This is a genomic window from Flavobacterium sp. 83 (assembly GCF_000744835.1).
GTDB lineage: Bacteria > Bacteroidota > Bacteroidia > Flavobacteriales > Flavobacteriaceae > Flavobacterium.
In genome coordinates this window covers 1,672,144-1,787,486 of the sequence record NZ_JQMS01000001.1, presented here as the reverse complement: position 1 = coordinate 1,787,486, position 115,343 = coordinate 1,672,144, and the positions used below count along the sequence as shown (strand labels likewise).

Annotated in this window: 96 protein-coding genes and 3 tRNA genes (2 of these 99 only partly in view); 37 read left to right on the top strand and 62 right to left on the bottom strand. The window is 32.4% G+C overall.

Annotated elements, in window-relative coordinates:
* Positions 1–952, top strand: the 3' portion of a protein-coding gene (locus T410_RS07845) for a GNAT family N-acetyltransferase (protein WP_035670270.1). Its footprint begins 197 nt before the window's first position; the window shows 952 of its 1,149 coding nt (coding positions 198–1,149); its start codon lies beyond the left edge, outside the window; its stop codon occupies positions 950–952.
* Positions 953–961: 9 nt separating this feature from the next.
* Here T410_RS07845 and T410_RS07840 read toward each other — a convergent pair whose 3' ends face one another.
* Positions 962–1,831: a diacylglycerol kinase family protein gene (locus T410_RS07840; protein WP_035670268.1), complete on the bottom strand. Its 870-nt coding sequence runs from the start codon at positions 1,829–1,831 to the stop codon at positions 962–964.
* A gap of 63 nt (positions 1,832–1,894) precedes the next feature.
* Between T410_RS07840 and T410_RS07835 the strand changes: the two genes are divergently transcribed.
* Complete coding sequence (locus T410_RS07835; RefSeq protein ID WP_035670266.1) at positions 1,895–2,863, top strand: App1 family protein; 969 nt, start codon at positions 1,895–1,897, stop codon at positions 2,861–2,863.
* A gap of 33 nt (positions 2,864–2,896) precedes the next feature.
* On the opposite strand, the gene T410_RS07830 is transcribed toward T410_RS07835, so the two are convergent.
* Positions 2,897–4,804 (bottom strand): ATP-binding cassette domain-containing protein, encoded by a 1,908-nt coding sequence (locus tag T410_RS07830; protein ID WP_035670264.1) that lies wholly within the window; start codon positions 4,802–4,804, stop codon positions 2,897–2,899.
* Positions 4,805–4,876: 72 nt separating this feature from the next.
* Between T410_RS07830 and T410_RS07825 the strand changes: the two genes are divergently transcribed.
* On the top strand, positions 4,877–5,260 hold the full coding sequence (locus T410_RS07825; protein ID WP_035670261.1) for a DUF983 domain-containing protein: 384 nt from the start codon (positions 4,877–4,879) through the stop codon (positions 5,258–5,260).
* Between the two features lie 2 nt (positions 5,261–5,262).
* Here the strand turns inward: T410_RS07825 and T410_RS07820 are convergent, their stop codons facing one another.
* The 7 genes from T410_RS07820 to topA form a co-directional block, all read right to left on the bottom strand.
* Entirely contained in the window at positions 5,263–6,315 is a 1,053-nt protein-coding gene (locus T410_RS07820; RefSeq protein ID WP_035670258.1) for an FAD-binding oxidoreductase, read from the bottom strand.
* 99 nt (positions 6,316–6,414) lie between these two features.
* Positions 6,415–7,305, bottom strand: a complete 891-nt coding sequence (gene gldN, locus T410_RS07815) for a gliding motility protein GldN (protein WP_035674253.1) — start codon at positions 7,303–7,305, stop codon at positions 6,415–6,417.
* A 49-nt stretch (positions 7,306–7,354) separates the two neighbouring features.
* Positions 7,355–8,902, bottom strand: coding sequence for a gliding motility protein GldM (gene gldM, locus T410_RS07810; RefSeq protein ID WP_035670255.1), 1,548 nt, complete (start codon positions 8,900–8,902; stop codon positions 7,355–7,357).
* Positions 8,903–8,947: 45 nt separating this feature from the next.
* Positions 8,948–9,598 carry a gliding motility protein GldL gene (gene gldL, locus T410_RS07805; protein ID WP_035670252.1) on the bottom strand — a complete coding sequence of 217 codons (651 nt, stop codon included), beginning with the start codon at positions 9,596–9,598 and terminating at the stop codon, positions 8,948–8,950.
* A gap of 53 nt (positions 9,599–9,651) precedes the next feature.
* Positions 9,652–11,058, bottom strand: coding sequence for a gliding motility lipoprotein GldK (gene gldK / locus T410_RS07800; RefSeq protein ID WP_035670249.1), 1,407 nt, complete (start codon positions 11,056–11,058; stop codon positions 9,652–9,654).
* Positions 11,059–11,185: 127 nt separating this feature from the next.
* Positions 11,186–12,337, bottom strand: a complete 1,152-nt coding sequence (locus T410_RS07795; protein WP_035670246.1) for a formimidoylglutamase — start codon at positions 12,335–12,337, stop codon at positions 11,186–11,188.
* Between the two features lie 66 nt (positions 12,338–12,403).
* Positions 12,404–14,920, bottom strand: a complete 2,517-nt coding sequence (topA, locus tag T410_RS07790) for a type I DNA topoisomerase (protein WP_035670243.1) — start codon at positions 14,918–14,920, stop codon at positions 12,404–12,406.
* A 375-nt stretch (positions 14,921–15,295) separates the two neighbouring features.
* Between topA and miaB the strand changes: the two genes are divergently transcribed.
* From miaB to groL, 9 genes are all read left to right on the top strand, one after another.
* Positions 15,296–16,741, top strand: coding sequence for a tRNA (N6-isopentenyl adenosine(37)-C2)-methylthiotransferase MiaB (gene miaB, locus T410_RS07785; RefSeq protein ID WP_035674252.1), 1,446 nt, complete (start codon positions 15,296–15,298; stop codon positions 16,739–16,741).
* Between the two features lie 56 nt (positions 16,742–16,797).
* Positions 16,798–17,190, top strand: coding sequence for a GxxExxY protein (locus tag T410_RS07780; RefSeq protein WP_369793018.1), 393 nt, complete (start codon positions 16,798–16,800; stop codon positions 17,188–17,190).
* Positions 17,191–17,296: 106 nt separating this feature from the next.
* Positions 17,297–17,443: a hypothetical protein gene (locus T410_RS17045; protein WP_193743732.1), complete on the top strand. Its 147-nt coding sequence runs from the start codon at positions 17,297–17,299 to the stop codon at positions 17,441–17,443.
* Between the two features lie 110 nt (positions 17,444–17,553).
* Positions 17,554–18,813, top strand: a complete 1,260-nt coding sequence (locus T410_RS07775) for a sigma-54-dependent Fis family transcriptional regulator (RefSeq protein WP_035670237.1) — start codon at positions 17,554–17,556, stop codon at positions 18,811–18,813.
* Between the two features lie 83 nt (positions 18,814–18,896).
* Positions 18,897–19,400: an LptE family protein gene (locus tag T410_RS07770; protein ID WP_035674249.1), complete on the top strand. Its 504-nt coding sequence runs from the start codon at positions 18,897–18,899 to the stop codon at positions 19,398–19,400.
* 81 nt (positions 19,401–19,481) lie between these two features.
* A complete protein-coding gene (locus tag T410_RS07765; protein WP_035670234.1) occupies positions 19,482–20,339 on the top strand; it encodes a tetratricopeptide repeat protein in 858 nt (285 codons plus the stop codon).
* Positions 20,340–20,342: 3 nt separating this feature from the next.
* Positions 20,343–20,687, top strand: coding sequence for a preprotein translocase subunit SecG (gene secG / locus T410_RS07760; protein WP_035670231.1), 345 nt, complete (start codon positions 20,343–20,345; stop codon positions 20,685–20,687).
* Between the two features lie 135 nt (positions 20,688–20,822).
* Positions 20,823–21,098: a co-chaperone GroES gene (groES, locus tag T410_RS07755; protein ID WP_035670228.1), complete on the top strand. Its 276-nt coding sequence runs from the start codon at positions 20,823–20,825 to the stop codon at positions 21,096–21,098.
* A gap of 38 nt (positions 21,099–21,136) precedes the next feature.
* Positions 21,137–22,765, top strand: a complete 1,629-nt coding sequence (gene groL / locus T410_RS07750; RefSeq protein ID WP_035670225.1) for a chaperonin GroEL — start codon at positions 21,137–21,139, stop codon at positions 22,763–22,765.
* 74 nt (positions 22,766–22,839) lie between these two features.
* On the opposite strand, the gene T410_RS07745 is transcribed toward groL, so the two are convergent.
* The 8 genes from T410_RS07745 to xrtF all read right to left on the bottom strand — a co-directional run bounded on the left by T410_RS07745 (position 22,840) and on the right by xrtF (position 29,905).
* Positions 22,840–23,520, bottom strand: a complete 681-nt coding sequence (locus T410_RS07745; protein ID WP_035670223.1) for a DedA family protein — start codon at positions 23,518–23,520, stop codon at positions 22,840–22,842.
* A 196-nt stretch (positions 23,521–23,716) separates the two neighbouring features.
* Positions 23,717–24,058: a heavy-metal-associated domain-containing protein gene (locus tag T410_RS07740; protein ID WP_035674247.1), complete on the bottom strand. Its 342-nt coding sequence runs from the start codon at positions 24,056–24,058 to the stop codon at positions 23,717–23,719.
* Between the two features lie 40 nt (positions 24,059–24,098).
* A complete protein-coding gene (locus tag T410_RS07735) occupies positions 24,099–26,108 on the bottom strand; it encodes a TonB-dependent siderophore receptor (RefSeq protein ID WP_035670221.1) in 2,010 nt (669 codons plus the stop codon).
* 76 nt (positions 26,109–26,184) lie between these two features.
* Complete coding sequence (locus tag T410_RS07730) at positions 26,185–26,598, bottom strand: hypothetical protein (protein ID WP_035670218.1); 414 nt, start codon at positions 26,596–26,598, stop codon at positions 26,185–26,187.
* 53 nt (positions 26,599–26,651) lie between these two features.
* Entirely contained in the window at positions 26,652–28,007 is a 1,356-nt protein-coding gene (locus tag T410_RS07725) for an MBL fold metallo-hydrolase RNA specificity domain-containing protein (protein ID WP_081897820.1), read from the bottom strand.
* A 39-nt stretch (positions 28,008–28,046) separates the two neighbouring features.
* Positions 28,047–28,877 carry an ATP cone domain-containing protein gene (locus T410_RS07720; protein WP_035670211.1) on the bottom strand — a complete coding sequence of 277 codons (831 nt, stop codon included), beginning with the start codon at positions 28,875–28,877 and terminating at the stop codon, positions 28,047–28,049.
* Between the two features lie 58 nt (positions 28,878–28,935).
* Entirely contained in the window at positions 28,936–29,379 is a 444-nt protein-coding gene (locus tag T410_RS07715; protein ID WP_035670208.1) for an exosortase F system-associated protein, read from the bottom strand.
* Positions 29,357–29,905 (bottom strand): exosortase family protein XrtF, encoded by a 549-nt coding sequence (gene xrtF, locus T410_RS07710; RefSeq protein ID WP_035670206.1) that lies wholly within the window; start codon positions 29,903–29,905, stop codon positions 29,357–29,359. Before xrtF ends, T410_RS07715 begins: the two co-directional genes overlap by 23 nt.
* Before the next feature lie 75 nt (positions 29,906–29,980).
* Between xrtF and T410_RS07705 the strand changes: the two genes are divergently transcribed.
* The 5 genes from T410_RS07705 (at position 29,981) to rpe (ending at position 35,355) form a co-directional block, all read left to right on the top strand.
* A complete protein-coding gene (locus T410_RS07705) occupies positions 29,981–30,436 on the top strand; it encodes a GAF domain-containing protein (RefSeq protein ID WP_035670204.1) in 456 nt (151 codons plus the stop codon).
* A 156-nt stretch (positions 30,437–30,592) separates the two neighbouring features.
* Positions 30,593–30,859, top strand: coding sequence for a 30S ribosomal protein S15 (rpsO, locus tag T410_RS07700; RefSeq protein WP_035670202.1), 267 nt, complete (start codon positions 30,593–30,595; stop codon positions 30,857–30,859).
* A gap of 149 nt (positions 30,860–31,008) precedes the next feature.
* Complete coding sequence (locus T410_RS07695; protein WP_035670200.1) at positions 31,009–33,144, top strand: polyribonucleotide nucleotidyltransferase; 2,136 nt, start codon at positions 31,009–31,011, stop codon at positions 33,142–33,144.
* Between the two features lie 166 nt (positions 33,145–33,310).
* A complete protein-coding gene (locus T410_RS07690; RefSeq protein WP_007137700.1) occupies positions 33,311–34,174 on the top strand; it encodes an RNA polymerase sigma factor RpoD/SigA in 864 nt (287 codons plus the stop codon).
* 518 nt (positions 34,175–34,692) lie between these two features.
* Positions 34,693–35,355 carry a ribulose-phosphate 3-epimerase gene (rpe, locus tag T410_RS07685; protein WP_035670197.1) on the top strand — a complete coding sequence of 221 codons (663 nt, stop codon included), beginning with the start codon at positions 34,693–34,695 and terminating at the stop codon, positions 35,353–35,355.
* 131 nt (positions 35,356–35,486) lie between these two features.
* Here rpe and T410_RS07680 read toward each other — a convergent pair whose 3' ends face one another.
* From T410_RS07680 to mraZ, 23 genes are all read right to left on the bottom strand, one after another.
* A complete protein-coding gene (locus tag T410_RS07680) occupies positions 35,487–36,383 on the bottom strand; it encodes a carbohydrate kinase family protein (RefSeq protein ID WP_035670194.1) in 897 nt (298 codons plus the stop codon).
* A gap of 543 nt (positions 36,384–36,926) precedes the next feature.
* Positions 36,927–38,435 carry a DUF4960 domain-containing protein gene (locus T410_RS07675; RefSeq protein ID WP_035670191.1) on the bottom strand — a complete coding sequence of 503 codons (1,509 nt, stop codon included), beginning with the start codon at positions 38,433–38,435 and terminating at the stop codon, positions 36,927–36,929.
* A 138-nt stretch (positions 38,436–38,573) separates the two neighbouring features.
* Entirely contained in the window at positions 38,574–40,313 is a 1,740-nt protein-coding gene (locus tag T410_RS07670; RefSeq protein WP_035670188.1) for a RagB/SusD family nutrient uptake outer membrane protein, read from the bottom strand.
* 9 nt (positions 40,314–40,322) lie between these two features.
* Complete coding sequence (locus tag T410_RS07665) at positions 40,323–43,472, bottom strand: TonB-dependent receptor (RefSeq protein ID WP_035670184.1); 3,150 nt, start codon at positions 43,470–43,472, stop codon at positions 40,323–40,325.
* Between the two features lie 12 nt (positions 43,473–43,484).
* Positions 43,485–45,083, bottom strand: a complete 1,599-nt coding sequence (locus T410_RS07660; protein WP_035670183.1) for a glycoside hydrolase family 32 protein — start codon at positions 45,081–45,083, stop codon at positions 43,485–43,487.
* A gap of 5 nt (positions 45,084–45,088) precedes the next feature.
* Positions 45,089–46,405 carry a sugar porter family MFS transporter gene (locus T410_RS07655; protein ID WP_035670182.1) on the bottom strand — a complete coding sequence of 439 codons (1,317 nt, stop codon included), beginning with the start codon at positions 46,403–46,405 and terminating at the stop codon, positions 45,089–45,091.
* A 747-nt stretch (positions 46,406–47,152) separates the two neighbouring features.
* On the bottom strand, positions 47,153–48,694 hold the full coding sequence (locus tag T410_RS07650; protein WP_035670179.1) for a glycoside hydrolase family 32 protein: 1,542 nt from the start codon (positions 48,692–48,694) through the stop codon (positions 47,153–47,155).
* A gap of 408 nt (positions 48,695–49,102) precedes the next feature.
* Complete coding sequence (locus T410_RS07645) at positions 49,103–51,826, bottom strand: substrate-binding domain-containing protein (RefSeq protein ID WP_035670176.1); 2,724 nt, start codon at positions 51,824–51,826, stop codon at positions 49,103–49,105.
* A 506-nt stretch (positions 51,827–52,332) separates the two neighbouring features.
* Positions 52,333–52,406, bottom strand: a tRNA-Arg gene (locus tag T410_RS07640).
* Positions 52,407–52,477: 71 nt separating this feature from the next.
* Entirely contained in the window at positions 52,478–52,927 is a 450-nt protein-coding gene (locus T410_RS07635) for a GatB/YqeY domain-containing protein (RefSeq protein WP_035670174.1), read from the bottom strand.
* 327 nt (positions 52,928–53,254) lie between these two features.
* Positions 53,255–55,210, bottom strand: a complete 1,956-nt coding sequence (gene ftsZ, locus T410_RS07630; RefSeq protein WP_035674244.1) for a cell division protein FtsZ — start codon at positions 55,208–55,210, stop codon at positions 53,255–53,257.
* 56 nt (positions 55,211–55,266) lie between these two features.
* A complete protein-coding gene (ftsA, locus tag T410_RS07625; RefSeq protein ID WP_035670171.1) occupies positions 55,267–56,649 on the bottom strand; it encodes a cell division protein FtsA in 1,383 nt (460 codons plus the stop codon).
* 6 nt (positions 56,650–56,655) lie between these two features.
* Positions 56,656–57,378 (bottom strand): cell division protein FtsQ/DivIB, encoded by a 723-nt coding sequence (locus T410_RS07620; protein WP_035670168.1) that lies wholly within the window; start codon positions 57,376–57,378, stop codon positions 56,656–56,658.
* Entirely contained in the window at positions 57,365–58,714 is a 1,350-nt protein-coding gene (gene murC / locus T410_RS07615) for a UDP-N-acetylmuramate--L-alanine ligase (protein WP_035670165.1), read from the bottom strand. The genes T410_RS07620 and murC overlap by 14 nt, the downstream gene beginning before the upstream one ends.
* A 35-nt stretch (positions 58,715–58,749) precedes the next feature.
* Positions 58,750–59,838 (bottom strand): undecaprenyldiphospho-muramoylpentapeptide beta-N-acetylglucosaminyltransferase, encoded by a 1,089-nt coding sequence (gene murG, locus T410_RS07610; protein ID WP_035670162.1) that lies wholly within the window; start codon positions 59,836–59,838, stop codon positions 58,750–58,752.
* 60 nt (positions 59,839–59,898) lie between these two features.
* A complete protein-coding gene (locus T410_RS07605) occupies positions 59,899–61,188 on the bottom strand; it encodes an FtsW/RodA/SpoVE family cell cycle protein (RefSeq protein WP_035670160.1) in 1,290 nt (429 codons plus the stop codon).
* Positions 61,189–61,268: 80 nt separating this feature from the next.
* Positions 61,269–62,600, bottom strand: a complete 1,332-nt coding sequence (murD, locus tag T410_RS07600; RefSeq protein WP_035670158.1) for a UDP-N-acetylmuramoyl-L-alanine--D-glutamate ligase — start codon at positions 62,598–62,600, stop codon at positions 61,269–61,271.
* Positions 62,601–62,602: 2 nt separating this feature from the next.
* Entirely contained in the window at positions 62,603–63,832 is a 1,230-nt protein-coding gene (mraY, locus tag T410_RS07595) for a phospho-N-acetylmuramoyl-pentapeptide-transferase (RefSeq protein ID WP_035670155.1), read from the bottom strand.
* Between the two features lie 105 nt (positions 63,833–63,937).
* On the bottom strand, positions 63,938–65,401 hold the full coding sequence (locus T410_RS07590) for a UDP-N-acetylmuramoyl-L-alanyl-D-glutamate--2,6-diaminopimelate ligase (protein ID WP_035670153.1): 1,464 nt from the start codon (positions 65,399–65,401) through the stop codon (positions 63,938–63,940).
* Positions 65,398–67,401 (bottom strand): penicillin-binding protein, encoded by a 2,004-nt coding sequence (locus T410_RS07585; protein WP_035670150.1) that lies wholly within the window; start codon positions 67,399–67,401, stop codon positions 65,398–65,400. The genes T410_RS07590 and T410_RS07585 overlap by 4 nt, the downstream gene beginning before the upstream one ends.
* Entirely contained in the window at positions 67,392–67,739 is a 348-nt protein-coding gene (locus T410_RS07580) for an FtsL-like putative cell division protein (RefSeq protein WP_035670148.1), read from the bottom strand. The genes T410_RS07585 and T410_RS07580 overlap by 10 nt, the downstream gene beginning before the upstream one ends.
* A 6-nt stretch (positions 67,740–67,745) precedes the next feature.
* The gene (rsmH, locus tag T410_RS07575) at positions 67,746–68,654 is read right to left on the bottom strand and encodes a 16S rRNA (cytosine(1402)-N(4))-methyltransferase RsmH (protein ID WP_193743731.1); all 909 of its coding nucleotides are present in this window, start codon (positions 68,652–68,654) and stop codon (positions 67,746–67,748) included.
* A complete protein-coding gene (mraZ, locus tag T410_RS07570) occupies positions 68,629–69,102 on the bottom strand; it encodes a division/cell wall cluster transcriptional repressor MraZ (protein ID WP_035670146.1) in 474 nt (157 codons plus the stop codon). Before mraZ ends, rsmH begins: the two co-directional genes overlap by 26 nt.
* A 378-nt stretch (positions 69,103–69,480) precedes the next feature.
* Between mraZ and T410_RS07565 the strand changes: the two genes are divergently transcribed.
* Positions 69,481–70,254: an alpha/beta fold hydrolase gene (locus T410_RS07565; RefSeq protein ID WP_035670144.1), complete on the top strand. Its 774-nt coding sequence runs from the start codon at positions 69,481–69,483 to the stop codon at positions 70,252–70,254.
* A 30-nt stretch (positions 70,255–70,284) separates the two neighbouring features.
* Positions 70,285–70,905, top strand: a complete 621-nt coding sequence (gene yihA / locus T410_RS07560; protein ID WP_035670142.1) for a ribosome biogenesis GTP-binding protein YihA/YsxC — start codon at positions 70,285–70,287, stop codon at positions 70,903–70,905.
* An 85-nt stretch (positions 70,906–70,990) separates the two neighbouring features.
* Here the strand turns inward: yihA and gldC are convergent, their stop codons facing one another.
* Complete coding sequence (gene gldC, locus T410_RS07555) at positions 70,991–71,326, bottom strand: gliding motility protein GldC (RefSeq protein ID WP_035670139.1); 336 nt, start codon at positions 71,324–71,326, stop codon at positions 70,991–70,993.
* Positions 71,326–72,282, bottom strand: coding sequence for a gliding motility lipoprotein GldB (gene gldB / locus T410_RS07550; RefSeq protein WP_035670136.1), 957 nt, complete (start codon positions 72,280–72,282; stop codon positions 71,326–71,328). Before gldB ends, gldC begins: the two co-directional genes overlap by 1 nt.
* Positions 72,283–72,381: 99 nt before the next feature.
* On the opposite strand from gldB, the gene nadE reads away from it, so the two are divergent.
* Complete coding sequence (nadE, locus tag T410_RS07545) at positions 72,382–73,179, top strand: NAD(+) synthase (protein ID WP_035670133.1); 798 nt, start codon at positions 72,382–72,384, stop codon at positions 73,177–73,179.
* Positions 73,180–73,282: 103 nt separating this feature from the next.
* Positions 73,283–73,912 (top strand): response regulator transcription factor, encoded by a 630-nt coding sequence (locus tag T410_RS07540; protein WP_035670132.1) that lies wholly within the window; start codon positions 73,283–73,285, stop codon positions 73,910–73,912.
* Here the strand turns inward: T410_RS07540 and dnaG are convergent.
* Together dnaG and T410_RS07530 are read right to left on the bottom strand one after the other, a co-directional pair.
* Complete coding sequence (gene dnaG / locus T410_RS07535) at positions 73,909–75,885, bottom strand: DNA primase (protein WP_035670131.1); 1,977 nt, start codon at positions 75,883–75,885, stop codon at positions 73,909–73,911. The two genes, T410_RS07540 and dnaG, sit on opposite strands and share 4 nt — an antisense overlap.
* Positions 75,886–75,956: 71 nt before the next feature.
* Complete coding sequence (locus T410_RS07530) at positions 75,957–76,367, bottom strand: hypothetical protein (protein WP_035670130.1); 411 nt, start codon at positions 76,365–76,367, stop codon at positions 75,957–75,959.
* Positions 76,368–77,224: 857 nt separating this feature from the next.
* On the opposite strand from T410_RS07530, the gene T410_RS07525 reads away from it, so the two are divergent.
* Positions 77,225–80,761 (top strand): PAS domain S-box protein, encoded by a 3,537-nt coding sequence (locus T410_RS07525; protein ID WP_035670127.1) that lies wholly within the window; start codon positions 77,225–77,227, stop codon positions 80,759–80,761.
* Positions 80,762–80,770: 9 nt separating this feature from the next.
* Positions 80,771–81,148, top strand: coding sequence for a response regulator transcription factor (locus tag T410_RS07520; protein WP_035670126.1), 378 nt, complete (start codon positions 80,771–80,773; stop codon positions 81,146–81,148).
* 60 nt (positions 81,149–81,208) lie between these two features.
* Here the strand turns inward: T410_RS07520 and T410_RS07515 are convergent, their stop codons facing one another.
* The 3 genes from T410_RS07515 to T410_RS07505 form a co-directional block, all read right to left on the bottom strand.
* Positions 81,209–81,679 carry a hypothetical protein gene (locus tag T410_RS07515; protein WP_035670125.1) on the bottom strand — a complete coding sequence of 157 codons (471 nt, stop codon included), beginning with the start codon at positions 81,677–81,679 and terminating at the stop codon, positions 81,209–81,211.
* Between the two features lie 277 nt (positions 81,680–81,956).
* Positions 81,957–82,148 carry a hypothetical protein gene (locus T410_RS07510; protein ID WP_035670124.1) on the bottom strand — a complete coding sequence of 64 codons (192 nt, stop codon included), beginning with the start codon at positions 82,146–82,148 and terminating at the stop codon, positions 81,957–81,959.
* Between the two features lie 167 nt (positions 82,149–82,315).
* Positions 82,316–83,095: a response regulator gene (locus T410_RS07505; protein WP_035670123.1), complete on the bottom strand. Its 780-nt coding sequence runs from the start codon at positions 83,093–83,095 to the stop codon at positions 82,316–82,318.
* A 163-nt stretch (positions 83,096–83,258) separates the two neighbouring features.
* On the opposite strand from T410_RS07505, the gene T410_RS07500 reads away from it, so the two are divergent.
* From T410_RS07500 to T410_RS07490, 3 genes are all read left to right on the top strand, one after another.
* A complete protein-coding gene (locus T410_RS07500; RefSeq protein WP_035670122.1) occupies positions 83,259–85,256 on the top strand; it encodes a PAS domain-containing sensor histidine kinase in 1,998 nt (665 codons plus the stop codon).
* A complete protein-coding gene (locus tag T410_RS07495) occupies positions 85,243–86,319 on the top strand; it encodes a hybrid sensor histidine kinase/response regulator (RefSeq protein WP_035670119.1) in 1,077 nt (358 codons plus the stop codon). The genes T410_RS07500 and T410_RS07495 overlap by 14 nt, the downstream gene beginning before the upstream one ends.
* Before the next feature lie 69 nt (positions 86,320–86,388).
* Positions 86,389–87,018 carry a response regulator transcription factor gene (locus tag T410_RS07490; RefSeq protein WP_035670116.1) on the top strand — a complete coding sequence of 210 codons (630 nt, stop codon included), beginning with the start codon at positions 86,389–86,391 and terminating at the stop codon, positions 87,016–87,018.
* 80 nt (positions 87,019–87,098) lie between these two features.
* Here the strand turns inward: T410_RS07490 and T410_RS07485 are convergent, their stop codons facing one another.
* From T410_RS07485 to rlmN, 5 genes are all read right to left on the bottom strand, one after another.
* The gene (locus tag T410_RS07485) at positions 87,099–88,139 is read right to left on the bottom strand and encodes a hypothetical protein (RefSeq protein WP_035670113.1); all 1,041 of its coding nucleotides are present in this window, start codon (positions 88,137–88,139) and stop codon (positions 87,099–87,101) included.
* Positions 88,140–88,171: 32 nt separating this feature from the next.
* Positions 88,172–88,891 carry a hypothetical protein gene (locus T410_RS07480; RefSeq protein WP_035670110.1) on the bottom strand — a complete coding sequence of 240 codons (720 nt, stop codon included), beginning with the start codon at positions 88,889–88,891 and terminating at the stop codon, positions 88,172–88,174.
* Entirely contained in the window at positions 88,878–89,438 is a 561-nt protein-coding gene (locus T410_RS07475; protein WP_035670106.1) for an RNA polymerase sigma factor, read from the bottom strand. The genes T410_RS07480 and T410_RS07475 overlap by 14 nt, the downstream gene beginning before the upstream one ends.
* Positions 89,439–89,586: 148 nt before the next feature.
* Complete coding sequence (locus T410_RS07470; protein WP_035670104.1) at positions 89,587–90,564, bottom strand: polyprenyl synthetase family protein; 978 nt, start codon at positions 90,562–90,564, stop codon at positions 89,587–89,589.
* Between the two features lie 80 nt (positions 90,565–90,644).
* Positions 90,645–91,688 carry a 23S rRNA (adenine(2503)-C(2))-methyltransferase RlmN gene (rlmN, locus tag T410_RS07465; RefSeq protein ID WP_035670102.1) on the bottom strand — a complete coding sequence of 348 codons (1,044 nt, stop codon included), beginning with the start codon at positions 91,686–91,688 and terminating at the stop codon, positions 90,645–90,647.
* Between the two features lie 81 nt (positions 91,689–91,769).
* On the opposite strand from rlmN, the gene T410_RS07460 reads away from it, so the two are divergent.
* Positions 91,770–92,411: an O-methyltransferase gene (locus T410_RS07460; RefSeq protein ID WP_035670100.1), complete on the top strand. Its 642-nt coding sequence runs from the start codon at positions 91,770–91,772 to the stop codon at positions 92,409–92,411.
* 178 nt (positions 92,412–92,589) lie between these two features.
* On the opposite strand, the gene T410_RS07455 is transcribed toward T410_RS07460, so the two are convergent.
* From T410_RS07455 to T410_RS07425, 7 genes are all read right to left on the bottom strand, one after another.
* Positions 92,590–93,153: a phosphatase PAP2 family protein gene (locus T410_RS07455; RefSeq protein ID WP_035670097.1), complete on the bottom strand. Its 564-nt coding sequence runs from the start codon at positions 93,151–93,153 to the stop codon at positions 92,590–92,592.
* A complete protein-coding gene (locus T410_RS07450; RefSeq protein WP_035670095.1) occupies positions 93,153–93,554 on the bottom strand; it encodes a twin-arginine translocase TatA/TatE family subunit in 402 nt (133 codons plus the stop codon). Before T410_RS07450 ends, T410_RS07455 begins: the two co-directional genes overlap by 1 nt.
* Positions 93,555–93,665: 111 nt before the next feature.
* Positions 93,666–95,909, bottom strand: a complete 2,244-nt coding sequence (locus tag T410_RS07445; RefSeq protein WP_035670093.1) for a M1 family metallopeptidase — start codon at positions 95,907–95,909, stop codon at positions 93,666–93,668.
* Between the two features lie 64 nt (positions 95,910–95,973).
* Entirely contained in the window at positions 95,974–96,477 is a 504-nt protein-coding gene (locus tag T410_RS07440; RefSeq protein ID WP_035670090.1) for a DUF6702 family protein, read from the bottom strand.
* Positions 96,478–96,557: 80 nt separating this feature from the next.
* The gene (locus T410_RS07435) at positions 96,558–97,310 is read right to left on the bottom strand and encodes a hypothetical protein (RefSeq protein ID WP_035670088.1); all 753 of its coding nucleotides are present in this window, start codon (positions 97,308–97,310) and stop codon (positions 96,558–96,560) included.
* Positions 97,300–98,028 carry a carboxypeptidase-like regulatory domain-containing protein gene (locus T410_RS07430; protein ID WP_035670086.1) on the bottom strand — a complete coding sequence of 243 codons (729 nt, stop codon included), beginning with the start codon at positions 98,026–98,028 and terminating at the stop codon, positions 97,300–97,302. Before T410_RS07430 ends, T410_RS07435 begins: the two co-directional genes overlap by 11 nt.
* A complete protein-coding gene (locus T410_RS07425; RefSeq protein ID WP_035670083.1) occupies positions 98,015–98,782 on the bottom strand; it encodes a hypothetical protein in 768 nt (255 codons plus the stop codon). The genes T410_RS07430 and T410_RS07425 overlap by 14 nt, the downstream gene beginning before the upstream one ends.
* A gap of 168 nt (positions 98,783–98,950) precedes the next feature.
* Between T410_RS07425 and pepE the strand changes: the two genes are divergently transcribed.
* Positions 98,951–99,658 (top strand): dipeptidase PepE, encoded by a 708-nt coding sequence (pepE, locus tag T410_RS07420; protein WP_035670080.1) that lies wholly within the window; start codon positions 98,951–98,953, stop codon positions 99,656–99,658.
* A 59-nt stretch (positions 99,659–99,717) separates the two neighbouring features.
* Here pepE and T410_RS07415 read toward each other — a convergent pair.
* Both T410_RS07415 and T410_RS07410 read right to left on the bottom strand, forming a co-directional pair.
* Positions 99,718–99,790 (bottom strand) — tRNA-Gly (locus tag T410_RS07415).
* Between the two features lie 48 nt (positions 99,791–99,838).
* A tRNA-Gly gene (locus tag T410_RS07410) sits at positions 99,839–99,911 on the bottom strand.
* Between the two features lie 601 nt (positions 99,912–100,512).
* Here T410_RS07410 and T410_RS07400 point away from each other — a divergent pair.
* Entirely contained in the window at positions 100,513–102,099 is a 1,587-nt protein-coding gene (locus T410_RS07400; RefSeq protein WP_035670074.1) for a murein L,D-transpeptidase, read from the top strand.
* Here the strand turns inward: T410_RS07400 and T410_RS07395 are convergent.
* On the bottom strand, positions 102,088–102,810 hold the full coding sequence (locus tag T410_RS07395) for a murein L,D-transpeptidase catalytic domain family protein (protein WP_035670065.1): 723 nt from the start codon (positions 102,808–102,810) through the stop codon (positions 102,088–102,090). The genes T410_RS07400 and T410_RS07395 overlap by 12 nt on opposite strands.
* Before the next feature lie 260 nt (positions 102,811–103,070).
* Here T410_RS07395 and T410_RS07390 point away from each other — a divergent pair, with 260 nt between their 5' ends.
* The 8 genes from T410_RS07390 to map form a co-directional block, all read left to right on the top strand.
* On the top strand, positions 103,071–105,392 hold the full coding sequence (locus T410_RS07390; RefSeq protein ID WP_369793017.1) for a DUF5916 domain-containing protein: 2,322 nt from the start codon (positions 103,071–103,073) through the stop codon (positions 105,390–105,392).
* A gap of 202 nt (positions 105,393–105,594) precedes the next feature.
* On the top strand, positions 105,595–108,012 hold the full coding sequence (locus tag T410_RS07385) for a DUF5916 domain-containing protein (RefSeq protein WP_035670063.1): 2,418 nt from the start codon (positions 105,595–105,597) through the stop codon (positions 108,010–108,012).
* A 141-nt stretch (positions 108,013–108,153) separates the two neighbouring features.
* The gene (gpmI, locus tag T410_RS07380) at positions 108,154–109,671 is read left to right on the top strand and encodes a 2,3-bisphosphoglycerate-independent phosphoglycerate mutase (RefSeq protein ID WP_035670061.1); all 1,518 of its coding nucleotides are present in this window, start codon (positions 108,154–108,156) and stop codon (positions 109,669–109,671) included.
* A 122-nt stretch (positions 109,672–109,793) separates the two neighbouring features.
* The gene (locus T410_RS07375; protein WP_035670057.1) at positions 109,794–110,465 is read left to right on the top strand and encodes a TetR/AcrR family transcriptional regulator; all 672 of its coding nucleotides are present in this window, start codon (positions 109,794–109,796) and stop codon (positions 110,463–110,465) included.
* A gap of 18 nt (positions 110,466–110,483) precedes the next feature.
* On the top strand, positions 110,484–112,145 hold the full coding sequence (locus tag T410_RS07370; protein WP_035670052.1) for a peptidase domain-containing ABC transporter: 1,662 nt from the start codon (positions 110,484–110,486) through the stop codon (positions 112,143–112,145).
* Positions 112,146–112,147: 2 nt separating this feature from the next.
* A complete protein-coding gene (locus T410_RS07365) occupies positions 112,148–113,494 on the top strand; it encodes an HlyD family secretion protein (protein WP_035670049.1) in 1,347 nt (448 codons plus the stop codon).
* Complete coding sequence (locus T410_RS07360) at positions 113,494–114,882, top strand: TolC family protein (RefSeq protein WP_035670046.1); 1,389 nt, start codon at positions 113,494–113,496, stop codon at positions 114,880–114,882. Before T410_RS07365 ends, T410_RS07360 begins: the two co-directional genes overlap by 1 nt.
* 44 nt (positions 114,883–114,926) lie before the next feature.
* Positions 114,927–115,343: the 5' portion of a type I methionyl aminopeptidase gene (gene map / locus T410_RS07355; RefSeq protein WP_035670043.1), read on the top strand. Its footprint extends 402 nt past the window's final position; 417 of the gene's 819 nt are visible here — the first part of the coding sequence; it begins with the start codon at positions 114,927–114,929; its stop codon lies beyond the right edge, outside the window.

Here is a 115,343-nt window from a genome sequence, read left to right as displayed (position 1 = left end):
ATTCCTAGATTTAAATAAATTGGAATCCTTTGGAGAACGAGACAAATGTATTAAAACAGCAATACGAAATTTTGCTTTTCGAAATTTCAGTTCTCATGTTCTTCTCATTGGCAATAATATGCTATCTGGACAAAATTCTTTTTATTTTTCTGATTCTGCTGATAAAAAGAAGGCTTTACAAGCATTAAAATTGGCTTCCATTAATTTGAAAAAAAACTTTAAAACTAAAGGAAAAAAAATTCATCTTACCTCGTTTAAAGATTTCACGAGTGATGAAATTCAAACCTTTGACATTCCTGAATTTAAAAATGATTATCAGTTTTCTACCCAGCCCAATATGGTTTTTAAAATAAGTGAAAATTGGAAATCAGAACAAGATTACATAGATGCGCTTTCAAAAAAATATAGAGATCAGTACAAAAGAGCCCGAAAAAAAGCAGCTCTAATAGAGAAAAGAAAAATGCATCTTGAAGATATTATTGCATATGAAGATACAATTTATGATTTGTATATTCATGTTGCTAAAAATGCTCCTTTCAATACTTTTTTTCTGCCTAAAAATCATTTTAGAATTTTCAAAGAAATCTTAAAAGATAAATTCCTTTTTTATGGCTATTTCATCGATGAAAAACTAATAGGTTTCAACACTTTAATAAAAAATGGCGAAGTGATGGACACTTATTTTCTGGGATACGACGAAAGCATTCAACGCGAAAAAATGTTGTATTTAAATATGCTATATGACATGATCGCTTATTCAATAAATAAAGGTTTTAAGGAAATTGTTTTTGCAAGAACTGCTTTAGAAATTAAAAGTTCTGTAGGAGCAAAACCTATAAAAATGTATGGTTTTATTGAGCATAACAATTCTATCGTTAATTATTACTTGCCAAAAATATTTAAATATTTAGAGCCCGAAACTATTTGGCAGGAACGAAATCCTTTTAAATAATTTCCAAAATTAAGGAATTGCAACTTTCATTTGCTTGGGTAAGATTTCAATATTCAGTTTTGTTTCCTCTCCACAATATTCTCCATCAATTTGAAAACAAACAGGCACATTGGTAGTAATTTCAGCTCTATCTATAGAAATTATTTCTACGTCATCAGAATCTAAGGGCATATTACCTGTGATAATTTTTCCTAAAACAACTAAATCTAGGTTTTTCAAAATAACTAATTCAAATTTCCCATCATCCATAACACCATTAGGATTAATAGAAATTCCTGTACCATACTTTTTAGAATTAGCAATCACAATCATTCTCGCTGTACATTCAATAGTTTCAAAATCACCTTTGATTGTCGCTGTAAAAGGATCATTTAAATCTATTAATGTACTTACAGTTTGTAAAACATAACCCCATTTACCACGAATAGAACTCTTTTCATAGTTTTTAATCATTTCAGCATTAAGTCCCAAATCACTTAAATGTATACTTTTTTTTCCATTGATAGAAATCATATCGATTTCCATATACGTATTATGGAAAGCAATGTCTAAGTTTTCCTCGATTGTTGACGGCAAATTTAAATCCATAGCTAAACCGTTAGCGGAACCTGCAGGCACAATTCCAATAATTACATCATTTTTTTCCATCGCTTCAGCTACCATCTTTATCGTTCCATCCCCGCCAGCTACAATAATTCTTTCCGGATTATAACTTAAATAAAGTGATTTTATCTTTAAAATATCATCTTCACCTGTAGTATTATAAAGTACGAAATTTAGATTGTCAGCCGCAGCTAAATGTGCTGCAGCTACAATAAATTCTGATTTATCTATATCTCCAGAAATAGGATTAACAACCATTATGATATTCTTTCTCAAAATTTAGCTACTTTTATTGATATAAACAAAAAACGAATAATTCAACTCAAAAGTACTAAATAAATGAAGCCTATTTTAAAATTATATCGGGGCTATGCTAATGAGCAAGAATTAATTGTGATGGGACATGTTTTTAAACCAACAACAGTCAAAGAATATGACTTTCAGAAAAAAAACATCAAAAACGCAACTTCGGTGATTGGTATGTTTAGAATTAAAACACAAGCAAATGCAGATGTTTATCTAGAACATAATAAAATGAAAATCCATACCAAAACTTTGAATGATGGTTATTTTAAATTTTGTGTGCCATTAGACCAATTTACCCGTTATGGTTGGATTGAATATGAGGTGAGCATTGTTCACCAAAACGAAACCATAACAATTAAAGACACTTACATTCGCCCTCACAAAGGAAATTTAGGAATTATATCAGATATTGATGATACTTTTTTAGTATCGTATACGTTAAATCCTTTGAAGAAATTATATGTTTTATTATTTAAAAACATTTATAAAAGAAAAATTTACGAAGACGTTGTCGCACACTACCAAGCATTAAGCACCGCAGGAAGAGAAAATAAAGAAGAATTCAATGCATTTTTCTATGTTTCCAGTAGCGAATGGAATTTGTACCGTTTTATTATAAAGTTTACTGAACTTCATCATCTGCCAAAAGCGGTTTTACTATTGAAAGATATTAAAACGAGCATCAAAGATTTTTTTCTTACCGGAGGAGGAAATCACAACCATAAGTTTGACAAAATAAAACACATTTTAGAATTCTATCCTAATTTAGAATATGTCCTGCTTGGCGATGATTCACAACACGATGCATTTTTATACGAAGCAATATGCAAAATTTTCCCTGTAACCGTGAAAGCTGTTTATATTAGACAAACAGGTAATTCTAAAAAAGATAAGGTAACAACTGTTTTAAAAAATTTAGAAACCTTAAAAGTATCCGTTTGTTATTTCAAAAATAGTAGTGAAGCCATTGCACATTCAAAAATGATTGGAATTATTGTATAAAAAAAGAGTTCCTATTGAAGGAACTCTTTTTTTTTATAAATTATCTATTTCTTCCTGAACGAGTTCCCAATCCAAAAGCAATTTATCCAACTCGGCTTTCTTTTTATTGTAAGCCATAAAAAATTTAGCATCTTCAATATGCTTATCATAGTTAGAAGCTAGCATTTTGTCGTCGTTTTGAATGTCTTTTTCCAATTGCTTGATTTGACTTTCCACTTTACTCAATTTATTTTGTAATGCCTTACCTTTCTTTTGATCTTCGTAAGAAGCTTTGTTACTTTCTTTAGGTGCTGCAGCTTTTTGGGCATCTTTTTTCTCTACTTCACGCATATTTTCCATATTACGTTGTTCTAAGAAATAATTAATATCCCCTAAGTATTCTTTAATCTTTTGATCTTTGAATTCGTAAACCAAATTTGACATTCCCTGCAAGAAATCTCTATCGTGAGAAACTAGTAATAAAGTCCCGCCAAATTTTTGAAGCGCCGCTTTCAAAACATTCTTTGATTTGATATCCAAGTGATTTGTAGGCTCATCCATTAATAAAACATTGATGGGTTGCAACAACAATTTACACAACGCCAAACGGTTTCTTTCGCCTCCAGAAAGAACTTTTACCTTTTTCTCTACATCATCACCACGAAACAAGAAAGACCCCAGCATATCGCGTACTTTCATTCTGTTGGTGTCTGCTGCCGCATCTTCCATAGTTTGCAGCAAAGTAATTTCACCATCAAGATATTCTGCTTGATTTTGAGCAAAATACCCCAATTGAACATTGTGCCCTAATTTAATATTCCCCTTATATTCAAACTCATCGACAATAGCTTTTATGAAAGTCGATTTTCCTTGTCCGTTTTGTCCAACGAATGCTATTTTGCTTCCTCGTTCTACTAACAAGCTGATATCTTTTAAAATCGTTTTATCACCATAGCTTTTAGTCACATTTTCAGCTTCTATAACTACTCGTCCCGGTTCTTTTGAAACTGGAAAAGTAATATTCATCACCGAATTATCATCTTCATCAACTTCAATACGTTCTATTTTGTCGAGTTTTTTAATCATCGATTGTGCCATAGAAGCTTTGGAAGCTTTCGCACGGAATTTTTCGATTAATTTCTCAGTTTCTTCAATTTTTTTGGCTTGATTTTTTTGCGTTGCCAATTGTTTTTCGCGAATTTCATGACGTAATTCTAAATATTGAGAATACGGTCTGTTGAAATCATATGCCTTACCAAGAGATATTTCGATGGTTCTATTGGTCACATTATCCAAAAACATTTTATCGTGTGAAACAATCACCACAACACCTGGATAATTGCGAAGGAAACTTTCTAACCAAATAATACTTTCTATATCCAAGTGATTCGTAGGCTCATCCAACAACAAAACATCATTCGCCTGTAATAATAATTTGGCTAATTCAATACGCATTCTCCATCCACCTGAAAAGGTTTCCGTTTGATTATCGAATACTTCTCTTTTAAAACCTAATCCAAGAAGAATTTTCTCCGTATCACCTACATAATTATAGCCACCCAATAATTCAAAACGATGGGTATAATCCGATAAGTCTTCAATAATTTGGCTGTATTCATCACTTTCATAATCCGTACGGGTAACCAACAAGTGATTAATCTCTTCGAGCTTTTTCTCAACTATTTTTATCTCCGTAAAAGCTTCATAAGCTTCTTCAAGAACTGTTCTCCCTTGTTCAAAATCAATATCCTGACGCAAAAACCCCATTCGAAGATCTTTCTCTTGAGAAATAACACCTGAATCAGGAGCAAAATCTTTAGCCAACATTTTAAGCATGGTGGATTTTCCGGCCCCGTTTTTCCCAACAAGACCCACTCGGTCTCCAGCACCCAATCGAAAGGTAACTTCTTCAAATAAATAAGTACCACCAAACGAAACGGATAAATTATGTATATTAAGCATGTATTGTTATTTTATTCCTTTTCGAATGTGTAAATTTGTAACTCTAAAAAGGAAAAATTAAATTTTTTGCAAATGTTAAAAAAAGGATCCAAATTATATAGCATTTTAACAGGAACTTGTCCTAAATGTCAGAATGAGAGTATGTATTTGGATAAAAATCCACTACATTTCAACAAAATTTTAAAAATGCATGAAAATTGCAGTCATTGTGGTTTAAAATATCAAATTGAACCTTCATTCTTTTATGGAGCAATGTATGTAAGTTATGGTTTGAATGTTGGTATTGGAATAGCGGCCTTTATTGTTTCATTTGTAATTTTCGGATCCAGTCTGAAAATTGCTTTCATAGCTATAATTGCAACATTAATTCTATCATTCCCATTTGTTTTACGCTGGTCTAGAAATATATATATTAATATGTTTGTCTCGTATGATCCAAAAACAAATATAAAATAATATTATTTTTTTCCTTTGGGCAGAAATCGATTGATATCAATTTCTTTATTTAAAGGAATTTTATATTCGATATTTTCAAACAAAGCTTTAGCCATTGCTGGGCCTAACATAACACCCCTTGTACCTAAACCATTTAAAATATGTATTGACTCATAGTTTTGAAGTGTTCCAACTAAAGGTCTCCTGTCTTTTACAGTTGGCCTAACTCCAGCAAAATGCTCAACAACTTCAAAATCACAAGTTATAATTTCTTTAATTCTATCCATTAGCTCAACCTTACCTTCTTCTGTTGGTAAATCAGTTTTGTCTTTCCAATTATAAGTTGCACCCACTTTGAATAAATCGTTCCCAAGAGGTAAAATAAACACACTTGTATTTACAATTACATCTAAATCTAACTGTGTTGCTTTTATAATAAAAAGCTCCCCTTTGGTACCATCTAAAGGCAAATGATTAAAAAAGGGATTGGCATGCATCCCAAAACCTTCTGCAAAAATAATATGCTTGGCATGAAAATTTTTATACTGAATTCCATCACTTTCAATTTGTAAAGCTTCGTAATCAAATGATTCTTCCCTAAATAGATTATTTTGGTTCAAATACACTCTGTATTTACTCAACAACAAGGCAGTATCTACGTAACCAGTTTGTAAAACTTCACCATATCCATATGGCGAATCAATTCCTAAATACTTTTTAAAAATTAATTGAGTAGACAAAAAAGGAGCTAAAGCCACTTTATCTGAAGCAGCAAACCAATTATTCTGTTCTTCAACAGAAAAAAATTTTCTTAAAATTGGTCTTTTAAAATCTACTTTAGAACTCATTTTTTTTTCTAAAATAGAATAAAATTCACCCATCAATACAAGTTGTTCTTGAGCTTGCCAGACTTCGCTAAAGCGTTTTAAAATAACCGGATTATACAACCCACCAGCTATCTTTGAAGAATTTTGAGAATTATTATCTAACATGAAAATAGTCTTATCATTCCGCAAAGCAATCTCTGCAAATGAAATACCCGCTAAACCAGAACCTATAATTAAATAATCTATCATTTGAAATAAACCTTTTTATAATAAATACAAAAAACATATTAAAACAAAAAAACTCTTACCTATTATAGTAAGAGTTTTCTTTATACTCGAAAATTGAAATTAATAATTCCACATATCTTGTTCGAAATTGCGAATTTTTTCTTTAACTCTTTCAGACTCTAACAATTGATTCTGAGCGTTATCTTTCATGTATTCAGCAATTGACCTGTCACCATAAATATTCTCTTCCTTGTAAATGACACTATTGAATTTTCTTGAATTAAGAATTTGATCAAAAGAAACAGGCATCGCAGAATTTTTATCATTAAAAGCTTTTGCATCATGCAAAATGTTTCGTGCTGCAGGAAAAAATATCCAAAACAACTCGATATAATCTTTATCGTCACTGTTCATTGTAAACACATCAGGAGTCACTGGACAAATTCCTAACAAACGATATTTCAATTCACTTTGACGTTTGTCAAAATACCAATATCCTTTTATTTTATATTGTGTAACATCCTGAGCAGTAAGATCTGACTTTAAAATAAACTCTGGTGAAATTTGCGCACCAGCATTTATTTGTTCTCTTCCCGCATCAGTTGTATCGATACGTGTCAATGAAGCCTGAATATCTTGGATTGATTTTTTAGTATTAAAATAACTATCAGTATACACCTCTGTTATCTTACCACTTCTCATTGCTTTTGTTAAAACATCATATAATGATCTTCTATCTGAACCGATATTAGCAGTATCAATAGGAAAATACAATGAAAAATTAATCTTTTCGCTTAAATCGATTATTTCCCATGTTGTCTTGCCCATCAATACATCTCTATCATGAACATAACCATAAGCTAACGGTTTGTCATTATCTGAAATGAGCTGCGCTGCAGTTTTAAGCCCTATTTGATCTGGCGTTTTAGCATTTAGTAAATTAGATTGTGCTACAGATGCAAAACTCCAAGCAACAGAGATAATAGCAATCAAAAAATTTCTTACATTCATCATGTTTTCATTATAAGTTAATGAAGTAGTTTTTAAATAAAACTACTTATTATTGTATTTCAAAAATTACTGGAGCAGTTCTTGGCAATAAATAACTACCAGCTCCTACTAATTTTGTTTTAATTTCAGAAATTGTAACTTGATCTCCTCTAACGGCTTTAGAAAGAACAGCATTACACTGTGCATTCAATTTATTTCCTTGAACAACTACAGTAGGTTGTCCTGTAACTTTAAGATTAAATCCAACTACATCCAAACCAACTTCAAAGTCAAAATCAACTAATTTAGCTCCAATAGTAGCAATCTGTAAATTTGATTTAGGACCTTTTACCACTCCCATTTCACCACGTATTGTACCTGTAGGCCCAGGAATTCCTTTGATTCTAAAAGATTTTTTATCAGAAACTTTAGAACCATCAGGTAATGTAGCTGTAACATTGATAACAGTCTCTGAACCCGCACCTGGGCTCATATTGTATTTACCACCACCTGCTGAACTAAGGCCAGGAGCACTAGCCGAAACTTTATCAGCTGATACACCAGCAAAAGAAATTGTCATAGGATTTACAACACCTCTATAAACAACATTCATTTTATCAGCGGAAATAGTAGCCGATTTTGGTCTGGCAACAACAACATATTTATCTTTAATAGGCAAACTAACAACTTTTCCATTTTCGTCAAAATTGAATGAACCACCAATCGGGTGTTCCCCTATGTTGCCTGCTCCAAACGAAAAATTTGCCTGACCGGCTTGAGCAGCTACGCTTGAACCATTCACTATTACAGACTTTGCTTTTAATGACGGATCAAATTTTCCAAGAATAATTTTACCTTTTACAGCTTCACCTTGAAAGAAAACTGATTTTTCAAGAACTACTATCGGTTGATAAGCAGTAAGAGAGGCAGCAGCAACTAAATCTGATTGAAACATTCCAGTCATTACATCGCTTTCGGTAGTTTTAATATCCGCTTGTAATTGAGACAATTTTGTAATTGTAGCGATAAGTGGAAATCCTTTATAGTTATAATCAATCCAAGCTAATTTAGCACCCGCTTTTTCAGAATAAACTGGATTAGTGGCAAATCTAGCTTCGATTTTTTTCATTTCAGAATCAGCAATTGAACTTCCACCAATTTGTTTGATTTGAGTTGAAAAGTTATTAATCTTATCTAAAAACTCTTGTCCTTGCTTAGAAACCTTATCACCAGTAAAAAACATCCTATCAATTAAATCCCCTTTATCCATTTGCTCATATGGCAAATTTCCTTCAGCATCTCTAACGAAATTTTTTGTAACTGTCGCTTTGATGTTTTCTAAGTAGTCATTAAACTCTTTAGAAACTGCTCTAATTTTCTCGACTTTAGCTTTCTTATCACCAAACTGCCCTGGTTGATCTACTGCTTTTTGAGCTAATTGTAAAAATGAACTTTCATTTCTAGTATCTGTTATAGAGTTAGACTCTACAATTTTATTATTCAAAATTCCAAAAGCAGATAATACTTCTTTGGACATATTTAATGCTAACATTGCGATAAAAACCAAGTACATTAGGTTTATCATCTTCTGTCTAGGGGTTAGTTTTCCTCCTGCCATATTTTCTACTAATTAGTTTATTATTTTTATATCGTTTGAAACTAATTATCCTTTATTATTCATTGCAGAAAGCATTCCTCCGTATACACTGTTAAGTGATGACAAATTAGATGTCAAAGACTGCATTTGGTCTTTTAATTTTAAGTTATTTTCAGCAACTTCTTCATTGATTTGTGCATTTCTTGAAGCGCTTTGCAATTGAATTTTATATAAACTATTTAAAGATTCCATTTGGGCTGCAGCCAAAGTCAACTCTTCACTATATTTTTTAGTTGAAGCAATTGAATCTACGGTAGGCGCAATTCCTTTAGCAGCTGATTCGAAATTTTTAATGCTATTTCCTAAACTTGACATTAATTCTCCGTCAATTTTTGCATCTTTCAACATTGCATCTAATTTTTGAGATAACAATCCTTGAGCATCAGAAGGAGTTTCTACTTTTGTTTTTGTACCTCCTATCGCTGTAGGATCTTTTAATTGTGGGTAAACATTTTCCCATTTATATTCATCCTCAACTGGTTCAAATGCAGAAAGAGCAAAGATTGCAGCTTCTACAACAAGTCCAATTGTTAGCATTAAATTTCCAGTTACAAGACCGAATTCAAGGTGCGTAATTTTAAATAATGCTCCTATAATTACAACTGCCGCTCCCATTCCGTACGCGAAATTCATTGTTTTTTTGCTAAGTAATGCCATAATAATTTTTTTTGGGTTAGATTTAAAGATTTGGTTTCTTTTATAATTATTTATTATTTGCCTCTTTTATTTTTTCCAGTAGTTTGAATTCCCATGTAATCCTGAACAGTTCTAAAACCAATATAGCTTCTTGCTGAATCAGCATATTCATAATCTCTTGTGCTCACTTGTAAAAAATAAGCAACATCTTTCCATGAACCTCCACGAACTACTTTACGTTTATTTGAAGCATCCAGAACATTTGGATTCATTGAAGAAACATATTCGTATGCATTTGGATCATAAGAAGAATCAGTCCACTCAGAAACGTTCCCTGCCATATTATACAAATTATATCCGTTTGGTTCATAGGACTTTGCCTCTACAGTATACAATGATTGATCTGCAGCATAATCCCCTCTATTCGGTTTAAAATTCGCAAGAAAACAACCTCTATCATTTTTAGTATAAGGACCTCCCCAAGGATAAGTACCCGATTCCAATCCTCCTCTTGCTGCATATTCCCATTCAGCCTCAGTAGGTAATCTAAAATTATTAGTCAAATCACGACCTTTCTTTTTAGATTTAATATATGTATTTTTATTTAAAGTTCTCCATGCACAAAAAGCTTTAGCTTGAGTCCACTTAACTCCAACAACTGGATATTCGCTGTAGGCTTGATGCCAAAAATAATCATTATGCATTGGTTCATTATAGGAATAAGCAAAATCTTTAATCCAAACAGTTGTATCAGGATATACACTTACTTCTTCAGTTTTAATGAAATCTTTTCTTTTGCCAACTTTAGCTTTGGCTGCAGCCTGAATATCCATCCAAGAATAACGGAATTTTAATTTATTTACATCTATTGTACGCAATCCATTGTAAGAAGCTTCTATTGGCAAATACATAGAGTCCATAACCTCAGTATAATATTCGTCAGGATACAGCTTAGTATCTTTGATTAATTTTACTTTTTTATTCAATTTTCTACCAGCATAAGGGTCATCTGCAGTACCTACACTATAATAGTTATCATACATATATTTATCATAAGCGGTCATCTTTTCAGGATCAGAATCATTAAAAGCAAAATCTCCAATACTACCGGAATTTTTACCTTTTCCTTTTCCATCACCTGCTTTCTGGCCACTTTCATCAGCAAGAATTGCCAATCGAACTCTCATTGTAGAATCTTTTACCCATTCTACAAATTGACGGTACTCACTATTTGTAATTTCAGTTTCATCCATGTAGAAAGAACGAACAGTTACCGTTTTTGTAGGTGCATCTTCAACATCAGCTAAATCATCATCTGATTTACCCATAGTATAAGCACCTCCAGGAACTAAAGTCATCCCATAAGGCTTCTCAGGATGCCATTTTCCACCATTGATACCTACTAATTCTCCTTTGTCGCTTGATTTACCACAGCTAATTAATAGTGTCAAAATTGCCGTAAATGCAATGAACTTCTTCATATAAATTGGGTTATCTATTCATTATTTTTATGTGTGTAAACCTATTTATTATTTTTTAGAAAAACAATTTTTTTACAGCAAACAACGTGTTTTTTATAAAAAAATAATAAATAAGTAAAAAAATATTCTAAATGGTATTTTTTCTTTGTGCTTTCCACCATCTTTCAGGCAATTCTTGATTGCACGCCAATAAATATTCATCATATGAACATGGTAATAACGTATTTCTCTTTAATTTATTATTACCGTTTGAAATAAATGGTATTTCTATCCACCAACGACCTGTTTTATCACTTTTGTAAAAAACAAGTTCCTCTTCTTCTAGTGGAACAATATATTTCAAATAATTATCCTTACTACCAAAAGGATATTCATTTGACCGATAATGAAACCCTTCTATAAAATACCAGATTATCTGTGCAATAATGACCGATTCCTGTATCGAATTATTATGATTAAATATTCCAAAAGAAGATACTTTATCACTTATCCCTGCATATCTTGACAAAGAACATATTTCTTTACCATTAAAACCATTCGGTGCAAATGAAATAAAATTTCCTGAATCAGATGACTTAATTGAATTCAAATCGATACTTACTAAATCCGCATCTCTAAAAACAGGTTCTGCAAGAGCAATATTATTCGAAATCTCACCCAATCTATATCCATCGAAAAATAATTTTTCGATCAAATCTATTTCTTCCTGTGAATTGAAATAAGTCTGATATCCAATATTACAATAGTTAAAAAGATTATTGGGTTCATCTACAATTATTTTTGTCAAATAGGACGTAGTAGAAACTTCTTCTTCATCCTTACCAAAATCAAATTTATTATCAATGGAAACTAAATTAACCATTTGTTCTAAATCGTCATAAGCTCTGTAAAGCGCATAAGTCAAATCTTGAGAACCTCCAATAACTATAGGAGTAATCCTTTTCTTGATTAGACTTGCAACCACTTTCTTTAGTGCAAAATAAGTATCTGCTACTGAATTCCCTGCCAGTATATCACCCAAATCTGCAATTGAAGTGTCCCAGTTTCCAGGAAATAATCCATACAATTCTTTTCTAAGCGGTATTAAATCAACATCAGAAACTGCCTTTTTATCTCCTCGATTTTCCAAAACGCCTATTACAGCAATTTTAATCTTGTTTAAATCCGGAAATTGTTCATTAGTATGCAAAACTATTTTACTTCCTAATTGCTGAGAAGTTAATCCGTCTATGTAACTAAGGATTTCATCACCTAGTGGTTCAAGAAAATCAAACTCCATTTCTTAATATTTTTTTTCTTTTCTTCAACCCTCTCCAAAGAAGAAGAGAATAAAATAGATTAGTACTTATTTCTTTTTAACCACAGCTTTCTTAACGGCAGGTTTTTTAGTTGGTGCTTTTTTGGCAGCTACTTTCTTAGCCGGTGTTTTTTTGGCTATCATTTCCTGAACTTCTGCTAATGTCAATTTTGTAGCATCAACATCTTTGCTCAATTCAATTTTGATTTTACCTTTAGTAATAACTGAACGTCCCCAACGGGCTTTTTCAACTAAAATTCCTTCGTCTTCCCAATTATGCAAAACCTTATCAATATTTTTTTGCAATTTATCTTCAATCAAAGCTTCAATATCAGCTTGAGACAAATTATCAAAATTATATTTCTTACTGACATTAATAAACAAACCATCCCATTTGATAAAAGGACCAAAACGACCCACACCTTTTTGAACACCTTCACCTTTATAAACTGCGATCGGCGCGTCTGCTAATGCTTTTTCATCAATTAATTCCTGCGCTCTTGCGAAATCAACATCCAACGGATTTTCTCCTTTTGGCAAAGAAACAAAAGCAGCTCCGTGACGAATATAAGGTCCAAAACGACCATTGCTTACCTCAACTTCCTCTCCTTTATATTCTCCAAGATTTTTTGGCAACAAAAATAAATTTAAAGTTTCCTCTAAAGTGATGTTTCCAATATTTTGATCTGACATTAAACTGGCAAATTTCTTTTCTTCATCATCTGCAGCCCCAATTTGAGCCATTGGTCCAAATTTCCCTAAACGTACCGAAACTGGCTTCCCCGTTTTTGGATCTGTTCCCAGAATTCTTTCACCACTTTCTCTGTCTGCATTTGCCTCTACATCTTTCACTGTTGGGTGAAATTTATCGTAGAACTCTTGCATCATTTTTGTCCAAACGATATTTCCTTCTGCAATCTCATCAAAATCCTGCTCTACTTTTGCAGTGAAATTATAATCGAGAATATTTCCGAAATTCTTAACCAAGAAATCCGTAACAATCGTTCCGATATCCGTAGGGACTAATTTTCCTTTATCTGAACCTGTATTTTCTTTCAGCAACTTCTCTCCTACTTTTCCAGATTGCAAAGTCAACTGCGTATAATTACGTTCCTGACCGTCAAGATTTCCTTTCTCCACATAATTTCTGTTTATAATCGTAGAAATCGTTGGCGCATAAGTAGAAGGACGGCCTATTCCTAATTCTTCTAATTTTTTTACCAAGGAAGCTTCAGTATATCTTGCAGCAGCACGAGAATATCTTTCGGTAGCTGTAATATAATTGTTTTGCAATTTTTCGTTGACTTTCATCGCTGGCAACATGCCTTCTTGTTCCTCATCATCATCATCATGACCTTCAAGATACACTTTTAGGAAGCCTTCAAAAAGTAAAACTTCACCGGATGCCGTGAAAATATCACCATGATTGTTCGCTTCAATTTTCACGTTAGTACGTTCCAATTGTGCGTCACTCATTTGCGAAGCCAAGGTTCTTTTCCAGATTAAATCATACAAACGGGCTTGATCTCTATCGATGTCTACTGTATGACGCGACATATCCGTAGGACGAATTGCTTCGTGTGCTTCTTGTGCGCCTTTGCTTTTATTGACAAAAGTTCGAGGTTTAGAGAATTCTTTTCCGTAGGATTTGATAATTTCTGCCTGAGCAGCTTCCATTGCATCTTTTGATAAGTTCACACTATCCGTTCTCATGTAAGTAATAAGTCCGGCTTCATATAAACGTTGTGCGAGTTGCATGGTAATTCCAACAGGCAGATACAATTTACGAGCCGCTTCTTGTTGCAAAGTCGAAGTTGTAAATGGACCAGTTGGTGATTTTTTGGTAGGCTTAGTTTCTAAATCGGCTACCTTATATGTAGAACCTATATTTTTATTTAAAAAATCTTCGGCTTCTTTTTTAGTATTGAAATTTTTAGGCAGTTTCGCTTTAAATGTTTTTCCTGCTTCGTTGGTGAATTCTGCTACAATAGAATATGTTGCAATAGCTTTGAAGTTTTGAATTTCACGTTCGCGTTCGACAATCAAGCGAACGGAAACCGATTGTACACGTCCGGCAGAAAGTCCTCCTTTTATTTTTCTCCAAAGTACAGGCGATAATTCATAACCAACTAATCTATCTAAAACACGACGGGCTTGTTGCGCATTAACTAAATTATAATCGATTTCTCTTGGATTATCAATCGCTTTTAGAATCGCAGTTTTAGTGATTTCGTGAAAAACAATTCGCTTAGTTTTGGTTTTATCTAATTTTAATTCTTCGGCTAAATGCCAAGAAATAGCCTCACCCTCGCGATCCTCATCACTTGCTAACCAAACCATTTCGGCTTTTTTTGCTAATCCTTTTAATTTAGTGACCAACGCTTTTTTATCAGCAGAAACTTCATATTTTGGTTTAAAACCATTTTCTACATCTACCCCAATTTCTTTGGAAGGCAAGTCGGCAATATGCCCATAACTTGACTCCACTTGAAAATCACTTCCCAGAAATTTTTCAATTGTTTTTGCCTTTGCAGGGGACTCAACTATAACTAAATTCTTTGCCATTGCTCTATTTTTCTGGGACAAAAGTATCTATTTTTTTTAAATATTAGGCTTTTGATTTTATTTTTGAACTATTTTGCAACCATTAACAGATAAGTTGTAGGGATACCCGACTCTTTTTTAGCCCCGATTGAAGTGAAAAGCCCGGAGCAAAAAAGTAAAAATTTCCTGTTCAAAAAAAGCGACCAGCGGAAGCTCTTTTTAGGACTTTGGAAACTTTATTTTTTTTTGCGAGAACTTGTAATGGAAAGCGGGAATTGGCTCCACACCACAACTATGTTTAATAAAAAAATAAAACACAAAATAGTGTTAATTCTTAATCTGACATCTTGTCATATTTATTTGAATTGCGTTATCTTTGTGCTTTGAAAATACATGATGGAAAAGATTATTGAAGAAAGTAAGCAAGGCGAAAGTCTTGTTCTGGAGAATAAACCTGAGAATACAAAAAAACTATTTATAGAAAGTTATGGCTGCGCGATGAATTTTTCGGATAGTGAAATCGTAGCTTCTATTTTATCTGGAAACGGATATAATACCACGCAAGTGCTGGAGGAAGCCGATTTAGTTTTGGTTAATACTTGTTCTATACGGGACAAAGCGGAGCAAACGATTCGCAAACGTTTGGAAAAATACAATGCTGTGAAACGCATTAATCCAAAGATGAAAGTGGGTGTTTTAGGCTGTATGGCCGAGCGTTTGAAAAGCCAATTTCTGGAAGAAGAAAAAATTGTAGACCTAGTTGTAGGTCCGGATGCCTATAAAGATTTACCGAACCTTTTGCAAGAAGTGGAAGAAGGACGCGATGCGATTAACGTGATTTTGTCTAAAGATGAAACTTATGGAGATATTTCTCCGGTGCGATTGATGAGCAACGGAATTACCGCTTTAGTTTCTATTACCCGTGGTTGCGATAATATGTGTACGTTTTGTGTGGTACCATTTACTCGCGGACGCGAACGCAGCCGGGAACCACAAAGTATCATGACTGAAATTCAAGATTTGTGGAACAAAGGTTTTAAAGAAATTACGCTTTTGGGTCAAAATGTGGATAGTTATTTATGGTACGGCGGAGGTTTGAAAAAAGATTTCGAAAATGCAACCGAAATGCAAAAAGCCACAGCAGTTGATTTTGACCAATTACTGGAAATGGTAGCCGTTGGTTTTCCTAAAATGCGCATTCGATTTTCGACATCAAATCCGCAAGACATGCACGAAAGTATTTTACATGTGATTGCAAAACATCCTAATATATGTAAGCACATTCACTTGCCTGTTCAATCTGGAAGCAATAGAATCCTAAAAGAAATGAACCGTTTACATACGCGTGAAGAATACATGACTTTGATTGATAAAATCAGAACTATTATTCCGAACAGCTCCATTTCACAAGACATGATTGCTGGTTTCCCAACAGAGACCGAACAAGATCATCAAGACACAATGAGCCTTATGGAATATGTGAAGTATAATTTTGGTTATATGTATTCGTATTCGGAGCGCCCGGGAACATTGGCTGGCAGAAAAATGGAAGATGATGTAACGGAAGAAACAAAAGCAAGAAGATTACAGGAAATTGTCGATTTACAACAAAAACACGCTTGGTTACGCTCTGAGGAATTCATTGATCAAACTGTAGAAGTTTTAGTAGAAAAAGTTTCCAAAAAATCGACAGAAGAGTTTTCAGGAAGAAATTCCCAAAGTATTACTGTTGTTTTTCCAAAAGAAAATTATAAAATTGGAGATTTTGTAAATGTAAAAATTACTTCTTGTACCAGTGGAACTTTGAAAGGAGAAGCGATTGGGTTGAGTGAGATGAATTAAAAAATTAGCCACAGATTAAAAAGATTTTCACAGATTTTTTGAAATCCTTTTAATCTGTGGCAAAAATAAGACATTTTATGGAAGGATACAGAGAACAGGAAACTTATAAAGTTATAGGGATTTGTATGGAAGTACATAGAATTCTTGGTCCAGGACTATTAGAAATTGTTTACAAAGACGCTTTAGAAGTAGAATTTAAACTAAATAATATTCCTTACGAAAGAGAAAAAGAATTTTCGATTGACTATAAAGGTGAGATTTTGCGTAGTAAATTTAATGCTGATTTTATTGTATGTGAAGATATTGTATTAGAAATAAAAGCTGTAAAAGAATTTTGTAACGAACATATTGCACAAATTTTAAATTATTTAAAATTAGCTGATTCAGAAATTGGATTATTAGTTAATTTTCAAAATAAATCATTACAATATAAAAGATATGCTTTATAAAAAAGATTAAACAAATCTGTGAAAATCTTTTTAATCTGTGGCTAAAAAAAAACAAATCAATTAAAACACTTTTAAGTCATTAGATATAAAAAAAAATTAAAATAAGATGTTAAAAAAAAATATACTAATTGGTTTAATCACTTTTATAATTGGATTTGGAACTACATTCTATATCATTAGAACTTATTTTCCAAAACATAAAGTGGAAAAAATAGCTCCATTAAAAGACACACTTACAAAACCAAAACAATAGGTTATTGCGCATAGAATATTTTAAATAAAAAAAGTTTAATGTTTAGGCTTTTTAAAAGGTATCGTAAGAACTTTTAAACCTTAAACAAAGAAAACTTTAAACGTAAAAATATGGAATCAGTTCAAGCTATAAAACAACGATTTGAGATTATTGGTAACGACCCAAAGCTTAATCGTGCCATAGAAAAAGCCATTCAGGTTGCTCCTACTGATATTTCAGTATTAGTAACCGGAGAAAGTGGTGTTGGAAAAGAAAACATCCCCAGAATCATTCATTCACTTTCACATAGAAAACATGGAAAATACATTGCCGTAAACTGCGGAGCAATTCCTGAAGGAACGATTGACAGTGAGCTTTTTGGACATGAAAAAGGTGCTTTTACAGGTGCAACTAATACACGAGAAGGGTATTTTGAAGTGGCTGACGGCGGAACTATTTTTCTGGATGAAGTGGGTGAATTGCCTTTGACTACTCAAGTGCGGTTACTTCGTGTTTTGGAAAATGGTGAATTCATAAAAGTAGGTTCTTCTCAAGTACAAAAAACAGATGTACGGATTGTTGCAGCTACTAATGTGAATTTATTTGATGCTATCGAAAAAGGGAAATTCCGTGAAGATTTGTATTATCGTTTGAGCACAGTAGACATTAATCTGCCGCCTTTACGAGAACGAAAAGAAGATATTCATTTATTATTCAGAAAATTTGCTTCTGATTTTGCTCATAAATACAAAATGCCTCCTTTAAAATTAGACGAAAGTGCTGTAGCTATTTTGCAAAAATTTCGCTGGAGTGGTAATATCCGTCAATTGAGAAACGTTGCTGAACAAATTTCAGTTTTGGAAACCAATCGCGAGATTTCGGCTGTAACATTACAATCTTATTTACCGGCTGAAGGCACTAATTTGCCTTCAGTAATTAAAGACAAGAAAGGTGACAGCGATTTTAACACCGAAAGAGAGATTTTATACAAAGTACTTTTTGATATGAAAAGTGATTTGCATGACTTAAAAAAACTCACTTTGGAACTTATGCAAAGTGGAAGTTCTAAAGTGCAAGAAACCAATCAAAATTTGATTAAAAAAATCTATGGGTCCCAAGAAAATGACAGCGAAATAGATTTTGAAGAAGAACCAAGAACAGCATTGATTGCTACTCAAAATAAAGAAGAAAGTTATCAAGAGAATGATGATAGTTACTTATTTGCTGAAACTATAGAAGAGGAAGAGGAAATCTTGAGATTAGAGCAAAAAGAAATTGAAATGATAAAAAAATCATTGGAAAAAAACAAAGGAAAACGAAAAGCAGCCGCAGATGAATTAGGGATTTCCGAAAGAACTTTGTATCGAAAAATCAAACAATTTGATTTGTAAAAATTCAAGTGAAAATTGTAAATTGAAAATGAATATCTTTGACCAAAACGTTAGCGGGCTGGCGAATCAATTATAAATTTAAAATGAAACATCTAAAATATATTATTATTTTGTTGATCGCAGTGACTTTTAATAGCTGCTCTGTTTATAACTTTACTGGAACAGGAAAAATTGATGCAAAAACCTTTCAGGTAAATTTTTTCCAAAATAATGCTGATTTGATTGAACCTGGTATCGACAGAACCTTTACGCTGGCATTACAAGACATCATTCAAAATCAAACTAACTTAAATTTAGTAAAAAGTGGTGCTGATTTAACTTATGAGGGAGAGATTGTAGATTATAGAATAAGCCCAATGACCGCAACTGCCGATCAGAAAGCGGCACAAAATAGATTAAAGATAAGAGTAAATGTAAGATTTACCAATAAAAATAAAGAAATCGATAATTTTGAAAAAACATTTGAGTTTTATTACGATTACCCAGCAACACAACAACTTGTAGGGTCAACTTTAAATAGTGCTTTGAAAGATATCTTCGAAAGAATAACACAAGATATTTTTAATGAATCTCTTGCTAAATGGTAAATAAGAAGTTAATTCGGTTATTTGTTGATTCGGTTAATCGAAGAACAAATTATCGAATAGGCAAATAAACGAACAACCTTTATGAATATAACCGATTATACTTATTTAATAAACAGACCCGATGCTATCAATGAGAAGCAAACCGAAGCGTTGGGAAATGTATTGGATGAATTTTCGTATTTTCAAAGTGCCAGAGCTTTACGTTTGAAAGGTCTTTACAACCAAAATAGTTTTAAGTATAATTTTGCTTTAAAAGTTACTGCCGCGCATACCACTGACAGAACTGTATTATTCGATTTTATTACTTCAGAAACTTTTACAGCTATTCAAAAAGGATTATATGATAAAAAAGCACTCGAACTTCTTGATATTACAGTAGTCGATAGTGAAATACTAATTCAGAAAGAAAAGTCCGAGTCCAAAATAAATCCTCTGGAGCAATCGATTCTTACCTCTATAAAGGAAGCTCTACCTTTAGAATCTAATAAAAATTCAAAAAACACAGAAGAAAAACTGGCGATTGGTTCTCCTTTGGATTTTTCAGTGAGTGAAAAACATTCTTTCCAAGAATGGCTTCAATTATCCAGAACGCAGCCTATTGTTAGAGAAACGGAAAGTGTGAATACTTCTAAAGCGTTACCAATAGAAGATGACGACAAAAAGAAAAAAGCGGCGTTAATCGATAAATTTATAGAAACAAGCCCGAAGATTTCTCCTGTAAAACATGGAGTTGCTTCGACAGTTACTTTTGACCTTAATAAAGATGACAATTCCTATTTGATGACGGAGACTTTAGCACGGGTTTATTTGGAACAAAAAAAATATCAAAAAGCGATTCAAGCTTATGAAATATTAATTTTGAAATATCCAGAAAAAAGTAGTTTCTTTGCAGACCGCATATCGGATATTAAGATTTTACAACAAAATAACAATAATTAAACAATGAGCACATTTTCAATTTTTTTAGTTTTAATAACAATAGTTTGTTTCCTATTAATCGTAGTAATAATGGTTCAAAACCCTAAAGGCGGTGGATTGTCATCTACTATAGGTGGTTCTCAAATGTTAGGTGGAGTACAAAAAACAACTGACTTTTTAGACAAAAGCACTTGGACACTTGCTACTATTTTAATTGTACTTATACTTCTTTCAAGCTTAAGCTTTACTGGAGCATTAAGCGACAATGATTCTAAAATTATTGAACAAACAGGAACTGCTGCACCTGCTACTGCTACTCCAGCATCTCCAGTACAAAATACACCAGCTGAAACAACTCCAGCAAAATAAAAAAATACATTTTATTCTGAATGCCAGCCTGTCAAAGCTGGCATTTTTTATAAGAAAATGTGTCAGTTTTTATAGGCTGGCATAATTTCTGAAATCCTAAATGCAATCATAAAAATAACAAAAAAACATAAAATCATGGCTTTAAACATTAAACCACTTTCAGACAGAGTTCTTATCGAACCAGTAGCAGCTGAAACTAAAACTGCGTCAGGGATTTTTATTCCAGATACAGCTAAAGAAAAACCACAAAAAGGAACTGTAGTAGCAGTTGGAAACGGAACAAAAGACCACACAATGACTGTGAAAATTGGTGATTCAGTTCTTTATGGAAAATATGCAGGAACTGAATTGAAATTGGAAGGCAAAGATTATTTAATCATGCGTGAAGATGATATTTTAGCAATCATCTAATAAAAATTAAAACAATTTAAAAGTTTAAATAAAAAGAAATGGCAAAAGATATAAAGTTTGATATTGAAGCACGTGACGGATTAAAACGCGGTGTTGATGCATTGGCAAATGCAGTAAAAGTAACGCTAGGACCAAAAGGTCGTAACGTAATTATTGGAAAAGCTTTTGGTGGACCAAATGTTACTAAAGATGGTGTTACCGTTGCAAAAGAAATTGAATTGAAAGATCCATTGGAAAACATGGGTGCTCAAATGGTAAAAGAAGTAGCTTCTAAAACGAATGATTTAGCCGGAGACGGAACTACAACTGCAACCGTTTTGGCACAAGCTATCGTAAAAGAAGGCTTGAAAAACGTTGCAGCAGGAGCGAATCCAATGGATTTGAAACGCGGTATAGATAAAGCAGTTGAAGCTATTGTAGCTGACTTAGCGAAACAAGCTAAAGTTGTAGGAAGTGATTCTGAAAAAATCAAACAAATTGCTTCAATTTCTGCTAACAATGACGAAGTAATTGGTGAGCTAATCGCTACTGCTTTTGCAAAAGTAGGAAAAGAAGGCGTTATCACTGTTGAAGAGGCTAAAGGAACTGATACTTATGTTGATGTTGTGGAAGGTATGCAATTTGACAGAGGATATCTTTCTCCATATTTTGTGACCAATTCAGAAAAAATGGAAGTAGAATTGGAAAATCCTTACATCCTTTTATACGACAAAAAAGTTTCTTCATTAAAAGAATTATTACCAGTTTTGGAACCAGTTGCACAATCTGGAAAACCATTATTAATTATTGCTGAAGATGTTGATGGTGAAGCATTATCTACATTAGTGGTAAATAAATTACGTGGAGCCTTGAAAATCGCTGCTGTAAAAGCACCTGGTTTTGGAGACAGAAGAAAAGCTATGCTTGAAGATATTGCTATCTTAACTGGAGGAACAGTAATTTCAGAAGAAAGAGGCTACACTTTAGAAAACACAACTATTGAAATGTTAGGAACTTCTAAAAAAGTAACTATCGATAAAGACAATACAACAATTGTAAGTGGTGCTGGTGAAGCTGATACAATCAAAAATCGCGTAAACCAAATTAAAGGTCAAATGGAAGCTACAACTTCTGATTATGACAAAGAAAAGTTGCAAGAACGTTTGGCTAAATTAGCTGGTGGAGTTGCTGTACTTTATGTTGGTGCTGCTTCTGAAGTAGAAATGAAAGAGAAAAAAGACAGAGTTGACGATGCACTTCATGCAACTCGTGCTGCTGTTGAAGAAGGAATTGTTGCTGGTGGTGGTGTTGCTTTATTAAGAGCTAAAAATGCTTTAAGCGCAATAACTGCTGATAATGCTGACGAAGCTACAGGAATCCAAATCGTATCCCGCGCAGTAGAATCTCCATTGAGAACTATTGTTGAAAATGCAGGACTTGAAGGTTCAGTTGTTGTTGCAAAAGTTGCCGAAGGTTCTGGTGATTTTGGTTACAATGCAAAAACTGACGAATATGTAGATATGCTTAAAGCAGGGATTATCGATCCTAAAAAAGTAACGCGTGTGGCTTTAGAGAATGCAGCTTCAGTAGCAGGTATGATCTTGACTACAGAATGTGCTTTGATTGATATTAAAGAAGACAATGGTGGCGGAAACCCAATGGGTGGTGGTATGCCAGGAATGATGTAATTCATTCTCTTTTTTAAATAAAAAAACTCCGTTTCTTAATTGAAACGGAGTTTTTTATTTATTGCAATTGATGATTATTTTATATGAACCCTTTTTTTCAAAAGCTTGAATAAAACGGGAACAGTAGTAATAAATACAATTATTATTATAATATATTCTATATGTTCTTTCAAATCAATCCCAAACTTATCTAAAAAGATACCATATAGATAATGGCCTGAAAAAATCAAAATAAAGGACCATAAAAAAGAACTAATAACATTAAAGAACATAAATTTACTTTTATCCATCGATACAATTCCAGCGACTATAGGTGCAAAAGTCCTAAATATTGGTAAAAAACGTGCAAATATTATAGCTTTCCCACCATACTTTTCAAAGAAATCTTTTGATTGCAAAAGGTATTTTTTCTTAAACCAAAAAGTATCTTCTTTCTTAAATAAATAATACCCACTTTTTGCCCCAAACCAATAGCCAACCATATTCCCTACAATTCCTGCAGCTGCAACTAATAAAGACAATATAGTGACATTAATAAAATCACTTTCTATTGCAATCATATTTTGTACCAAATCTTTACTGTAGATCCCAGCAAGAAAAAGCAAACTGTCTCCAGGAAGAAAAAAACCTGCAAAAAGACCAGTTTCAGCAAAAATTATAAATAAAACAATATACAAACCTATTTGAACTCCTCCTATTTGAAGGGTAATATAAAATTCCGGATTAAGTAATTGTGTCCAATCAAAATTATTCATAAAAACGATTTGTAATTAAATTTATTGGTCGTGAAAGTAAGAATAATTTAGCTTAACCACAATTTATTGCTATACTTTAAAGATTAATTAACGCATAAAAGCATTAAGCAGGCTTCATAAACATAATCACAAACGTATTTAAATCTTATTGTTTACATCAAAATTAAAAAACAAAGTTTCATTTTAGAAATGAAAATTATCTACGTTCATACAGGCAACAAGTATGAAGATTTTGATAATCTTCATTTGACGCTTTCACTTGATCAGTATCATGACCAACTTTGGCAATCGCTTTTTTTACATCCAATGGAGTACATTTCTCTTCATTTAATACCAAACTTAACTGATGGGTTTCGATACTCCAAATTGCTGATTTAACTCCTGAAACTGAAAATGCCGCTTTTTGAATCCGTTTTTGACATTGCTCACAATTCCCGTTTACTTCAGTTACATATTTAGCATTTTTATTCTTTTTCTCTTGTGCCTGAGCTGCAAATCCAAGAAAAATAACCATTATTATTACAATTATATTTTTCATTTTCACTTTTTCTATTTTGATTATTATTTTCATTCTGAGTTTATTTTATTTTGAATCGCAATCCCGCATAATACATTTGCCCAAAAACAGGTGCATACACAATTGAAGTATCAAAATTGGGTCCAAAAGGATTATCTGAACCCAAAATAGCTTTTTTCTGAGTATAGTTGCCAATGTTTTCTCCACCCACGTAGACTTCAAATGTGCCAGAAAAAGTTCTGGTAATTTGTGCATTCATCAACGAATAGGATGGCGAAAATTCCGGTAATCTATCCTTTATGGGATTGCTTGCCGTATTGGGTAATTGCTGTTTTCCTACCCAATTGAAAGTATAATCAAATTTCCACTGTTTCCCTTTCTCTTCAATGTGGGTTTCGTATTCTAAATTTCCAAAAACTCGGTGTTTAGCCTGTAATGGTTTTTGATAATTTCCAGAAATATAGTCCGTTCTTACGTCATAAAATTTATACGCTGAGCGAAAATTAAAATGATTCAAAATTTCATAATTAAATTCCAGTTGCAAACTATTGGCAACCGATTTTCCATTTAGATTATAAAACAACACTTGTTGTGGACTTTGCAACACATCAACAACTATCTGGTTCTGAAAATCAGTCCTATAGAAATCAAGTCCAGCATCAGCACTTTTGCCGAAGAGCATGAATTTTTGAGAAAAACTCATCCCGTAATTCCAGGCGATTTCCGGATTCAATCCATATATTTTTCCGTTAGAATCTAAAATATCAAATACTCTTGAACTGGCAAAAAGTTGTTGATTTTCCGCAAAAATATTAGCACTTCGTTTTCCCCTACCCGCTGAGAATCGCAAAACTCCTTTTTCCCAGGGATTGTATCGTACGTGCAATCTTGGGGTTAAAAATGTCCCTAAACGGTTGTGATTATCTACTCTTCCTCCTAGAATAATGCTAAAATTATCTGCGTTATCATAGGTATATTCAAAAAAAGCACCCACTGAATTATCAATTCGGCTGTAATCATTTACATTAACAAATTCTTGGTATTTATCGTACGTAAAATTCAAACCGGCAGCAAACTTATTCATCGTATTATTGATAATTGAATTAAAAATCAAATTCGAATAATAACTGCTTTGCTTGATATTGTATTGGTTCAAACCAAAGTAAGATTGTTGATTATGATTATTAAAAGCATTCTGAAAACCAATACTCTGATAAGGCTGATCTTTAAAAACATACCCCACTTTTGTAGAAATATCTAAGCGCTCTGTATTGATTTCAGAGCCCCAATAATTAGTTGTCCCTTTGTCTTTGTTTGGATCAAAGTCTAATTCTCCAGTTTGCTTTTTATCATTCATATATCTGAAATTGATAAAACTCACCCAGCCTTTTTCGGCATTGTAATATTGGTATCTATTGAGGATATTGATTTGTTTGGTCAATGGATTATCCAAAAAACCATCCTTATTCATATCGGTTTTAGCAACTCTTGTATTCCCGTGAAGAAACAAGCTACTGCTCCATTTATCTGATATTTTTTTATTGAAATGGGTATTTAATTCAAACCTTGAATCTGATGAACCATAAGCATTCAGAAAAAACGGAATATCATTGATGGGTTTAATTAATTCCGTATTAATTTGTCCCGAAATACTTTCGTATCCATTCACTACACTTCCGGCTCCTTTAGTAATTTGGATACTTTCTACCCAAGTTCCAGGAGTGAATGACAATCCGTATGCTTGCGAAGCACCACGAACTGATGGGATATTTTCCTCGGTAATCATTAAGTAGGGACTTGTCAATCCAAGCATTTTGATCTGCTTAGTTCCTGTCAAAGCATCAGAGAAACTCACATCAATGGACGGATTTGTTTCAAAACTCTCTGCTAAATTACAGCAGGCAGCTTTAAGTAATTCTTTGCTAGTAATTACCGTTGTATTTCCTGTTACGGTAAATGATTTTTGAATCCCTTTTTGCTTTTTTATCACTTTGACTTCATTCAGTTTTTCTTGAGAAAACAACGGAATTGAAAACAAAATAACAACAAATAGCGTTATTGTTTTTTGCATCGCAAAATATTTTAATGTTTATAAAAAGTAATTTCAAATCACACAAAAGGATTTGACTTCTAAAAAACATTAAAAATCAGGCGTAAAAAATATATTGGCTGTATAGCTTGAAAAGTGGCGGCGAATGAGCATCACAGTAGTACGAATTATTTTCGAAGCTTTTAAAAATAGTAACTTTGGAGAAAATAATCGGATTCCATTCTTTTATTAAAAATGGCACATCAGCATTCACAGAAAATGCTTTAGTAATTAAGTTATCTGATTTTTTTTGGAAATGGACAACCTTATTTTTGCAACAACTGTCTTTTTTTGAAACTTTTTTTTCGCAACATCCTTTTTCGACTGGATTTGAAACGTCACCTGATTTTAAATAAAACGGTTGGATTGACGCTACTTTATCTCCACAATAATGCACATCAAAAGCCAATCCCACATTGGAAACCAACAGGAAAAAAGCGAGAAGAATACTAATGTGCTTTTTGAATTTCATTTTGCAAAAATACTGATTTAATCAATCTGTAAAATCAAAGTTCTGTTAAAAAATTAAAGCTCAAACTCTTGTCCCATCAAAGGAACTTTACAATCAAACCCATATTTTTCTTGAATTTTTATTCGAAGTTCATCGGCTGGTGCATTCTCTCCATGAACTAAAAACACTTTTTTGGGTTTATTCTCTAAAGCAGACAGCCAATTCAGAAGATCTTTTTGATCACCATGTGCAGATAATCCTTCTATTTCTACTATCGTTGCCAATACTGGATAATATTTACCATGAATTTTAATTTCTTTGGCACCTTCCAGCAGTTTTCTTCCGCGGGTTCCTTCGGCTTGATAACCAATAATAATCACCGTTGTTTCAGGCACACTAATATATCGCTCTAAATAACTCAGCACCCTACCCCCGGTAATCATTCCGCTTGCAGCGATAACAACCTTTGATTGATTATTAAAAATAGTTTCTATAGTTTGTTGATAATCCGTAATCATTGTAAACATCTTACACATTTCAACATATTCATATTCTGGTAATTTATGCCATTTTCTATTATTAGCAAAAACATCCAAAACACTAATTCCCATTGGGGTATCAATAATATATGGAATATTGGGTATCCTGCCTTCTATTTTAAGTTTCCATAATAGATACATTACACTTTGTGCGCGCTCTACGGCAAAACTAGGAATAATGATTGTTCCGCCTTTTTGAACGGCATTATTAATATAGATTTCCAATTCATCTTTAGGATCTGTATCAGGATGCAAACGATTTCCATAAGTACTTTCGAGAAATATATAATCTCCTCTTTTGGGTTTTGTGGGCGGATACATGAGCACATCATTATCTCTTCCAATGTCTCCTGAAAAAACTAATACTTTATTTTCAAGCTGCAATTCAATTGTACAGGCACCAATAATATGTCCTGCATTAGTATAAATAGCACTAATTTGAGCATCTAAAGCAATAGACTCATTGGTTTTAATAACTCTAAAAAGCGGAAAAACTTTTTCAGCTTGAGCAACAGTATAAAGTGGTTGAGCAATGTCATGCTTAGAAAATTTCCCTTCGTTGGCTTTTTTAGCTTCCTCTTCCTGAATTTTAGCACTATCCAGCAAAATGAGCTTAGCGATATCCTTAGTAGGACTTGTACAATAAATTTTTCCTGTAAAACCTTGATCCACTAATCTGGGCAACCAACCACAGTGGTCTAAGTGTCCATGGGTCAATAAAACAAAATCTATTGTTGAAGGTAAAATAGGCAACGGTTCCCAATTGAGTTCCCGCAACGGCTTAATCCCTTGAAATTGACCACAATCTATTAGAATCCTAATTCCGTTACTTTCAATTAATGTTTTAGAACCAGTAACTGTTCCTGCTCCTCCAATAAATTTAATTTTCATCTTATTTGAATTTAAAATTAAATAACACAACATTCTTTATTAAATAAATCTACATAACTCCGAAGCTTCTTTTAATACATTTTTTATTCGGGTAGTACTCAATCCTATTTTTTCTAAACAATCAGAATTATTAATTAGTTCTTTTACCAAGATGACATCAAGGATTAATAATTTATCTTTTTCGGCAAGAGACAATGTCGTCAGACAGGTCACCGGATACAAAAAACTAGTGTCATTTTTTGTTTTTAAGTTATTGTCCTCAGGATAATTCCAACTTAACAAATCCAAACCTGAACACTTGGCAAAATCAATTGCATCGGTTGTAAATCTATTATTAGTAACAATCCAACATTTTGAAACAACATCATTATCAGAAAATATAGAATGCCGATTGATTTTTAAATCATTAAAACGAGATAAAATATACATCGGTACTTTCACATCGGAAGCAGCATCCCTACCCACATGATATTTACATTCAATCATACTGATTATCCCACTCTTCTTTATTAAAACATCTATTTCATGAGAGACACATTTTCCTTGTAATGTTAAGTTTGTTTTAGTTTCATAATCCTCTGAAGCAAAAAGTCTCGCAATATATTTTTCGAAAAAAAAACCTGCGGGACCTAATAATCGTATTGCTTCTCTTAAATTATAACGAGCTGCATGATAATTAGCTGTTTTTTTTAACAAACCAAAAGCCAATTTATAAATTTGCTTGGTAGAAATGCCCTCATACATTTGTTTTTTAATTGTTTGGAGAATAGTATCTACAACAACCGTACTCGCTCCTGATTTTAAAAGGGAACTCTTTAACTTATCAGGATTAAATTCTACAACATCCCCAGAATACTTGACAATTTTCATACACCTAAAAATTTGACATTTAGCAAATTAAATCCTATCTAAAGGTAAAGAAAAAAGATTACTTATTTTGTTTTTGATAATAAAAAGCAGGAACGAACAACAAAACAAAAATGGGCTGAATCAGAAATCGGCGAACATAAAACAAGACTAAATTATTATGCTCCTTAATGAAGAAAATTATATAGAAAAAAGCCGCAATCAATATCATAAAGAAAAAATAATACAAGACAAGGGCAAATTTCACCATTTGTACATCTTTGAAAAGAACATAAATTATCCCTAACGAGACAACTGCATTCAATGTATAACGAAACAGTAACCCTAAGAACAATTGAAATGAATTGAAATTAGGCAAGGGTAAATGAGTAAAATCATTTTTGAAATAATCCAAAAAAGGGTCGTAAAACAATTGATCTTCAAATGCACGAATTAGCACTAAAAATACAACTAAAACAATAAATTCTAGCAGTCTGATTTTATTATTCAGTAGTTTTTGAAGCATATCTTGAAAATTTATTAACCCAAATTAGCCATAAAATAAAAACAACACCATAAATAAACAAAGGAAAAAGTACGCCGTGAAAAAATTGCTTTTGATATGGATAATTAAACATTAAAACACATAAAATTGCTATTCTAAATACATTTAATACATAAATAAATATACTCCCCCCAAAGATAAAAAGCAACGTAGGTTTTAATTTACCTGAAAAAGCAACTATAAAAGCTATAAATAAAATGATAATACTTACAGCATTACAACCCTCAATAATTCTAGCAACATATTTTTTACCGTAAAACAACTTAATATAAGGCTCAAATGCACTTTCTTCGATAGTAGCTCCTTTATCAAAAAACTGCATAACACCTTTTGTATTCTCACCCACAAACAAAGTGATGCCGTCCAGTTTATTTTCCCCAAAACTGTTAAGGTATTCCTGATATAAAAAAGTCAGTGCAATGTAAGTCAAAAAAAAGGTTGACAGAAAAAACAAAAAAGGTTTGTAAAGGATAAAATATTTTTTCAAAATCTATTTTTTAACAAATTTATGTAATTTTTAAAAACTGCTTTAAATACTTTTGCATAAATATAAATAAAAACGATGACATTTCAAGATTTACAACCAAAAGTAACCGAAATCACACTAAACACCACACTTTCAAGAGACGAAAAACTTTTATCTATTTGTCAGCTCCTAAGTAATTCTATTGAATATTACAATTGGGTAGGCTTTTATTTTGCTAATCAGGAAACTAAAACGTTGCACTTAGGACCTTATGTAGGAGCTGAGACTGATCACACTGTAATTCCTTTCGGAAAAGGGATTTGTGGACAAGTGGCTGTTTCCAACGAAAACTTTGTAGTTCCTGATGTTGCAGCACAAAATAATTACATTGCTTGTAGCTTTACCGTAAAATCAGAAATAGTAGTACCTCTTTTTGTAAATGGAGAAAACATAGGGCAAATTGACATTGACAGTCACGTACTCAATCCATTTAATAAAGATGACGAACAATTTCTAGAGTTTGTAAATGAGGAAATTGCGAAGTTGTATTAAGATTTAAAATAATTGACAATTCATAATTCATAATTGCTTCACCAGTTCACAAAATAAGGAAGGTTTATTTTGTTCGTGTCATAATTATTTCTTACTTTTGCACCCGTCTTACAATAGATGTATGACATACATAAAAATCATTAAACAAATATTGGAATGTATTTAACTAAAGAGATTAAAGAAGAGATCTTCGCTAAACACGGAGAAAAAACAAACACTGGAAAATCTGAAGCACAAATCGCTTTATTCACTTTCAGAATTAGCCACTTAACTGAGCACTTGAAAAAAAATCGTCATGATTATAACACAGAGCGTTCATTAGTATTACTAGTAGGTAAAAGAAGAGCTTTGTTAGATTACTTGAAGAAAACAGAAATCAACAGATATCGTGAGATTATCAAAGTATTGAATATCAGAAAATAATCAATATAAAAGAGGTGCGAAAGTGCCTCTTTTTGTTTTTATATACAACAATAAAAAAGTTTGGTTTTTCATTGGGTTTTAGGCATTAACTACGCAAAACAACAACTACAACACAACTAAAACCCATGTTTAACTAATAAATTAAATTTATGATTCCACAATTATTTGTAGAAAGTATCGATTTAGGTGATGGCAGAAACATCACAATCGAGACAGGTCGTTTAGCCAAACAAGCGGATGGATCTGTAGTAGTAAGAATAGGTAAAACTGTTATTTTAGGAACAGTTGTATCTTCAAGAAAAGCAAGTCCAGGTATCGACTTTTTACCACTTACGGTAGATTATCGTGAAAAATTTGCTGCAGCAGGGCGTTTTCCTGGTGGTTTCTTCAAAAGAGAAGCACGTCCAAGTGACAACGAAGTGTTAACAATGCGTTTAGTAGACCGTGTATTGCGTCCACTTTTCCCAGATGATTACCATGCTGAAGTGCAGGTTATGATTCAATTAATGTCTTATGACGAAGATGTAATGCCAGATGCATTAGCTGGTTTAGCCGCTTCAGCAGCATTAGCTTTGTCTGACATTCCTTTCGAAACTTTAATTTCTGAAGCTAGAGTTGGAAGAATTGATGGTCAATTCATCATCAATCCAAGTCGCGCACAATTAGCATTATCTGATATAGATATGATGATTGGAGCTTCTATAGATTCTATCGCGATGGTAGAAGGTGAAATGAAAGAAATTTCAGAAGCAGAAATGTTAGAAGCAATTAAATTTGCACACGAACACATTAAAAATCAAATTGCTGCTCAACTACGTTTGCAAGCTGCTTTTGGAAAAAAAGAAGTTCGTACTTACGAAGGAGAAAAAGAAGATGAGGCTATTTATGCTAAAGTAAAAGCAGCATCTTACGATAAAATTTATGCTATTGCAAGTAAAGGTTCTTCAAAACAAGAACGTACTGCTTCATTTGCAGAAGTAAAAGAAGAAGTAAAAGCATTATTTACAGAAGAAGAATTGGTAGAAAATGGCGATTTAGTTTCTAAATATTTTTACAAAACAAACAAAGAAGCCGTTCGTAACGTAACCCTAGATTTAGGAACACGTTTAGACGGAAGAAAAACTACCGAAATCAGACCAATCTGGTGTGAAGTAGATTACTTACCATCTGTACACGGATCAGCATTGTTTACACGTGGAGAAACACAAGCTTTGGCAACAGCAACTTTAGGAACATCTAGAGAAGCAAACCAAATTGACTCTCCATCAGAACAAGGTGAAGAAAAATTCTACTTACATTATAACTTCCCTCCTTTCTCAACTGGTGAAGCTCGTCCATTAAGAGGAACTTCAAGAAGAGAAGTAGGTCACGGAAACTTAGCTCAAAGAGCATTAAAAAACATGATTCCTGCTGATTGTCCTTATACAATTCGTGTCGTTTCTGAAGTTTTAGAATCTAACGGTTCGTCTTCAATGGCTACAGTTTGTGCTGGAACATTATCATTAATGGATGCTGGTATTCAAATGATTCGTCCAGTATCTGGAATTGCAATGGGATTAATTACTGATGGAGAACGTTTTGCTGTATTGTCTGATATTCTTGGTGATGAAGATCACTTAGGAGATATGGATTTCAAAGTAACTGGAACTTCTGTAGGAATTACAGCTTGCCAAATGGACATCAAAATAGACGGTTTGAAATACGAGATTATGGAAGCTGCTTTGGCTCAAGCCAGAGACGGTCGTTTGCATATTCTTGGAAAATTAATCGAAACTTTAGCTGAGCCAAAAGCGGACGTTAAAGCATATGCTCCAAAAATCATTACAAGAACAATTCCTGGTAACTTTATTGGCGCTTTGATTGGACCTGGTGGAAAAGTAATTCAAGAATTACAAAAAGCTACTGGAACAACTATCGTAATCAACGAAGTAGACGAACAAGGAGTTATCGAAATCTTAGGAACGGATCCTGCTGGAATTGAAGCAGTATTGGCTAAAATTAAGTCAATCACTTTCAAACCACAAATGGGAGAAGCTTACGAAGTAAAAGTTATCAAAATGTTAGATTTTGGTGCAGTTGTAGAGTACCTTGACGCTCCAGGAAATGAAGTATTACTTCACGTTTCGGAATTGGCTTGGGAAAGAACAGAAAATGTTGCTGATGTAGTAAACATGGGTGATGTATTCATGATTAAATATTTAGGTTTAGATCCTAAAACTCGTAAAGAGAAAGTATCTAGAAAAGCCTTAATGCCAAGACCTCCACGTGAGGAGAAAAAAGAGTAATCAATTCTTAGTTTACTAAAGGTTTATTTATAAAAAATCCCGTTTCAAACACATGAAACGGGATTTTTGTTTTTAAATTAAATTATTTTAGAAACTATTGTAACTTTTTATCGACCCCATACGTATAACTACTTGTACACTTAAAAATTGAGGAGACAAAAAACACATGAGACAACTAAAAATCACCAAGCAGGTTACCAATCGTGAAACTGCTTCATTAGACAAGTATTTACAAGAAATTGGAAAAGTTGACCTTATTACCGCTGACGAAGAGGTAGAATTAGCACAAAAGATTAAAGCCGGTGACCAGAAAGCATTAGAGAAATTGACAAAAGCCAATTTACGTTTCGTGGTTTCGGTAGCTAAACAATATCAAAATCAAGGATTAACGCTTCCCGATTTGATTAACGAAGGAAATTTAGGACTGATAAAAGCAGCACAACGTTTTGACGAAACACGTGGTTTCAAATTCATCTCCTATGCCGTTTGGTGGATTCGTCAATCTATTTTACAAGCATTGGCTGAACAATCCCGTATCGTTCGTTTGCCTTTGAACAAAATTGGTTCTATCAATAAAATCAACAAAATGTATGCTTTATTAGAGCAATCTAACGAGCGTCCACCATCTGCTGAAGAAATTGCAAAAGAACTTGACATGACCGTAAATGACGTAAAAGAGAGCATGAAAAACTCTGGTCGTCACTTATCAATGGATGCGCCTCTTGTTGAAGGAGAAGATTCTAACCTTTACGATGTATTGCGTTCTGGCGAATCTCCAAATCCAGACAGAGAATTAATCCACGAATCATTGCGTACTGAAATCGAGCGTTCATTAGAAACATTGACTCCAAGAGAAGCTGATGTTGTTCGTTTATATTTTGGACTTGGAGATCAACACCCAATGACATTAGAGGAAATTGGAGAAACTTTCGACTTAACTCGTGAGCGTGTACGTCAAATCAAGGAAAAAGCAATCCGAAGATTGAAACACACTTCCAGAAGTAAAATATTAAAAACCTACTTAGGTTAATTCACAATATTCCCCAATTAAAATTTTTAAATTTTAAATCTTTTAATTCAAAATGAACAACAGTTTGATTGACTGTTCGTTTTTTGATTGATGATTGAAACTCCGGCTGATTACCGGAGTTTTATTTTTTATCAGCAAAACTCCGGTCAGTTCGAGCTACGCTCTCGGGTTTCCGGAGTTTTATTTTTTTGTCAAACAAAACTCCAGTCTGTTCGCATAAATGCTCGGGTTTAGCTTCGCTCTGTTCGACTTTCAGTCTCGAGTTCGGAGTTTTATTTTTTTAATCTGAATTCATTTCAGATTCCCTTGACCTATTCCTGTTTAAAACTATTTGGGCGTAACCCTCCGTATAAACTTCGGGTCGGGCTTTCGGCTTTATCTCTCCGTTACACTTCGAGGATACCACCTTTATCCCTTACGCAATCTACGGACAACTCGTGAGTTATCCCTTCTTATTAAAAAAATTTTCGCCAAGTGCTCTAAAAAAACTACTTTTGCACAAACAATACAACTACACAATGAAGAATACACTTATTGCACCATCAGTTCTTGCTGCTGATTTTGCTAATCTGCAACGCGACATCGAAATGATTAATAATAGCGAAGCCGATTGGTTTCATATTGACATCATGGATGGCGTTTTTGTACCAAACATCTCTTTTGGAATGCCCGTTCTCGAAGCCATTACAAGACATGCAAAAAAAACAATCGATGTACATTTAATGATTGTAGATCCTGACCGATACATCAAGACTTTTGCTGATTTAGGAGCAAATATCTTATGCGTACATTATGAAGCTTGCACCCACTTGCACAGAACCTTACAAGCTATTAAAGCTGAGGGCATGAAAGCTGGAGTAGCTTTAAATCCTCACACCAACATTGATTTACTAGAAGATGTAATCAATGATATCGATTTGGTTTGTATCATGAGTGTGAATCCAGGTTTTGGCGGACAATCTTTCATTGAAAACACCTATTCTAAAGTTCAAAAATTAAAAGATTTAATTACTAGAAAAGGAGCCAATACAATTATAGAAATTGATGGCGGAGTAACCAATAAAAACGCAAAACAATTGGTTGAAGCAGGAGCTGATGTTCTTGTGGCGGGAAGTTTTGTTTTTAAAGCTGAGAATCCAACAGTGACAATTTCCGATTTGAAAAAATTGACTTCTTTTTAGTTCACACTATATTACATAAAAAAGCCAAAGAACATTGTAGACTGAACCCAAATAGTGTCTAACTTTTTGGGGGCAGTGCAATTGCTTCTTTGGCTTTTTTAAAAATTTAATTTTATGCTTAACCTATTTTTTTAAAGCTTCATGAATTTACTTATTTCCTTTTCGGAAATTTTAGGATTGGCTCCTTCCTGTCCGGCCACCAATGCCCCGACAGCACAAGCATAATTCAATGATTTTTGAGGTGATTTCCCTCTAAGCAATCTGACTATCAAAGAGGCCAAGAAAGAATCTCCTGCACCTACAGTGTCTACTACTTTTATAAAATAACCACTATTATAATAAAATTTATCATTGTAATATAAGACAGCACCAAACGCCCCTTTTGTTACGCAAACCTGTTTTGTATTCGTCTTTTCTGCGATAAATTTAATATTCTGCTCAAATGAATTATAAGGAGATTCCAATTGCTTACTTATCTCATATAATTCTTCATCATTAAGCTTAATAAAATCAGCTTTTAACATCAATTCGTTAAGTACATCTTTAGTGTAATATGGAGCTCTTAGATTAGCATCCAAAACTTTGTATTTTGCCTTATCCAAAAGATTATATAAAGTATTTCTAGACACTTCGTCTCTGCATATCAAACTTCCAAAAACAAAAGCATCAGCTTCTGAAATGATTCTATCCATGAGTTCAGTTTGCACTATTTTATCCCAAGCAGATGGATATGAAATATCATACGAAGCATTCCCTTTTTCGTTAATCATTACATGAACAACTCCTGTTTTATATTCGTCAGCTATTTGAATTAAATCTGTACTAATATCATTGTCATTAATAAAAGAAATAATTTCATTCCCCTCTTCGTCAGCACCAACACAACTTATAATCGTTGTTTCTGCCCCCAAAGAATTCATTCGAAGCGCAACATTCAATGGCGCTCCTCCAATTTTTTTATGGGTTGGAAAAAGATCCCATAAAACCTCTCCAAAGCTAACTACACTTAGCATGTATTTTGTATTCATATTATAAAAATTTAAAAATTGAGGGTAAACAAAAGTCTACCCTCAATTTAATTTAAAACACTACTTAAAACAAATTTATTTATTAAACACATTATTAAAACTCGCAATCATGTCATTAGAAATACTATTATCTATAGTTTTCTAATATTTATTTATCGTAACAAACAAAAATTGTTAATTACGAACTGCTAAGGTTTCACTTAGGTTCACCTTTAGCAATAACACTAATTATGGTGACGTCATTCCCCAATAATTGTAACCTGTTCGCCAGATTTAAAGGCGCTCCACCAATTTTACTATGTATTGGAAATACATCCTAAAACATACTATTTCCTTTAAAAAATTACAGAAGTCATATTTAACTTCCTCTGGAAAAATTCAACTAAACAAAACAATAACCAAATTCTCTATATTATAAACTTAGTATCTTATACTTATATAACTTTATATTTCACGAGTGATTTTTTCTTTTTTTAAAAATATCGCTATTAAATAATTTTAATAATGGCAGTGTATTAGAATACACTGCCATTAAATATGTTATTAGTTTGAAAGACCTAAATCTGCTAAATGGTTTAAAATATTTTTAGTAATTATCTTCATGTTATTACCATTAGACGCACCTCCAACTTCCCAGTCCCAAGTACCGCCTATAGCGCAAACTACAGTACCAGTTGTTCCTTTTGATGGCCATTCTACACCCCAAACTTCGTTACCACCACAGTTACCCCAAAGGATTTTACCACCTACAGCAGTTTCAAAATTTGACCTCGTTTCAGTCAATGTCGCGGCTTTCCATGGACCAAAATCCATATTATATTGAGCAACTCTATTCTTTTTATAAGTACCAGCGGCTAAAGTCTCAAAATTTGTACCAATACAACCACCTGTACTTGAAGATACTCCAGCAAAGTAAGGACTAGAAATATCTGCTGTCCAACTACCACCCCAAGAGCCACCTGTTGCCCAATCTTCATATCCTATACCTCCCCAAGCTTGATTAGGAACTCCATTGCCATCCACTACACCAATATCATCTAAAATAAATACAGCGAAATTACTTACAAGTATATTTCCACCTGCTTGATAATAGGCTTTAACTTTTTTAATTAAATTATCGGCTAAATCCGGACACGCAGGTCCATCTGCAGGTCCCTCGCCAATTATACAGTTTGCACCATTTTTAGGGAATTGGGCTACTCTGTCTCCCCACCAGCCTCCATCGAACTGAATCCAAATGGCATCATAAGTACTTAAATCTACTTCACCATTTGCTACATCAGTAAATGAATGATATGTAACTTCTGTTAATGGTCCAGCAATATTTGGAAACCATGCAGCAGCCGTTTCATCGTCATCTACTGTAAAATCTCCTCCATTACAAGCATTCCATGCGGCAGCAGTGTTTTCTGCAGCAGCACCTAAAAATGCGATTTTTCTAATATCAAATTTCACAAGTTTTTCAATAATTCTAGAAGGTGAAATGACATTAGCAGCATTAAAAGTGTTAATCTTAAAAATATAATTTCCTTCAGCGACATCACTAATAGTATAAGATGTGTCAGTTACAGGTAAATTTACCACCTGATCATTAATTTGCAGCCTTAAACTTTGTAAACCAGTATCTATCGGATCCCATGTAAGAATAAGGTTCCTACCATCTTGTTCAACCTTAAAGTTGCGAACAGCTTCTGGGCCTTCTCTACGTAAACTAACAGTTTCACCTAAAGAAAGATTACCATTAGCATCTTTAGTTTTTACGGTAAATGTATAATCCTTATTTACATCAATAATACCATAGCTAAATGTTGTTGCCGCACTTTCAATGTTTGCAACACCATCGGTATGAATTACAACTATGCCACTTACATTTGACGGATTCGTCCAAGTTAAAACAGCATTATCACCATTTAAAGTAACACTTAATCCGCTTACCTTTTGAGCAATAGTAGGCGTTATTCCACCCCAATCTAAATCTTCACAGGATGAAGTTAGTGCTAATAAGCAGCCGAACACTAAAAACACCGATATTCTTTTAATAATTTTAATCATGATTTTTTTATTTTAGTTGTTATTTTATAGTTAGATTATTTTATGATTATGATTAATCTTTTGATATCCAGAAGAAACCATTTTTAATTGATTTCTTCTGGAATAACCAAACTAACTCAAAAACTATAATCCTTTCAATTAATATCCAGGATTTTGTTTATATAAACCTCCTGTAAAATCAATCTCTCTTTGAGGTATTGGATAATACTCATCTCTACCCGCTGTAAAATGCGCATTTGAAAGGAAATCTCTTTTTGTTTTTTCTACAACAAGATAAGCGTTCAAAACTGGCTCAGCTATACCCCATCTTACAAGATCAAAAAATCGAGGGCCTTCCATTCCAAACTCCAATCGTCTTTCAAACATAAGTGCTTTCATAGCATAATCTTTTGAAGAGAAAGAAGGGTATTGAGCAATTTTATAAACATCTGAAGCTCCTGCCGCCAATGGCATAGCAGTACTAGCCGCGGCTCTTGCTCTAACTTGATTAATTATAGGTAGTGCTTCAGTATATCTGTTTAATTGTATTAATGCTTCTGCTTTAAATAATAACACATCTGCATATCTGATAAAATCAACATTTTTTGAAGTACCAATAAATGGTCCATTTTTCACATAACAGGAACAGTCTGGAGATTGTTGCTCTTTCATATTTCCAAAGTATCCATAAACTCCTGGATCTCTAGCCCAACTCAATTTGTAGACCATATCTCCTGCAGTTTTCAAAGTGTTTTTATATTTAAATGGTCTTCCCGGAACACCAACAGTATGGTCAATTCTTGGGTCTAAAGTAACTCCAGATGCTAGTGGAGCATCACCATCGGTAATTGTATTAAAAATATCTGAATTATTGAAAGTGTCTAATAATGGTAAGCCATTAGCATCAGTTCTAAATGCATTCACCATATTTTGGCTAGCCAAGTGAAAACCACAACATCCATAAAGAGGAGTTCCATGAGGAGAATTTAACCCTGTAACAAAACTTACTCTTCCTGTATTTGTACCATCGTTAATCGAAAACTGAACAGCCCAAATAGATTCTGAACCATTGTCATGGCCATCAAGAAAATTATTTCCAAAATCTCCCTCTAAAGCACCTGTAACTTTATCAGCATAATCTATTACTTTTTGTAATTTTACTGCATCTATACTTGTTACTTGATGTGTATCATTTTGCTTATATGCTTGATATAAATTTAATTTAGCAAGATAAGCCGCAGCAGCATTTTTATCAGCTCTACCTACTTGATCTTGACTTTGTGGCAAATTATCAAATGCAAATTGAAAATCTTCTGCAATTTTGTCCCATAAAGCATCACTTGTTAAATCATTTGACGTTTTTAATATATCTTCCTGAGAAAGTTCTTCTGTAATGTAAGGAACTTTATTAAACAATAACTTCAGCATAAAATGAGAATGTGCTCTTAAAAAACGTAATTCTGCTTGTCTTACTTTTTTTAGCGGATAATCCGCATCAGGAATCGCATTGATTACAGATAAAGCAAAATTAGCTCTAGAAATCGCTTTATAGTGATTTGTCCAAGTTCTAGGCAACATCCAGTCACCGTAATCTGGAATAGTTGTATTGTATTGTTCATAACGGTCAATAACATCTACATCGCCACGACCTCCTCCTCCTTTATAGGCATCATCAGATCGCACACTTCCATAAACCCATTGGTTTGTTATTGGGCCTACCATTTCGTCATTTCCAATTGCAGCATAAGCCGCATTTACAAGCGCTTCCGCATTTGTAGCTGTCGCCACATTTTCAGAAGACAATACGCCTGTTGGTTCATAATCTAAAAAATTGGAGCTACATGATGTCAAGAATAAAATTGACAAACAAATGATAACTATATTATTATATTTCTTCATGATAATTAATTAAAAATTAAAGTTTACACCTAATGAGAATGTAGTTGGTACTGGTATTCTATTAACATCTGTTCGTTCTGGATCGGAACCAATATATCCTTTTGGAGTAAACCAGAATAAATTTTCTCCTTGAGCATAGATTCTACAACCGGTAATAAATCCTGACTTTTGAACTAACTCATCTGATAATGAATAGCCAATTTGAATGTTTCTAAGTTTGAAATAAGAATTATTTCTTAAGATATAATCTGACATCTGTGTGTCATTGTGTGCTAATGAAAGTGATGGCACGTCCGTATTTGTATTTGTTGGTGTCCAAGCATTCAATGTTCCAGGGGCAGCATTATCTCTTCCTTGAACAAAATTATTCCAATAGATATATGGATCAACCCCAACTCGTCCAGCTACACCAGAACCAAAAATGGAGAAATCAATGTTTTTATAGGCTAAACTAATATTAATACCATATTCTAATTTTGGAAGTGTTGTACCAATAAAAGTTCTATCATTTGAATTTATAACACCATCACCGTTGATATCAACAAACTTAATACCTCCTAATCGAGAACCTACTTGAGTTGGAGATTCATTAATTTCAATTTGATTTTGGAACAAACCGTCTGTTTTAAATCCAAAAACTTCAAATTGTGAATGCCCTATTATTGAATTAGCTGCAGTTCCTGGATATGCTGCTCTAACTTCAGCTGGTAAATCTGTAATCTTATTTTTAGTCGCACCAAAATTTGTGGTAACATTAAAAGACAATCCATTATCTAATTTATCTGCATATCCTACTGTAAGTTCCCAACCTTTATTGGCAGTCGAAGCACCATTTACAAAACGTTGCTGACCTTCTCCAACAGCAGATGCAACTGGTGGTCTAATCAAAATTCCTTCTGTCTTTCTTGAGAAATAATCAAAGGAACCTGATAATTTATTTTCGAAAAAACCAAAATCTAAACCTACATTAACCTCTTTGGTAGTTTCCCATTTTAACCCTGAATTCGCCGCTTGTATAGATACAAAACCCGACGCTAAATTTCCAGTATTGGTTCCATTCAAATCATAAGCAGTTCCAACATTATAATAAATATTGAAAAAATCTGGATAATATACATTTTGATTAGGACCGTATCTAGCTTCATATAAACCAAAACGGGCATTATCCCCAATAGATTGATTTCCTACTTCTCCATAACCAGCACGTAGCTTCAAGTTTGAAATTGCTTTTACATTTTTAAGGAATTCTTCATTATTTATCCTCCAACCTGCAGTAACAGCTGGAAAAATACCATATCTATTGTCTTGACCAAATCTTGATGAACCATCTCTACGAATAGTGAATGAAGCTAAATATCGGTCAGAAAAGGAATAATTAAATTTACCAAACTGAGAAAGTAGTCTACTTCCAGTTGAAATTCCATTGTTTGTTCTAGCTCCAGTAGCCGCAGATAGTGTGAAATAAGATTCTGATTCAACCGCGAATCCCTCAGCACGTGCATACAACGTATTCAAATCTGTTTTGGTTGATTCAGTTCCTATTAAGATTCCAAATTTATGTTCAGAAATACTAAGATTATAATTTAAAGTATTTGAAATCGTTAAACTGGAATATTTATTGGTATCAAAAGCTAAACTATTATTACCTCTATTAACAAATCCATTTTTTACAATTGGCTCAATGTCTTTTCTGCTGAAATCATTAAAATCCATACCAATACTATTTCTAAAGGTTAGCCCTTTTAAAATGTCAATTTCAGTAAAAACATTACCATACAAAGCCATTTTTTTGCTATTATCCCATCTGTTCAAATATTGCATTAATAATGGGTTGTTTCTATCTGAATAACCAGAACCCAATGGCCCAGCATAATCACCAGATGCAGTGTAAACTGGAATCGTTGGCGCTAAGGTTATTGCTAAACCTGGTGTTGGTGCGTTTCCAACATCATTGGCAACACTCCTCTCATTCGACTGTGTAAATTGCGAATTAACTCCAAATCGCACTTTGTCATTGAATAACTTGAAATTGGCATTAAGTCTTGCAGAATATCGCTCATAATTAGTATATTTTAGCATACCAGAATTATCTAAATACCCCATATTCAATACCGCATTTGCTTTATCAGATCCTCCAGATACAGATAAATCATTATTAATAAGAAGCCCTGTTTTGTATACAGTATTTTGCCAATCAGTATCTCCTACAGGAACATTAGTATCTCCTCCTACGTACGGTTTTACACTTACACTATTCAATATTGGATTATTGAAATCATTATTCCAATCAAAATTATAGATTTCACCATATCCACCAGACGGACTTGCTCCATCGTTAACAGAGGCTTGCCATAACACTTTTCCTCTATCCAAAGCATTTAGCATTTTATATCGTTGCTTTTTCTCTGAAAGAACAGAAACGTTTGTACTGTAAGAAACTTTTGTCACTCCACCTTTTACAGCATTTTTAGTGGTAACAATGATTACCCCATTGGCAGCTCTAGATCCATAAATAGAGGAAGCTGAAGCATCTTTTAAAACTTGAATAGATGCAATAGCACTTGGACTCAAACTAGCAAAAACCTCAGGTCTTGTTGTAGGAACCCCATCGATAACATACAATGGATCTGTATTGCCAAGTGTACTTACCCCTCTGATTAATATTCTGCTATTTGCCCCACTTGGATCTCCTGATTTCTCTATATTCAAACCAGCAACTCTTCCTTGCAAAGCTTGCATAGCATTTCCAGAACTCATGGTTTGACCAGTAATAGGTTTCAGTTCTACTACGGTAACTGCACCGGTTAAATCGGCTTTTTTCTCTTTGCCATAACCTGTTACAACAACCTCTTGTAGTTTCAAAGACTCTGCTTTCAAGGAAATTTTCAAAGTGGTTTGTCCATTAAGTTTAACGGACTGAGATTCATATCCAGTAAAACTAAATATTAAAGTTGCATTTTTGTCTAGATTGTTTATCGAAAACTGACCGTCAAGATCGGTAGAAGTCCCGATTTTAGTCCCAGAAACTAGCACTGATGCACCAGGAAGAGACATCCCGTCTTCGGAGGAAGTTACCACTCCTTTTACTCCTATATTTTGGGCCGATAAAGAAAAAAAGGACCCCATTAGGATTAAGTAAAGAATAATTTTGTGTTTCATAATTAAGTTAGTTTAGTTAAAATTTAGTTGATTAATAATTAAGTTTTCAATGGTATACTCCGTATTAGCTTTAGAAACTGAAAAATATTCCATTGGTTTATCAGGAAAAAATATTTCGGTCATAACAGTTTTTCCATTGTTATAAAAAATTTCAATTGAGGTTTTATCAACGATTATTCTTACATCCATTTTATCAAAGTCCCCCTTAAAAGGAGCCTTTGAAATATTTTTTGCAAAAAGATTAGAAAAAGCTAATTTTCCAGATTTTGATCTATCGATAAAAAAGTAATTCTCCTTTTTATTGATTCCAAATTGAATTGTATTCTTAGCATCATTTGATAACGAAAAAGTGTAAACATCCTTTTTAAGGTTCTTTAGAGAAAAATGAATATCTAGTTTTGATAAGTCGACTACTGACTTATCTACCAAAACGGTTTCCTTATCTATTTTAAGCGTTTCTTTTTTAATAGTTTTAGCAATGTAATTTTGCAATTCTTTTACTGGTTTAGAAGAAATAATATAGTGACCACCATCTTTAACAAGTGCTAATTCTCTAGGTATAGTCATACTGCTTCTCCATGTTTCTGTTGGTACTTTTTGTGCATAATCCCAATTTGACATCCACCCTATAAACAATTTTCTTCCATCAACCTCAGAAATATTAGCCCAAGTAACACCTGCATAATTATCTCTTCCATAGTCAATCCAAAGCCCTTTTTGTTGTTTTATATCTTTTGAAAAAGTTTCATCAATGGTGAATTTTTTTCCGTCAAAATCACCTACAAAATATTGTGTAGCTGAACCTCCGTTAGGTCCTCCAGGATTAATGCTTGATAACATTACCCATTTATAATCATCAGTTCCGTCAACTAGCATAGGGAAAAAATCCGGGCATTCCCAAACACCTCCATGAACTCCTGCCTCTTTCCCAAAATCTGAAAGCAGTGACCAGTCCTTCAAATTTTTAGAACCATAAAACATCGTTTTATCTCCTGCTGCCAATACCATAATCCACTGTTGATGAATGGCATCCCAAGTCATTTTTGGGTCTCTAAAATCTTTAATATTTGGGTTTTTAATAATTGGATTTGCTTCATATTTCGTCCAGGTCAAGCCTTCATTTAATGAATAAGCTATCCCTTGTGACTGAAAATTAGTCTCACCAGCTTTTTCTTTTTTCATATCATGATACGTAAACATCGCAACCATTGGAGGATTTTTTAAGCTCCCAAATCCTGAAGTATTTTTTACATCAACAACTGCACTTCCTGAAAAAATATATCCTTTTTCATCTGGATAAAGTGCGATGGGTTTCTCAACCCATGTTATAAGATCAGTACTGATAGCGTGTCCCCAATGCATAGGTCCCCATACATTTGAATCAGGATAATATTGATAAAAAAGATGGTAATATCCATTGTAATAAAACATCCCATTGGGATCATTCATCCAGCCTTTTTTAGGAGTAAAATGAAAATTTGGTCTATATAACTCTGATTCTGTATAACTCTTCTTTTCTTCAAATAAAGATTGCTTACATCCAACTAAAGCTACTGCAGCTATAATGAAACACATAATCCTGAAAAATTCTTTTTTAATTATTGTCTTCATAACTATTATTTAATTAATTTTTTACTTAATTCTTCCAATGAAATTCCTTTTGTTTCTGGCATCATAAAAGCGACAAACAAGAGTTGAAAAACCATCATCACTGCAAAAAACATAAATACTACTCCAGGTCCCACTGTAGAAAACAGATACGGAATTAATGACGGAATAATAGCCGCTAAAACCCAATGCGTAGTACTACCAAAGGATTGCCCAGATGCTCTAAGATGGTTTGGAAAAATTTCTGAAATGAAAACCCAAATAACAGCACCTTGCCCTATAGCATGTGCAGCAATAAATAAGAATAAGAAAACGGGAACAGCCATTCCTTCCCAGTGAAAAAAGAAAGCCATTGCAACAAGTGAAAGTGATATAATATACCCTACAGAACCAATGTACATTAATATTTTACGCCCTAATTTGTCGATTAAGAAAACGCCCAATAGTGTAAAAATTAAATTCACTACTCCTATTCCGATACTGCTAAGTAACGCAGTACTTTCTCCAAGACCCGCTTCTTGAAATATTCTGCTGGAATAATATAAAAAAGCATTAATCCCAGATAATTGATTGAAAAAAGCCATTAAAAAAGCCAATACCAAAGGGGTTCTGTATTTCTTTAAAAATATAGTATCGTTAGCTTTAGAAGCATCATTATTATCTTTATCTAACTCTTCTTTTATTTTTTCATAGTCAGCTTCTTGCCCCATTAATTGCAAAACTTTTTTAGCTTCGTCATTCTTGAATTTAGATAATAACCATCTTGGGCTTTCAGGAATCGAAATAATTAATAAAATATAAAGTACAGATGGAATTGCTTGTACTCCCATCATCCATCTCCAAGAATTTTCGCCCACATCATTTAAAAGATAATTAGACAAAAAAGCCATAAGAATCCCAAAAACAATATTGAATTGATAAAAAGCAACCAACTTACCTCTATCTTTTGCAGGAGCAATTTCTGAAATATATGCAGGTGCAGCTATGGTTGATGCCCCAACACCAAGACCACCAACAAACCTAAATGCAGCAAACACAAATGGATTATTTGCAAAAGCAGATCCAATAGCAGAAAACAAGAATAAAATCCCTATCCATAATAAGGTGTTTTTTCTTCCTATCTTATTAGTGGGAATCCCTCCAAATATTGCCCCAAGTACAGTTCCCCATAATGCCATTCCCATAACAACTGTCCCGTGAAATGCATCCGAAGAATTCCAAAGAACTTGAAGTTTTTTATCTGCTCCAGAAATAACAACAGTATCGAAACCAAATAAGAAGCCTGCTAATGAAGCAATCAAAGCCCAAACAACAATTTTTTTCATTATCAAAAAATATTAAATTAGATTGCTAAGATATCCGCATAAATTTCAATTTTATTTTGAGGATGTTACAATTTCATTTAATACTGTTTCACAATAGCAAATAAAGAGCAAAATATTTATTATCAGATAGTTATAATTTAAAATAAACAAATAACTACCTCGTTGTAGTTCGATTATGTTACACATGTTACAATCATGTTACACGTATTTTTTTTTAAAAAATAGATATTCAGGAATAAAAAAAGTCGCTTGATGGATTTTATTCGATTAATAAAATTTTAAATTTATTTTTACAGGAAGTTTAAAAATAATCGATAAAAAAAATGAATTTATTAAACAATTCTACATTATGAAATATTCTTAGGCTTTTAAGAAAAATTACATCGATGAAATGCAATGTGAGCTCAAGATTCAGGGATGTTTTTATATCTGAGTATTGGAATTGCAACAAGAATAAGAAAACTTATATCAAAACAATTCCCAATGTATCTTCTGCTCTGTTTTATTAAGCAAAAGGCATTAGAACCCAGATTTCCAATAGTTACATCCAGCATGGAAAGCAGCAGAATTATTGCATTGAAATAAAGCCATAAAAAAACCATCAAAATTAGATTTTGATGGTTTTGATTTTAAATTTAGCAAGTAAGAAAGTGAAAAATGAACAGAATTAATTTTAATTACTAAACCTGAACTTTTATAAAACAAGCGTTATAATAAAGACTAAAGTCATCCTTTTCTATACTCCTTTTATTTAAACATTTTTAAGTCTGAAAAAGTGACTTCACCATTATCCGCAAAAATAGCCCACGGATTTTGATTCATTTTATAAATACGGTTTGTAAAAGCGATTTCGTCATTAATGTATATCACACATACCGAATTTTCAGAAATGATTGTAATATCAAACTCTTTATTAGCCGGTACATTTAGCGGAAGCTGCGTTACATTTAAGGAGGACGCATTTTTTATAACCTTATCTAATCTTACTTGTTTTTTGGCTAAATCGAATACAATGCCAAACACTTCATTTCGTGTTCCACAAGCTCCAAATTCAAAACCAAATTGAGTGGATGATGTCGCTTTTATATGTGTTTTGATTTTAAATGCTCCAGTTTCTCTGTCAAACACTGAAAATGCTTTTTCAGTGCCATTAGCCTTCAACGTATAGGCGTCACCTTGTTTAACAGAACCAAAATCTATTACTGGATTCAGTAGTTTATTAATAATAAACTTGTTATTTACACCCATAGGGATAGATACACCAAAAGTTCCATCAGCATGCTGAATAAGACGGTGCACTACTAGTGATCCGGCCCAATCAAATTTATTAGAATCAATATCTTTATTTTTCGTAGGACACCATCCTGTTATATATCGATTGGTACCGTCTGTAACTGTTTTTCCAGCATAAAAGGCAATACCATCTAACTTATTATTTATAGGAGTAATCCAAGTATTTGATGTTAATGGACGGTATTTATAGTGTACCATTCGATCATCAATACTTGAGTAAATCAAATACTGATAATCACCCATCGTGAACACATCAGGGCATTCAGTTATAAAGGTAGCCGTATCCTCATAAAATGGCTTTTCCAAAGTCCAATCTCTCAAGTTGGCAGAACTGTATTGAGCGATTACTGCTCGCCATGGCACAGTATTATTAGAAACTAAACCAACCTCAGAACGTGTTGCAATCAACATTTTATACGTTCCTGTACTTTTATCCTCTATGACGATTGGATCTCTAAATTCATTGCGATCGTATCCCCAAGAAGCCTGCAATAAAAAGGAAGGATCTTTGGTCCAATTTTTTAAATCCGTAGACGTTGCAAGCATAATTTTTTCTTTAGGATCAAGAATTCCGTTATGACCAGTATAGAATGCACAATAAACACCATTCAATTTAAAAACCGATCCTGTCCCTAATGCTCCATCCTGCTGATTCGCAGTTCCTGTAGGAATCATTTCGCTATTGTCTGCAAATGACGCAAAATCAGTTGTAGTTACTTTATACCAAGGATGAAACGTAGGCAAGGTGTTTCTGGCATCATACAAATAGAAAATATGGAATTTTCCGTTTTCATAAAATGGCATAGGATCTCCTACCCAACCGGTAGTTGATTTATAAAAAGTGGCATACTGATTTGCCGATTCAACAGTCGTCTGACAAGCTGGCGCAGTTGTTTCGGTACCCGGGTTTTCACCTCCTGGTTTATTATCGCTACTGCAATTATAAAATAATGCAACACAAAGTGGAAGACATAAAACCTTAAGATTTATTTTCATATTTAGTTAGTTTTACGAGAACTATCAAATATCCTAAAGACATTCAACACCCTCAGATTAAATTTTTTTATAAAAATGATTGATTAAGAAATGAAAAACCTCCGTATTATTTGATTAAATAATAATTAATCGTTCTCTGACTTTTTTACAGAGGTAATTTATAATCAATTAAAAAAATTAAATTGAATTACTAATATATTCGTAAAAATTCAGCTTTTATCTCGAGGATGTTTCTTTTTCATTCAATGCATCTAAAAATTATTTAGAAAAAACTAATTATCTATATATGAGATAATTACACATAAAACATAAAAACAACTACTTCGTTGTAGTTGCTCTTATGTTACATAAAGTACAATTATGTTACGCTATTTTTATTAGAAATAAAATGGTTCCATAGAAAATAATCTACTTTTTACTTTTATATTCTTTAGGTGTAACTCCAAATTTATTTTTAAAGGAAGTTGAAAAATAATTTGGTGAAGAGAAACCCACTGCATAGGCAATTTCTGAAATGTTTAATTCTGACTTTTTCAGCAGCTCCTTTGATTTATCTAATCGCATATTATTTATATGGTCACTGACACTAATTCCTAATATAGCTTTCACTTTTCGATACAATTGTACCCGAGAAATAGTTAAACTTCGTGCAAGATCTTCAACAGTGTAAGCCGAATTATCGAAGTTTTTTTCAATAAGATCATTCAACTTTCTCAGAAAATCTTGTTCAGAAACACCAAAATCGCCATCCTCAATGTTTAAAATATTATTGGTATAATAAAATCGAAGTTTCTCTCTATTAAAAAGCAATCCTTTTACAGATTGAGACAACACTTTTAAATTAAATGGTTTTGTCAAAAATAAATCAGCACCACTCTCTAATGCTTTTAAATAAGAATCCGGATCATCTGAGGCGGTCAGTATCAAAACTGGAATATGTGAAGTTCTAAGGTCTTTCTTTAAAATTTGACATATTTCAAAACCGTTTTTTCCAGGTAAGTTCAAATCACAAATAATAACATCTGGTATTATTTCCAAAGATTGTTCAATAGCATCAAATCCATTAGAGGTATACACATTATACTCTACAGACAATTTATTTGAAATAAAATCAGACAAATCCTTATTATCTTCGATATACAAAACAGAATATTTATCCTCATTAGTTTTGGACTCTGAACTTTGAATCACTTCTTCATCTAAATAATCTGTTTGATTAATTATTTCTAAAACCGGATTCTTTAGAATATTCTTTTCGTCAAGATGTGCTTTTCCTAACTGCAATGTTATTATAAATTCAGTCCCATTTTTAGAAATAATTTCTACTGTTCCCTTATGCAAATCAATAAAACTTTTTGACAAATGCAAACCAACTCCTGAGCTATTTCTATAATTATTCGACCCCTGGTAAAAGGCATTAAAAACTTGATTTAATTCGTTTTCCGGGATTCCTATTCCTGAATCTTTAAATGAAATTTTAACTACATTATTAGTTTTATCTTCTCTTATTTTTATTGTTATTTTACCATTTTCAGGGGTAAATTTAAAAGCATTTGATAATAAATTAAAATAGACTTTATCCATTAAATTACGATCAATATATACCTCAAGTTCAGGATTATTTGAAACCAAGGAGAAATCTATATTAAGCTTTTTTGCTTCTCTTTCAAAATCTATAATAATACTTTTTGAAAAATCTAATAAATTAGTATTTGAAGCTCTTAATATAAATTTTTTATCTTCTACTTTTCTGTAATCCAATAATTGATTGATTAGTCGGAGCAACCTTCTGGAATTATTATACATCAAATTAATTTCTTTATTTACTGAACTCCCTTTGGTTTTGAGTTCACTGCCCAAAGATTCGACAGAACTTAAAATTAAAGTCAAAGGCGTTTTAAATTCATGAGATAATCCCATAAAAAAACTCAAACGAGCTTCATTACTTTGTTTTAATTCTTCTGAATACTTTTTAATTTCATTTCTTTGGCTTTTAATTTTTTTATTTCTCTCTTCTAATTCAATCTTTTTACGACTTATTGTTATACGGGAATAAATACTGAAAAAAGCTAAACCTAGTGCCAATATAAATAGAAAAAATAAAAGTTTTAAAAGATTGCTCTGACCGGAGTATTTCTCTTCTTGACTTCTGATAACGCTCTGTTGTTGCTCAATATCAGATTGTTGAATTGTTATCTTATCAAATTGATTGCTCATAATATCTGCATTAAGAGAATCAATTAATGTGGTATTGAGTTTGTTATTTTTAGGGACAATCTCTTTATTAGCTATTTTCAATGCCAACTTAATAGCTTCGCTCCCTCCTGTGGGATATAAAACCGTTGCATCTAAAATCTTATCTTTTACTAATTGAATACCTCCCAAAGGACCATTTTGGCCGTCAACACCTATAAATTTTATATTTTTATCAACTTTTTTATTCTTTGCAATCTTCCAAGCATTGTAAGCAATAAGATCGTTAAATGAATATACAAAATCAATATCGTGCAAACTATCTAACAGTTTACTATAATTTTCTCTAGGATGTCCAAAGTCATCCGCTTCTATAGTAAAAACCTTAATACCAGGATATTGATTAACAATCTGTTTAAAACCCATACTCCTCTCTATACCGGGTGTTGAAGTGTAGTCTCCATTTATTTCAATCACAGTAGCATCTCCATGAGAACTAGAAACAATATGTTTTCCTGCCAATCGACCAACTTCAAGATTATCTGCCCCTAAATAAGTTGTATAGCCTGAAGTATTTGCTTTTCTATCCATTATAATAACTGGAATACCTTTAGATTCTGCTTCCTCAATTACTGGAACAATTGAATCTGATTCAAAAGGGGAAATTATAATAACATCTACTTTTTTGTCAATAAATTTCTGAATATCACTAATTTGCTTACTCGCTTTCCTATTAGCATTGTAAATAGTCAAATCAATTTCAGGATGAAGCGAGGCTTCTACTTGCATCGCATGATTCATTGAGACCCGCCAAATGTCACTCCCAACACACTGCGAAAATCCTATAGAAATTTTACTTTTATCTTTGTCTGATGAATTACAAGAACTCTGTATTAAAACGAAACTTAAAAGCAGTATAAAAAAGATACTTCTTATCATGATTAGATTGGTTGGTTATAGTATATTATTAGCTAATTAATGCTAACAATTTAGTTTATAGTCAAAAGTATAGAAATAGTCAACTATTTTAGATAATATACCTAAATTAGGAATATGAAGAGACTGAGTTGAAAATATTTTTTTAATGATATTCTCCAGTAATTTTAAAACAAATATAAAAAAAACATATCATTACTGTTTTAAAAACTTTTTAAAAGTATAACAAAAAAATGCAAATTAATTATAGGAAAAAAGAAATAGTTCCTTAATTGAGTTTTAAACACCCATAACATTTCCCTATTTTTCACAAATGACATTTAGACAATATACATATTAAATACAGAATTTTAAATTAAAGAAGATTCGGCTGCTAAACACCTAAAGCTATTCATGTCTAAAATCATTTAATAAGCTAACATCTAGACCAATTTATTGACGATCTTATTCTTTATTAAATACAAAAAAGCCTGTAAAATAAAAATTTTACAGGCTTTTACAATATTCAGTGGCCGCGACAGGGTTCGAACCTGCAACCCTCAGAGTCGAAATCTGATATTCTATCCAGTTGAACTACGCAGCCATTTGATTAACGATTTTAGATTTGTGATTTTAGATTTGTGATTTAAAATCGTTAATCTTAAATCATAAAATTTATGTCAATAGTTTTTTTACTATTGTAGAAATAGTTTTTCCTTCGGCTGTTCCTCCTAATTGTGCTGCAGCTATTCCCATTACTTTCCCCATTGATGCAATTCCAGAGGCACCAGTTTCTGCAATTATTTTTGCAATTACTGCTTCTACTTCTGCTTCACTTAATTGTGCTGGTAAGAATTTTTCGATTACTGCAATTTGTGCTAATTCTGGTTCAGCTAGATCCAAACGATTTTGCTCTGTAAAAATTCTGGCACTTTCTTTACGTGTTTTTACCAATCGCTGAAGTAATTTAACCTCGTCATCTTCTGTTATTTCTTCTTTTGATCCTGACGCGGTCTGCGCTAATAGGATTTCAGATTTTATAGCTCTTAAGGCTTCTAATGCAACTGTATCTTTGGCTCTCATGGCGGTTTTCATTTCGTCCATGATTTGTACTGATAAACTCATACTACTATTTAATTTAAAATTTGCTTTTGGATCTAAAAACTAAAAATGCAAACTGATTATTTTTTAATGCCCCAGATGATAGTGAAAAGCCTTTTTAGGAGAAAATGTATTTTTTCTTGCCGTTAAAAAGCGACCGCAGGAAGCTCTTTTAAGGGCTTAGAAAAAAGCATTTTCGAGAAAAAGCTTGATACGACAGCTGGATTAAGGCCCCGCAAATTTAAAGAAATTTACTTGAATTAACAATAAATTGCTTTCTTCTCTCTACATAAAAAAATAACCCGAAAATTAAATTGAATTTTCGGGCTATCTCCTTTTGGTTTGAGTTAGTTAATCTACATTGTCATGCAAATACGAGTTGTTAGAACGCAACTGTAGATCGTTGTTGCTGTCTGTTCCAACAGAAATTCTTGAATTTGTATTATTCGTTTGATTGTTTGAAATGTCTATTCCTAACCTTTTGTAAGCAGGCTCTTTTTCATACTCATCAATTTTAGAAACATTATTATGAAACTTATAATTGAATTCTTTTAATTTTTTTCTTCTTTCATCAGCTCTCATTCGCAATGATTCTTCGATGGTCATTTCCATAGGAGAAATGGCGTCAAAGTCAACAGGCGTATTTACTGGTGTATTAACTTGTTTCATGGTAATGTTCAACTCAGCCGGAATAACAACTTCTGGAGTTTTAGCAACTGGTTTAGCCATAAAATCATTCTCTGGCTCCATATATTCTTCAAGAGAATATTTGATAATTCCGTTATCAGTCAATTCCGTTACCGGAACAAATTGAACAGCTTCATTTACTTTTATATCACGAGTTTCATTCGTTAATTCAAACAAAACTTTGTTGTCCTCAACTTGTGCTACTGGCTCAGTTTTGAAAAGTGGCAAATCAAAAGAGAAAGTAGTTTGTTCTTGTCTCTCTATAACTTTTGGCTGTACCGCTTTTACTTCTTTAACTTCGGCTACTGGAGATGTGATTGTGAAATCAATATCTGTAATAGGAGAAACGATTTCGAAAGTAACATCCAAATTTTTAATAAACTCAGACATCACCATCAACTCTTCCTTATTGATTGTTGGCGCTGGTGTCTCTATGACCACAACTGGCTCAGGCGCAACTACAGTATCTTCTAACAAATCAAAAACAATTCTTTCATTTGAATTAGAAATTGGTGATTCTGTATTCAAATCAAATGCAGTAACCGTTTTATTACTTAGATTATGAACACTTCTTTGCTCATCTTCTAATGTGTGAATAATTTTTTTTGGCTCTGTATTTACAATTTCATTTTGTTGTTCGATATCAAAACCTGTAGCGATTATAGTCACTGCAATAGCATCTCCAAGCGATTCGTCTTCACCAACCCCCATGATAATATTAGCATTATGACCTGCTTCAACTTGAATATGATCATTGATTTCTCCAATTTCGTCAATTGTAATTTCATTAGTTCCAGAAACGATAAGCAACAATACGTTTTTGGCACCTGTGATTTTATTATCATTTAACAAAGGAGAATCTAAAGCAGCAATAATTGCCTCCTTAGCTCTATTCTCACCAGAAGAAACAGAAGATCCCATAATAGCCGTTCCACTATTATACAATACTGTTTTAGCATCTCTTAAATCGATATTTTGAGTATAATGATGCGTAATTACTTCGGCAATTCCTCTTGAGGCTGTTGCCAAAACTTCGTCAGCTTTTGAGAATCCTGCTTTGAAACCAAGATTTCCATATACTTCTCTTAATTTGTTGTTATTTATAACAATTAAAGAATCGACTTGTTTGCGTAATTTTTCTATACCAATTAAAGCTTGCTCCTGACGCACTTTCCCTTCAAATAAGAAAGGTAATGTAACAATTCCCACAGTAAGAATATCTCTTTCTTTGGCTAATTGTGCGATAACCGGTGCAGCTCCGGTTCCGGTTCCACCACCCATTCCAGCAGTGATAAAAACCATTTTAGTATTGCGATCCAACATTTTTTCAATCTCAGAAATACTTTCTATAGCTGATTGTTGTCCTACATCTGGGTTGGCTCCAGCCCCTAAACCTTCGGTTAAATGAACACCTAACTGTATTTTATTAGGCACAGAACTACTCTGTAAGGCTTGAGAATCCGTATTGCATACGATAAAATCTACACCTTTAATCCCTTGTTTAAACATGTGGTTTATGGCATTACTTCCACCTCCACCTACACCAATAACTTTTATAACATTTGATTGGTTCTTTGGTAAATCAAATGAAATACTTCCAAATTCTGAGTTGCTCATCATTTTATTTGGTTTTTGATATTTATTATTACTTATTGTATTTTTTTTGGGCACAGCCCTTATTCAGCATTATCTAAGAAATCCTTAATCTTATCGACATAACGATCGAAAAAATTTCTTTGTATTCTATTTACCGTAGAATTTTGTTTTTCATTTTTATTTCGAACCTCTTCTTGCACTTCTTCGTCAGATACCTCTACAATTGGCGCTTGAACTACTGGCTGTCTGTACACTGGTGCTTTGGGCTGTTCGATTGTATCCATTCTAACCGCACTTTGCGTTTTATTTTCGATACTGTTCATTACTAAACCAACTGCAGTAGCATATAACGGACTTGAAATCTCTTCATCTGAATTTCCTGCTAAATGCTCGTTTGGATAACCAATTCTCGTATCCATTCCCGTAATATACTCCACTAATTGCTTAATGTGTTTCAATTGAGCACCACCACCAGTAAGCACTATACCGGCAATTAGTTTTTTACGAGGATCCTCGTGTCCATAAGCTTTCACTTCCGTAAAAACCTGATCTATGATTTCAACAACACGAGCATGAATTATTTTAGAAAGATTTTTTAATGAAATCTCTTTTGGTTCTCTACCTCTTAATCCTGGGATAGAAACAATCTCGTTGTCTTTATTTTCCCCTGGCCAAGCTGATCCAAACTTAACTTTCAATAATTCAGCTTGCTTTTCAATTATAGAACATCCTTCTTTAATATCATCAGTAATAACATTTCCTCCAAAAGGAATTACTGCCGTATGACGAATAATACCATCTTTAAAAATAGCCAAATCAGTTGTTCCACCACCTATATCAATCAATGCAACTCCAGCTTCTTTTTCTTCCTGACTCAAAACTGCATCTGCCGAAGCCAATGGTTCCAATGTCAATCCTGACAATTCAATACCTGAACTTTGAATGCATCTTCCTACATTGCGGATTGACGAGGCTTGTCCTACTACAACATGAAAACTAGACTCTAATCTTCCACCGTACATCCCTATAGGCTCTTTAATCTCAGATTGTCCGTCAATTTTAAATTCTTGAGGTAAAACATGAATTATTTCTTCACCTGGTAACATTGCCAATTTATTCACTTGGTCAATCAAAAGCTGAATATCATTTCCCCCAATTACTTCTTCGGGATTGTTTCTGCTTATGTAATCTGTATGTTGAATACTACGGATGTGTTGCCCCGCAATTCCTACCACTACATCTTTTATTTTATAGCCTGAATTATTTTCTGCTTCTTGTATCGCTTGTTGTATTGACTGTATGGTTTGAGTAATATTATTTACAACACCTCTGGCCACACCTAAACTTTTAGATTTCCCAACGCCTAAAATTTCTAGTTTCCCATATTCATTCTTCTTGCCTATCATGGCAACTATTTTAGTCGTCCCAATATCTAGACCTACTGCAATGTTCTCTTTTTCCATTATCTATTATTTAGTGCAAACTACTTGTTCCGTAAATCGGAGATCAATCTTTTTATATTTATACAACGAACTATCTAAAACCGCTTTTTGAAAAAAAGCTTTATAATTCTTAAATTTTCGCTCCACATTTATCATTCTACCAAAATCGATTTGATAATCAAAATTTCTATTGAGCATTTTTAAGCTACCATTTGGCATAATTTGAATTCCAATGATGTTTTTTTTCAAAAACGCATCGTCATAAATTGCACGAAATAAGTCGGCCAATTCTTCGTTATTATTTTTATTTATCCCCCCGGACACAAGTGGAACTCTCGCTGTAAAATTAGTTGACAATGGCATTCTATTCCCTTTGTAATCAATATAAAAAGAACCGCCCCCGTCAAAAACTCTAGCTATAGGAGTCTTTTGTTTTACGACTGCTTTCAACACACCATCAATACTCACAAACACATCTGATTTTTCAATCATTTCTTGTGCATCTAGAGTTCTTTCCAGCTTATTCAAATCTAAATTAACTTTTTGAATGCTTGATACATCTCTACTATTTTCTATTAACAATTTATTAACCGTTTCCTGTTTAACAAAAGGTGCGTTTTCTCCAACAAAAACAACTACTGATTTAGTTAATTTTCTATTTTTATTTCGATTTGACGTAAACGAAAACAGAAAAATCACTACTATAAACATTAGTACTAATCGAATATTTGTCCAATTAAAGAGTTTCATTTATCGCTTTTTTAATGGATGGCACTAATTCTCCAATATCACCAGCTCCAATAGTTACAATAACAGTTGCATCACTTGCTAAAATTGTTGAAATTAAATCATTTTTAGCGACAATTTTTTTATGATTATTAGTCATTTTATCCATTAACCATTGTGAATTTATACCTTGCATAGGCAATTCACGGGCCGGATAAATATCCAGCAAAACAACTTCATCAAAAGCAGATAAACTTTTGGCAAAATCATCAGCAAAATCTTTTGTTCTACTAAACAAATGCGGTTGAAAAATTGCCAAAACTTTTTGGTTTGGATACAATTCTCTAACTGCCTGATGAACTGCATTTATCTCCGTTGGATGATGTGCATAATCATCAATATAAACTAATTCATCTGTTTTTATTTGATACGAAAACCTTCTTTTTATTCCTTTAAATGATTTAATGGCACTTGCAATGGCATCGGTTGGGGTGCCGAATATATTTGCCATTGCAATAGCCATTAATGCATTCATTAAATTATGTTTTCCTGGTAATCCAAAATGCAAATCCTTTATAACTTCAGTAGGGGTTTGTACATCAAAAACATAACTTCCATTTCCTATTCTAACATTAAAAGCTTTGAAAACAGCCTCTTCATTTACGGCACAAGTGATACCTTCTAATGGTAATTCTTTGGTTATAAAAAGCTTGCTCTTATCTTCAACTTTAGAAGCAAATTCAATAAAAGATTCTTCTATCGCTTCACTGGTTCCATAAATATCCAAATGGTCCGCATCCATTGATGTAATACAAGCAATATTAGGATGCAAATGCAAGAAGGAACGATCAAATTCATCAGCTTCTACAACAGTTACTGTTTTGCCGTTTCCTATTAAATTGGAATTATAATTTTCTACAATTCCGCCAATAAAAGCAGTAACATCAGCACCACTTTCATACAAAATATGCCCTAAAATACTTGAAGTAGTTGTTTTCCCATGTGTTCCAGCGACTGCAAAACAAAAAGTATCTTTTGTGATTATCCCTAAAACCTCTGCTCTTTTTTTGACCTGAAAATCTCTTTCCAAAAAATAATTCCATTCAGAATGTGCTTTGGGAACTGCTGGTGTAATAATCACCAAAGTGTTTTCAACATAAAAATCTGACGGAATTAAATCTATACTATCTTCAAAATGAATTGGAATTCCACTTTCGATTAACTCAGTAGTAAGAGCCGAAGGTGTTTTATCGTATCCCGTAACTTGTTTTCCCAAATTCTTGAAATAACGCGCCAGATTACTCATCCCGATACCTCCAATTCCTATAAAATAGACGTTATGTATTTGATTTAAGTTCATATTATTAAGCTTTGCTTTATTATCTTTTTTCTTTACTATTTAATCAACTTTACAATTTCATCAACAATTTGTTTTGTCGCTTCCGGCATAGCCAATTGCTTTACATTTTCGCTCAGTTGGTTTTGTTTTCCCTGATCCTTCAACAAGGCTTCAAAAACAAGACCAAATTGTGAATCAAGCTCTGATTCTTTTAGCATTAATGCTCCTTTTTTATTTACAATCGCTTGTGCATTTTTAGTTTGATGGTCTTCGGCAACATTAGGAGATGGAATAAAAATTACTGGTTTCCCAACAATACATAATTCTGAAACTGACGACGCTCCTGCTCGAGAAATAATAATATCAGCCGCAGCATAAACTAAATCCATTCTTTCAATAAAAGCGACAACCTGAACATTTTCTTTGTTGTATTTTTTATAATCTTCTAAATATAATTTTCCGCATTGCCAAATAACCTGGACATTTTGAGAAAGAATATTTCCTAATTCTTTCTCGATTAATTGGTTGACTCTTCTTGCTCCCAGACTTCCTCCAAGAATTAATAATGTTTTCTTTTTGGAATCTAAATTAAAATACTGAATAGCTTCTTTTCTTTTACTTTCGATATCAATTAAATCCTGACGCACAGGATTTCCAGTCAAAATCATTTTTTCTTTTGGAAAAAATCGCTCTAGATTTTCGTAAGCAACACAAATTTTGCTTGCTTTTTTACTCAATAATTTATTGGTGATTCCAGGATAGGAATTTTGCTCTTGAATTACTGTTGGAATACCCGCAATTCCCGCTACCTGCAATAAAGGTCCGCTCGCAAAACCTCCAGTTCCAATAACAACATCCGGTTTGAACTGTTTTATTATAGTTCTGGATTTTAATAAACTTGAAAGCAATTTAATTGGAAAAAGAGCATTATCGATTGTTAGTCTTCTTTGTAATCCTGCAATCCAAAGTCCTTTGATTTTGTATCCTGCTTGAGGCACTTTTTGCATTTCCATTTTATTATTGGCACCTACAAAAAGAATTTCTGCATTAGGAAAACGAGATTTTAATTCATTGGCAATTGCAATTGCCGGATAAATATGTCCGCCTGTTCCGCCACCGCTTAATATGAATTTATACTGTTTCATTTTTATTAAAGTTACTGAGTTCCTAAGTTTTTATACTTTACTTTTTCTCTGAAAACCGAATTACTTATTTAAAACTGCATTCATTGGATTCGTAGCTTTATCCTCAATAGAATAATCTCCTTCTGTCACAACTTCCTCTTCTAATTCTCTATCGATTAGTTTCTGAAGTGCTTCTTCTCTTTTAGCCGCGTCTTTTAATTCCTGAGCGATCTCTTCCTCCTTTTTAGTTACACTAATGATAATCCCAAGTGCAAAACAAGTCATCCAGATGGAACTTCCACCGCTACTTATCAATGGCAATGTTTGTCCGGTCACCGGTAATAATTCTACAGCAACTGCCATATTAATCATCGCCTGAAATATCATGGGAAAACCTAATCCAATCACCACTAATTTTCCAAACAATGTATTGGCTTTATGTGAAGCAATTACAAATCGAAACAACAATAATAAATACAACGCAAGAACTCCCAAACCTCCTAAAAGTCCGTATTCCTCAACAATAATGGCGTAAATAAAATCGGAAGACGATTGTGGTAAGAAATTCTTTTGAACACTTTTACCAGGACCTAATCCATATAATTGTCCCGAAGCAATAGCAATTTTAGCTTTTTCTATTTGATAATCATCTTCATCGGGTTTATCCGTTGAGAAGTTTTCGATACGGCTTTCCCAAGTTTTCACTCGGTTAAAAAATTTTGCTTCAGGAAAAGCCTTTGAAAGCAAAATAAAAAAAGCTAAAAATAGTACTCCAGTACCTATAATAATTCCTATATATTTTAAAGGATATTTACCAATAAAGGCAAGCATTATAATCATAGAAAAAATAAGAGCAGTTGTAGAGAAATTAGCTGGCAAAATAAACATCAGCGTTATAAAAACCGGCAACCAAAGCTCTTTTAATGATTCTACAAAATCAATAGCTTTCTCTCTTGTTTTTGACAAATAGCGCGCCACAAAAATAAACAGAACCAAAGCAGCAAAAGCCGAAGGCTGAAACGAAATCCCTACAAACGGAATTTGAAGCCATCTACTAGCATTGGCCCCGCCAATCACCGTTCCTTTTATCATTGTAATGGCTAAAACTACCCATACTACAGGCAATAACCATTTAGAAATAGAACGAAAATAATGATAGGGAATTTTATGAACGTAATAAATAATCGTAAAACCACAGGCAATATGTGCTAAATGCTTTACCAGATAACCTAATGTATTTCCTGTTCCATGACCAATATAAGCCAAGTTACTACTCGCACTAAAAACAGGCATAAATGAAAACAAGGCTAATAAGGCCACAAATGACCAAATTCCTTTATCTCCTTTTAAATTGTTTATTAGTTGTTTCATTTTACTATTTGTTTAAAGTTTTATTTATTTTGATGCTTGAGATTGGGGAGTCTCAAAATCAAAATAAATAAAACTTTTTTTTATAAATTCTTAACGGCTTGCTTAAACTGATTTCCTCTGTCTTCATAGTTTTCGAATAAATCGAAACTCGCACAAGCAGGCGATAGCAATACTGTATCTCCTTTTTCTGCTAATCGTTGCGCCATTCTCACTGCATCATTCATATTATCTACTTCAATCATCATATCAACTACACTCCCAAAAACATCAATTATTTTTTTATTATCAACACCAAGGCAGATAATAGCCTTCACTTTTTCACGAACTAACGACATCAATTCATTGTAATCATTTCCTTTATCTACACCTCCCACAATCCAAACCGTAGGCGTATTCATGCTATCTAAAGCAAAAAAAGTAGCGTTTACATTAGTCGCTTTTGAATCATTAATATATTGAACGTTCTGAATTTTCAATACTTTTTCAAGACGATGTTCTACTCCCTGAAAATTAGACAAACTTTCACGAATAGTAGATTTTCTTATTTGCATCAATTTTGCCACAGAGGTTGCTGCCATTGCGTTTTTCATGTTATGTTTTCCTTCTAAGGCAATATGCTCTGTATCCATCGTAAATTCTTCTTGATTAATTGAAATTTCCATTTTATTGTTTTTTATATAAGCTCCTTCGCTGAAAGTTTTTGTCAATGAAAAAGGAATTAATTTAGCTTTTGTTGTGTGTGTTTTAAACCATTCTGCAATGGCTTCATCGTCAGCATCATAAATGAGGTAATCTTCCTCGGTTTGATTCATAGTAATCCTGAATTTTGAATCAATGTAATTTTCATATTTATAATCATATCGATCTAAATGATCTGGACTAATATTCGTAATAATAGCAATTTGCGGTTTAAAATTTGTAATTCCATCCAATTGAAAACTACTTAACTCCAACACATAAGAATCATATTTATTATCTGCTACCTGCCAGGCGAAACTCTTTCCAATATTCCCTCCTAATCCTACATTTAATCCTGCTGATTTCAACAGATGATGAGTTAACATCGTAGTTGTAGTCTTGCCATTGCTTCCGGTGATTCCAATTATAGTAGCTTCTGTAAAAGGAGCCGCAAATTCAATTTCTGATAATACAGGAATTCCTTTCGCCAGAAGTTTTTTTACAATTGGGGATTTATCTGGAATTCCTGGGCTTTTCATCACCACATCAGCATTCAGAATCAAATCTTCCGTGTGTTTCTGTTCTTCCCATGCAATTTCATTAATGATAAGAACTTCTTTATAATTTCCTTTTATCTTTCCAAAATCAGAAACAAAAACATCATATCCTTTTTTCTTACCCAGAATAGCGGTACCAACTCCGCTTTCTCCTCCACCTAAAATTACTAGCCTCATAATTATCTTAATTTTAAAGTAACAATTGATAATATAGCCAGCATTATAGCAACAATCCAAAAACGGGTTACTATCTTACTTTCATGATAACCTTTCTTCTGATAATGATGATGCAAAGGCGACATCAGGAATATTCTTCGGCCTTCGCCAAAACGTTTTTTGGTATATTTAAAATAACTTACTTGCAAAACAACTGATAGATTTTCGACAAGAAAAATTCCGCATAATAATGGAATCAACATTTCTTTTCGAACAGCAATTGCCAGAACTGCAATAATTCCCCCAATAGTCAAACTTCCTGTATCTCCCATAAAAACCGATGCCGGGTAGGAATTATACCAAAGAAACCCAATCAATGATCCCACAAAAGCTGCAATAAAAACAGTCATTTCACCCGAATTAGGGATGTACATTATATTCAAGTAATTAGAGAAAATAATATTTCCAGAAACGAACGTAAATATTCCTAATGCGAGGACTGAAATAGCGGAAGTTCCTGCAGCCAATCCATCAATACCATCTGTTAAATTAGCACCATTAGAAACTGCAGTAATAATAAAAATAACAACTGGAATAAATATTAACCATGCCCATTTTTCATATCCTTCTCCCGTCCAAGCTAATAATTCAGCATAATCAAATTCGTTATTTTTAAAGAAAGGAATCGTAGTTGCCGTAGATTTTTCTTCAATTGGAGCAGGCGTAATAACCGTTTCTGTTGCTACTCTAAAAATATCAGACTTTGCTGTATCCGTACGTACTGTCACTGCCGGACTAAAATAAAGAACAGTCCCAACTATTAAACCCAGACCTACTTGTCCAACAACTTTAAAAATTCCTTTTAAACCTTCTTTATCTTTTTTGAAAATCTTGATATAATCATCTATAAATCCGATAGTTCCCATCCAAAGTGTGGTAACAATCAATAAAACAATATAAATATTATGCAGTTTTGAAAAAAGAAAAACTGGAATCAAAGTGGCAAATATGATAATTAAACCTCCCATTGTAGGAGTTCCTGCTTTTTCATTTTGACCTGCTAAACCAAGTTCACGAACCGTTTCTCCTACTTGTTGTCGTTGTAAAAAACGGATTACTCTTTTACCATAAATTGTAGATAACAGCAACGAAAGCATAAATGCCAACGCGGATCTAAAAGTTATGTACTGAAAAACGCCTGTTCCAGGAACGTCTAATGTTTTGTCTAAATATTCAAATAAATAGTATAGCATATATCTTTGTTTATTTGGTGAATCTTTTTTTGGTTATTCGGTTAATCGATTAATTGGTTATTTGGATATTCACTTAAACAAATAAACAGTTAACCGGTTAAACTTTTATTTTCCCAGTTGTTCTAATATTTCTTTAACTATGTTCATGTCGTCAAAATCATAACGAACCCCATTTATTTCCTGGTAGGTCTCATGTCCTTTTCCAGCAATTAAAATAATATCATTGGGTTTAGCTAATTGACAAGCAGTTTTTATAGCCTGCTTTCTATCAGTTATAGTCAATGTTTTTTTATAATTTTGAGGTGCCACTCCTTGCTCCATTTCTGTAATAATAACTTCTGGATCTTCATTTCTTGGATTGTCTGAAGTAAAAATTGCTTTATCACTCCACTCCGATGCAATTCCAGCCATAATTGGGCGTTTTGCCTTATCTCTATTACCACCACAACCTACTACAGTTATCAATTGTTCGTTTTTAGTACGAATATCATTGATTGTTTTTAGCACATTTTCTAAAGCATCCGGCGTATGCGCATAATCCACAATCGCTGTAATATTTGAAGCGGAAACAATAAATTGAAAACGTCCTGAAACACTTTCTAAATCAGATAACAATCGAAGCACTTCCAAACTTTCCATCCCTAATTCAACTGCAGTTCCATAAATTGCCAATAAATTATACGCATTAAATGTTCCTATCAATTTTACCCAAACTTCATTGTCATTTATTTTCAACAACAAACCTGACAATTGATTTTCCAGGATTTGAGCCTTATAATCAGCATAGGTTTTTAAGGCATATGTCAGTTTTTTGGCTGCTGTATTTTGCAGCATCACTTGCCCATTTTTATCGTCAATATTGGACAATGCAAATGCTGTTTTAGGTAAATTATCGAAAAACGATTTTTTAACATCCCTGTACTCTGCAAATGTTGGATGGTAATCCAAATGGTCGTGAGACAAATTGGTAAAAACACCACCAACAAAATGTAATGCTTCCGTTCTTTTTTGATGAATTCCATGAGAACTCACTTCCATAAAACAATATTCAACACCGTTCTCCACCATTTCTTTAAGATAATGATTTATTGTAATTGAATCTGGCGTTGTGTGTGTCGCTTTATATTCTACTTCGTCTACCAAAATTTTTACCGTTGAAAGTAATCCTACTTTAAAACCTGCTTTATTAAATAATTGATATAACAAAGAAGCTATTGTAGTTTTACCGTTGGTCCCCGTAATTCCCACCAACTTCAAAGTTTGAGAAGGATCTCCAAAATAATTTGCAGCCATAAATGCTAAAGCTGAATTCGTGTCTTTTACCTGAACATAGGTAATTCCTTTTGTAATATTTTCAGGAAATGCATCGCATATCACCGCTACAGCTCCTTGTTGTATTGCTTTTTCAATAAAATCATGACCATCAGAAATGGAGCCACGGATAGCAATAAAAACATCATTTGCTTCGATTTTTCTAGAATCGAAATCCATTTTGTTTATACCAATATCTGTCGAACCTTTTATGGCTTCGATAGCTACTTTATACAATATGTCTTTTAAGATTTTCACGATAATTCTAATAAAATTGTTGTGTTTTTAACTATGTTTTGTCCCGCCTGGAGCGATTGTTTTTTTACTTTTCCTACTCCAATTGCTTTTACTTTTATTCCCAAATTTTCCAATAAGGCTACAGCATCCATTCCTGACATTCCTTTTACATTAGGAATCAACTGCTCTTTCTTTTGTGACTTGACATAATACGATTCGTAATTACGCTCTTGTTTTTGTATTTTTCTGTCTAAATTTTTAATCTCATTAGTAGAAGGTGCATCAGTAAAAATCTTTTGCGCAATACGTTTAAAAACTGGACCAGCCACATCAGCGCCGTAATAATTATTTAACGCAGTGCTTGGCTTATGCACCACAACTATACAAGAATATTTAGGATGATCCGCTGGAAAATAACCCACAAATGAAGAAGCATAATATTTACCTGAACCACCATCTTTTGCGTAATTCACTTGAGCAGTTCCCGTTTTTCCTGCCATAGAAAAATCTTTAGAATAAAGCTTGGAACCTGTCCCTTTTTTAACCACATTCAGTAAGATTGCTTTCAATTTCAAAATAGTTTCTTGCGAACATATTTTAGGATTCAAAACTTCTTTATCGTATTTTTTAATTGTTTTATTCCATTCCTTGATTTCAGAAACAAACTGCGGCTTAACCATTACCCCATTATTAGCTACAGCATTATAAAAGGCTAACGTTTGCATTGGCGTAATAGAAACTCCATATCCAAAAGCCATCCAAGGAAGCGAAATATTTGACCAATTTTTATCACTTGGCTGCGGAACATAAGGACGGCCTTCTCCTTTAATAGAAAGTCCAAGAGGTCTATTTAAACCAAAATTATTAAGGTGACTTACAAATTTTGAAGGCTCATTTTTATAACTATTGTAAACGGCTTGAACCATGACCGTATTCGACGAAAATTCAAAACCTCTTGCTAAAGAAATTTTTCCGTAACCGCCTTCATGTGAATCTCTCACTTTTCTTCCAGAGTAAATAACGACTCCGCCATTACTGTCATAAACGGCACTAGTATCTACCTTTTTGTCTTCAAGAAGCGCCATTAAATCGGCTAATTTATAGGTAGAACCCGGCTCATGAGATTCGGCTACAGCATAATTAGTTGTTTCGAAATACGTTCCGTCAGTAGCTCTTCCCAAATTTGAAATTGCTTTCACATGACCTGTACTTGTTTCCATAACCACAACACAACCATGATCTGCTTGATATAATTCTAATTGTTTTAACAAAGCATGATGCGCTATATCCTGAATATAAACATCTATTGTTGATATCACATCATATCCATCTTGTGGATCAACTTCATTGATATCGCGTATTGGCTTCCATTGTCCTTTTGCGATTTTTTGCTTTAAAATTTTCCCGTCTTTCCCATTAAGATATTTTCTAAAAGCCCATTCAATTCCTTTTCCATCAAGTGATGCACCATGAGAAGTTCTCTCATAACCAACAGTTCGTTCGGCAATTTTCCCTATTGGATGCTCCCTTACGGTTTCTTGTTCGATTATAATTCCACCTTTGTAAGCACCCAAATTAAATAATGGAAACCCTTTTATTTTAAAATACTGTGTATAACTTAAATTACGGGCAACTAAATAATACCTGTTTTTGTTCGCTCTGGCTTTTCTTAATTCATTTTGAAAAAAATCCGATGACTTTCCTAAAACTAAAGCCAATGAATCTGACAATGACTTAACATTTTTATCGAATGCTTCCGGTTTTGGAGCCACGGCATCAAATCGAATTTCATAATTAGGAATAGAAGTTGCTAAAAGACTTCCATCAGCCGAGTAAATATTCCCTTTATTAGCAGGAATCACAAAATTTCTAACGGTTCTTTCTTTGGCTAATTTTCTATAATAATCTCCCTCGACCCATTGAATATTTGTCAATTTTACAGCAATCGCAATGGCCATCAAAAAGATGGCGAATGCAACCAGATAAATTCTGTACGATATGTATTTATCTTCTATTGCCATATTTTTTTGAAAAAGCTTTTCTCTTCTTCTTTTTTAACTTTGATTTTAACTGGAGGAACTGTTGACGGGAAAATTTGTTTTTCTACCATTTTTTCAGAAACAGTCGATTCCATTTTCAATTTCATTAATTCTGAACGTCTGTCAACAAATTCTGAACGTAATTCTTTAACCTGATTTGTCAAATCGGCAATCTTAAATACTTTTTGCTCAAATCGTTGCGTATTAGCAATCATAACAATTGCCAAAATAATTACAAAAACAATGAATCGCCAGTTTTTAACAGCATCATCATCTATAAGAAATCTAGCTTTTAATAAGCTGTAAACTCCGTTTTTCATAACTAATTATATCTTTTCAGCTATTCTTAATTTGGCACTTCTTGCTCTATTATTTTCTTTTATTTCAGCGTTATCCGGAACAATTAATTTTCCGATAGTTTTAAATGGAACTGAAAAATTACCGAAAAAATCACGTTCTGGCTCTCCTTCAAACATTCCATTTTTCACAAATCTTTTCACTAATCTATCTTCTAAAGAATGGTATGAAATCACGCTTAATCTGCCGCCTGGATTTAATATCTCTAAGGATTGCTCCAAGAATTCTTTCAAAACATCCATTTCCTGATTCACTTCAATTCGGATGGCCTGATAGATTTGAGCCAATATTTTATTTCTAACTCTTTCCGGTAAATATCGAGCCAAAACTTGTTTCAATTCATCTGTTGTCTTGATTGGCTGCTCTTCTCTGGCTTCAATAATTGTTCGTGCCAAAACCGGTGCATTTTTCAATTCTCCATAATCCAAAAACACCCTTCTTAAATTCGCTTCATCAAACTCATTTACAACTCGATATGCATTCAAATCATTTTTTTGACTCATCCTCATATCTAAACCGGCATCAAAACGTGTAGAAAAACCCCTTTCAGGAACATCAAATTGATGTGAAGAAACCCCTAAATCCGCTAAAATTCCATCAACACTTTTCACACCATAAAAACGTAAAAACCGCTTTATAAAACGAAAATTTTCATTGATAAGCGTAAATCTTTCATCCGGTAATGCGTTTGCTAAAGCATCTTCATCCTGATCGAAAGCAAACAGCTTTCCGTTTGGCCCCAGTCTTTTCAAAATTTCTTTTGAATGGCCTCCACCACCAAAAGTCACATCTACATAAATGCCATCTGGCTTAATATTTAAACCATCTACTGATGCCTGAAGCAAAACCGGATTATGATATTCCATTGTCGTCGTCATTTATATTTCCCATTACTTCTTCTGCCAAATCTGCAAAATCAACATCTTCACCATTTATTGATTTTTCGTATAAATCTTTATCCCAAATCTCAACAATATTCACTGCCGATGAAAACACAACTTCCTTAGCAATACTTGCAAAAATCACTAAATCTTTTGGCACTAATAATCGCCCTAAAGCATCGATTTCGACCACCTTAACTCCTGCCGTAAACCTGCGAATGAAGTCATTGTTTTTCTTTACAAACCGATTCAGTTTATTAATTTTCTGCATCATCAAGTTCCACTCTTCCATAGGATACAATTCCAGACAAGGCTGAAATACGGAACGCTTCAAAACAAAACCGTTTTGAAGAGAAGAAGCTAATTGCTTTTTTAAAGGCGCAGGTAACAGCAGCCTTCCTTTAGCATCAACTTTACACTCATATGTTCCTATAATTGTATCCAAGTAAAAAGTTTAAAAGATGTTGAGCAAAAATATAAAAAATATTACCACATTTTACCACTATATACCACTTTGTTAATAAGTTTAACCACTTTCGAGCAAAAACCCTTAATTTTTGGAGAATCAGAGCGTTAGGTTATTTTATTTTATTTAGAAGAAAGGCAATGTTAAAAAAAAGGCAAGATCAAAAGAGCATGAAACATCCTTTAAAATCAATAGGAATAAAAACAGTATAATCATAAAAATTCGGATAATTAAATGAAAAAAAATCCCTATTTATATATTTGTGAACAGAATTTAATAATTAAAAATTGTTGTAAAAATTCATTTTTATTTATTAAATCCTATATTTGTCAAAATTGAAAATCCAGATTCAAAAACATGGAAAAATACTATAAAAAAGAAGGCAGATACAGCTATTATGAAGCTGGCGAAGGTACACCAATTGTCATCTTACATGGTCTTATGGGAGGACTGAGCAACTTTGATGCTGTAGCAAGCTACTTTTCTAATAAAGGATATAAAATAATCATTCCAGATTTACCTATATACACACAGAATATCTTAAAAACAAACGTAAAAAGTTTTGCGAAATACGTAAAAGATTTTATCACATTTAAAGGGCTTGAAAGAGTAATCCTTTTAGGAAATTCATTAGGTGGTCACATTGCTTTATACCATACTAAAATGTATCCTGAAAAAGTATCAGGACTTGTAATAACAGGAAGTTCAGGACTTTACGAAAGCGCCATGGGTGATAGCTATCCAAAAAGAGGTGACTATGAATATATTAAGAAAAAAGCAGAAGATGTATTTTATGACCCAAAAGTTGCTACCAAAGAACTTATTGATGAAGTCTACGAATCTGTAAACGACAGAATAAAATTAATCAAAACACTAACGATTGCAAAAAGCGCTATTCGTCATAATATGGCAAAAGATTTACCAAAAATGCATGTGCAAACGTGTATTATTTGGGGAAAAAATGACAAAGTTACACCGCCAGATGTTGCAGAGGAGTTTCACAAACTGCTGCCTAATTCTACTTTATATTGGATAGACAAATGCGGGCATGCCGCCATGATGGAACATCCGGATGAGTTTAATCGTTTATTAGAGGATTGGCTAACGCATACCCATTTAGCAATACACTGATCTTAAAGAAGAATTTTACACCCAAAAGAAATGAAAATTAATACAGCCGAATTTGTTATCAGCAACTCTGATGTAGCCAAATGTCCCAAAGATTTTTTGCCAGAATATGCTTTTATAGGCCGATCAAATGTTGGAAAATCATCCTTGATCAACATGCTAACAAACCATAAAAAGCTAGCTAAAACATCCGGAAGACCTGGAAAAACGCAGTTAATAAATCATTTTTTAATTAATAGCAATTGGTTTTTAGTCGATTTACCTGGTTACGGCTATGCCAAAGTTTCTAAAAAAACAAAATCTGTTTTTCAGGAATTTATTACTGATTATTTCGAAACCAGAGAACAACTCGTTTGTGCTTTTGTTTTAATTGACATCCGTCATGAAGCTCAAACTATAGACATTGAATTCATGTCATACATGGGCGAAAGCGAAATTCCTTTTTGTATCGTTTTCACTAAAGCAGATAAGATCAGTAAAGTAAAAATTGATTCTCATATTGCAGCGTACAAAAAGAAAATGTTTGCTAATAACTGGGCCGAAATGCCTCATTATTTTGTTACATCAGCTACTGAATCTACAGGAAAAGAAGAATTACTTTCTTATATTGATGAAGTGAACCAAGAAGTTTTCAAAAACAATAATCAGTTTTAGAAAATATTAATAGGCACATTTTTAAAAACAAAAAATCCCAAAACTTCAAAAAAGTTTTGGGATTTTTTTTGGAACAAAACGGTATTTATTTTGTTAGTTCCAATTTTTCTGCAAAATAATCGCAGAAATCTTTCATCGTGTCCGCCATTTTTTCATCGTCAGTAGCACGTTTAAAAGTTTCAGACATTGCAACCAAAGTTTGATGAAAGAAAATCTTCATTTCATCTACCGGCATATCTTTTGTCCATAAGTCGATTCGCATCGTTTCTTTTACTTTACTGTCCCAAATAGACAACATAATAGCTTTCGCTTCTTCTTGTTCTACTCCACCGTCTTTTGCGGACCACATTAATTTTTCGGGAACACGGTTCTCATCTAATTCTATTAGAAACTTAATTTCTGAGGTGTTTGTATCTGACATTACTTTTTGGGTTTGTATTTTGATTTCACAAATATTTCTTTTGCATCTGTTTTTAATAAGTCTGCAATAGGGACTTCATTATTTTTCATATAGGAGCGAACGATTTGCCATCCTATCCAGGCGCCTACTTGTCCTGGCGATTCATTATCAATTTCGAGATAAAACTTAGAAAATGGAGCTGGATTTATAAATCGAGGTATTAACTTTTGATCGTCACTATATAGCATTTCTTTTTCGATAAAATATCGCCAAATATACCCTTCATTTTCCTCACACCATTTTATTTGTTCAGGAGTATATCCCATTTTTTCTGCATCTGTATAATTTGGCAAAAGTAAGTCTTTTAAATACAATTGTTTTCCAAAATAAATCATTTGACTTAACATTTTTTTATCCGTGACAGGAGCAATTTTACGAGATGAAAAACTTGAAACCACATCGGGTAAAATCTGTCTTTGCTCAAAATTTTGCTTTATATAATTGGGGAATTGATAAAATTTATGTTTTTTTCCTAAATACAATTCAAGTGAAATAATTACTAAACTATCTGCATAAATAGCCTTATTATTATAATCCATTTCAGAGATTACAGTAATAACTTTAGGGGTTTTAGTTCGAGGGAAATAATACTTAATATGTTTAAATAGAGACTCCAACTCTACTCTTTCAGGATCAAAATTTGCATACTTTTTTTCAACTTCAGTATATAATTCTCTCCAGATTGGATCCTGCATTTTATGCAACCAAACACTGTTGTCACTATTTACAGGAAAAAAGAAAGGAAAGGCTGCCTTAACTTTATCTAAATCTTTTGGAGAAGTTTCAAAAAATATTTTGTCAAAGCGTTCTACTTTTAATTGCAATGGAATTTTCTCTACAGCAATTTCTGTTTTATTTTTTTTTTCGCAGGACAAAAAAAAGAGACAAAAGACTACAAAAAATAGATTTTTTTTCATATTTATTAATTAAATTTGTTTCCTAATAACAAAGGAAACCAATGCGCAACTAATTGATTTTGCAAATATACATTCCTGCTTTTTAAAACGTAAACTATTATGACTAAAAAAAGTACAATCCAAGTTGAAAAAGTGAATACTCACATAGTAAATTGGTTAAAAACCTATGCAGAAAATGCAAAAGTTAACGGATTTGTAATAGGGATTTCAGGAGGAGTAGATTCAGCAGTCACCTCAACATTATGCGCACAAACCGGATTACAAGTTTTATGTGTTGAAATGCCAATCCACCAACCACACAGTCATGTAACTCGTGGACGTGAACACATTGAACAATTAAAAAACAGATTCCCAAATGTAACAAGCGTTGAAGCAGATTTAACTTCAGTTTTTGAAGATTTTAAAACAATAGTTCCAACTGACGTTGACACACAAAAACTTCACTTATCATTAGCCAATACCCGTGCCCGTTTACGAATGACAACATTATACTATTTTGCTGGTATTTATGGGTTATTAGTTGCTGGAACAGGAAATAAAGTAGAAGATTTTGGAGTAGGTTTCTATACAAAATATGGTGATGGAGGGGTAGATTTAAGTCCTATTGCTGATTTATTAAAATCTGAAGTTTATAGCTTAGGTGCTTACTTAGAAGTTCCTGATTCCATTTTAAAAGCATCTCCATCTGATGGATTATTTGGTGACGAAAGAACTGATGAGGATCAACTGGGAGCTAGCTATGACGAACTGGAATGGGCAATGAATCAGGATGAAACAGGGAAATCAGCAAATGATTTTACTGGTAGAGAAAAGGTAGTTTTTGAAATTTATAAACGATTAAATACTACCAACAAACACAAAATGAATGCGATACCAGTTTGTTTAATACCAAATTAACAAAAAAAAATCATATTTTATATTGATTTCCAATTAATTACAGAATTTTTTTATTAAATTTACTTTCCAAAACATAAACAACACTTAAATAAAATTAAATACCATGATTAAAGTATGTTTAGCCGACAATTATCCCGTAGTGCATTTTGGAGTAAAATCTTACTTTAAAGAACATGCCGAAATATCAATAGTTGCCAATGTTGGCAATTTTTTGATGGTACGAGATATACTGCTTACCAAAGAGATTGATGTATTAATATTGGATTTGGAATTAGAGGGACTTTCAAGTATTTTCGAAGTAAAATCGATTTTGAAAAACTTTCCAAAAACAAAAATTATTATATTCAGTGGTCTTTCTGAACAAATTTATGCACCAAATGCTATAAAAGCGGGGGTTTCAGGATTTATCCACAAAAAGGAAAAATTAGAAACTTTAGGGATTTCAATTATCAAAGTACATCAAGGAAAGATAATCATGAATGAAACCGTTAAGAAAAACTTGGCATTAATTGCAAAACAAAGCAAAAGTGAGCGACTATATCGCAAGCTTTCTAACCGTGAGGTAGAAGTACTACGCTATTTAAGTGACGGAAAAAAGAATCATGAAATAGCCGAAATTCTAAAACTAAACGAAAAGACAATTAGTACTTACAAATTAAGGCTACTAACAAAACTAAATGTTACCAATTTAGTAGATTTAGTAAACAAAGCAAAAACATTAGAAATTGTTTAGTAATATCTAGACATTACTCTTCCTAATTTTTTTGAAAACGAATGGATTAGCATATTATAATCCATAATCATTGACATAGGCTCTGTATTATCTGAATTTACTTCCGATAATACAGAGCTTTTTAATTCATCGATGATTCTGCCTACTAAATACCAACGCAGCGTTAAAATAGTCTCGGAAACATTTTGGACTATTGTATCATTTTTAGATTTAGGAAAAATATTTTGGCCTTCCCAATTGTGCATGATAACTCGTTCGTCTTCCATCAAAATATCAGTTACTTCCTGGGCAAAATCTACCTGCAGACGCATTAAATACTGCTCTAAACTAAAATTCTCATTCTGATGATAGAAGTTTATCAAGTCATTGAATATATCTCTAAACAATGGATTGGCTAATTCAACCTCATCTTCTTGTAAACTCAAATACACTCTCTGATATACTTTATACTCTTTTTTTTCGGTTACCGTTACTATTTCACCATCCTCATTGGTTTTCAAAAAACTATCTTCAAACTCTTCCGTTTTATTACCATACAACAAAAGAATCTCGATTATTTTTCTTTCTAACCGATAGAGAACATCTACTTTTTCAGCTTCAACGGGATTTTCATTCTTTACAACTTCAAAAGCTTTTTGCTCCTGTTTTTGTTTTTTTCCTACTTCAGAAACGTCTTTTTGAACTAATTGCGCTAAAGTACTAACCAAAACTTGCTCTGAAATATCCATAATTCTGGAACATTCCTGGATGTAAATCTCTCGCTGTATTCTATCCGGAATTTTAGAAATACTCAGTACGATATCCCGAATTAAATCAGCTTTTTTTATAGGATCATTCTTAGCTTCATTCATCAAAAGTGATGCTTTGAACTGAATAAAATCTTTTGCATTATTTTCGAGATATAAAACTAAATCCTCATAGGATGTTTTTTTGGCAAAACTGTCAGGATCTTCTCCATCAGGAAAAGCGCAGACTTTCACATTCATTCCTTCCTCAAGAATTAAATCAATTCCTCGAATAGAAGCACGAAGTCCAGCTGCATCTCCATCAAAAAGTACCGTTATATTCTTAGTCAACCTATTGATTAAACGAATTTGGTCTGGAGTCAAAGCGGTTCCAGAAGAGGCAACGACATTTTCAATGCCGGCTTGATTGAACTGAATTACATCTGTATACCCCTCGACTAAATAACAATTATTCAGTTTGGCGATTGACTGTTTAGCCTGAAAAATTCCATAGAGCACTTTACTTTTATGGTAAATATCACTTTCTGGAGAATTCAGGTATTTTGCCGCTTTTTTATCATTGGTAAGAATACGCCCCCCAAAGCCAAGAACACGGCCTGACATACTTTCAATAGGAAACATAACACGACCTTTAAATCGGTCGAAAGGCCTATCATCTCTAGGAATTGTAAGTCCAGTACTTTCCAGAAACTCTAGTTTATAACCTTTTCCTAATGCTTCTTTGGTAAAAGCATCCCAACTTTCAGGTGAATACCCTAAACTAAACTTTTTGATAGTCTCATTAGTAAATCCTCTTTCTTTAAAATAGGAATACCCAATTGCTTTTCCTTCTTCAGAATTAAAAAGGGTATTATGAAAATAGTTTTTTGCAAACTCAGAAACCAAATACATACTTTCTCGAACATCGGTATTGGCTTTTTCCTCATCCGTTTGTTCTGTTTCTTCGATTTCAATATTGTATTTTTTGGCTAAATAGCGAATGGCTTCCGGATAAGTGAATTTTTCGTGTTCCATCAAGAAAGCTACAGAATTGCCGCCTTTTCCCGAACTAAAATCTTTCCAAATTCCTTTGGCGGGAGAAACCATGAATGATGGAGAACGCTCTTCGGAGAAAGGACTTAATCCCTTGAAGTTACTCCCTGCTCGTTTCAATTGTACAAAATCACCGATAACCTCCTCTACTCGAGCAGTTTCGAAAACAGTATCTATAGTGGCTTTTGAAATCAAATTGTTTTTTTTTGAAGTTCAAAGTTACAACGTTTAACCTGACAAATTATCTTTAGTAGAAATAAAAGTATTTATTTAGCAATTTTACTTTTCACAGATGTAATAAAAAATCTAGCATCATTCATCTCTTTCTTATAAATTTTGTATTTAAAATATTTCAAATCTATATCCATAATTAGTATTTGGTATTTATTTTCTCTAACAAAAAAAGAAGTTAATAACATAAATACTAAAAAAAATAAGAGTTCAAAATTAGAGGGAAGATTCAAACAATTATTTTTCACATAGAAAAAATATACTGAAAATAAAATACTATTAAAAATTATCATTTTAAAAGAAAAAACTTTAACCTTTTCAATTTTAATCTGTTTAATTTCTCTGAAATTAAAGGTTGTTTCTTTATTATTATTTTTTAAAACGACATTTGATTCCATGATAGAAATACTTCTATCACCATCAAATTTTTTTTCAAAATTTTTCATTTTAGATTAAATTGTATTTTTTAAATTGTTAGGTTACAAAAGTCGCCTTTTGCATAGAAAAACGTACTGTTTTTATTGACTGCTCTAAAAATTGTACTAAAGATTTAAAATAGCATTAAAAATACTCTTAAAGGCTTATGTGTTATTGCCCTAACTAAATAATGAAGAAAAAAAGGAAACATAAAACAGTCTTACTATTAATGAAAATTTAAGTACTAAAGTTTGATAGAATCAAGAAATACAAATCCGAAAAAGAAGAACAAAGTAAAATAGGTAAAAAACATATTACAACTAAATTTTAAGGGCAAAAAGCCAAATCAAAAATGATAACCTATTTTATGGCACATAATGCACTTGGTAATAAATTGTATTCATAATTAATTTATTTAATAAAAAAAATTACGAATTGTGCAAAGCCTCAATTTTAATCGAATAACCAATATCCTTAAAAGTCTTATAAAAGAATACCAAATAATATTATGTTAATATTACATTTAGATCAAGTCTAGCAACAACAAATGAAAACAGCATCACGCTTAAAAAAAGAAAAAACGCAGCATATGTCAAGAAAAAACTGCTTACATTATAACATAAAATATTACAATAATGAAAGTGTAAAAAACAAAATTTAAAAAGAATGAGACCGATACTATTTCAAGTTCAATAGTATCAAAAAATAATTATAAATTTACCGAAATTTTTTGGATTCAGTTTACTATTCAATTGCTCTTAACAGATTTGAATTACAGTACATTAACCTCGATTTTTTTCTTTATTTTTCGTAAAACATTACTGATTTCATAAATGAAAGCATTGATCAGTCTAATAATTTGTTGTTATAACATAAATTTAAAAAAATGCATTTATTAAAAAAAATAAATTTTTCAAAAACTATAGATTTTCAGCAAGAATTCAATAGTATTCTATTATTTGTATCAGAAATATGTGAAGTCCCTTGTGTCTTTGTATCATTAATTGATTTAACTGGCCTAACTGTAAAAGCAAAAATAGGCTTAGATCTTATACCTATCGCACCTAATATATTAGTGTTTAATGAGACTATTATTCAGCAAAATAAAATTAAAATCATTTCAGATATTAATAATGACATTTATAATCAATCCGAAAACTTAGTAGATTTTTTTGCGGGGCTTCCAATCTGTCTTAATGAAAATCTAGTTATCGGAACTATTTGCATTATGGATACTAAGCCCAAAGAGCTTTCTTCAATACAGTTAAAATATTTGGATCATGCTGTACAACAAATTCGATCTTTATTGCAATTACATATTGAAAATAAGGAATTACAAGAAACAGTCAAACAGCAAGAAAATCAATTACAACTGTTTATTGGTAATTCAAATGAAATTATCTACGAGATTAATCTAGAAGGAATAATTAGCTATGTTTCAAATAACTGGACTAAACATCTAGGTCACGAGATTAAAGATGTTTTAGGCAAAAGCAACGCTGACTTTCTACATCCTGAAGATTTAGAAAATTGCATTGCATTTTTAGATAGAGTCATTAAAACCGGAGAAAATGAAGGGGAATTGATCTATAGAATGCAACATAAAGAAGGGCACTATGTTTGGCATGAAACACGTTTGAAATTATCCCAAAGAAATGGCTCTCCATTTTTTATAGGAAGCTGTAGAGACATTACTGAACATATTGAGGTCGAACAGAAGCTATTGCAACAAAGGGAATTTTACGAAAAAATATTAGATAGGCTTCCCACAGACGTAGCCGTTTTTGATAAAAACTATAGGTATACTTATTTAAATCCCGCTGCCATTAAAAATGATGAACTACGAAAATTCATTTTAGGAAAAACCGATTTTGAATATGCGAAACATACCGGTAGAAGTGATGCTTTTGCAAAAAGTAGGCGCATCAAGTTTTTACAAGCATTAGAATCTAGAAATACTATAGAATGGGAGGATACTATTGAAGGCCTAAATAAAAATAAAACATACCACACTCGAAAATTTACTCCCGTTTTTGGAAATGATGACACTCTTGAAATGATGATAGGTTTTGGTGTTGACATCACTGAAAGTAAAAAAATTCAAGACGAAATTCTCAAAAACCGACAATTGACTGCCAGTATTCTCCAAAATGTAGCTGTTGGGATTTTAGTTCAAGGACCACAATCAGAAATTTTAGAAAATAATATAGCAGCTTGCGAAATGTTAGGCCTTACCGAAGATCAACTTCGCGGTAAAACCTCCTTTGATGCTCAGTGGAAAGTAATTCATATTGATGGTTCACCTTTCCAACCCGACGAACACCCTGTTCCGCAGGCTATAGCAAAGTTGAAGCCAATAAACAATATTGTCATGGGTGTGCATCGTCCAAAGCATAATGATTTGGTTTGGTTATTGGTTGATGCCATACCTGTATTTGGAAATCTTAATGAATTGCTCTATGTAATATGCTCTTTTAATGACATTACTGCACAAAAAAATGCAGAAGATTCCTTAAAAATCAGCAATGAGCGTTTTACGTATTCTAGCAAAGCTACTTCAGATGCGCTTTGGGATTGGAATATGATTACGGATGAAATATTTGTAGGAGAAAGTTATTCTATTCTTTTTGGACATCAATTTGAGAATAACATTATAACAGGGCAAGAATGTGAGAATTTTATTCATCCAGATGACAGAGAAGACTATTTTGCATCTGCAGAAAAAGCCATAAATACAGATGTTTACAGATGGACAGAAGAATACCGTTATCTAAAATCAGATGGTACTTATGCCTTTGTAAAAGACAAGGCTGTTATTATCCGTAACGATGAAGGTAAGGCAATCCGAATGATTGGAGCCATGCAAGATATAACGAAGGAGAAAAAACTAAAAGATGAATTACTGCAAAGCGAAGAACAATTTAAAGGAGCTTTTGAACACTCGGCCGTAGGAATGGCTTTGATTAATCTAGATGGATATTTTATAGAAACAAACGAAAGACTTTGTAAAATCCTTGGTTATTCAAATCAAGAAATTAAATGCTTAAAATTCCAAGAAATCACTCATTATGAAGACTTGACGATTGATTTGTATTATAAAGAACAACTAGACACCAGAAAGATATCTAACTTCAGTTCCGAAAAAAGGTACATTCATAAAAATAAATCAATCATATGGGTACATATGTCTGTTTCGTCAGCAAAAAACCATGAGAATGAAACCAAGTATTATATAGTCCAGATAATTGACATTACCGAAAGAAAAAAAATCGAAGAGGAAAACAAATTATTAATAGATGAGAACAACAGGAATAAAAATATTCAGTTAAATGAGGCGAAGAATATGTATCGACTTTTAGCTGATAATACCATTGATTTAGTTTGCTTGCACAATTTAGACACTAGTTTTCAATATGTTTCTCCATCAATAGAAAAACTGTTGGGTTATACTCCTGAAGAGTTAATTGGTAAATTACCTATAGAATTTGTCCATCCAGAAGATATTGAAACACTACAAAATAGCGTTCATGGTTTTGTAACTGAAGTAGAAGATGTTGCTGTACAAGTTAGATTTAGAAACAAGCATGGCAACTATTTTTGGTTTGAGACCAAAGCTGTTTTAGTCAAAGAAAATGGTATTCCTATAAGTTTTCAATCAAATACCCGAGATATAACTCAGCGAAAAGAGACCGAAAAAATTGTAGAAAACACATTAATTAGAGAACGAGAATTAAATGAATTACGCATCAATTTAGTCTCCACAATTTCTCATGAATTCAGAACACCTATGACTACAATTAGAACTAGCGCTGAATTAATCTCTATGTATTTAGAAAATCAAAATGTAGTAAACGGAAATCGCTTGCTAAAACGAGTTTCGATTATTACTGAGGAGATCGATCGAATAGTTGAGCTGATGAATGCTGTACTAACCATTTCTAAAGAAGATTCCGGAAAGACTAATTTCAACCCTACATTATTTGATTTGAAAGAGTTTTGTCTTGAAATAATTGACAACAATTATCTAAATACCATAAATATTCCAATGGTAACTACAAATTTTAATGGCTCAACTTTCACAGTTAATGCTGATAAAAAGCTAATGGAATATGCCATTTTTAATATTTTAAATAATGCATTTAAATATTCTGAAAAATTTGAAGAGGTAATTCTTAATCTTTCTTCAACGAGTGATACAATTATCCTTGAAATAATTGATTTTGGTATCGGAATTCCTAAGCAAGACCAACTGAAATTATTCAACACTTTTTTCAGAGCAAGTAATACCGATGGTTTTCAAGGAACCGGTTTAGGATTGTATATTGCTAAAACATTCACTGAAAAAAATTCAGGAACAATTGCATTAGAAAGCGAATTAGGAACAGGCTCAAAAGTAACCATGACATTTCCTTTAATAAAATAATTAAAATCGATGGCTAAAATATTAATTATTGACGATGAAGCAAGATTAAGAGAAACTATCTGCGAATTACTTTCCTACGCAGGTTATGATGTCCTTGATGCTCAAGACGGAATGGAAGGATTAGAAAAAGTAGAGGAATTTATACCAGATCTTATTCTTTGTGACATCATGATGCCTATTCTTGACGGATATGGTTTCATGGAAAAGCACAAAATTTCTGAATACTCTAATATCCCTGTGATCTTTCTTACTGCAAGAGTAGAACTGCAAGATCAAGAAAAAGGTAACGCTTTAGGAATTAAAGGGTACTTAAAAAAGCCATTTATTTTCAAAGAATTAAAAAACAGCATTGAATCACAATTAGTATTAGCCAAAAATTCTAAATAGACAACTAATAAACTTACCATATTTATTTAATAAACAATTCATTAACAAAAAACTACCAAACTATGCTTCTTTTAGGCTTTGATAATCAAATTCCTGTTCAACTTTGGTTTTTAATAGTGTAGAGTCTGGAAATTTAGAAATAAATATTCCCGCAAAGTGGAGATTTTTTTTGTTGACGATTATTTCATTAAAACCATAATTATTTTTGTTTATCAACAACTTATAAGAATAGCTTTTTATGCAAAACGCCAGTATTAAAGAAATTAGGATTAGTCCTAAAATTAAACATTGAAATATAGCATCAAAATTCAATGAAGGTAATTCTATTAAGTATAGCAAGGCTGAAAATACTAACATTATAATATTAAGGCTTAAATCTCTATTTTTTATTAATCTACTATTTGAAATTTGATTTAAACTTATTTCGATAGTATTATTTATAAAAATTGCTTTCGATTCTGAAATTATAAAGAGTGAATTTTCCTCTAAAACTTTTTCGATTTTTGGTGTAGTTGTGCAATTTGTGATCATATCTTTCTGATTGAATTAGATTTAAAGAATCTTACCAAAACAGCTTACCCCTACTAAATTGTAATTTATTGCCCCCAATAAACATCTAAGCAAGCTGCCTGGTAAGAAGAACCCAAATCATTCTGTAAAAATATATTGTCAAATTATATTAACCTTTTTTTTTATTTATAGCTTAAAAAAAAGTACTAATAATTTATATCCCAAAAAAACCACCTATTCTTCGTAAAAACTAAACCTTCCCTTATAATAGTATTATACACATACTCTATATTCTTAGCTAAAGAGAAATTCCCACAATAAAGACAACAACGATTAATCCGATTGCAGTAATAAACAAACAAAGCATAACTTTATTATTTTCTATTACCGGTTTTCTATTTTTATTCAAGAATCCGTTTAAATCATCCCCAACAGATTTAGAGTACCTAATTTTAATTCTCGTTACTAAATCATTAAAAATTCCAAACATTGTCTTTTTTTTAAAGAAAAATAATCTATCTACCTAGAGCTTATCTATCTTTTACGTTTGATTTAAAAAAAAAGAGCAATAATTTAAAATAATAAAAAAAACACTCTATTAAAAGTGTTTTTTTTTATGATTTCAAATTATTTATTGAGCTTATATTTACAAATTTTTTAAAGCAACGATTGTTTTTCATTTTGGATTGCTTTTATATAATCTCGAGGAGTTACATTAAGATAGGATTTAAAGCTGGTAGAAAAATAAGAAAACGAGTTGAATCCCGTTTCATCAACTAGGTATTGTATGTTTCTTTCCCCTAAATCAATTAGCTTAATAGCATATTCTAATTTAAACTCTCTTATGTATTGACTCGCATTTTTATTCGTAAGCTTCCGCACCCTTTTATCTAATGTTGATTTACTTATAAAAAGCTGACTTGACAATTCATTCATGTCAATCTTTGATTTTAAATGTTTTACAAGAACTTCATTTAACGAGGTCAAAAAATCTTTTTCAGATAATTTAATAGTGACTTTTGAAAATGGATCAGGAGTATATTTTTTTTCAATATTTTTTTTAAGTTCAATTACATTTTTTATTTTAAAGATCAATTCCTTTACTTTAAAAGGTTTCATTATAAAATCATTTACTCCATTTTCTAACTGTCTGAATTTTATATCATCGTCCATATAAGCAGTAATTATAATAAACGGGATGGTTTTAAATTTATTTATTTTTCTAATTTTTAAAAACAGTTCTTCACCCCCCATAATAGGCATCATTAAATCACTTATAATGACATCAGGAATGTTTTTTTGTATATACAGTAAAGCTTCACCGCCATCTTTTAGCCATTTTACTTCAAAATCACTCAGAATCAATAATTCTAAAATTGAGCTTCCTAAAGCTAAATCATCTTCGATTAAAACTATTTTTAATTTGCGTTTTCCCATTGTACTAAATTACCAATTTCTATTTTAATCAAACCTTATTTTATTTTAAACTATCAGTAATTAAAATTATTAAAAAAATTAAATAAAATACTTTTATCAGGAATTAAAAATACTAATAAAAAAATAAAAAAACGACTTTTTTACAACCCATACTATCACAACAATGAAAAATCATTTATTGGGAATTTCTGTTGCTAACAATCTTCTTTTAAAAGGACTTTCAATTGAAGTTACTCTAAATAATTGCATTGAAGTGCTAGGTGAAAGTAATAAAGTTGATCGATGTTATATATTGAAAATAGAACAAAATTCTATCAATTATTGTTACGAATGGTGTAATAATGGCATAGATACTTTCCTGAACAATTCAAATCTAAAAAGAGAAATCTTCAATGAATTTCCTGAAATGTACGCCAAATTATCCAATGACGAAATCATATACGGTCTCGTAAAAGAGTGTAATAATGTGTCTTTTTCAAAAATCATGGAGGACCGCAATGTCCAATCTTATTTGTTAGCACCTATATTCTCTAACTCAGAGTTTTGGGGCTGGATGGGGTATGAAAGTTGTAATAATGAAAAAAAGTGGGATCATGATGTGATCCTTTCACTGCATTTATTAGCTCAAAATATCGGAATCAGAATAAATCAAAATAAGATTTTCTCCAAACTAGGCGCGGATCTGAAATATTTTAATTTTTACATTAAAGACTCCCAACGTGGTATTTGGGAATTAGATTTAAAAACGTATACTCCTAAATTTTCTTCTAACTGGGCTAAAATGATTGGATATAATGCTATTGAAATAGACCACACCTATGATTTCTGGAAAAAAAATATCCATTTGGACGATATTGACAGAGTAGAAAAAGAACTTGAAGATTACATCTCAAATAGTACTGACTGCTACGAAGGTGTCTATAGAATGAAACACAAAAACGGACAGTTCGTCTGGATAAAATATAATGGATTAATAAAAAAAGACAATACTGGAAAACCCATTAAAATCTTAGGAACTAATATAAATGTCAATGATCTTAAAGAAAAAGAGAGACAATTACAATTATCAAAAGAAAAATTTAGATTAATTGCTGATAATACTACTGATATAATTTGCCAACATAATATTGATGGAAGTTATACCTACGTTTCAAATTCTATGAAAGAAATTTTAGGATATGAGCCTGACGAAATGATTAACAAAATAGCTTTTGACTTTGTCCATCCAGACGATTTTAAGCTTATCCGTGATTCTCATAAAAAATTTATTACGGATTCTAAGCATAGAACATTGACTTATAGATTTAGAAAGAAAGACAACACTTATATCTGGTTAGAAACCACATCAAAAAATATTCTAAATGAGGAGAATATTGTTGTAGGAATTCAAACTTCCAGCAGAGATGTGAGTAAGCGAATTAAAGCCGAAGAAGAAATCAAAACTGCTCTTAAAAGAGAGAAAGATTTAAGTGAAATGAAATCAAAATTTGTCGCAATGGCATCACATCAATTTAGAACCCCGTTGACTGTTATCTATTCTAATGCGGAACTTATTGATCTTAAAACAAATCATCTTGATGAGAAAACAGTCAAATCCTTAGAAAACATTACTTCACGAATAAAAAAAGAAGTAGACCGAATGACTGAATTAATGAATAATATTTTAATTTTTGGGAAGTATGAATCTAAAAAGATTAAAAAAGAAATTAAAAAAATTAATCTTAATATATATATTAAAACATTAGTTGACACCTATTTTAACGGAGCTATTGAAAAAGGAAAGATTCAAATAGAAATAAAGGGCAAAAAACAAGTTTTTCATACTGATGAAACTTTATTGACCCATATTTTAACAAATTTAATCAGCAATGCATTTAAATACTCTACCGGTAAATCTAATCCACTTTTAGTCATAACCTATTTAGAGAACGAAATTGAAATAGAAGTAACTGATTTTGGAATTGGAATTCCCGAAGATGAAATTCAATATCTTTTCACCTCTTTTTTTAGAGCTTCAAATACAACTACCATAATTGGTTCCGGTCTGGGTTTAGCAATTGTTAAACAATTTACAGTTCTTCTAAACGGTAAAATAGAATTGAAAAGCAAAGAAAACTTTGGAACAACAATAAAATTAATTTTCCCTTATGAACAAAACTAAAATTCTCTTGGTTGATGACGAATTAAATTTAAGAGAAACTATTAGCGAACTGCTAATCTATCAGAATTACAAGGTCAAATCCGCATGTAATGGACAAGAAGCATTAGACTTATTAGAATATTGGACACCAGACTTAATTATCTGTGATATAATGATGCCGGTTATGGATGGTAGTAAATTATTTGAAATAATTAAAGATATTAATTCTTTGAACTCAATACCCTTTATTTTTTTGACCGCAAAAAAGGAAAACAATCTAATGAGAAAGTGTTTGTTAGACGGCGCTGATGATTTTATAGCTAAACCATTCAAAATAAAAGAATTAACATCTATTATAGAATCAAAGATAGAACGATTTGAAAAAATAAAAAATTCTCATAGTAATTTATATCTGGGTGAAAAAAAGGTTTTTTTACATGAAATAAATACACCCCTAAACGGAATTTTAGGACCTATTGAGCTTCTAATGGAAAATCAAGAAAAATTAGACAAAAAAGAAATATCCGCATTTTATGAATCGATTAAAATATCAGGTGAGCGACTAAACAGAACCATGCAAAATATAATTTTTTATCAAAATCTTAAAAACAACTCCATCGAATTTAACACTAATTCGAGTTCTGAAATATTAAATGCATTTTTAAAAACAAAAGAAAAAATTTTTAAAATTCATGAAGGTCAAGAAAAAAGAATCAATTTTGAAATTGATAAAGCAACGATTAAAATCAGTCAAGGGCATTTGCAATATATATTTTTTGAATTAATAGACAATGCCTTAAAATTCTCTTCAAATAACAAAGTCATTATTGTTTCTGGAGAACAGTTCAATGATGAGTATTATGAATTAGTGATCAGGGATTTTGGCATTGGCTTCAGTGAACAGGAATTAAATAAAATAGGTGCTGCTCAACAATTTAATCGGGAAGAAAGAGAGCAACAAGGATTAGGATTAGGGCTCTTTTTAAGCAAAATTATAATAAAAAAATCAAATGGCGTTTTCACTATTGTTTCAAAAGAAAATGAAGGCACAACTATTAAAATATTCCTGCCATTAAAAATCTAGTTTCTATTTTTCCTTATTCATTCAATAAAATAAATTACCGTAAGAATAATCACTCCTTAAATAAATACTATGATAAAAGTATGTGTAGCAGATAATTACCCCATAATCCATCAAAGCGTAAAATCATATTTCAAAAACCACACGGAGATTACCATTGAAGCCAATGTTAATAATTTTTCAAAGTTATCAGAACTACTTCAAAATAAACCAATTGATATTTTAATCTTAGATTTAGAATTAGAAGGACTTTCAAGTATTCTTGAGGTCAAAAAAATTTTAAAAAATTTTCCAAAAACAAAAATTATTATCTATTGTGGCCTTTCAGAGCAAATTTATGCAGCAAATTCCATTAAAGCTGGTGTTTCAGGATATATCAATAAAAACGAACAGCTGGAAACTTTAAGTGAATCTATTGTTCAAGTCCACAAAGGAAAGATTATTATGAATGAAACCATAAAAAAAAATCTTTCATTAATAGCGAAACAAAATAAAAGTGAAAGGTTACATAGAAAACTTTCTAATAGGGAAATAGAAGTTTTACGTTATTTAAGTGCCGGAAAAAAAAATCATCAAATTGCTAAAATACTTTCACTAGACGAAAAAACGATTAGTACATATAAGTTAAGATTATTAATCAAACTAGGTGTTACAAATTTGGTAGATTTAATAAATAAAGCAAAAATACTACAAACCATATAACTACATTAACATATAAATTCATAGCCATAATCAATTTAAATAAAAATGGAGAATGGCTATGAAATTTAGCTACAGCCTATCTAATTGAAATCAAAACGCAATCCTAAAGAAACGTTGTTTTGCTTTACTACATTATCTTTAAACAAGGGATTCAAATCATATTTTAAGTACAAACTTGTTTCTTTATAGCCAATATAAGTACTCAAACCATAAATAAAATTAGTAGTATTAAAATCCCCTCTGACTTTTTCTGTAGCTTTTAGATCGGTATCGTCGTACTTGGTAATTTGTTTTGATTTTAAGTTAATTCCTGCATAACCACCTACTCCAAGACGAAAACTTTGGTGCGTTTTGAAAAAAGATTTCCCCTCTTTCATTTTTTTTCCTGAAAAATCAAATTCTAAGTGAACTGGCGCCACTAAATATACATTTCTAAAACGGGAGTCATTCAAATCGATAGCATTGACAATTAAATTAGTTTGATTTCCATTGATTACAAAACTTCGGTTTTCCGTAGGACGCAAATTATTATACATTATTGACAAACCATATTTTGCGTGCAAAAGATTATCATTTTTTAAAATTCTGCTATTATAGGTTATACCCAATTCATAAAAATGAGAGCCTAGAAACCTATAATCAGAATCCTCCAACTTGCCATCCGTAATTAAATTATTTAAACCTGCTGCAAGTACAAATTGAGAAGTTGTTCTCTTTTCACTTTGAATACTATCCTTATCATTGTGTTTATCCCTGTTTTTATGAAAACTAAAACTGTATCTTCTTATAGAATCTTGCTCTTTAATTTTTCCGTCCACTTTTTCCTGAACTAAATTTTTTAAATTTTCCTGTTCCTGAGCTACTCTCGACTCTATATTGATTGCTCTGGCTTCTGCCAATGCTTTCTTTTTATTTTCAGCTGCTTCTCTGGAGATCGTGCCATTAATTAATTGATTGTTAACGGCCTCAACTTCAATTTTCAAGGCGGCTTTTTCTTCTTTTGTAATAGTTTCAATTTTTGAAGCGATATTTTTTGCCCGTTTTTCAAATGTTTCCTGTCCAAGCATTTTACTGGCTAAAAGACATAATAATAGTGCTAAGTAAATGGTAAAATTTCTCATAGTGTTTTGATTTTAATGATGATTGATGATTTTTATTCTAAGTTGCGATTGGCTAAAGCTACTTTCACAGTTTGGTAATTCTTACTTACCTTATTGATTATTTTTTCTCGAAAGGAAAGCTCTAATTCTCCATCCACTTGAGAGAGTAAATTACTTGCATTTACGTGCACAACTGGTTTTTGATTTAATTGTTTTTCCTTTATAGAAGGATTTCCGGCAACTGCTAACAGTTCGTCAACTGGGACAGTTTTCGTTTGTTGTTTGATTGATTGTAGTTCTGTTTTTTGATTACTGATTGAAACTTCTGCTACATGATTTTGATTTGAATTGTTTTTAATGATTAATGATTCTTCTTTTAACTGAGTAGTTTTATTTATTTTTGAAGTTGTTTTTTGGACAACATTAATAACTACACTTTTTTCTTCTTCTATTTTCGGATTGACAACAATAGCAGTAGTTACAGTGCTTTTAGGAGTAACCGCATCTTGATTCACAATCTCATTTTTCTGGTTTTTAATTGGATTGTCATTTTGATTAAAATAAACTGTTCCTATCAATAAAAAACCTAATACACTTGCCGCAATATAAATCCAAGGAAACTTTTTCTTTGGCTTTTGCTTCGCCTGTTCGCTATTGCTCGGGTCAGCAACCGTAAGCATTGCGTCTAGTTTGTCCCAAGCCATTTCTGATGGTTTGATTTCGCGAGAATTCAATTGCTCCTTGAACTGCGTTTCTAATTTATTCGGTTCCATTATCGTAATTTTTTAAGGTATTAATCTGCCCTTGCAACATTTTTCTGGCATGTGACAATTGCGATTTAGATGTCCCTTCATTAATCCCCAACATATTGGCGATTTCTTGATGTTTGAATCCTTCGATAGCATATAAATTGAAAACCATTTTATAACCATCCGGTAAGCTGTCTATCAAAGACTGAATGTCATCAATTGAAAATTGGCTTTCTATGTTATTGAAGCTTTCTTCAAAATAATCTTCATCTTCAATATATTTCACCTTTTTTTGAACCCTGATAAAAGAAATACATTCGTTCACCATAATTCTTCTAATCCAACCTTCAAAACTTCCTTTGTGTTGAAAATTTTTCAAGTTGGTAAACACTTTCATAAAAGCAGTAATCATGATATCTTCGGCCTGATGAATGTCTTTTATGTATTGGCGGCAAACGCTTAACATTTTTGGAGAAAACTGGGTATAAATCTTCTGTTGCGCCTGCCGATTACTTTCGACAGCTAACTGGATCAATTCATTTTCCTCCTGATGTAAGTTGATTACTTTCAAAATATTTATAAAGTGTTTCTATTAGCATAGACGATTGACAACGCAAAAAGGTTGCATTGCAATTTAAAAAAAAGTTTTTTTATAGTTCGAAAAAGCAAACAAAGAAGTAAAATCAATGGTTGATGAAAGAAAATTTTTTAAGAAAAAATTATTTTTTTCTTTCAATCACGTAATTCACCATCAAAATAAGCGCATCTTTAAACTCTGAATTAGGATAATTATCTAAAAGCAAAAGTGCCTCTTGCTGGAATTCCACCATTTTTTCTTCCGCATAAAGCAAACCATTATTGTCTTTTACAAAAGCAATAACCTCTTTCACACGTTTTTTATCTTTATTATGGTTTTTAATTGAATTAATCAACCAGCTTTTTTCTTTGGAAGTACATGTATTCAAAACATGAATAAGTGGCAAAGTCATCTTTTGTTCTTTGATGTCAATCCCTGTTGGTTTTCCAATGGCTTCATCCGTATAATCGAATAAATCATCTTTTATTTGAAAAGCCATTCCAATAAGTTCTCCAAATTTACGCATGTTCTCTACCTGAACTTCATCTTCAATAACAGATTTTGCACCTAGCGCACAGCAGGCAGCAATAAGAGTTGCTGTCTTTTTCCGAATGATTTCGTAGTATACTTCTTCTGTGATATCAAGTCTTCGGGCTTTTTCTATTTGTAGTAACTCGCCTTCACTCATTTCGCGTACAGCGACAGAAATAATGCGGAGTAAGTCAAAATCTCCATTGTCTATAGAAAGTAACAATCCTTTGGACAACAAATAATCTCCGACCAATACGGCAATTTTATTTTTCCAAAGTGCATTGATCGAGAAAAAACCTCTTCTTCGATTGCTGTCATCCACAACATCATCATGAACTAATGTAGCAGTATGAATCAGTTCGATGACGCAGGCACCACGATACGTTCTTTCGTTTACAATTCCTCCAGAAACCATTTTGGCTGTCAGAAAAACAAACATGGGACGCATTTGTTTTCCTTTTCTATTAACGATATAATACGTGATTCTATTCAACAAAGCCACTTTTGAAGTCATCGATTCGTAGAACTTTTTTTCAAAAAGTTCCATTTCGTTGAAGATAGGCTGTTTTATTTGTGAAGTAATATTCATTTAGATTTCAAAGATACAATTTTAGCCTGCAATCTTACAAATGCTTACATTCTTTTGAGCATTTTTAGAAAATAAAATATTTATGCTTCTTTATTTGCCAGTTGCCCACAAGCGGCATCAATATCTTTCCCACGGCTTCGTCGTACTTTTACAACAATTCCTGCCGCCTCAAGTGCTTTGATATAGGCATTAATTGATTCTTCGGAAGCTTGCTGGAATTCTCCATCATCAATTGGGTTGTATTCAATCAAATTGACTTTACATGGTACATATTTACAAAACTTCACTAAGGCATCTATAGAAGCTTTATTGTCGTTAATATCTTTCCAAACGACATATTCGTAGGAGATTTTACTTTTGGTTTTTCGATACCAATATTCTAATGATTCGCGTAAATCTGCCAAGGGAAAATTTTCACTAAACGGCATAATTCGAGAACGAATTTCATCAATTGCTGAGTGTAAGGAAACCGCTAATTTGAATTTCACCTCATCATCCGCTAATTTCTTAATCATTTTAGGAACTCCCGAAGTCGAAACCATAATTCGTTTGGGAGACATTCCCAAACCTTCCGGAGAAGTTATCATTTCTATTGCTTTCAACACATTGTTGTAATTCATAAGTGGTTCACCCATTCCCATAAAAACAATGTTCGACAGCGGATGATTGTAATACAAACGACTTTCTTTATCGATAGCAATTACCTGATCGTAGATTTCGGCCGGTTCCAGATTTCGCATTCTTTTTAATCGTGCTGTAGCGCAAAAATTACAATCTAAACTACAACCTACTTGACTGGAAACACAGGCTGTCGTTCTAGTATTTGTAGGAATCAAAACAGACTCTACCACCAAACCATCGTGCAAACGAACAGCATTTTTGACGGTTCCATCTTCACTGCGTTGCATGGTATCTACTTTGATATGATTGATCACAAAGTTAGCTTCGAGCATGGTTCTAGTTCCTTTAGAAACATTGGTCATATCCTCAAAACTGTGTGCGCCTTTGCTCCATAACCATTCGTAAACTTGATTGCCACGAAATGCTTTGTCACCATTAGCAACAAAAAAGTCTCGCAATTGTTCTTTTGATAAGGATCGTATGTCTTTTTTCTCGATTTCCATGGTGCAAATTTAATGACAATTTGTTGATTTGTTGATTTGATAATTTGATAACTTTGCGTTCTATTGAAAAAAAAATCAAAAATGCATTTCATTTCCCAAGAATTAGAAGATTATATCGAACAACATTCTGAAAAAGAGCCGGCTTTACTGGCTGCGTTGAATAAAGAAACCTACCAAAAAATCTTATTACCAAGAATGTTGAGTGGTCATTTTCAAGGACGTGTTTTGAGTATGTTAGCCAAATTGATTCGTCCTGTGACTATTCTTGAAATTGGCACTTATACTGGTTATTCGGCATTGTGCCTATGTGAGGGGATACAGGAAAATGGCGTATTACATACGATTGACATCAAGGAAGAACTAGTAGATTTTCAGCGCAAGCATTTTGACAAATCTCCCTGGGGAAAGCAAATTATTCAACATTTAGGAGATGCTACTGAAATCATTCCGAATCTTGAGGTGAAATTTGATTTGGTTTTTATTGATGCGGACAAAGACAATTACCTCAACTATTTTGAATTGATTGTTCCAAAAATGAATAAGGGCGGAATTATCTTATCTGATAATGTATTGTGGAGTGGCAAAGTTCTTGAACCTTTGAACCCTAAAGATTTAAGCACAAAAATTTTACTGGAATACAATAAATTACTGGCAAATGATCCTCGAGTAGAAACGGTTCTATTACCTATTCGCGATGGATTGACGGTGAGTCGGGTTCTTTAGGATTAAGCTATTCGTCGAGGAATTCCGGGTTGTCATTATTTCTAATTTGACAAAATGGACTTTTTGGAAAGAAATATCCTAGCCCTGATTGCAACGAAAATCCTTTTTACCGCTTTTTCAGCGGTTAAAAAGATTGAATTGAAAAGCAGGAAATGGCTCCAAAACCTAACTCAAATTTTTATTGAGGAAAATATTTTCGTTGTACTACTTTGTATATTTTAAACATAAGGAATCCAAAAACAAACCCGCATAAATAGCCGGTAAGAATGTCTACTGGATAATGCAACCCCAAATAAATGCGACTGTAGGCAAATATTAACGGCCATAAAAATAAGAACCCAAGATATTTGATTTGACCTTTGAAATTAAAGTAAATAAAAGTCGCTACCGCCATAGTATTAGCTGCATGCCCTGAAAAGAAACTAAAAGAATTGCTCTTTTTTACTACGCGAATAAACGTATTGATACCGGGATTATTACAAGGTCTTAACCGTTGAAATCCATTTTTGAATAAATTGGTAGTTTGGTCTGTGATTATTAACAAAATTGCAACAAACAGCAACAAATACAGCGTTTGTTTTGTTCCTAATTTCTTAAATATTAAGTATCCTAGCAGTAAAAATAACGGAATCCAATTGATTTGTTTGGTTATAAAAAGCCATAATCCATCATAGGTTTCGGAACCGAGACTGTTCAAATAAATAAATAACTCAGTATCAAGAGTCAGGATTTTTTCCAACATTACATTTGGCGTTTTATAGGACCTGTCAGGTCGTCCAATCCTTCTTTTACTTTTTCAACATGTGTTGTGGTCTCACTTAAAAGATTGTCTTTGGCTTTATTAATTTCTGAGGTTATATTTTCAGTCATATCCGTCAACGAGCTAGTATCGCCTAATAGATTCTCCTTAGCTTTATTAATTTCGGATGAAATACTTCCTCTTATATCTGTCAATGTTTTTGTATCAAAACCATTCGACTCTGCTCCTTTTTGAATTTCGCTTTTTATATCATTGGTAGCATTTTTTATCTGAGCCATTGCTTTTCCCATAGTACGCGCTATTTCAGGCACTTTATCCGAACCAAAAAGCATCAGTACTATGAACATTATAAAAATTAATTCGCCTCCCCCTATACCAAACATAATTTTAGATTTTTCTTGGTTACAAATATATCATTTTTTGAATTGCTGTATTTTAAATTTTTCACAAAAAAAAAGACTCCGATGGAGTCTTTTTTTTATTGTTTTTATTATTTAATCAAATTTGGATTTTACTTCCAGTTTTGGCCAACTGTTATTGGTTACGTCAATATCAGCAGTTTCTAATTTTGGGTCAATTTGAATTTTTTTAATTGCTTTTTCAGTAGCGTATACTTTTTTGGCAGTGTCATTATTTTTTCTCCAGATTTGTGCTGGGTATTTGAAATTTTCTTTAGTGTCATCCTCATAAGTAATTTCAACAATAATAGGCATTATCATTCCTCCTGGTTTATTAAACTCTACGTCGTAAAAGTATTTAGGCGTTTTCAAAGTGGAACGTTCCTCGACTGTAAGGTTTTGGCTTACATATTCTGAAAGCAATTTTACTTCATCAATTTTTAAAGCTTTCTTAGAAGCTGGATTCAGCTCTGTACTTTTATCTGAAATTAAATATACAAATGGTCCTTTATCTAATCCAAAACGTCCTTTTCTTACTTTAACATCTTTCAACTCAGTTGTAGGAGTTTCAGAAACATAATATTGTTTTACTTCATTTATACCAATATCAACAAAGTCAGTAGAGTAAAACCATCCTCTAAAAAACCAATCTAAATCTACTGCCGAAGCATCTTCCATTGTTCTAAAGAAATCTTCTGGTGTTGGGTGTTTGAATTTCCATCTGTTAGCATATACTTTAAACGCATGGTCAAACAACTCTCTTCCCATAATAGTTTCTCTCAAAATATTAAGACCCGTTGCTGGTTTTCCATAAGCATTATTTCCAAACTGGATTATACCCTCTGAGTTAGACATTATAGGTTCCAACATTTTTTGATCTCCGCTCATGTAAGGAATAATGTTTTTAGCTGGACCTCTTCTAGATGGGAAATTTGTCCCTAATTCTTGTTCAGCCATAAATTCCATAAATGAATTCAAACCTTCATCCATCCAAGTCCATTGACGCTCATCAGAATTCACAATCATTGGAAAAAAGTTATGGCCTACTTCATGAATCACAACTCCAATCATTCCGTTTTTAGTTTGCTCACTTGTCACTCCATTTGCATCTGGACGTCCAAAATTCCAGCAAATCATAGGATATTCCATTCCTTGATCTTCTGCCGAAACAGAGACCGCCTTTGGATAAGGATAATCAAAAGTATGAGACGAATAACTTTTTAAGGTATGTGCAACCGTTCTTGTAGAAGTTTCCCCCCAAAGCGGATTTGCTTCTTTAGGATACACTGATTCAGCCATAACCACTTTATTACTCAATTGTACTGCCATTGCATCATAAATAAACTTTCTTGAGGTGGCAATACCAAAATCCCTAACGTTTTTAGCGCTAAATTTCCATGTTTTTTTCTTATCAGAAAAACCTTTTTCAGCTGCTTCTGCTTCTGCTTGAGTTACAATTACGACGGGCTTATCAAATGATTTTTTAGCTAATTCATAACGTTGAATCTGAGCTGGGGTAAACACTTCGCTTCTATTCATTAATTCTCCTGTTGCATCCATAACGTGATCTGCAGGAACAGTAATATTTACATCAAAATTTCCAAAAGGCAAAGCAAATTCCCCACCTCCCCAAAACTGCATATTCTGCCATCCTTCAACATCATTATACACTGCCATTCTTGGATAAAATTGAGCAATTACATATAATTTATTCCCTTCTTTTTCGAATGGTTCATAACCCGAACGACCTCCATCTTTAATGTAGTCATTGATATTGTACCACCATTTAGTAGAAAATATAAACTTTTCGCCTGGTTTAAGAGGAGTAACCAGATTAATGCGCATCATGGTTTGATTGATTGTATATGACAAAGGATTTCCTTTAAAATCTTTTACATATTCAATATTAAATCCACGGTCTAGTCCTTGTTTCAAATATTCATTTGCAAATTTTTCAGCAGGTAAAACCTGTTCTATTTTTTCACTTTCAGCCAAAGGAGATTGTGAATTCTTAGCTGCTTGATTTTGATCTAATTGCACCCATAAATAATCTAAAATATCAGGTGAATTATTATAATAGGTTACCGTTTCTGATCCACTTAATTTAGCTTTTCTATCATCCAGCTCGACATCTATTTTGTAATCAGCCTGCTGCTGATAATAAGCTGGCCCTGGAGCTCCGGAAGCTGTACGAAACATATTAGGTGTAGCTAATAAATCATACATTTGACTAAACTTGTTCGTATCATATTTACCTGATTGCTTAGGAGTTACGACAGGAGCTTTTTCTTGAGCAAATAAAATTACTGGAAAAAGGAATAATAAAGTGATTTTTTTCATGTGTAGAATGCAAATTATTTGAGGGCGTGAAAATAATAATTTTTAACAAATTTCTCGCATTATATCAATATTTTAACATTCCGGTTTTATTAGAATCAGTAAAAAGGATACTATTTTTCTCCCCCAACACTGTAATATGGGTTATATTTTGCTGTTCCGAATTCCAATCGATCAAAATTGTGTTCCCAATTTCAATAGTATTAATCTTTCTAATTTCTTTTATGCTACAATAACATACAAGCACATCGCCTTCCAATTCTTTACTTAGAAAATTGATTGTTTTTAATTGTCCATTTACTTTTATAAAAAAATTTTCTGAAAAATACTTCTTAAGCAAAATAATCCCTTCAGGAGATTCTTTCTCGGATCCCAAGTACATTTTTTTATTATACTTCTTTTCTAAAGCTTTATTCAAATCATCAACAAAAATACGGGATGTAATTTGGAGCATTTTTTTTTCAGGAGCATAATTTACCTGATAAACCGCCATGTAAAATTTATGAACACTAAAAGCCGTTAAGCCTAGGAATAAAACTCCAATAAAAGTATATAGGATTGTTTTTTTCATACGAAGATTCTATTGTTTTTTTATCGAAATATAGTGTTGCCTTTCTTCAATCTTATTTAGGTTTTAGAATCATGGCGATTTCATTTTTCAAAAGTAGTAATTCTTTTAAACTCTTTATTTTTTGTAACCAAGAAATCCATGAATTGAAATTCATTATTAGATTTCATAAATGCCTTTGATTTGGCGTCATTTTCACAAAAAATAAGAAAAAGACCTATTTCGTCATCCTTCAGTTTCAAAGTTTCAGTAAAGAAGGAATAACCAACTTTATTCATTGTGAGTTCTGTAAAACCTTTATCGGTAGTAAAATCCGTTTTCTCAGGATTATTTTTTCTCAAAACTTTAAAGACATCTTTATAAATTCGAACAAAGTTTACTCCGTTTTCAATACTTCCATCGGGCGGCATCGTTCTATTTTTTGGAGATGACTTTGTATCATCAAAATACTGTTTATCGACATACTTCTGTGAGTTTTCAGTAATCGGATTTAAATTTTTATTTCCTGAAACTACTACTTCTGGCAATTGGTTGACAAAAGCAATCAGTTTTACTCTTAACAACGGAGTTGACATATCTTTTTCAGTAAGCACCATTCTCCTGGATTTAAAAGCTAAACCCGAAAAAACTAAGGTATCTTTTGCTTTTGCCAAAATGCTAAAAAATCCTTTTTGGTTTATAACCGTTCCTGTCTTAGCATTAACATTAAAAACAATACCATTCTCAAGCTTGATTGAATCATTTACGACTTGACCATACACCGTTTTTCTAGTCAATTGACTAAAACAAAATTGACAACATAAACACAAAACCAGTAATGTGATTTTATTTTTCATTTGTAATTATTTTAGTATAATTTTCAGCCAATCCAACAATCAGAAACATAATTAATGTTTTGTTTTTAGATTTCAATGCAGCAGCAAAATCAGCATCTTCAACGCAATAATATTGAAATCCTTTGATATAATCAGTTGGAATTTTCAAGGTTTCTGTATAATATTTATCTTCAAAAATGGGTGCAATTCGGTTTAAAGACTGTTCTTTTCCTTCCACTGCTATCTCTTTTTTAAGCATCGTCTTACGACCTGAAATTGTGTTTAGCAAACCGTCAATCCCACCTCCTGAAGTTGCAGTATATAATTTACGTTCTGCTGGAGTATATTTTTTTTGTCCGTAAGGGATAATCCCTAAATTCTCAGCCGTAATTTGAGGATTCTCATTAACAATAACTTCTTTAAGTTCAATGCTTTTAGGTGTCATTTGAATCTTAAGGATATCCTGTATTAAATCCTGCCTACTTATTCTCTTATGTAAAGTTACAAGATTTACAGCAGAAAAAACTAAAATATCCCCTTCTTTTACAAATAGTAAAAAAGAGCCATTCTTATCTGTTGTGGTTGCTTTTTCAGTTGTCGAATTGACGATATTTATGCCTTCAACTGCAATTGTATCAGCACTAATTTTTCCTTTAATTTCTTTTTCAATAGTTGTTTGTCCAAAAGTAACAATAGTGATGAAAAATAAAAAAAACAGCAAGGTATTATTTATTTTCACTGGCTATTATTTCGTTATATTTATTCGCTAATTCACCCAATAAAAATTCAATTGTAGTTTTATTTTTTGTGTCCAAAATTTTGGTGAATTTAATATTTTCAACAGCAAAATACTCAAATCCTTTTACATATTCAGAAGGAATTTTCAATGTATTTACAAAATGTTCAACTGCAAATAGATTTTCCAATTGCTTTAAATAAAACTCTTTCTTCTCTACTTCCAATTGCTTTTTGAGCATGCGTGTTCTCCCGGAAAGAAAGTTAAGCAATGGGTCTGCAGAAATTGAACCACCGGCCATTCCAGACAAACTTGCCGATGCATTAAGATCAGTGGCGGTATATAATTTACGTTCAGCAACCGTATATGATTTTTGTCCTTTTGGAATTATCCCAAGAGAAACGGCATTGATATTATCAAAACCCCTTCTAACAACAACCTCTTTTAATTGATTCATAATGGGCTCCATTTTAACAAAAAGCAATTCGTTTTCAAAAGTTTTTTGCGTTAAAACCACCCGAACACCTTTGAACTGCATAGCAGAAAAGAGTAAGGTATCACCTGCAACAGCAGCAATTGCAAAATAACCGCCTTTTTCAGTAATTGCAGCTTTTTCAGTTTTTAAATTTATAATATAAATCCCTTCTAAATCTGACATATCAGCAATAACCTTTCCCTTCAATTTTCCCGGAACAGGTTCTTGGGCAAAAACTTTAGAAGCTACTAAAATAAAAAAAATACATACAACTCTACTCATCAGATGACCGTCTAATTTTGATTACTGGTAAGCTGTAAAAGTATCCTACTATCTTCTAAATTAATTACTAATGGCTTGGTAAAAATATGTTAATTAAAAACAATAAAATACACCATTAGAAACACAATTTTATATCTTTAACATGTACTATTTTCAAAACAAAATACAATGAAAAACATAATTATAGCCAGTACATCTGTCCTTCATGGCGGAGATTATTTAGACTATTTACTACCTAGATTAAGCTTGCATTTTCTAAATTGCAAAACAATACTTTTTATCCCCTATGCTCGTTCTGGAGGGATTTCACATGAGGAATACACTTCAAAAATTGCCTTGGCTTTTGCCAAAATAAACAAAACTGTAAAAGGAATTCACGAATTTGAAGATGCTGCACAAGCCGTTCAAAATGCTGAAGGAATTTTTACTGGAGGCGGTAATACTTTTTTACTGGTTTCACAATTGTATAAAAACAAAATCATGACTGTTCTTGCAGATACTGTTAAAAAAGGAACTCCATATTTAGGGACAAGTGCTGGTAGTAACATATGCGGACTAACTATGCAAACCACTAATGACATGCCTATTATTTATCCCCCGAGTTTTCAAACTTTGGGATTAATTCCTTTTAATTTGAATCCGCATTATTTAGATGCTGATAAGCAATCCACGCATATGGGCGAAACACGAGAAACTCGAATCAAAGAATTTCACGCATTTAATACTGTTCCTGTTTTAGGATTACGAGAAGGAAGTTGGCTTGAGGTTCAAGGCGAAAAAACCATCTTAAGAGGGAATTTGTCAGCGAGACTTTTTAGACAAAATCAATTGGCAGAAGAATTAGAAAGCGGCAGTGATTTGAGTGCTATAAAATAATTCAGAAACGAATTTATATTAAATAAAAAAGCCGAAACAATTAAGTTTCGGCTTTAAAGAGCGAAAGACGAGGCTCGAACTCGCGACAACCAGCTTGGAAGGCTGGAGCTCTACCAACTGAGCTACTTTCGCATGACAAAATTTAAATAAAAAACCTCAAACCAAAATTTGAGGTTTTAGAGCGAAAGACGAGGCTCGAACTCGCGACAACCAGCTTGGAAGGCTGGAGCTCTACCAACTGAGCTACTTTCGCATTAACAACGGTGCAAATATAAATAATAATTCTGCTTCAATGCAAGTTTTTTTTCTGAAAAAACACAAACTACTCGCCTTAATCTTTTTTATTAAAGCCGATAAAAATCATAAAGAATTTAATATGAAAATATTATACCTTTATAAAGCTAAAAAAAATAGTTCAAAAAATAATGTAAAACATCAACCACTTCTATTCATTCTAGGCTTTTTTGATACGACATCCTGTACTTTGAGCAGATAAATTGATAGATAGTCGCCATTTAAACATCGATAATTTTCAAACTAACACTCATTTTGACCGGTTAGACTGGAATAATCTTATTGAAGTCATAGCGTATTGAAAGCAAAAACCGATTTATTTGATGTAGAAAACAGTATTAAATTCGAGGAACGACAGTTTTGAAACAAAATCAAAAAAAATTAACCAAAGACTCATTCTTAGTTCTGAGAAATATTGTTAAGTCCAAAATGCAATTTAATTTGATTTAATCTTAGAAAAGATGCAATGGATATTTAAAAGATGAGCAACCAAGGTAGAGGATTGTCTTTTCAAATAAATAAAAAAAGGAACGATTTGTCATGTTTAAAAACAACGAGTGATGAAAAAATTATTTCTAATACTAGCATTATATTCAGTCATAAACTGCAAAAAAGAAGAACTAAAAAGTGAGGTAATCTTGAAAAAAGAGACCCCAAATTCTCATGTTCGTTCTAATGAAAAATCAATTAGAATTGACACTACTTTAGTAACCTATTTCAACAACAAAATACTTTCTGATTTTTATAAATCGAATAATTACAAAACCGTTTGGCAATCCGATAAAAATAGAAAAATAATTTTAGCAGAACTCCTTAAATCTGATGAAGAAGGATTGAATCCAGAGGATTACAAAATAAAAAAACTACTTGATTTTGAAAAAAAATCAGCTACTCTAGATACAATAGATTTAGCAAAATACGATGTTTTACTAACTTCAAGTCTTGAAAAATACATTTCCCATTTAACAAACGGAATATTAAACCCAAGGAAGCTTTATAAAAATTGGGAGTTAAAAGAAAATTATATCAACTTAAACGAAACAGTTACTCAATTATTAAACAGCGATTCATTGCCCTATAAAATCGACCAATTAAAACCCAATCATATTGTTTACAAAAGATTAAAAAAAGCACTTGCACTAATTAAAACATTTTCGACAGATAATTTTAAAAATCTAAAAATTACTGGAAGCATTTCTCCAAATGACACTAATCCGTCTATAATTGATATTAAAAAAAGATTAATTTATTGGAAAGATTTGCAACCCAAAGACAGCCTCACTCCTATTTATGACAAAGAAATGGCAATTGCTGTAAAAAAATTTCAGGTTCTTCATGGCTTAGCTCTTGACCCGATTATCCGAGAAGCTACAATTGCTTCATTGAACTTTTCAAAAGAACAACGCATCCATCAAATTATTGTTAATCTAGAGCGCTGGAAATGGTATCCAAAAGAAATGGGAAAAGAATACATAATTATAAACATTCCTGATTATAAATTGACATTAGTTAAAGATAACGATACTTTGAGAACACACAGAGTAATAGTAGGAAGAGCAAAAAGAAAAACACCAATCCTAAGTTCTAAATTAACGCAGGTAGTTTTTAATCCAACTTGGACGATTCCTCCAACTATTTTGAGAGAAGATGTTATTCCGGCAATTTTAAAAAGCAGAAACTACTTAGCCAAATCGAACATTAAAGTATACGACAGCAATGGAAGAATAGTAAATCCATATGAATGGCAACTAGCACAAGCAAAAAACTACCGCTATGTACAAAATCCGGGAACTTTTAATTCATTAGGCATGGTTAAAATTATTTTTCCAAACCGTTTCTCCGTTTATTTACACGACACGAATCATAGGGATTATTTTGATAAAATTGATCGCTCGTTGAGCTCTGGTTGTGTTAGAGTTGACAATCCACTGGAATTGACAGAATATTTACTTAACGATCCCATGAATTGGAACATCGAAAAAATCACAACTATTTTACAAAACGAAAAAACAAAATTTATAAAAATAAAAAAAGATGTTTCCTTTCACTTATTGTATTGGACTGCTTGGAGCGAAAACAACAAATTGATTTTTAGAGATGATATTTATAATCTTGATACAGATTTATACAAGAAATTAAGAAACTAACTCTGAAGCCAATTTAAAAGTTCTTGATGGATGATAAATAAAGAAACATGACTTATCTTTTATTGCACTAATAATTTCTTTAGATAATTCTACAGGTACCGCTGGACAACCTTGACTTCGTCCTAATCTATGATTGTTTTTTATGAATGAGCTAGAAACATATTCAGCTGCATGCATAACGACACCTCTTGCTCTTGCGTTGTCGTTAACTCCTTTTTCTAAACCATCTAATTTGAGCGACATGCCGTGTTTACCATTATAAATCTCACCAGTTGCATAAAATCCTAAACTGCTTTTATAGGATTCGGCTGAATTTGAAAAAGTAGACGCAAATTCATCGCCAGTATTTCTTCCATGTGCAACAAGCGTATTAAACAAGATGTCACCTGTTGTCAAGTTAATAACCCAAAGTCTTTTTGTATTGGATGACAGACTAAAATCAACTAAGGTTAAAATATCTTTCTTGATCAATCCTTTTTCTTTCAACAAATAATATCCTTTTAAAGCTTCTGAAAAACCTTCTAATTTAGGTAAGGCAAATTCGTTGGAATGCAAATTATTATATGCCTTTTCAATAGTAGCTTCTACACTAGAGTTTACCGTTTTGGCATAAACTACTGATTTATTACTCTTTGGTTCAGAAAAACTTGTTTTGCTCGAAGTGAATGAAACCAGCATAAACAAAACGGCAGGAAATATCTTATAAATCATTGATTTTCTTTAAGTTATAAATTAATTCGGGATTGCAAACGTACTCCAAAAAACAAGAATTAAAAAGCAATTAACAAAACTTTAAACCATACTAACGAATTAACTGATTAAAATATTGAGTAAAAAACTGCAAAAAAATCACTTTATACGTTAATTTTGTTATTTTTGTTTTAACACATTCCTAATTTATGCTCAAATTTCAGTCTACAGTACTAATTTTTTTAATATTCTATAGTTTTAATATCTATAGCCAAAAAAAGGTGCTTTTAGCAAAATCTACTACAGAACACATTTCCATTGACGGAAAAATTAACGAAACAATTTGGGAAAAAAGCTCCGTAGCTACTGATTTTGTAATGTTTGAACCTGATAATGGAAAACCAATAAACAATACTAAGAAAACGGAAGTCCGAATACTATATGATAATGACGCCATTTATATTGCTGCAACATTATATGATGATGATCCTACTAAAATAAAAAAAGAAATCACAAACCGTGATGTTTTTGGAGTTTCCGATAATTTTTCTGTTTATATCAATGGTTTCAATGATGGACAACAAGATTTTCGCTTTTTTGTGAGTTCAGCAGGTGTTCAAGCAGATTGTTTAGCAACCGAAGAGAGCGAAGATTTTACATGGGACGCCATTTGGGATAGCGAAGTAACATTAACCGACTTTGGTTGGGTCGTTGAAATGAAAATTCCCTATGCAGCTTTACGATTCACAAATACTGGAAAACAAACTTGGGGTTTGAATTTTACGCGAGAAATAAAACGTGACAATCAAAAATATACTTGGAATCATGTTGACACAAAAATTGGCGCTATAATTCCGCAAGCAGGGATTCTTGATGGAATTGAAAATATAAAACCTCCTACTCGACTTTTTTTCATACCCTACTCATCCGGTTATTACCAAAAAAATGATATCGCCTCAGGAACTACTTTTAAGGCTGGTTTAGATATAAAATACGGAATCAATGATTCCTTTACTTTAGATGCTATCGTGGTCCCAGATTTTGGACAGACTAAATTTGACAATGCCATTTTAAATCTTGAACCTTTTGAACAAAAACTGGATGAAAACAGGCCGTTTTTTACTGAAGGAACTAATTTATTTAATAAAGGAGGTCTGTTTTATTCCAGAAGAATTGGCGGAGCTCCAAGCACAGTACCTACAATTGAAGCAAATGAAGAAATAACAAATTATCCCAGCACAGTCAACTTACTAAATGCTGTAAAAGTATCCGGAAGAACAGAAAAAGGTTTGGGAATAGGCTTTTTGAATGCTGTCACAAAAAAAACTTACGCCACCATTGTTAATAATGACACTAACGAAACTAGAAAAGAGGTAGTAGAACCTCTAACTAATTATAACATACTGGTATTAGACCAACGTTTTAATCAAAACTCATCGGTATCATTTATAAATACAAATACAACTCGTTATGGTAACTTTAGAGATGCTAATGTTTCAGCAGCATTATTCGATTTGAAAACAAAAGCAAACACGTATAATTTATATGGCGATTTCAAATACAGTTCGATCAATACAATTGAAGATTACGATGGATATAAAACAGAATTAAATTTCGCAAAAACAAGTGGAAAATACAGATATATACTTTCAGCAAAATACATATCAAAAGATTACGATATAAATGATCTTGGAATAATTTATTACACGAATTACAATAGTGTTACCGCAAATGGGAGCTATAGAATATTAAATCCAACAAATAAATTCAACTCATTTAAAATATATCAAGAAATAAGTTTAGAAAACCAAAATACATCAGGAAAAACACAGGAAGCCTATTCTATTACCCAAATAAAAGCAACAACCTTAAAAAATAATTATTTTGAATTCTTTTTAAGAATAAATCCACTAGATAGATATGATTTTTATGAACCTCGAGAAGTAGGAAGATATGTTTATATACCTAAAAGCATTTTCGTATATGGCGCTTTTGTTAGTGATCAAAACAAACCATTTACTTATGAAGTTGAAACATCAATAACTAAATTTGATGAAAACCAAAGAGCAATTTACATGTTAAACGGTAGCATCAAATATCGATTCAACGATAAACTTTCCTTAGCACATGGTTTCCAATATACTAGAAAAACAAATGACAAAGGTTGGGTTGATCAAGATAACACAGGAATTATTTTTGCGGAGCGTAACAGGGAAATATTACAAAATGACCTTACAGGAAAATATGCCATAACCAATAAAATGACACTAAACTTAACGGCGCGTTATTACTGGTCATATTCTCAAAATCATGGATTCCTTACTTTACAGGATAATGGTTATTTATTCCAAAACAATACTTATTCATTAAATAAAAACAGAAATTTCAATTCATGGAATTTTGATTTATCTTATTCCTGGTGGTTTGCCCCAGGTAGTGAAATCTCCATTTTATACCGAAATTACGCCCTGGAAAGCACTAGAAATGTTCAAAAAGATTTGTCTACTAATTTCAAAAATGTTTTCGATAGTAACCTGACTAATATTTTTTCAATTAGCCTTCGGTACTTTATTGATTACAATGTGGTAAAAAATAAATTTTAACCCCAAAAACAAAGCCTCATAAAATGAGATTGAAAACACTTCTTTTCGATCTCATTTTTTTATTTAATTAAATTCCGCTTATTTTTTTTATCACAAAACTGTAACAAATTTTAAAAAACACAGTCTATTCTTCTAATTCGATTAAAAGAATCACAACAATCATCAAAATCAATCAACTTCAATCAACTTCAATCAAAATTACATGAGAAAATTACTCCTTATAATTACGCTTCTTTTTTCATTGTTTGGCTACAGCCAAAAAAAAACGTTACAAACAAAATTCATCACAGACAACATAACAATTGATGGAAAAATAGATGAAGATGCATGGAAATCAGCACCTGTGGCTAAAGATTTTATCATGTTTGAACCAGATAACGGAAAGCCTATTGCTGACAATAAAAAAACTGAGATAAAAGTTTTATATGACAATGACGCCATATATGTTGCTGCATTAATGTATGATAACGAACCTAATAAAATATTAAAAGAAATCTCCCAGAGAGATAATTTTGGGGCTTCTGATATTTTTGGGGTTTTTGTAAATGGTTATAATGATGGGCAACAAGATTTTCGCTTTATTGTCTCGGCATCAGATGGGCAAGCAGATTGTATAGGAACTGATACAAACGGGGAGGATTACTCATGGGATGGAGTTTGGAAAAGTAAAGCTGTAATCACTGATTTCGGGTGGGTTGTTGAAATGCGAATTCCATATGCTGCACTGCGCTTTTCGGGGGAGAAAAAACAAACTTGGGGACTTAATTTTTTTAGGGAAATAAAAAGGGATCGTCAAAAATACAGTTGGAATTTTATCGATTCAAAAATTGGCACTTTTACACAACAAACCGGAGTTCTCGAAGGAATTGAAAATATCAAAACTCCTACCCGACTCTTTCTTTTACCCTATTCTTCTTTTTATGTAAATGCAAATTCACAACAAAAAACTACGGGAACCATCAAAGGTGGTTTGGATATAAAATACGGTATAAACGACGCATTTACGCTTGATGCCATACTTATCCCTGATTTTGGGCAAACAAAATACGATGACCAAATTTTAAATTTAGGACCATTCGAACAACAATTTAATGAAAACAGACCTTTTTTTACAGAAGGAACGGATCTATTCAGTAAAGGAAATTTACTCTATTCAAGAAGAATTGGTGGAAGACCTTCAGTTTATCCTAAAATTGAGAGTAACGAAAAAATAATTGACAATCCGTCGAGTGTCAACCTTATCAATGCGTTAAAAATATCCGGAAGAACCAAAGATGGTTTAGGAATAGGAATCCTTAACGCTGTCACTGAAAAAACATATGCCACAATTGAGAATAATGAAACTAATAAAACCAGAAGAGAGCTGGTAGAGCCATTAAGCAATTATAATGTTTTGGTTCTAGACCAACGCTTTCGCAAAAATTCTTCCGTTTCATTTATCAATACTAATGTTACCAGAAACGGTGCTTTTCGGGACGGAAATGTTTCTGCATTAGTTTGGGATTTAAACACGAAGAAAAACACGTATAACCTCTCTGGAAATTTTAAATACAGTTACATAAACGATACTGAGGATCAGAAAGGGACTTTCACTTCATTAAATTTTGGAGAAACTTCCGGAAAATACAGATACAGCCTTGGAACAGAAATAGTATCTAAAAGTTTCGACAGTAATGATTTAGGCATTAATTTTGAAACTAACTATTATGCTATTTATGGAAATGCAAATTATAGAATATTAAATCCCACAAAATACTTCAACACATTCGTTGCGAATTTCAATGTATATACTCAATTTCAAAAAGAGACAGGGAAAATTCAGGGAAATAACATCAACATAAATATAAATTCTAATAATAAACAAAATCATTATTTTGGATTAGGCATCAATATAAATCCTATTGAGTCCTATGATTATTATGAGTCCAGAACAGAAAACAGACCGCTAATTTTCCCGAAAAGAATGGGAGGCTGGTTCTACTTTTCTTCTAATTACAATAATAAATTTGCAATAGACTTTAATCCTTCTTTTGCTGTTTTAAGCGAACCTGGAAGAAATTCATATGGATTTTTATTTGGTCCAAGATACCGCTTCAACGATAAATTTGCATTAAATTACAGCTTTAACTTTTTTAGACAAAACAATAACAAAGGGTATATAGATAGTATTAATGACGATTTAAATTCAGCAACGCCAAACACCATACTATTTGCTAATAGAAACGTAATTACCTATTCTAATTCGCTTACTGGCAAATACTCTGTCAACAGTAAAATGACTTTTAACCTTTCTTTACGACAATATTGGTCCTTTGCCGAAAATAAAAATTTCCTCTCTCTCGAACAAAACGGAAGATTAAAGGATTACACGAATTTTACCGAAAACAGAAACTCAAGTTTTTATTCTTGGAATGCTGATTTATCCTATTCTTGGTGGTTTGCCCCTGGAAGTGAAGTCTCTATTTTATATAGAAACAATGCAGCGAATTTTCAAAAAGAAATCGACAAAGATTTTGGAAGAAACGTTACTACTTTACTGACCAATGATCAACTTAAACATGTTTTATCTATAAGTATTCGTTATTTCATAGACTATAACGCCATAAAAAATAAATTTTAAGTTGCATTAATTTTAAAAAACTACGGTTTCTACAACAAAATTATCATTATTTGTTATTGTTATGTTACGAATGAATAATAGTGATTTCTATTACTTCGAACATTTTTAGAAATACTTTATCTTTGTTCAAAATATAATACGATGAACAAAAAAGTAATTCTTATGATTTTGGATGGTTGGGGAAAATCTCCTGACCCTAAGGTATCTGCAATTGATAATGCTAATGTACCATTTATAAATAGCCTTTATAAAAATTACCCAAGTGCCCAACTTAGAACTGATGGTCTAAACGTAGGTTTGCCAGAAGGACAAATGGGAAACAGCGAAGTAGGTCATATGAACCTTGGTGCCGGACGAATCGTTTATCAGGATTTAGCCAAAATAAATCTTGCCGTAGCTCATAATACTTTGGCTAAAGAACAAGTATTAGTTGATGCTTTTACTTTTGCTAAAGAAAACAATAAAAAAGTACACTTCTTAGGATTGGTTTCTGATGGTGGTGTTCACTCTCATACTTCACATTTACGAGGTTTGATTGATGCAACGCAACAATACGGATTGCAAAAAGTTTATGTTCATGCCTTTACAGATGGTCGTGACGTAGATCCAAAATCAGGCGTAACTTACATTGAGAATTTAGAAAACTATATCGCTAATACTACCGTGAAAATAGCTTCCGTTATTGGACGTTATTATGCCATGGATCGTGATAAACGATGGGAAAGAGTAAAACTTGCCTACGATTTAGTAGTAAACGGAACTGGAACTCATTCAAAAAATGCCGTAGCATCAATAGAAGAAAGTTACAAAAATAATGTAACTGATGAATTTATTAATCCAATGGTTATGGTGGATGATAATGACAAACCACTAGCTACAATTGAGGAAGATGATGTTGTTATTTTCTTCAATTTCAGAACAGATAGAGGAAGAGAATTGACTGAAGCACTATCTCAAGAAGATTTTCATGAGCAGAACATGCACAAATTGAATTTGTATTATGTAACGCTTACCAATTATGACGAAACGTATAAAAACGTAAAAGTTGTTTATAATAAAGACAACATTACCGAAACTCTTGGTGAAGTTTTAGAAAAAGCACACAAAAAACAAATTCGAATAGCCGAAACTGAGAAATATCCTCACGTGACTTTCTTCTTTTCTGGCGGTAGAGAACTACCTTTTGCTGGCGAAAGTCGCATCTTGAAAAATTCTCCAAAAGTAGCAACTTATGATTTGCAACCAGAAATGAGCGCATTTGAATTGACAGATGCTTTAGTTCCTGAACTGGAGAAAGAAGAAGTAGATTTTGTATGTCTTAATTTTGCCAATGGCGATATGGTAGGTCATACAGGGATTATGAGTGCTGCAATACAAGCTTGTGAAGCCGTTGACAAATGTGTCGAAAAAGTAATTACAACAGCATTAGCCCATAATTACACTACTATAGTAATTGCTGACCACGGAAACTGTGAAACTATGATTAATCCTGATGGAAGTCCTAATACAGCCCATACAACAAATCCAGTTCCAATTATTTTGGTAGACAAAGATTTGAAAGAAATCCATGATGGAGTTTTAGGTGATATTGCTCCAACAATTTTAGAATTAATGGGAGTTGAAAAACCAGTGGTTATGACTTGTCATTCTTTGTTATAAGTCTAATTAATTCAAATATTTATAAAAAAGCTACTCCAATCGAGTAGCTTTTTTTATAAATAAAAGTTAAAATTTCATATTTAAAAGTATTACTATTATATTTGCATAAAATATTATCAATTATGAATACAATACTATCCAATCTAAAAATACAAGTCAACGAAAAAATCTATGTTAAAGATCCCGAAACGTCTGCCTTGGGAAAAAAAATCATAGAACAAAGCATCCTTTTGATTGATGAAATTGGGTTCGACAATTTTACGTTCAAAAAGCTGGGTGAAAAAATTGGTTCTAATGAAAGTTCCCTTTACCGCTATTTTGAAAATAAGCACAAATTATTGGTTTATTTATCCTCTTGGTACTGGAGCTGGATGGAATACAAACTAGTTTTTGCTACCACAAACATTACTGATCCGAAAGAAAAACTCAGAAAAGCAATTACCATTGTTACCGAAAAAGTAGCTGATGACAGTAGCACCGAGCACATCAACGAGGCCATTCTAAACAAAATAATTATTGCCGAATTCACAAAAACACTTCATACCAAAGAGGTTGATCAAGAAAACAAGGAAGGTTTTTTCTTGATTTATAAAAGAGTAATAAACAGAATTGTGAGTATTGTAAATGAAGTAAATCCTAACTATACATATGCAAAATCTCTGGTGTCTACAATTGTGGAAGGCAGTTTACACCAACATTTTTTGACCGAACACTTAACTACTATAACTGACTGTAACAGTTCTGTAAGTATAACTCAATTTTATCTCAATCTGACAGAAAACGTTTTACGTTAAAACATAAAAAAAAGAACTATGACTCCTTTAAAACGATTTTACAACTTACTAGAATTAGACAAAAAAGATGTTTCTCAAATATTTTTTTATGCCATTTTTGCCGGATTAATCAGTTTGTCACTTCCATTGGGAATCCAAGCTATTATCAATTTTATTCAATCTGGAAGAGTCAGCGCCTCTTGGATTGTACTTATTATTTTAGTTGTTTTTGGCGTTGCTTTGGTAGGGATTTTATCCTTAATGCAATTGCGAATTACAGAAAACTTACAGCAAAAAATATTTGTTCGGTCGTCATTTGAATTTGCGGCACGCTTGCCAAAAATAAAATCAGAGCAATTGTACGACACCTATCCACCTGAATTAGCCAATCGTTTTTTTGACACCATGACGATTCAAAAAGGGACATCAAAGTTACTAATCGATTTTTCGGCAGCCTTACTTCAAATTGTTTTTGGAATTCTATTGTTGTCATTGTATCATCCTTACTTCATCCTATTTGGTATTTTATTGCTTTTCCTTCTCTATTTCATTTTCAAATTTTCATATAAATCAGGATTGGAAACCAGCTTAAAAGAATCCAAATTCAAATACAAAGTTGCAGGTTGGTTGCAGGAAATGGCTCGTAATAATTTCAGTTTTAAAAATGAACTTAATTATGATTTTGCTTTAGAAAAAAACAATCAAATCGTCTCTGATTATCTTAACTACCGCGAAAAACACTTTGATGTCATCAAAAGACAATTCAGTCAATTAATTGTTTTTAAAATCATTATTACTGCTAGTTTATTATCGATAGGAGGATTTTTAGTATTGTCGCAGCAAATGAATATTGGACAGTTTGTTGCTGCAGAAATCATTATTTTGTTGGTAATTAATTCGGTCGAAAAAATAATCATTGGATTGGAAACTTTTTATGATGTATTGACTTCTGTTGAAAAAATTGGACAAGTAACCGATTTAGAATTAGAAGAAGATACAATTACTAAAAATGACACTTGCTATACGAATATCGTTCTGGAAACAGAAAACATTAAATTCAAATTTCCTGATTCAGAAAACGAGATCCTAAATACAATCAGTCTAAAAATTGAACAAGGAGAAAAAATAGTAATTGAAGGTGACAACGGTTCCGGAAAAACAACCTTAATCCGATTATTATCTGGTTTATTACAACCTACATCTGGTTCTTTCTATATTAATGATGACACTTTTAGAAAAATAAATTTAAAACAATACCGCTCTCAATTAGGCAGTATTATTCATAGCGAAACTCCATTTGAAGGAACAATACTCGAAAACATTACTTTCAAAGACACATCAATACCTTTTGAAGATATAAAATGGGCGATTGATGGCGTTCAACTGAGTTCGTTTATTAAATCATTGCCAAAAGGTTTAGACACTAGAATTTTCCCCGAAGGAAAACAATTATCATCTTCTAACGCACAAAAAATTTTATTGGCAAGAAGTATAATTCACAGGCCGAAAATACTTTTCTACGAAGATCCAACCGATAGTATGGATGAAAAAGTAGCCAATGAAATTATTGACTTTATCACTTCTGATGCAAACAAATGGACCATCATAGTTTCCTCAAAAAATCCATATTGGAAAACTAAATGCAGCAGAAAAATTATCATGCAAAATGGAGCTATTCAACTTGATTTAAAAAACAACTAGTCATGCTAAACATATCTGACAACAAAACAAGACTACAGTCACTGGAGCAATACGAAACAGTTAAAAACTTAGGAAACAGACCTCATTATAAAATTTTGAACAGAATTATAGCCGGTGTTTCAATAATTGGATTAATTGCGCTGTTTTTACCTTGGACACAAAACATTTCAGGAACAGGAGCTGTAACCACTTTGAAACCAAACCAAAGACCGCAATCTATTCAAAGTGTTATTTCTGGTCGAATAGAGAAATGGTATGTTCAAGAAGGTGACTTTGTCAAGAAAGGCGATACCATACTTTTTATTTCGGAGATTAAAGAAGATTACATGGATCCTAATTTGGTTGAAAACACTAAAAACCAAATGAATGCCAAGAAACAATCTTTGCAATCGTATGGTTCAAAAGTAAATACTCTTTCGGGTCAAATTCAAGCTATTGAAACCGAAAAGAAGCTAAAACTGGAACAAGCACAAAACAAAATCAAGCAATCATTTTTGAAAATAAAAAGTGATAGTATGGATTTAGTCGCCGTTAAAACACAATTAAAAATTGCAAACACACAATACAACAGGTCTTTGCAATTGAACAAAGAAGGTTTAAAACCATTAAGTGATACCGAAGACAAAAGACTAAAATTGCAAGAAGTTGAAGCAAAAATCATCACGCAAGAAAACAAATATTTAACCAGTAAAAATGAATTTATAAATGCTAAAGTAGAGATCAGCAGAATAACAGCTGAGTATTCAGAAAAAGTTTCTAAAGCCAACAGCGATAAATTCACGGCATTGAGCAATCAATATGACACTGATGCCCAAGTCAATAAATTAGAAAATCAATATGCTAATTACAGCATTCGAAATGGCATGTATTATATCAGAGCTGCGCAAAATGGTTACATCAACAGAGCATTGCAATCCGGTATTGGGGAAACCATAAAAGAAGGAACGCCAATCGCCACAATCATGCCTTCGGATTATGATATTGCAGTGGAGACATTTGTAAATCCAATCGATTTACCATTAATAAGCAAAGGCGAAAAAGTACGCGTTTGGTTTGACGGATGGCCAACTATAGTTTTCTCCGGATGGCCGGACATGTCTTATGGAACTTTTGGAGGTAAAATTGTAGCCATAGAAAATTTCATCAGTGAAAATGGCAAATACAGAGTTTTAATTGCTCCTGATTCTTCCGAAGCAAAATGGCCTAAACAATTAAGCATTGGTTCCGGAGCCCAAACTATTGCTCTATTAGACAATGTGCCTATATGGTTTGAAATATGGAGAACACTTAACGGTTTTCCTCCAAATTATTACAAAACTGGAACTAAAACAACTAAAGAAAAGAAATAATGAAACAACTCCTTATCGCTTTTTTATTATTGGGTTTTGCTGCTTTTGGACAAGAATTTACCGCCAAAGAACTGACCTATACCGAGTTTCTGGGCTATGTGAAAAAATACCATCCATTAGTCAAAAATGCCAACTTAGAAATCAATAAAGCACAAGCAAATTTGATGATGGCACGCGGTGGATTTGACCCAAAAATCGAAGTAGATTTTAGCAAAAAACAATTCAAAGAAAAAGAGTATTATTCGATTTTGAATAGTAGTTTCAAAATCCCAACTTGGTATGGAATTGAGATTAAAGCAGGATTTGACAACAATGAAGGCATTTATCTGAATCCTGAAAATACGGTTCCGAATCAAGGCTTGACTTCATTGGGAATTAGCGTTCCGCTAGGACAAGGATTATTCATTAATCAAAGAATGGCTGATGTTCGCAAAGCAAAAATTCAAATGCAATTAAGCCAATCCGAAAGAAAATTGCAGGCAATAGCAGTTTTGTATGATGCTTCACTGGCTTATTTTAATTGGAAGAAAAACTTCAACGAAGTAAAGTTGTATGACGAGTATAATAAAAATGCGCAAACACGTTTCAAAGGGATTAAAACCTTAATCGTGCAAGGTGACAAACCTGCAATTGACAGTATTGAAGCCGGAATCATTGTAAAAAACCGAATATTAAATTTAGAAGATTCGAAACTTAAATTGGCTAAAGCCAAATTAGAACTGGCCAATTTTCTTTGGTTGGAAAACAACATTCCGCTTGAATTGTCAGACGAACTGATTCCCGAAACGCAGTTAGAATTCACGATTCAGGAAAGTTTAAAAACAAATGATTTGTTAAACGCCGATTTCTCCATCACTAATCATCCAAAAATAAATGCATTACAAAGCAAAATTGACATCTTGAATGTAGAGAAAAAATTAAAAGCCAATATGCTTTTGCCAAAAATTGATGTGGGCTACTCCTATTTATCGGAACCCAGCTACATTGACAATTATCAATTTAAGGACTACAAAATAGGGTTAGATTTCTATTTCCCTTTATTTCTTCGAAAAGAACGCGGAAGTTTGAAACTAGCGAAATACAAAGTCCAAGAAACTGAATTTGCATTGGACATAGAAAAAGTACAATTGTCCAATAAAATCAATGCGCAGAAACTGGAGATTGTATCGTTATTAAAACAAAAAGAGTTAATAAAAGGTTTAGTAGAAGACAATCTCACGATGTTAAATTCAGAGGAAAGATTGTTTTCTTTTGGAGAAAGTTCGTTGTTTTTAATTAATACGCGAGAAAATAATTTGGTTAGCGCACAACTTTCTAAAATTGCTTTAGAGAACCGATTTTATGTTTCAAATTCGGAGCTTTTTAAAATTATGGCCAATCCGGATTAAATAATTTATAAAATCGTACTTTTGCAAACTGAAAATTCGAAATTATGATCATAGTAAAATCCCGTGAAGAAATAGAATTGATGCGCGAAAGTGCATTAATAGTATCAAAAACATTAGGAATGATTGCTTCTGAAATTAAAGAAGGAGTCACCACTTTATATCTGGACAAATTAGCCGAAGAATTCATTCGTGACCACGGAGCTGAACCAAGTTTCCTTGGATTATATGGTTTCCCAAACTCACTTTGCATGAGTCCTAACGCACAAGTAGTTCATGGAATTCCAAATAACAAACCATTAGAAAGCGGCGATGTAATCTCCGTAGATTGCGGTGCTTATAAAAATGGATACCATGGCGATCATGCCTATTCTTTTGAGATTGGTGAAGTCGCTCCGGAAACTAAAAAATTATTGCAAATAACTAAAGAATCATTATACGTAGGAATCCGAGAATTAAGATTA

Excerpts from the sequence above, each read along its gene's own strand:
- T410_RS07835 (WP_035670266.1), top strand. The coding sequence starts at position 1,895 with ATGAAGCCTATTTTAAAATTATATCGGGGCTATGCTAATGAGCAAGAA.
- T410_RS07830 (WP_035670264.1), bottom strand. The coding sequence starts at position 4,804 with ATGCTTAATATACATAATTTATCCGTTTCGTTTGGTGGTACTTATTTA.
- T410_RS07825 (WP_035670261.1), top strand. The coding sequence starts at position 4,877 with ATGTTAAAAAAAGGATCCAAATTATATAGCATTTTAACAGGAACTTGT.
- T410_RS07820 (WP_035670258.1), bottom strand. The coding sequence starts at position 6,315 with ATGATAGATTATTTAATTATAGGTTCTGGTTTAGCGGGTATTTCATTT.
- gldN (WP_035674253.1), bottom strand. The coding sequence starts at position 7,305 with ATGAATGTAAGAAATTTTTTGATTGCTATTATCTCTGTTGCTTGGAGT.
- gldM (WP_035670255.1), bottom strand. The coding sequence starts at position 8,902 with ATGGCAGGAGGAAAACTAACCCCTAGACAGAAGATGATAAACCTAATG.
- gldL (WP_035670252.1), bottom strand. The coding sequence starts at position 9,598 with ATGGCATTACTTAGCAAAAAAACAATGAATTTCGCGTACGGAATGGGA.
- gldK (WP_035670249.1), bottom strand. The coding sequence starts at position 11,058 with ATGAAGAAGTTCATTGCATTTACGGCAATTTTGACACTATTAATTAGC.
- T410_RS07795 (WP_035670246.1), bottom strand. The coding sequence starts at position 12,337 with ATGGAGTTTGATTTTCTTGAACCACTAGGTGATGAAATCCTTAGTTAC.
- topA (WP_035670243.1), bottom strand. The coding sequence starts at position 14,920 with ATGGCAAAGAATTTAGTTATAGTTGAGTCCCCTGCAAAGGCAAAAACA.
- miaB (WP_035674252.1), top strand. The coding sequence starts at position 15,296 with ATGGAAAAGATTATTGAAGAAAGTAAGCAAGGCGAAAGTCTTGTTCTG.
- T410_RS17045 (WP_193743732.1), top strand. The coding sequence starts at position 17,297 with ATGTTAAAAAAAAATATACTAATTGGTTTAATCACTTTTATAATTGGA.
- T410_RS07775 (WP_035670237.1), top strand. The coding sequence starts at position 17,554 with ATGGAATCAGTTCAAGCTATAAAACAACGATTTGAGATTATTGGTAAC.
- T410_RS07770 (WP_035674249.1), top strand. The coding sequence starts at position 18,897 with ATGAAACATCTAAAATATATTATTATTTTGTTGATCGCAGTGACTTTT.
- T410_RS07765 (WP_035670234.1), top strand. The coding sequence starts at position 19,482 with ATGAATATAACCGATTATACTTATTTAATAAACAGACCCGATGCTATC.
- secG (WP_035670231.1), top strand. The coding sequence starts at position 20,343 with ATGAGCACATTTTCAATTTTTTTAGTTTTAATAACAATAGTTTGTTTC.
- groES (WP_035670228.1), top strand. The coding sequence starts at position 20,823 with ATGGCTTTAAACATTAAACCACTTTCAGACAGAGTTCTTATCGAACCA.
- groL (WP_035670225.1), top strand. The coding sequence starts at position 21,137 with ATGGCAAAAGATATAAAGTTTGATATTGAAGCACGTGACGGATTAAAA.
- T410_RS07745 (WP_035670223.1), bottom strand. The coding sequence starts at position 23,520 with ATGAATAATTTTGATTGGACACAATTACTTAATCCGGAATTTTATATT.
- T410_RS07740 (WP_035674247.1), bottom strand. The coding sequence starts at position 24,058 with ATGAAAAATATAATTGTAATAATAATGGTTATTTTTCTTGGATTTGCA.
- T410_RS07735 (WP_035670221.1), bottom strand. The coding sequence starts at position 26,108 with ATGCAAAAAACAATAACGCTATTTGTTGTTATTTTGTTTTCAATTCCG.
- T410_RS07730 (WP_035670218.1), bottom strand. The coding sequence starts at position 26,598 with ATGAAATTCAAAAAGCACATTAGTATTCTTCTCGCTTTTTTCCTGTTG.
- T410_RS07725 (WP_081897820.1), bottom strand. The coding sequence starts at position 28,007 with ATGAAAATTAAATTTATTGGAGGAGCAGGAACAGTTACTGGTTCTAAA.
- T410_RS07720 (WP_035670211.1), bottom strand. The coding sequence starts at position 28,877 with ATGAAAATTGTCAAGTATTCTGGGGATGTTGTAGAATTTAATCCTGAT.
- T410_RS07715 (WP_035670208.1), bottom strand. The coding sequence starts at position 29,379 with ATGCTTCAAAAACTACTGAATAATAAAATCAGACTGCTAGAATTTATT.
- T410_RS07705 (WP_035670204.1), top strand. The coding sequence starts at position 29,981 with ATGACATTTCAAGATTTACAACCAAAAGTAACCGAAATCACACTAAAC.
- rpsO (WP_035670202.1), top strand. The coding sequence starts at position 30,593 with ATGTATTTAACTAAAGAGATTAAAGAAGAGATCTTCGCTAAACACGGA.
- T410_RS07695 (WP_035670200.1), top strand. The coding sequence starts at position 31,009 with ATGATTCCACAATTATTTGTAGAAAGTATCGATTTAGGTGATGGCAGA.
- T410_RS07690 (WP_007137700.1), top strand. The coding sequence starts at position 33,311 with ATGAGACAACTAAAAATCACCAAGCAGGTTACCAATCGTGAAACTGCT.
- rpe (WP_035670197.1), top strand. The coding sequence starts at position 34,693 with ATGAAGAATACACTTATTGCACCATCAGTTCTTGCTGCTGATTTTGCT.
- T410_RS07680 (WP_035670194.1), bottom strand. The coding sequence starts at position 36,383 with ATGAATACAAAATACATGCTAAGTGTAGTTAGCTTTGGAGAGGTTTTA.
- T410_RS07675 (WP_035670191.1), bottom strand. The coding sequence starts at position 38,435 with ATGATTAAAATTATTAAAAGAATATCGGTGTTTTTAGTGTTCGGCTGC.
- T410_RS07670 (WP_035670188.1), bottom strand. The coding sequence starts at position 40,313 with ATGAAGAAATATAATAATATAGTTATCATTTGTTTGTCAATTTTATTC.
- T410_RS07665 (WP_035670184.1), bottom strand. The coding sequence starts at position 43,472 with ATGAAACACAAAATTATTCTTTACTTAATCCTAATGGGGTCCTTTTTT.
- T410_RS07660 (WP_035670183.1), bottom strand. The coding sequence starts at position 45,083 with ATGAAGACAATAATTAAAAAAGAATTTTTCAGGATTATGTGTTTCATT.
- T410_RS07655 (WP_035670182.1), bottom strand. The coding sequence starts at position 46,405 with ATGAAAAAAATTGTTGTTTGGGCTTTGATTGCTTCATTAGCAGGCTTC.
- T410_RS07650 (WP_035670179.1), bottom strand. The coding sequence starts at position 48,694 with ATGAAAATAAATCTTAAGGTTTTATGTCTTCCACTTTGTGTTGCATTA.
- T410_RS07645 (WP_035670176.1), bottom strand. The coding sequence starts at position 51,826 with ATGATAAGAAGTATCTTTTTTATACTGCTTTTAAGTTTCGTTTTAATA.
- T410_RS07635 (WP_035670174.1), bottom strand. The coding sequence starts at position 52,927 with ATGAGTTTATCAGTACAAATCATGGACGAAATGAAAACCGCCATGAGA.
- ftsZ (WP_035674244.1), bottom strand. The coding sequence starts at position 55,210 with ATGATGAGCAACTCAGAATTTGGAAGTATTTCATTTGATTTACCAAAG.
- ftsA (WP_035670171.1), bottom strand. The coding sequence starts at position 56,649 with ATGGAAAAAGAGAACATTGCAGTAGGTCTAGATATTGGGACGACTAAA.
- T410_RS07620 (WP_035670168.1), bottom strand. The coding sequence starts at position 57,378 with ATGAAACTCTTTAATTGGACAAATATTCGATTAGTACTAATGTTTATA.
- murC (WP_035670165.1), bottom strand. The coding sequence starts at position 58,714 with ATGAACTTAAATCAAATACATAACGTCTATTTTATAGGAATTGGAGGT.
- murG (WP_035670162.1), bottom strand. The coding sequence starts at position 59,838 with ATGAAACAGTATAAATTCATATTAAGCGGTGGCGGAACAGGCGGACAT.
- T410_RS07605 (WP_035670160.1), bottom strand. The coding sequence starts at position 61,188 with ATGAAACAACTAATAAACAATTTAAAAGGAGATAAAGGAATTTGGTCA.
- murD (WP_035670158.1), bottom strand. The coding sequence starts at position 62,600 with ATGAGGCTAGTAATTTTAGGTGGAGGAGAAAGCGGAGTTGGTACCGCT.
- mraY (WP_035670155.1), bottom strand. The coding sequence starts at position 63,832 with ATGCTATACTATTTATTTGAATATTTAGACAAAACATTAGACGTTCCT.
- T410_RS07585 (WP_035670150.1), bottom strand. The coding sequence starts at position 67,401 with ATGGCAATAGAAGATAAATACATATCGTACAGAATTTATCTGGTTGCA.
- T410_RS07580 (WP_035670148.1), bottom strand. The coding sequence starts at position 67,739 with ATGAAAAACGGAGTTTACAGCTTATTAAAAGCTAGATTTCTTATAGAT.
- rsmH (WP_193743731.1), bottom strand. The coding sequence starts at position 68,654 with ATGACGACGACAATGGAATATCATAATCCGGTTTTGCTTCAGGCATCA.
- T410_RS07565 (WP_035670144.1), top strand. The coding sequence starts at position 69,481 with ATGGAAAAATACTATAAAAAAGAAGGCAGATACAGCTATTATGAAGCT.
- yihA (WP_035670142.1), top strand. The coding sequence starts at position 70,285 with ATGAAAATTAATACAGCCGAATTTGTTATCAGCAACTCTGATGTAGCC.
- gldC (WP_035670139.1), bottom strand. The coding sequence starts at position 71,326 with ATGTCAGATACAAACACCTCAGAAATTAAGTTTCTAATAGAATTAGAT.
- gldB (WP_035670136.1), bottom strand. The coding sequence starts at position 72,282 with ATGAAAAAAAATCTATTTTTTGTAGTCTTTTGTCTCTTTTTTTTGTCC.
- nadE (WP_035670133.1), top strand. The coding sequence starts at position 72,382 with ATGACTAAAAAAAGTACAATCCAAGTTGAAAAAGTGAATACTCACATA.
- T410_RS07540 (WP_035670132.1), top strand. The coding sequence starts at position 73,283 with ATGATTAAAGTATGTTTAGCCGACAATTATCCCGTAGTGCATTTTGGA.
- T410_RS07530 (WP_035670130.1), bottom strand. The coding sequence starts at position 76,367 with ATGAAAAATTTTGAAAAAAAATTTGATGGTGATAGAAGTATTTCTATC.
- T410_RS07525 (WP_035670127.1), top strand. The coding sequence starts at position 77,225 with ATGCATTTATTAAAAAAAATAAATTTTTCAAAAACTATAGATTTTCAG.
- T410_RS07520 (WP_035670126.1), top strand. The coding sequence starts at position 80,771 with ATGGCTAAAATATTAATTATTGACGATGAAGCAAGATTAAGAGAAACT.
- T410_RS07515 (WP_035670125.1), bottom strand. The coding sequence starts at position 81,679 with ATGATCACAAATTGCACAACTACACCAAAAATCGAAAAAGTTTTAGAG.
- T410_RS07510 (WP_035670124.1), bottom strand. The coding sequence starts at position 82,148 with ATGTTTGGAATTTTTAATGATTTAGTAACGAGAATTAAAATTAGGTAC.
- T410_RS07505 (WP_035670123.1), bottom strand. The coding sequence starts at position 83,095 with ATGGGAAAACGCAAATTAAAAATAGTTTTAATCGAAGATGATTTAGCT.
- T410_RS07500 (WP_035670122.1), top strand. The coding sequence starts at position 83,259 with ATGAAAAATCATTTATTGGGAATTTCTGTTGCTAACAATCTTCTTTTA.
- T410_RS07495 (WP_035670119.1), top strand. The coding sequence starts at position 85,243 with ATGAACAAAACTAAAATTCTCTTGGTTGATGACGAATTAAATTTAAGA.
- T410_RS07490 (WP_035670116.1), top strand. The coding sequence starts at position 86,389 with ATGATAAAAGTATGTGTAGCAGATAATTACCCCATAATCCATCAAAGC.
- T410_RS07485 (WP_035670113.1), bottom strand. The coding sequence starts at position 88,139 with ATGAGAAATTTTACCATTTACTTAGCACTATTATTATGTCTTTTAGCC.
- T410_RS07480 (WP_035670110.1), bottom strand. The coding sequence starts at position 88,891 with ATGGAACCGAATAAATTAGAAACGCAGTTCAAGGAGCAATTGAATTCT.
- T410_RS07470 (WP_035670104.1), bottom strand. The coding sequence starts at position 90,564 with ATGAATATTACTTCACAAATAAAACAGCCTATCTTCAACGAAATGGAA.
- rlmN (WP_035670102.1), bottom strand. The coding sequence starts at position 91,688 with ATGGAAATCGAGAAAAAAGACATACGATCCTTATCAAAAGAACAATTG.
- T410_RS07460 (WP_035670100.1), top strand. The coding sequence starts at position 91,770 with ATGCATTTCATTTCCCAAGAATTAGAAGATTATATCGAACAACATTCT.
- T410_RS07455 (WP_035670097.1), bottom strand. The coding sequence starts at position 93,153 with ATGTTGGAAAAAATCCTGACTCTTGATACTGAGTTATTTATTTATTTG.
- T410_RS07450 (WP_035670095.1), bottom strand. The coding sequence starts at position 93,554 with ATGTTTGGTATAGGGGGAGGCGAATTAATTTTTATAATGTTCATAGTA.
- T410_RS07445 (WP_035670093.1), bottom strand. The coding sequence starts at position 95,909 with ATGAAAAAAATCACTTTATTATTCCTTTTTCCAGTAATTTTATTTGCT.
- T410_RS07440 (WP_035670090.1), bottom strand. The coding sequence starts at position 96,477 with ATGAAAAAAACAATCCTATATACTTTTATTGGAGTTTTATTCCTAGGC.
- T410_RS07435 (WP_035670088.1), bottom strand. The coding sequence starts at position 97,310 with ATGAAAAATAAAATCACATTACTGGTTTTGTGTTTATGTTGTCAATTT.
- T410_RS07425 (WP_035670083.1), bottom strand. The coding sequence starts at position 98,782 with ATGAGTAGAGTTGTATGTATTTTTTTTATTTTAGTAGCTTCTAAAGTT.
- pepE (WP_035670080.1), top strand. The coding sequence starts at position 98,951 with ATGAAAAACATAATTATAGCCAGTACATCTGTCCTTCATGGCGGAGAT.
- T410_RS07400 (WP_035670074.1), top strand. The coding sequence starts at position 100,513 with ATGAAAAAATTATTTCTAATACTAGCATTATATTCAGTCATAAACTGC.
- T410_RS07395 (WP_035670065.1), bottom strand. The coding sequence starts at position 102,810 with ATGATTTATAAGATATTTCCTGCCGTTTTGTTTATGCTGGTTTCATTC.
- T410_RS07385 (WP_035670063.1), top strand. The coding sequence starts at position 105,595 with ATGAGAAAATTACTCCTTATAATTACGCTTCTTTTTTCATTGTTTGGC.
- gpmI (WP_035670061.1), top strand. The coding sequence starts at position 108,154 with ATGAACAAAAAAGTAATTCTTATGATTTTGGATGGTTGGGGAAAATCT.
- T410_RS07375 (WP_035670057.1), top strand. The coding sequence starts at position 109,794 with ATGAATACAATACTATCCAATCTAAAAATACAAGTCAACGAAAAAATC.
- T410_RS07370 (WP_035670052.1), top strand. The coding sequence starts at position 110,484 with ATGACTCCTTTAAAACGATTTTACAACTTACTAGAATTAGACAAAAAA.
- T410_RS07365 (WP_035670049.1), top strand. The coding sequence starts at position 112,148 with ATGCTAAACATATCTGACAACAAAACAAGACTACAGTCACTGGAGCAA.
- T410_RS07360 (WP_035670046.1), top strand. The coding sequence starts at position 113,494 with ATGAAACAACTCCTTATCGCTTTTTTATTATTGGGTTTTGCTGCTTTT.